The organism is Paraburkholderia sp. EG287B, from assembly GCF_040965595.1.
In the GTDB taxonomy this organism is placed as follows: Bacteria; Pseudomonadota; Gammaproteobacteria; order Burkholderiales; family Burkholderiaceae; genus Paraburkholderia.
In genome coordinates, this window is record NZ_JBFRCG010000009.1 from 168,927 (window position 1) to 283,231 (window position 114,305).

General features: G+C 62.7%; 108 protein-coding genes and 1 pseudogene (2 of these 109 cut by a window edge). 58 read left to right on the forward strand and 51 right to left on the reverse strand.

Going from position 1 to position 114,305, the window contains the following annotated elements; genetic code table 11:
• The 5 genes from AB4Y40_RS17940 to AB4Y40_RS17960 all read right to left on the reverse strand — a co-directional run.
• A protein-coding gene (locus AB4Y40_RS17940; protein ID WP_368688871.1) for an SGNH/GDSL hydrolase family protein crosses the window boundary here: on the reverse strand, positions 1–182 show its beginning. 850 nt of this gene lie to the left of the window's left edge; the window shows 182 of its 1,032 coding nt (coding positions 1–182); its start codon is at positions 180–182; its stop codon lies beyond the left edge, outside the window.
• 125 nt (positions 183–307) lie between these two features.
• Entirely contained in the window at positions 308–1,480 is a 1,173-nt protein-coding gene (locus tag AB4Y40_RS17945; protein WP_368688872.1) for a diguanylate cyclase, read from the reverse strand.
• A gap of 122 nt (positions 1,481–1,602) precedes the next feature.
• On the reverse strand, positions 1,603–2,187 hold the full coding sequence (locus AB4Y40_RS17950; protein WP_368688873.1) for a UbiX family flavin prenyltransferase: 585 nt from the start codon (positions 2,185–2,187) through the stop codon (positions 1,603–1,605).
• A gap of 345 nt (positions 2,188–2,532) precedes the next feature.
• Entirely contained in the window at positions 2,533–3,837 is a 1,305-nt protein-coding gene (locus AB4Y40_RS17955; RefSeq protein WP_368688874.1) for an NAD(P)/FAD-dependent oxidoreductase, read from the reverse strand.
• A gap of 376 nt (positions 3,838–4,213) precedes the next feature.
• Positions 4,214–5,323 (reverse strand): purine nucleoside permease, encoded by a 1,110-nt coding sequence (locus AB4Y40_RS17960; protein ID WP_368688875.1) that lies wholly within the window; start codon positions 5,321–5,323, stop codon positions 4,214–4,216.
• Between the two features lie 261 nt (positions 5,324–5,584).
• Between AB4Y40_RS17960 and AB4Y40_RS17965 the strand changes: the two genes are divergently transcribed.
• The 7 genes from AB4Y40_RS17965 (at position 5,585) to AB4Y40_RS17995 (ending at position 16,082) form a co-directional block, all read left to right on the forward strand.
• Positions 5,585–7,504 (forward strand): potassium transporter Kup, encoded by a 1,920-nt coding sequence (locus AB4Y40_RS17965; RefSeq protein ID WP_368688876.1) that lies wholly within the window; start codon positions 5,585–5,587, stop codon positions 7,502–7,504.
• 149 nt (positions 7,505–7,653) lie between these two features.
• A complete protein-coding gene (locus tag AB4Y40_RS17970; protein ID WP_368688877.1) occupies positions 7,654–8,163 on the forward strand; it encodes a DUF1269 domain-containing protein in 510 nt (169 codons plus the stop codon).
• 390 nt (positions 8,164–8,553) lie between these two features.
• A complete protein-coding gene (locus tag AB4Y40_RS17975) occupies positions 8,554–9,138 on the forward strand; it encodes a DUF2760 domain-containing protein (protein WP_368688878.1) in 585 nt (194 codons plus the stop codon).
• Complete coding sequence (locus AB4Y40_RS17980) at positions 9,135–10,979, forward strand: Hsp70 family protein (RefSeq protein ID WP_368688879.1); 1,845 nt, start codon at positions 9,135–9,137, stop codon at positions 10,977–10,979. Before AB4Y40_RS17975 ends, AB4Y40_RS17980 begins: the two co-directional genes overlap by 4 nt.
• 5 nt (positions 10,980–10,984) lie before the next feature.
• Complete coding sequence (locus tag AB4Y40_RS17985) at positions 10,985–13,780, forward strand: Hsp70 family protein (RefSeq protein WP_368688880.1); 2,796 nt, start codon at positions 10,985–10,987, stop codon at positions 13,778–13,780.
• 84 nt (positions 13,781–13,864) lie between these two features.
• On the forward strand, positions 13,865–14,575 hold the full coding sequence (locus tag AB4Y40_RS17990) for a YceH family protein (RefSeq protein WP_368688881.1): 711 nt from the start codon (positions 13,865–13,867) through the stop codon (positions 14,573–14,575).
• Between the two features lie 22 nt (positions 14,576–14,597).
• Complete coding sequence (locus tag AB4Y40_RS17995; RefSeq protein ID WP_368688882.1) at positions 14,598–16,082, forward strand: cytochrome P450; 1,485 nt, start codon at positions 14,598–14,600, stop codon at positions 16,080–16,082.
• 4 nt (positions 16,083–16,086) lie between these two features.
• On the opposite strand, the gene AB4Y40_RS18000 is transcribed toward AB4Y40_RS17995, so the two are convergent.
• The 3 genes from AB4Y40_RS18000 to AB4Y40_RS18010 form a co-directional block, all read right to left on the reverse strand.
• Positions 16,087–16,941, reverse strand: a complete 855-nt coding sequence (locus AB4Y40_RS18000; protein ID WP_368688883.1) for an alpha/beta fold hydrolase — start codon at positions 16,939–16,941, stop codon at positions 16,087–16,089.
• A gap of 246 nt (positions 16,942–17,187) precedes the next feature.
• Complete coding sequence (locus tag AB4Y40_RS18005; protein WP_368688884.1) at positions 17,188–17,574, reverse strand: SgcJ/EcaC family oxidoreductase; 387 nt, start codon at positions 17,572–17,574, stop codon at positions 17,188–17,190.
• Between the two features lie 54 nt (positions 17,575–17,628).
• Positions 17,629–18,672, reverse strand: coding sequence for a D-cysteine desulfhydrase family protein (locus AB4Y40_RS18010; RefSeq protein WP_368688885.1), 1,044 nt, complete (start codon positions 18,670–18,672; stop codon positions 17,629–17,631).
• A gap of 219 nt (positions 18,673–18,891) precedes the next feature.
• Between AB4Y40_RS18010 and AB4Y40_RS18015 the strand changes: the two genes are divergently transcribed.
• The 3 genes from AB4Y40_RS18015 (at position 18,892) to ubiM (ending at position 21,055) form a co-directional block, all read left to right on the forward strand.
• Entirely contained in the window at positions 18,892–19,101 is a 210-nt protein-coding gene (locus AB4Y40_RS18015; protein ID WP_035514678.1) for a hypothetical protein, read from the forward strand.
• Positions 19,102–19,376: 275 nt separating this feature from the next.
• Positions 19,377–19,835, forward strand: a complete 459-nt coding sequence (locus AB4Y40_RS18020; RefSeq protein ID WP_368688886.1) for a hemerythrin domain-containing protein — start codon at positions 19,377–19,379, stop codon at positions 19,833–19,835.
• Between the two features lie 23 nt (positions 19,836–19,858).
• Positions 19,859–21,055 (forward strand): 5-demethoxyubiquinol-8 5-hydroxylase UbiM, encoded by a 1,197-nt coding sequence (gene ubiM / locus AB4Y40_RS18025; protein ID WP_368688887.1) that lies wholly within the window; start codon positions 19,859–19,861, stop codon positions 21,053–21,055.
• A 2-nt stretch (positions 21,056–21,057) separates the two neighbouring features.
• On the opposite strand, the gene AB4Y40_RS18030 is transcribed toward ubiM, so the two are convergent.
• The 5 genes from AB4Y40_RS18030 to AB4Y40_RS18050 all read right to left on the reverse strand — a co-directional run bounded on the left by AB4Y40_RS18030 (position 21,058) and on the right by AB4Y40_RS18050 (position 25,091).
• Complete coding sequence (locus AB4Y40_RS18030) at positions 21,058–22,305, reverse strand: glycosyltransferase (protein WP_368688888.1); 1,248 nt, start codon at positions 22,303–22,305, stop codon at positions 21,058–21,060.
• Positions 22,302–22,985 (reverse strand): TetR/AcrR family transcriptional regulator, encoded by a 684-nt coding sequence (locus tag AB4Y40_RS18035; RefSeq protein WP_368688889.1) that lies wholly within the window; start codon positions 22,983–22,985, stop codon positions 22,302–22,304. Before AB4Y40_RS18035 ends, AB4Y40_RS18030 begins: the two co-directional genes overlap by 4 nt.
• Before the next feature lie 81 nt (positions 22,986–23,066).
• Complete coding sequence (locus AB4Y40_RS18040; RefSeq protein ID WP_368688890.1) at positions 23,067–24,047, reverse strand: hypothetical protein; 981 nt, start codon at positions 24,045–24,047, stop codon at positions 23,067–23,069.
• A 161-nt stretch (positions 24,048–24,208) separates the two neighbouring features.
• Positions 24,209–24,745: an alpha/beta fold hydrolase gene (locus tag AB4Y40_RS18045; RefSeq protein WP_368688891.1), complete on the reverse strand. Its 537-nt coding sequence runs from the start codon at positions 24,743–24,745 to the stop codon at positions 24,209–24,211.
• Positions 24,627–25,091 (reverse strand): hypothetical protein, encoded by a 465-nt coding sequence (locus AB4Y40_RS18050; protein ID WP_368688892.1) that lies wholly within the window; start codon positions 25,089–25,091, stop codon positions 24,627–24,629. Before AB4Y40_RS18050 ends, AB4Y40_RS18045 begins: the two co-directional genes overlap by 119 nt.
• 23 nt (positions 25,092–25,114) lie before the next feature.
• On the opposite strand from AB4Y40_RS18050, the gene AB4Y40_RS18055 reads away from it, so the two are divergent.
• Positions 25,115–25,666: a hypothetical protein gene (locus AB4Y40_RS18055; RefSeq protein ID WP_368688893.1), complete on the forward strand. Its 552-nt coding sequence runs from the start codon at positions 25,115–25,117 to the stop codon at positions 25,664–25,666.
• 18 nt (positions 25,667–25,684) lie between these two features.
• Here the strand turns inward: AB4Y40_RS18055 and flhC are convergent, their stop codons facing one another.
• A complete protein-coding gene (flhC, locus tag AB4Y40_RS18060) occupies positions 25,685–26,395 on the reverse strand; it encodes a flagellar transcriptional regulator FlhC (protein ID WP_368688894.1) in 711 nt (236 codons plus the stop codon).
• Positions 26,396–26,825: 430 nt separating this feature from the next.
• Here flhC and AB4Y40_RS18065 point away from each other — a divergent pair, with 430 nt between their 5' ends.
• The gene (locus tag AB4Y40_RS18065; RefSeq protein ID WP_368688895.1) at positions 26,826–27,755 is read left to right on the forward strand and encodes a tyrosine-protein phosphatase; all 930 of its coding nucleotides are present in this window, start codon (positions 26,826–26,828) and stop codon (positions 27,753–27,755) included.
• A gap of 48 nt (positions 27,756–27,803) precedes the next feature.
• Here AB4Y40_RS18065 and AB4Y40_RS18070 read toward each other — a convergent pair whose 3' ends face one another.
• From AB4Y40_RS18070 to AB4Y40_RS18080, 3 genes are all read right to left on the reverse strand, one after another.
• The gene (locus AB4Y40_RS18070; RefSeq protein ID WP_368688896.1) at positions 27,804–29,117 is read right to left on the reverse strand and encodes an ATP-binding protein; all 1,314 of its coding nucleotides are present in this window, start codon (positions 29,115–29,117) and stop codon (positions 27,804–27,806) included.
• 4 nt (positions 29,118–29,121) lie between these two features.
• Positions 29,122–29,889: a response regulator gene (locus AB4Y40_RS18075; RefSeq protein WP_368688897.1), complete on the reverse strand. Its 768-nt coding sequence runs from the start codon at positions 29,887–29,889 to the stop codon at positions 29,122–29,124.
• Positions 29,890–29,967: 78 nt separating this feature from the next.
• A complete protein-coding gene (locus AB4Y40_RS18080) occupies positions 29,968–30,900 on the reverse strand; it encodes a lysozyme inhibitor LprI family protein (RefSeq protein ID WP_368688898.1) in 933 nt (310 codons plus the stop codon).
• Between the two features lie 480 nt (positions 30,901–31,380).
• On the opposite strand from AB4Y40_RS18080, the gene AB4Y40_RS18085 reads away from it, so the two are divergent.
• Together AB4Y40_RS18085 and AB4Y40_RS18090 are read left to right on the forward strand one after the other, a co-directional pair.
• Positions 31,381–31,932 carry a hypothetical protein gene (locus AB4Y40_RS18085; protein WP_368688899.1) on the forward strand — a complete coding sequence of 184 codons (552 nt, stop codon included), beginning with the start codon at positions 31,381–31,383 and terminating at the stop codon, positions 31,930–31,932.
• 85 nt (positions 31,933–32,017) lie between these two features.
• Entirely contained in the window at positions 32,018–32,836 is an 819-nt protein-coding gene (locus AB4Y40_RS18090; RefSeq protein ID WP_368688900.1) for a response regulator, read from the forward strand.
• 126 nt (positions 32,837–32,962) lie between these two features.
• Here AB4Y40_RS18090 and AB4Y40_RS18095 read toward each other — a convergent pair whose 3' ends face one another.
• From AB4Y40_RS18095 to AB4Y40_RS18165, 15 genes are all read right to left on the reverse strand, one after another.
• Positions 32,963–34,237, reverse strand: a complete 1,275-nt coding sequence (locus tag AB4Y40_RS18095; RefSeq protein ID WP_368688901.1) for an IS256 family transposase — start codon at positions 34,235–34,237, stop codon at positions 32,963–32,965.
• A 374-nt stretch (positions 34,238–34,611) separates the two neighbouring features.
• A complete protein-coding gene (locus AB4Y40_RS18100) occupies positions 34,612–35,637 on the reverse strand; it encodes an IS110 family transposase (protein ID WP_368688902.1) in 1,026 nt (341 codons plus the stop codon).
• Positions 35,638–35,820: 183 nt separating this feature from the next.
• Complete coding sequence (locus tag AB4Y40_RS18105; RefSeq protein ID WP_342924884.1) at positions 35,821–36,471, reverse strand: flagellar basal body L-ring protein FlgH; 651 nt, start codon at positions 36,469–36,471, stop codon at positions 35,821–35,823.
• A 165-nt stretch (positions 36,472–36,636) separates the two neighbouring features.
• The gene (locus AB4Y40_RS18110; RefSeq protein ID WP_368688903.1) at positions 36,637–37,467 is read right to left on the reverse strand and encodes a hypothetical protein; all 831 of its coding nucleotides are present in this window, start codon (positions 37,465–37,467) and stop codon (positions 36,637–36,639) included.
• Between the two features lie 14 nt (positions 37,468–37,481).
• Positions 37,482–37,664 carry a DUF6726 family protein gene (locus AB4Y40_RS18115; RefSeq protein WP_342924886.1) on the reverse strand — a complete coding sequence of 61 codons (183 nt, stop codon included), beginning with the start codon at positions 37,662–37,664 and terminating at the stop codon, positions 37,482–37,484.
• Between the two features lie 59 nt (positions 37,665–37,723).
• On the reverse strand, positions 37,724–37,909 hold the full coding sequence (locus tag AB4Y40_RS18120) for a hypothetical protein (protein ID WP_342924887.1): 186 nt from the start codon (positions 37,907–37,909) through the stop codon (positions 37,724–37,726).
• A 395-nt stretch (positions 37,910–38,304) separates the two neighbouring features.
• Positions 38,305–39,204, reverse strand: a complete 900-nt coding sequence (locus AB4Y40_RS18125; protein WP_368688904.1) for a hypothetical protein — start codon at positions 39,202–39,204, stop codon at positions 38,305–38,307.
• 158 nt (positions 39,205–39,362) lie between these two features.
• Positions 39,363–40,496: a branched-chain amino acid ABC transporter substrate-binding protein gene (locus tag AB4Y40_RS18130; RefSeq protein ID WP_368688905.1), complete on the reverse strand. Its 1,134-nt coding sequence runs from the start codon at positions 40,494–40,496 to the stop codon at positions 39,363–39,365.
• A gap of 315 nt (positions 40,497–40,811) precedes the next feature.
• A complete protein-coding gene (locus AB4Y40_RS18135; RefSeq protein WP_342924890.1) occupies positions 40,812–41,576 on the reverse strand; it encodes a FadR/GntR family transcriptional regulator in 765 nt (254 codons plus the stop codon).
• Between the two features lie 17 nt (positions 41,577–41,593).
• On the reverse strand, positions 41,594–43,105 hold the full coding sequence (locus tag AB4Y40_RS18140; protein ID WP_368688906.1) for an alpha-N-arabinofuranosidase: 1,512 nt from the start codon (positions 43,103–43,105) through the stop codon (positions 41,594–41,596).
• A 74-nt stretch (positions 43,106–43,179) separates the two neighbouring features.
• On the reverse strand, positions 43,180–44,511 hold the full coding sequence (locus tag AB4Y40_RS18145) for an extracellular solute-binding protein (RefSeq protein WP_368688907.1): 1,332 nt from the start codon (positions 44,509–44,511) through the stop codon (positions 43,180–43,182).
• Positions 44,512–44,625: 114 nt separating this feature from the next.
• Positions 44,626–45,489 (reverse strand): carbohydrate ABC transporter permease, encoded by an 864-nt coding sequence (locus AB4Y40_RS18150; protein WP_342924893.1) that lies wholly within the window; start codon positions 45,487–45,489, stop codon positions 44,626–44,628.
• Entirely contained in the window at positions 45,486–46,412 is a 927-nt protein-coding gene (locus tag AB4Y40_RS18155; protein WP_368688908.1) for a carbohydrate ABC transporter permease, read from the reverse strand. The genes AB4Y40_RS18150 and AB4Y40_RS18155 overlap by 4 nt, the downstream gene beginning before the upstream one ends.
• On the reverse strand, positions 46,402–47,490 hold the full coding sequence (locus AB4Y40_RS18160; RefSeq protein ID WP_028207405.1) for an ABC transporter ATP-binding protein: 1,089 nt from the start codon (positions 47,488–47,490) through the stop codon (positions 46,402–46,404). The genes AB4Y40_RS18155 and AB4Y40_RS18160 overlap by 11 nt, the downstream gene beginning before the upstream one ends.
• A 307-nt stretch (positions 47,491–47,797) precedes the next feature.
• Positions 47,798–48,766, reverse strand: coding sequence for an AraC family transcriptional regulator N-terminal domain-containing protein (locus tag AB4Y40_RS18165; RefSeq protein ID WP_368688909.1), 969 nt, complete (start codon positions 48,764–48,766; stop codon positions 47,798–47,800).
• 94 nt (positions 48,767–48,860) lie between these two features.
• Between AB4Y40_RS18165 and AB4Y40_RS18170 the strand changes: the two genes are divergently transcribed.
• The gene (locus AB4Y40_RS18170; RefSeq protein ID WP_368688910.1) at positions 48,861–49,694 is read left to right on the forward strand and encodes an oxidoreductase; all 834 of its coding nucleotides are present in this window, start codon (positions 48,861–48,863) and stop codon (positions 49,692–49,694) included.
• A gap of 24 nt (positions 49,695–49,718) precedes the next feature.
• Here AB4Y40_RS18170 and AB4Y40_RS18175 read toward each other — a convergent pair whose 3' ends face one another.
• Positions 49,719–50,027, reverse strand: a complete 309-nt coding sequence (locus AB4Y40_RS18175; protein WP_368688911.1) for a DUF4148 domain-containing protein — start codon at positions 50,025–50,027, stop codon at positions 49,719–49,721.
• Between the two features lie 154 nt (positions 50,028–50,181).
• Positions 50,182–50,538 carry a 4-oxalocrotonate tautomerase family protein gene (locus tag AB4Y40_RS18180; RefSeq protein WP_368688912.1) on the reverse strand — a complete coding sequence of 119 codons (357 nt, stop codon included), beginning with the start codon at positions 50,536–50,538 and terminating at the stop codon, positions 50,182–50,184.
• Here AB4Y40_RS18180 and AB4Y40_RS18185 point away from each other — a divergent pair.
• Positions 50,532–50,933 carry a hypothetical protein gene (locus tag AB4Y40_RS18185; protein ID WP_368688913.1) on the forward strand — a complete coding sequence of 134 codons (402 nt, stop codon included), beginning with the start codon at positions 50,532–50,534 and terminating at the stop codon, positions 50,931–50,933. The two genes, AB4Y40_RS18180 and AB4Y40_RS18185, sit on opposite strands and share 7 nt — an antisense overlap.
• Positions 50,934–51,069: 136 nt before the next feature.
• Here the strand turns inward: AB4Y40_RS18185 and AB4Y40_RS18190 are convergent, their stop codons facing one another.
• Together AB4Y40_RS18190 and AB4Y40_RS18195 are read right to left on the reverse strand one after the other, a co-directional pair.
• Positions 51,070–51,720, reverse strand: coding sequence for an NAD(P)-dependent oxidoreductase (locus AB4Y40_RS18190; protein WP_368688914.1), 651 nt, complete (start codon positions 51,718–51,720; stop codon positions 51,070–51,072).
• Positions 51,721–51,802: 82 nt separating this feature from the next.
• Positions 51,803–52,912: an alkene reductase gene (locus AB4Y40_RS18195; protein ID WP_368688915.1), complete on the reverse strand. Its 1,110-nt coding sequence runs from the start codon at positions 52,910–52,912 to the stop codon at positions 51,803–51,805.
• Positions 52,913–53,244: 332 nt separating this feature from the next.
• On the opposite strand from AB4Y40_RS18195, the gene AB4Y40_RS18200 reads away from it, so the two are divergent.
• Genes AB4Y40_RS18200 through AB4Y40_RS18210 form a run of 3 tightly spaced genes read left to right on the forward strand, consistent with a single transcriptional unit; the run spans position 53,245 to position 54,631 of the window.
• Positions 53,245–53,862, forward strand: a complete 618-nt coding sequence (locus AB4Y40_RS18200) for a TetR family transcriptional regulator C-terminal domain-containing protein (RefSeq protein WP_368688916.1) — start codon at positions 53,245–53,247, stop codon at positions 53,860–53,862.
• A 19-nt stretch (positions 53,863–53,881) separates the two neighbouring features.
• On the forward strand, positions 53,882–54,361 hold the full coding sequence (locus tag AB4Y40_RS18205) for a PaaI family thioesterase (RefSeq protein WP_368688917.1): 480 nt from the start codon (positions 53,882–53,884) through the stop codon (positions 54,359–54,361).
• Positions 54,362–54,376: 15 nt separating this feature from the next.
• A complete protein-coding gene (locus AB4Y40_RS18210) occupies positions 54,377–54,631 on the forward strand; it encodes a hypothetical protein (protein WP_368688918.1) in 255 nt (84 codons plus the stop codon).
• A gap of 85 nt (positions 54,632–54,716) precedes the next feature.
• On the opposite strand, the gene AB4Y40_RS18215 is transcribed toward AB4Y40_RS18210, so the two are convergent.
• From AB4Y40_RS18215 to AB4Y40_RS18225, 3 genes are all read right to left on the reverse strand, one after another.
• A complete protein-coding gene (locus AB4Y40_RS18215; protein ID WP_368688919.1) occupies positions 54,717–55,877 on the reverse strand; it encodes an alpha/beta fold hydrolase in 1,161 nt (386 codons plus the stop codon).
• 550 nt (positions 55,878–56,427) lie between these two features.
• Positions 56,428–57,219 carry a hypothetical protein gene (locus AB4Y40_RS18220; RefSeq protein WP_368688920.1) on the reverse strand — a complete coding sequence of 264 codons (792 nt, stop codon included), beginning with the start codon at positions 57,217–57,219 and terminating at the stop codon, positions 56,428–56,430.
• Between the two features lie 523 nt (positions 57,220–57,742).
• On the reverse strand, positions 57,743–59,110 hold the full coding sequence (locus tag AB4Y40_RS18225; RefSeq protein WP_368688921.1) for a metallophosphoesterase: 1,368 nt from the start codon (positions 59,108–59,110) through the stop codon (positions 57,743–57,745).
• 284 nt (positions 59,111–59,394) lie between these two features.
• Between AB4Y40_RS18225 and AB4Y40_RS18230 the strand changes: the two genes are divergently transcribed.
• The 4 genes from AB4Y40_RS18230 to ccsB all read left to right on the forward strand — a co-directional run bounded on the left by AB4Y40_RS18230 (position 59,395) and on the right by ccsB (position 64,541).
• Positions 59,395–60,462, forward strand: a complete 1,068-nt coding sequence (locus tag AB4Y40_RS18230; RefSeq protein WP_368688922.1) for a purine nucleoside permease — start codon at positions 59,395–59,397, stop codon at positions 60,460–60,462.
• Between the two features lie 568 nt (positions 60,463–61,030).
• Positions 61,031–62,539: a cytochrome C gene (locus AB4Y40_RS18235; RefSeq protein WP_368688923.1), complete on the forward strand. Its 1,509-nt coding sequence runs from the start codon at positions 61,031–61,033 to the stop codon at positions 62,537–62,539.
• A gap of 51 nt (positions 62,540–62,590) precedes the next feature.
• Positions 62,591–63,262, forward strand: a complete 672-nt coding sequence (locus AB4Y40_RS18240; RefSeq protein WP_368688924.1) for a cytochrome c — start codon at positions 62,591–62,593, stop codon at positions 63,260–63,262.
• 55 nt (positions 63,263–63,317) lie between these two features.
• Positions 63,318–64,541: a c-type cytochrome biogenesis protein CcsB gene (gene ccsB, locus AB4Y40_RS18245; protein WP_368688925.1), complete on the forward strand. Its 1,224-nt coding sequence runs from the start codon at positions 63,318–63,320 to the stop codon at positions 64,539–64,541.
• Between the two features lie 56 nt (positions 64,542–64,597).
• On the opposite strand, the gene AB4Y40_RS18250 is transcribed toward ccsB, so the two are convergent.
• Entirely contained in the window at positions 64,598–65,749 is a 1,152-nt protein-coding gene (locus AB4Y40_RS18250) for an MFS transporter (protein ID WP_368689079.1), read from the reverse strand.
• A 304-nt stretch (positions 65,750–66,053) separates the two neighbouring features.
• Between AB4Y40_RS18250 and AB4Y40_RS18255 the strand changes: the two genes are divergently transcribed.
• The 4 genes from AB4Y40_RS18255 to AB4Y40_RS18270 all read left to right on the forward strand — a co-directional run bounded on the left by AB4Y40_RS18255 (position 66,054) and on the right by AB4Y40_RS18270 (position 67,813).
• Entirely contained in the window at positions 66,054–66,377 is a 324-nt protein-coding gene (locus tag AB4Y40_RS18255; protein ID WP_368688926.1) for a DUF4148 domain-containing protein, read from the forward strand.
• Positions 66,378–66,504: 127 nt separating this feature from the next.
• Positions 66,505–66,996, forward strand: coding sequence for an aminoacyl-tRNA deacylase (locus AB4Y40_RS18260; RefSeq protein WP_368688927.1), 492 nt, complete (start codon positions 66,505–66,507; stop codon positions 66,994–66,996).
• 104 nt (positions 66,997–67,100) lie between these two features.
• On the forward strand, positions 67,101–67,331 hold the full coding sequence (locus AB4Y40_RS18265; protein WP_368688928.1) for a hypothetical protein: 231 nt from the start codon (positions 67,101–67,103) through the stop codon (positions 67,329–67,331).
• A 167-nt stretch (positions 67,332–67,498) separates the two neighbouring features.
• Positions 67,499–67,813: a DUF4148 domain-containing protein gene (locus AB4Y40_RS18270; RefSeq protein WP_368688929.1), complete on the forward strand. Its 315-nt coding sequence runs from the start codon at positions 67,499–67,501 to the stop codon at positions 67,811–67,813.
• 131 nt (positions 67,814–67,944) lie between these two features.
• On the opposite strand, the gene AB4Y40_RS18275 is transcribed toward AB4Y40_RS18270, so the two are convergent.
• The 5 genes from AB4Y40_RS18275 to AB4Y40_RS18295 all read right to left on the reverse strand — a co-directional run bounded on the left by AB4Y40_RS18275 (position 67,945) and on the right by AB4Y40_RS18295 (position 75,238).
• Positions 67,945–70,263 (reverse strand): TonB-dependent receptor, encoded by a 2,319-nt coding sequence (locus AB4Y40_RS18275; RefSeq protein ID WP_368688930.1) that lies wholly within the window; start codon positions 70,261–70,263, stop codon positions 67,945–67,947.
• 27 nt (positions 70,264–70,290) lie between these two features.
• Entirely contained in the window at positions 70,291–70,707 is a 417-nt protein-coding gene (locus tag AB4Y40_RS18280; RefSeq protein ID WP_368688931.1) for an ExbD/TolR family protein, read from the reverse strand.
• A gap of 15 nt (positions 70,708–70,722) precedes the next feature.
• Positions 70,723–71,454 (reverse strand): MotA/TolQ/ExbB proton channel family protein, encoded by a 732-nt coding sequence (locus AB4Y40_RS18285; RefSeq protein WP_368688932.1) that lies wholly within the window; start codon positions 71,452–71,454, stop codon positions 70,723–70,725.
• Positions 71,455–71,479: 25 nt separating this feature from the next.
• Positions 71,480–72,256, reverse strand: coding sequence for an energy transducer TonB (locus AB4Y40_RS18290; protein WP_368688933.1), 777 nt, complete (start codon positions 72,254–72,256; stop codon positions 71,480–71,482).
• A 171-nt stretch (positions 72,257–72,427) separates the two neighbouring features.
• A complete protein-coding gene (locus tag AB4Y40_RS18295; protein WP_368688934.1) occupies positions 72,428–75,238 on the reverse strand; it encodes a bifunctional YncE family protein/alkaline phosphatase family protein in 2,811 nt (936 codons plus the stop codon).
• Between the two features lie 635 nt (positions 75,239–75,873).
• On the opposite strand from AB4Y40_RS18295, the gene AB4Y40_RS18300 reads away from it, so the two are divergent.
• On the forward strand, positions 75,874–76,173 hold the full coding sequence (locus AB4Y40_RS18300) for a hypothetical protein (RefSeq protein WP_368688935.1): 300 nt from the start codon (positions 75,874–75,876) through the stop codon (positions 76,171–76,173).
• 80 nt (positions 76,174–76,253) lie between these two features.
• Here AB4Y40_RS18300 and AB4Y40_RS18305 read toward each other — a convergent pair whose 3' ends face one another.
• Complete coding sequence (locus tag AB4Y40_RS18305) at positions 76,254–77,138, reverse strand: LysR family transcriptional regulator (RefSeq protein WP_368688936.1); 885 nt, start codon at positions 77,136–77,138, stop codon at positions 76,254–76,256.
• 128 nt (positions 77,139–77,266) lie between these two features.
• Between AB4Y40_RS18305 and argC the strand changes: the two genes are divergently transcribed.
• A complete protein-coding gene (argC, locus tag AB4Y40_RS18310; protein ID WP_368688937.1) occupies positions 77,267–78,196 on the forward strand; it encodes an N-acetyl-gamma-glutamyl-phosphate reductase in 930 nt (309 codons plus the stop codon).
• A gap of 156 nt (positions 78,197–78,352) precedes the next feature.
• Entirely contained in the window at positions 78,353–78,820 is a 468-nt protein-coding gene (locus tag AB4Y40_RS18315; protein ID WP_368688938.1) for a CBS domain-containing protein, read from the forward strand.
• A gap of 103 nt (positions 78,821–78,923) precedes the next feature.
• Here AB4Y40_RS18315 and AB4Y40_RS18320 read toward each other — a convergent pair.
• Positions 78,924–79,058 (reverse strand): annotated as a pseudogene (locus AB4Y40_RS18320) (NADP oxidoreductase coenzyme); the annotation flags it as partial.
• A gap of 229 nt (positions 79,059–79,287) precedes the next feature.
• Positions 79,288–80,022, reverse strand: a complete 735-nt coding sequence (locus tag AB4Y40_RS18325) for an SDR family NAD(P)-dependent oxidoreductase (protein ID WP_368688939.1) — start codon at positions 80,020–80,022, stop codon at positions 79,288–79,290.
• A gap of 129 nt (positions 80,023–80,151) precedes the next feature.
• Here AB4Y40_RS18325 and AB4Y40_RS18330 point away from each other — a divergent pair, with 129 nt between their 5' ends.
• From AB4Y40_RS18330 to AB4Y40_RS18440, 23 genes are all read left to right on the forward strand, one after another.
• A complete protein-coding gene (locus tag AB4Y40_RS18330) occupies positions 80,152–80,730 on the forward strand; it encodes a TetR/AcrR family transcriptional regulator (protein WP_368688940.1) in 579 nt (192 codons plus the stop codon).
• 328 nt (positions 80,731–81,058) lie between these two features.
• On the forward strand, positions 81,059–81,517 hold the full coding sequence (locus tag AB4Y40_RS18335) for a hypothetical protein (RefSeq protein ID WP_368688941.1): 459 nt from the start codon (positions 81,059–81,061) through the stop codon (positions 81,515–81,517).
• 42 nt (positions 81,518–81,559) lie between these two features.
• Entirely contained in the window at positions 81,560–82,567 is a 1,008-nt protein-coding gene (locus tag AB4Y40_RS18340) for an AraC family transcriptional regulator (protein ID WP_368688942.1), read from the forward strand.
• A 476-nt stretch (positions 82,568–83,043) separates the two neighbouring features.
• Positions 83,044–84,408, forward strand: a complete 1,365-nt coding sequence (locus tag AB4Y40_RS18345; protein ID WP_368688943.1) for a Rieske 2Fe-2S domain-containing protein — start codon at positions 83,044–83,046, stop codon at positions 84,406–84,408.
• Positions 84,409–84,576: 168 nt separating this feature from the next.
• Complete coding sequence (locus AB4Y40_RS18350) at positions 84,577–85,983, forward strand: amidase (RefSeq protein ID WP_368688944.1); 1,407 nt, start codon at positions 84,577–84,579, stop codon at positions 85,981–85,983.
• A gap of 35 nt (positions 85,984–86,018) precedes the next feature.
• On the forward strand, positions 86,019–87,044 hold the full coding sequence (locus tag AB4Y40_RS18355; RefSeq protein WP_368688945.1) for an FAD-binding oxidoreductase: 1,026 nt from the start codon (positions 86,019–86,021) through the stop codon (positions 87,042–87,044).
• A 9-nt stretch (positions 87,045–87,053) separates the two neighbouring features.
• The gene (locus AB4Y40_RS18360; RefSeq protein WP_368688946.1) at positions 87,054–88,382 is read left to right on the forward strand and encodes a M20 family metallopeptidase; all 1,329 of its coding nucleotides are present in this window, start codon (positions 87,054–87,056) and stop codon (positions 88,380–88,382) included.
• A 49-nt stretch (positions 88,383–88,431) separates the two neighbouring features.
• Complete coding sequence (locus tag AB4Y40_RS18365) at positions 88,432–89,172, forward strand: aspartate/glutamate racemase family protein (RefSeq protein WP_368688947.1); 741 nt, start codon at positions 88,432–88,434, stop codon at positions 89,170–89,172.
• 33 nt (positions 89,173–89,205) lie between these two features.
• The gene (gene iaaH / locus AB4Y40_RS18370) at positions 89,206–90,654 is read left to right on the forward strand and encodes an indoleacetamide hydrolase (protein WP_368688948.1); all 1,449 of its coding nucleotides are present in this window, start codon (positions 89,206–89,208) and stop codon (positions 90,652–90,654) included.
• A gap of 28 nt (positions 90,655–90,682) precedes the next feature.
• Complete coding sequence (locus AB4Y40_RS18375) at positions 90,683–91,636, forward strand: VOC family protein (RefSeq protein WP_368688949.1); 954 nt, start codon at positions 90,683–90,685, stop codon at positions 91,634–91,636.
• Positions 91,636–92,466, forward strand: a complete 831-nt coding sequence (locus AB4Y40_RS18380; protein ID WP_368688950.1) for an alpha/beta fold hydrolase — start codon at positions 91,636–91,638, stop codon at positions 92,464–92,466. Before AB4Y40_RS18375 ends, AB4Y40_RS18380 begins: the two co-directional genes overlap by 1 nt.
• An 11-nt stretch (positions 92,467–92,477) precedes the next feature.
• The gene (locus AB4Y40_RS18385; protein WP_368688951.1) at positions 92,478–92,906 is read left to right on the forward strand and encodes a lipocalin-like domain-containing protein; all 429 of its coding nucleotides are present in this window, start codon (positions 92,478–92,480) and stop codon (positions 92,904–92,906) included.
• Between the two features lie 9 nt (positions 92,907–92,915).
• Complete coding sequence (locus AB4Y40_RS18390) at positions 92,916–93,875, forward strand: 3-carboxyethylcatechol 2,3-dioxygenase (RefSeq protein ID WP_368688952.1); 960 nt, start codon at positions 92,916–92,918, stop codon at positions 93,873–93,875.
• Positions 93,872–94,675, forward strand: coding sequence for a 2-keto-4-pentenoate hydratase (gene mhpD / locus AB4Y40_RS18395; RefSeq protein ID WP_368688953.1), 804 nt, complete (start codon positions 93,872–93,874; stop codon positions 94,673–94,675). The genes AB4Y40_RS18390 and mhpD overlap by 4 nt, the downstream gene beginning before the upstream one ends.
• Before the next feature lie 5 nt (positions 94,676–94,680).
• Positions 94,681–95,610, forward strand: coding sequence for an acetaldehyde dehydrogenase (acetylating) (locus tag AB4Y40_RS18400; RefSeq protein ID WP_368688954.1), 930 nt, complete (start codon positions 94,681–94,683; stop codon positions 95,608–95,610).
• An 11-nt stretch (positions 95,611–95,621) separates the two neighbouring features.
• The gene (gene dmpG, locus AB4Y40_RS18405) at positions 95,622–96,641 is read left to right on the forward strand and encodes a 4-hydroxy-2-oxovalerate aldolase (RefSeq protein ID WP_368688955.1); all 1,020 of its coding nucleotides are present in this window, start codon (positions 95,622–95,624) and stop codon (positions 96,639–96,641) included.
• A gap of 141 nt (positions 96,642–96,782) precedes the next feature.
• The gene (locus tag AB4Y40_RS18410) at positions 96,783–97,856 is read left to right on the forward strand and encodes a porin (protein WP_368688956.1); all 1,074 of its coding nucleotides are present in this window, start codon (positions 96,783–96,785) and stop codon (positions 97,854–97,856) included.
• 67 nt (positions 97,857–97,923) lie between these two features.
• On the forward strand, positions 97,924–99,057 hold the full coding sequence (locus tag AB4Y40_RS18415; RefSeq protein ID WP_368688957.1) for a zinc-binding dehydrogenase: 1,134 nt from the start codon (positions 97,924–97,926) through the stop codon (positions 99,055–99,057).
• A 12-nt stretch (positions 99,058–99,069) separates the two neighbouring features.
• Complete coding sequence (locus tag AB4Y40_RS18420; RefSeq protein ID WP_368688958.1) at positions 99,070–99,603, forward strand: cupin domain-containing protein; 534 nt, start codon at positions 99,070–99,072, stop codon at positions 99,601–99,603.
• 27 nt (positions 99,604–99,630) lie between these two features.
• Positions 99,631–100,176 carry a hemerythrin domain-containing protein gene (locus AB4Y40_RS18425; RefSeq protein ID WP_368688959.1) on the forward strand — a complete coding sequence of 182 codons (546 nt, stop codon included), beginning with the start codon at positions 99,631–99,633 and terminating at the stop codon, positions 100,174–100,176.
• A gap of 26 nt (positions 100,177–100,202) precedes the next feature.
• Positions 100,203–100,946: an SDR family NAD(P)-dependent oxidoreductase gene (locus tag AB4Y40_RS18430; protein WP_368688960.1), complete on the forward strand. Its 744-nt coding sequence runs from the start codon at positions 100,203–100,205 to the stop codon at positions 100,944–100,946.
• Between the two features lie 72 nt (positions 100,947–101,018).
• The gene (locus AB4Y40_RS18435; protein WP_368688961.1) at positions 101,019–102,554 is read left to right on the forward strand and encodes a methyl-accepting chemotaxis protein; all 1,536 of its coding nucleotides are present in this window, start codon (positions 101,019–101,021) and stop codon (positions 102,552–102,554) included.
• Between the two features lie 8 nt (positions 102,555–102,562).
• Positions 102,563–103,429: an alpha/beta fold hydrolase gene (locus AB4Y40_RS18440; RefSeq protein ID WP_368688962.1), complete on the forward strand. Its 867-nt coding sequence runs from the start codon at positions 102,563–102,565 to the stop codon at positions 103,427–103,429.
• A 287-nt stretch (positions 103,430–103,716) separates the two neighbouring features.
• Here AB4Y40_RS18440 and AB4Y40_RS18445 read toward each other — a convergent pair whose 3' ends face one another.
• Positions 103,717–105,723, reverse strand: coding sequence for an ArnT family glycosyltransferase (locus AB4Y40_RS18445; RefSeq protein WP_368688963.1), 2,007 nt, complete (start codon positions 105,721–105,723; stop codon positions 103,717–103,719).
• Positions 105,724–106,121: 398 nt separating this feature from the next.
• Between AB4Y40_RS18445 and AB4Y40_RS18450 the strand changes: the two genes are divergently transcribed.
• Positions 106,122–106,748, forward strand: coding sequence for a response regulator (locus AB4Y40_RS18450; RefSeq protein ID WP_368688964.1), 627 nt, complete (start codon positions 106,122–106,124; stop codon positions 106,746–106,748).
• Positions 106,749–106,862: 114 nt separating this feature from the next.
• Here the strand turns inward: AB4Y40_RS18450 and AB4Y40_RS18455 are convergent, their stop codons facing one another.
• Positions 106,863–107,987 carry an ATP-binding protein gene (locus tag AB4Y40_RS18455; protein WP_368688965.1) on the reverse strand — a complete coding sequence of 375 codons (1,125 nt, stop codon included), beginning with the start codon at positions 107,985–107,987 and terminating at the stop codon, positions 106,863–106,865.
• A 200-nt stretch (positions 107,988–108,187) separates the two neighbouring features.
• On the opposite strand from AB4Y40_RS18455, the gene AB4Y40_RS18460 reads away from it, so the two are divergent.
• The 3 genes from AB4Y40_RS18460 (at position 108,188) to AB4Y40_RS18470 (ending at position 112,210) form a co-directional block, all read left to right on the forward strand.
• Complete coding sequence (locus AB4Y40_RS18460) at positions 108,188–109,141, forward strand: hypothetical protein (RefSeq protein ID WP_368688966.1); 954 nt, start codon at positions 108,188–108,190, stop codon at positions 109,139–109,141.
• Between the two features lie 443 nt (positions 109,142–109,584).
• Positions 109,585–110,916, forward strand: coding sequence for an MFS transporter (locus AB4Y40_RS18465; protein WP_368688967.1), 1,332 nt, complete (start codon positions 109,585–109,587; stop codon positions 110,914–110,916).
• 106 nt (positions 110,917–111,022) lie between these two features.
• A complete protein-coding gene (locus AB4Y40_RS18470) occupies positions 111,023–112,210 on the forward strand; it encodes a porin (RefSeq protein ID WP_368688968.1) in 1,188 nt (395 codons plus the stop codon).
• An 82-nt stretch (positions 112,211–112,292) separates the two neighbouring features.
• Here AB4Y40_RS18470 and AB4Y40_RS18475 read toward each other — a convergent pair whose 3' ends face one another.
• Positions 112,293–113,345 (reverse strand): LacI family DNA-binding transcriptional regulator, encoded by a 1,053-nt coding sequence (locus AB4Y40_RS18475; RefSeq protein ID WP_368688969.1) that lies wholly within the window; start codon positions 113,343–113,345, stop codon positions 112,293–112,295.
• A 206-nt stretch (positions 113,346–113,551) separates the two neighbouring features.
• Here AB4Y40_RS18475 and AB4Y40_RS18480 point away from each other — a divergent pair, with 206 nt between their 5' ends.
• Positions 113,552–114,305 carry the 5' end (the start) of a UxaA family hydrolase gene (locus AB4Y40_RS18480; RefSeq protein ID WP_368688970.1) on the forward strand. Its footprint extends 794 nt past the window's final position, so 754 of the gene's 1,548 nt are visible here — the first part of the coding sequence; the start codon lies at positions 113,552–113,554; its stop codon lies off the right edge, out of view.

Genomic DNA, 114,305 nt, shown 5'->3' on the forward strand with positions numbered 1-114,305 from the left:
CCGACGTCGGAAAGGCTGTCGCCGAACGAGACGACCTGCAGCTTGACGCCGCCCGCCGGTGTGCTCGTGCCGGTGCTCGAGCCTCCACCGCCTCCACCGCCACCGCCGCCACCGCAAGCCGCGAGCAGGAAAATCAGTCCGGCGGAAATTGCCCCCCGGATCCGGGTATCGATCGTTGCCATTGTGCCCCCTTACCGCTTGACGCGATTGCACCCGCGACCGGATAGGGCGGGCCCAAGAGGGCTAGCAAAAAGGATGCGCGTAGCCTACAAATAGCTGACTGGAAGGCTGGGCGTGGCGTGAAGCGTCAAAGAACCAGCATTTCGAGCCGGTTGCCGCCCAGCGCTTTCGCGCTGTAGAGCGCGGCGTCGGCGGCGGCCAGCAGGTCGGAGAGCGTGGACGCTTCGTGACCGTGCTGCGCGAGGCCGATGCTCACCGTGGCGCGGATGGCGACGCCATCGACCTTGTTCATGGGCGTTTGAGCGAAACGCCTCGCGATCGCTTCGCCCACCGCTTTGGCGTGCACGCGGTCATGGCCCGGCAGCAGGGCGGCGAACTCTTCGCCGCCTATGCGCGCGAGGATCGCCTCGGGTCCCATGGCGCTGCGGGCAATGTCCGCGAACGTCTTGAGGACTTCGTCGCCGGTCTTGTGGCCGTAGCGATCGTTGATGGTCTTGAAGTGGTCGAGATCGAAGGCGAGCAGCGAAACCGGCCGGCGCGCCGCGGGCGGCTGACGCGTCCCGACCTCGCTCATCACGCGCTCGCCTTCTTCGAAGAACCAGCGGCGGTTGCCAAGGCGGGTCAGGTAGTCCGTCTGGGACTCGCGCAACAGCTGCCCATGCGTTTCCTCGCGTACCAGCTTGATCAGGGCCATGGGCAGAATGATCGAATACAGCACGCCTTCATACATCGTGATCTTGCTGACGAGCGCGACGAAGCCGTCCCCATAGCGGCTGCCCAGCAACGGCAGGACAAAGGTCCTGAACACGTAGAAGAGCGCGTGGACTGCCGTGACGAACGTCGCGACGTGGCGCGATTGCCCGCCTTTCATGCCGTCGCCGCGCAGCAGCTCGCGCGAGGTCATGGCGCTCACCAGCGCAATGGGAAACGCGCTCGCGTAGTACCACATGGCCTGCGGATGCCGTGCGCCCCATGTGGCCCATGTCAGCGCGATCAACGCGAGCAGGGCGATCGAGGCCGCCCGGTAGTGCCGCCCGTTCAGCGTCGCGACGCCATGCAGGACCAGCAGATAGCCGGCCATCATGACGAGGTTGCTCAGGGCGGCGCCCCATACGCCGGGCAGATCGGCGCGCACGAGCACCGCGGCGCAGCCGGCCGCGAGGGTGGCGTAGCCCCCGGCCAGTATCCGCAATGCCTTGCTGCGCGCGGGATGCGTACGATGCTCCCAGAGCGTCATCAGGGAACTGGCTAGCAGGGTCCCGATCAGGAGGAAGTAGATGGTAAGTAGATCGACGTGCATCGCTGGCGTGAGGCTTCTACGCCGGTACTTCGCGGCGAACGCGCATTTTACGCCGAAACTTAATACCGCGATGGTCGTTCCCTGATTGTGTCCGGCGCGTGTCCCGGCGTGCCACTACGGCGTCACGCGTCGCGCCACGCCTCGATGCGTTCCGTATCGAGCCCGAACTGGTCGAGCGCGCGGCTCACCGAATGACCGACCATGTCCTGCAGGCTCACGGGCTTCGCGTAGAACGCGGGCACCGGCGGGAATACCACCGTGCCGGCTTCGGTCACCGTCGTCATGTTGCGCAGATGGATGAGGTTCAGCGGCGTTTCCCGCACCATCAGCACGAGCGGCAGGCGCTCCTTGAGCACCACATCGGCGGCGCGCGTGAGCAGCGTGCTGGTGACGCCCGAGGCGATCTCGTCGACAGTGCGCATCGAGCACGGCACGACGAGCATGCCAAGCGTGCGGAACGATCCTGACGCGATGGAGGCGCCCACGTCGGCGATCGGGTGGACATGGTCGGCGAGCGCGTGCACGGCTTCGCGCGAGAGTCTCGACTCGTATTCGCGCGTGAGTTCGGCCGCGCGTGAGATCACGAGATGCGTCTCGACCTCCATCTCCCGCAACAGGCGCAATGTGCGCTCCGCATAGATGAAACTCGTGGCGCCGGTGACGCCGACGATCAGCCGCTTGCGGCCATGCAGGGCGCGCTTACTCATGATCGCCCCCGAACAGCGTGGGGGCGAACGGGCGCGGGTCCACTTCCTTGAACTTCGCCCGCACGAATTCGTCGCGCAGAGGGTACGGCGAACGGGTATAGCGAAGTGGTGATCGCTACGCGGGCGTATTATCGGTCGGCGGGGACGCGGGCTTTGATAGAGATGGTGGCGCTGGGGCGCGGGTGATTTTTTTGCTCGGGAGTCCGATTGACTTTTTTGTGCTCGCTCAGGGCGCTTTTGCCTTTTCTTGTTTTCGTGGCGGTACCCTGCACAGGGGCAACACTGGCATACCGCCACGAAAACAAGGAAAGGCCAAAACAGAAAAAGGCCAAAAAACCAAAAAGGCTAAGGACAATCCTGCATGGCAAGCCAATGCCGAATCATCCTTGCCTGATCGGCATCGAGCGACTTGAGCACCTGCTCAGCGGGCTCGCGCCGCAACGCCTCAACCACAGGCGCAAGCGCAGCATCGCAAAGATGCCAGATCCCAAGCGGCTGGTCCGGACTAGCGACCACATCCGCTTCGGCAATCATGCCGCCATCAATCACGGGCGCGCGCCCCACATTCAACTCGTTGAAATCGGCGCTCACGTGAGCCGGCCGGTCGTCGGGCCACGCACCACGCGTTTGCCAGAACGGCTGCGTCGTCCACCGCTGTTCGAGCGCATAGACATCGCGCCCGGTGCGCGCAAAGCGCATGAACAACTGCTCGATGCGCTGCTGATGAAAGCGCAGCGCGAGCGGCGCACGCTCGGGCCGCTCGAGCAGCGTATGGATCACCGCCGGTGCCTGCAACGCGGAGGTGAGCGACTGGAACACGCCATTGCCCGCGAGCGGATCGACGGCCATGGCGGCGTCGCCCACGCGCAACCAGTTATGGCCTCCAGTACGGCCGCATAGCGTGGCAGTGCTGCTGCGCGCGTAGAGGCGCGCGTCGGTCGCGGCGTCGCCCGCGAAGAAGTCGCTGGCAAGCGGCGAATGCCGCATGCGCTCGCAAAACGTGAGCAGTTCATCGCGCTGCGGCAGTTCGGGGTTCGTGACGTCCAGCGTCAATTGCCAGTAGCAGCGCCCGTCGCCCAGACGCGCCATCCATGCCCATCCGCCAGGCAGGCTTTCCACCGCCGTGGCTGCTGCGCCGGCACGGCCCTTCCAGACGTTCAGCAGGCTCACGGTTTGCGGGCCGCGCGTGGCGTCGCGCAACAGCGGCGCGAGGCGCCCGCGCGCTTCGATCAGAAAGTCCGCGCGTAACGTGAGCGGTCCGTCGGCGGTTTCGATCATGAGATCGTGACCTGCGGACGATGAATGCAGCGAGCGCACGTTCGCCTCGATCACGTCCACGCCCGCGCTGGACAGGTCCTCGCGCAGGGCCGCATCGAACACGCGCCGGTCCACGAGAAATTCTGCGTCGAGTGTTTGCAGTGCGCCGTTCCAGAGCGTGGTGCGCACGCATGGCCCTTCGCCGCAACTGGCTGCGTGATGCAGGCCTGCGCGGCGCAACGCTTCGATCACGCGCGCCGATAAGGCTTCGGCAGCATCGAAGCGGCGCCAGTCGCTCACCACCTGCACGTGATAACCGAAGCCCACGAGCGCGCGCGCAACAGCTGCGCCCGCTGGTCCCGCGCCGAGGACGACAATGCTGGCGGTATTCATGACTTGCGCACTCGCGAATGCACATACGCGAGCACGCTTGCGAACATGATGTGCGTGACGGCATGAAGGGGAGGAAAGTAACGGTGCATGCTGTCCCCCGTGGAATCATGGCGCATCGCTTCGCGACCCCTGCGCTGCGCTCGAAGTGAGTGAGACCTAATCTGGCATAGATGCCGCGATAAAGCTATCCGGTCAAAGGAGGATTTCAGTAGCGGAAATCCCGCATTCCGATGCGCAATGCGTATGAACGACCGTGCGCTGTAATTGCTTTGCGAATTGGCGATGCATGCCGGGTAGCGGCATGCACCGATCGTCTGTATTCCTCACAAGGATGCTTCGTTGCGGTGAGGTAAAGCGGGGACAGGGCGTTATATGGCTAGCGAGGCGACGCCGCAGACGAATTCGCGGGAATGCCATTCTGCCATTCGCTCCAATGCGCGACGATGGTCTGCACGAGCGGATGGCCCGCGCGAAAGAGGTTTTCCAACGCAGGTGCGAAGCCGCCCTGGCTCGCATAATTCAGCAGATTTGCCGCGTTCGATTCGCCCGCATGCGGACGATCGAAGTCCGAGCCCGCGCGCAGCACGGCCACGCGATCGAGGTCCACGCGTTGCGCACGCGCCGCGCGGCTCAGTGCTTCGAACGTGGCGTTGTCCTCCTGCTGCGTCATGCAGTACACGCCTTGTCCGCCGGTCAGCTGGCGCGTGAACTCGCTCGCCCTCGCGCCGAGCGCCTTGCCCGACCACCAGGTATCGTCAGCGACCGAATCGCAACGGATCACCGTGGGCGGCCGGTTGGCGGGAGCGTAAGCATATTTCGCGCGCGCGGCCTGGGCCTGCGGGCTATCGGCGAGCGTCACGTCGCGCGAGATCGCCCAGGCGGCCGAGGTGAGCCTCGGGTTCAGGCGGAACACTTCGGTGCGGTAGTCGAGCGCGGGCTTGTCGCCGGGGCTTTTCGTATTGATGCCGAGATAGCCGGTGTGCCAGCCGCGCGGGCGGCCATCGCCGTCGATCTCCCACTGCAGGCCGAAATCGACGAGCCAGTCCGACCAGGCCGCCGAGCCGATCGTGCCATGCCCGGGGTTCACACCCGCGATGCCCGCGATCAGAAAGTAGGTCTTGCGCAGGTCGAACTGCGGCGCGAAGGCGAGGGCCATCGTCGAGGCGGCGGCGTTCGCGTGGCCCATGCCGGTCGTCATCACGCAGACGTCGTCGGCATTGCATTGCACAGTGGGGTAGTCGGGCGAGAGGCCCGCGATTGTCACGGACTCCCAGGGACCGAGGCGATCGAGCCATGTCTTCGCTTCGGGTGCGAACATCGTCACGATCATGACTTTCACCGGACGTCCTTGTGCGGCGGCGCCCGCTTGCGCGAAGGCTGCGGGTTGCGCAGAAAGCGTTCCGGCGTCCTGTTGCGCTGAACGGGGCTGCGCCGCGCAGGCAGCGAGCGCCAGCGCGGCGCAGAGGAGCGTGAGGCGGGTTCGCATTGTGCATGTCCTTATGGTTGTACGCGTACCGGGCGACCCGATTGATCGGGCGAATGTTCAGCAAAATACGTTCGACTATGACAGTTTTGCGAATGCACGGCGCCTCGCATGGCGCTGTTGCCGTTGTGCGCCACGCCAGGCGCATTTTCGCGCCAAGTTCCTATACTTCGACTAATGCGCCCAATGAGGCAGCCTCGCCAACACGAAGCGACAAGGCCGCGCGGCCCCCCGGCCCGCATGCGGCAGCACCAGGAGGGAGACATGGGACAATCCGCATCCGCGGCGCACGGGCACCTTGGCGACTCCGGCCCGCATCGCCCGGCGCTTCCCGCGCTCGCGCTGGCCGCGCTCGGCGTGGTCTACGGTGACATCGGCACGAGCCCGCTCTACACGCTCGCCACGGTGTTCGATCCCGGCAACGGCCTTGCGGTCAATGCTTTCAATATCGTAGGTATCGTCTCGCTGATCTTCTGGTCGCTCATGATCGTCGTCTCGCTCAAGTACGTCGCGCTCATCCTGCGCGCGAACAATCACGGCGAGGGCGGCATCATGGCGCTGCTCGCGCTCGCAGCTTCTTCGGTGGCGTCGCGGCCGCATCTGCGTGCCGCGCTGCTCGTGATCGGCGTGATGGGCGCGGCGCTCTTCTTCGGTGACAGCGTGATTACGCCGGCCATCTCGGTGCTGAGCGCCGTCGAAGGCCTCGAAGTGGCCGAGCCTGGCCTCAAGACCTATGTGATTCCGGTGACGCTTACGGCGCTGATCGTGCTGTTCGTCACGCAGAAGCACGGCACGGGCGGCATCGGCGCCGTGTTCGGTCCGGTGATGGTGCTGTGGTTCGTCGTGATCGCCGCGGCAGGCGTGGCCAACATCGCCTCCGCGCCGGCCGTGCTGTTCGCGCTCGATCCGCGCGAGGGCATCGCGTTTTGCCTGCATCACCGCTGGCTCGCATTCGTGGCGCTGGGCGCGGTCGTGCTCTCGCTCACGGGCGCCGAAGCGCTCTATGCCGACATGGGCCACTTCGGCAAGCAGCCTATTCGCCTCACGTGGTTCGGCATGGTGTTTCCCGCGCTCGCGCTCAATTACCTCGGGCAGGGCGCGCTGCTGCTGGCCAACCCGGGCGCCGTGCAAAACCCGTTCTACCGGCTCTTCCCGCAATGGTCGATCGTGCCGATGATCGTGCTTGCGACCGTCGCCACCGTCATCGCCTCGCAGGCCGTGATTTCGGGCACGTATTCCATGGCGATGCAGGCCATGCAACTCTCCTTCCTGCCGCGCATGAATATCGTGCACACCTCGGAGCGCGAAATCGGGCAGATCTACGTGCCCGGCATCAACTGGATCCTGCTCGTCGCCGTGGTCGCGGCGGTGGTGGGTTTCCGTTCGTCGACGGCGCTCGGCTCCGCTTACGGCATCGCCGTGACCGGCACGATGCTCATCACGACGTTCCTCACGTTCTTCGTCGTGCGTTACGCGTGGCACTACAACTGGCTGCTGTGCGTGTTCGCCACGGCATTCTTCTTCGTGATCGACGCCATGTTCTTCTCCGCCAACCTGCTCAAGATCGTGGATGGCGGCTGGTTCCCGCTCGTGATCGGCGCACTGATGTTCACGGTCATGGCGACCTGGGGCAAGGGCTGGGAAATGATGGCGGCCGAAGCGCGCGAGCGCGCCGGCAAGAAGCCCCTCAAGCCCTATCTCGCGGCGCTGCTGGAGAGCTCGCCGGTGCGCGTGGGCGGCACGGCGATCTTCCTCACGCCGAACGCCGACGCCGTACCGCACGCGCTCGTCAACAACTTGCGGCACAACCGGGTGTTGCACGAACGCGTAGTATTCCTGAGCGTGAAGACGAAGAGCGTGCCATGGGTGGCCGAGAGCGAGCGCGTGATGGTCGAACTGCTCTGTCCGGGCTGCTACTGCGCCATCGTCAATTACGGATTCAAGGACGAGGTGGACTTGCCGTGCACGCTCGCCGCGTACAAGTCCGCGGATTTGACGTTCGATCTCGACGAGACGTCGTGGTTCCTCAGCCGCGCCGTGGTGGTGCCGAAGCGCGGCCATGGCATGGCGCTCTGGCGTGAGCGTCTGTTCGCGGTGATGCTGCACAACGTCGGCAATATCGCGGCGTTCTTCAAGCTGCCGGCCAATCGCGTGATCGAGGTCGGGGCGCGCGTCGAGATCTAGGCGGCTCGACGCGCCTGGGTTGTCGCGCAAACGCGTGCCAGGCTGTCGCGCTGGCGGGAACTCAGGCGTAGGATGATCGGAATCGCATCGTAGTCATGCGGCAGCGGGCCGGTTGCAAGCGGCTCGCCGCATGACGGAAGGAGGGCATCATGAGACGCCTCTATTTCCTCGCTCCCGACACCACCACGGCGCAGGCGATCGTCGACGATCTGCTGCGTGCGCGCATCACGTGGCGTCATATCCATGTGCTCGCCAATCACAGCGTGGGGCTCGATCGCTTGCCCGAGGCTTCGCTGCTGCAGCGCAGCGACGTCGTGCACGCGCTGGAGCGCGGCGTGATGTTCGGCGCGGCGACCGGCGCCATCGTCGGTCTCGTCGCGCTGATATTTCCGCCTGCGAACTTCGATATCACGGGCGGGGTGGTCGTCGCGCTGACGCTCGCAGGCATGATATTCGGCGCGTGGGTGGCCGGCATGATCGGCGTGGACGAACCGAACACGCGGCTCTCGCGCTTTCACGGGCAGATCGAGGACGGCCAGCTGCTGGTCATGGCCGACGTCCCCGGCTCGCGCGAAGCGGAGATCGAGGCGAACATCGCGCAGCATGTGCCGCGCGCCGACGTGGAAGGCGCGGAAGCGACGACGCCCATCTTTCCGTGAAAGTGCCGGGGCTTGATAGCGAATCACGGCGGCGGCGCAGGCCTTGAGCGTTTGCCCACGCCGCCTGTCGTCGAGTTCGCGCCCATTTCATCCGCCTTGTCGCGCCTTTTTAGGGCCGCAGCGTTCAGCCGCTGACCGCCGAGGTTCAGCCGCGCCGCCCGCCCGCCGCCAACGTCCCGCGCCCGCCGCCGGGCCCGCCATTCCCTCGCCAAATCCGCATTTTGACCGGCTTGCGCCCGCGACAAGGCAAAATACGGGTTTTGAGCCCGTGCCGGGCTCGAGTTTCCCCTGCCGGCCGCCTCCTTCCAGGCATCGATCGGGCCTCGTTGCGAGCCCGGCAGGTCGGCTCGCCTTGTCTGCGAGCCCTCAAGCGATATTGGAGTCGTCTACATGCCCGAATCGAAACTGTCTTTCTTCGGCCGCCTTTCGGTCGCGCTGGGATCGTTCTTCGCGATCCTCGGCGACGGCGAGCTCGCCGCCAATGTGCGCCGTCTGCGTGAAGGCGGGCTTGCACCCGCCGCCGCCGCGCCCGCGCCCGCCGCGGCGCCGGTCGCGAAGCCGGCACCGGCACCCGCACCCACCGTCATCAAGGAAGCCACGCCCGACGCCGCACTCCAGCTGCTCGGCCTGCTCCAGCGCAACGCGCGCTTCGTCGATTTCGTCGAGGAAGACATTGCCGGCTATGCCGATGCGGATATCGGCGCCGCCGCCCGCATCGTCCACGAAGGCTGCCGCGCCACGCTGCGCGACCACTTCGCGATCCGCCCGGTGCGCAGCGAGTCCGAAGGCTCGCGCGTGACGCTGCCGGCCGGCTTCGACGCCGCCGCCGTACGCCTGACCGGCAACGTGGTGGGCGAGGCGCCGTTCAGCGGCAGCCTCACGCATCGCGGCTGGCGCGTCGAGGAGGTCAAGCTGCCGCAACTCGTCAAGACGCACGACGCGCGCATCCTCGCGCCGGCGGAGGTGGAGCTGTGAGCGATCCACGTTATTCGATTGGCGTCGACCTGGGCACGACGCATTGCGCGCTGTCCTACGTCGACCTCAGCGCCAGCGATGGCGAAAAGACCCAGCAGGGCGTGCTGAATGTGACCCAGCTGACTGCGCCGGGCACACTGGAATCGCCCGACCTGCTGCCTTCGTTTCTCTACTTGCCGCATGCGGGCGAGCTGACGCCGGGCGACCTCACGCTGCCGTGGACCACCACGCGCGAGTACGCCGTGGGCGAGCTTGCGCGCAGCCGTGGCGCGGGCACGCCGATCCGCCTCGTGTCGAGCGCCAAAAGCTGGTTGTGTCACCCCGGCGTGGATCGCCGCGCGGCCATTCTGCCCAACGACGCGCCGCCCGAAGTCACGCGCGTGTCGCCGCTCGAAAGCTCGGTGCGCTATCTCACGCACCTGCGCGAGGCCTGGGACCACGCGCATCCCGAGGCGCCGTTCGGCGAGCAGGAGATCACCGTCACGATCCCGGCCTCGTTCGACCCGGCCGCGCGCGAGTTGACGGCCGAGGCGGCGCAGGCGGCGGGCTACGCCAACATGACGCTGCTGGAAGAGCCGCAGGCGGCGCTCTATAGCTGGATCCAGAAAAGCGGCGGCGCGTGGCGCAAGGACGTGAAGGTCGGCGACATCATCCTCGTCGTGGACGTGGGCGGCGGCACGACCGACCTTTCGCTGATCGCCGTGGTCGAGCGCGAAGGCAATCTCGAACTGCACCGCGTGGCCGTGGGCGAGCACATCCTGCTCGGGGGCGACAACATGGACCTCGCGCTCGCGCACGTGGTCGCGCGCAAGCTCGCGACCCAGGGCACGCAGGCCGATCCGTGGCAACTGCGCGCGCTGACCTATGCGTGCCGCTCGGCCAAGGAAACGCTGCTCAGCGACGCGACTGTCGATACGGTGCCGATCGTCGTGCCGAGCCGCGGCTCGAAGCTGATCGGCGGCTCGATTCGCACGGAACTCACGCGCGCCGAACTCACGCAGATCATTCTCGAAGGCTTCTTCCCGCAGGTGGACGCGGCCGCGCGTCCCGCCGTGCGTACGCGCGTGGGTCTCACGCAGCTTGGCCTGCCGTACGCGCAGGACGCGGGCGTCACGCGCCATCTCGCGGCCTTCCTCGGCCGCCAGGTGCAGGCGCTCGCGGAACTCGAAGGCTTTGGCGCGCCGCCCGCAGGCGCGAGCTTCCTGCATCCCACGGCGGTCCTTTTCAACGGCGGCGTATTCAAGTCGGCGCTGCTCTCGCAACGCGTGCTCGATATCCTCAACGGCTGGCTCGCGGCCGAGGGCGCGGCGCCCGCGCGCCTGCTCGGCGGTGCCGATCTAGACCTCGCGGTGGCGCGCGGCGCGGCCTATTACGGCTACGTGAAGCGCGGCAAGGGCGTGCGCATTCGCGGCGGCACGGCGCGCGCGTATTACGTGGCCGTCGAATCGGCCATGCCGGCGGTGCCGGGGCTCGAGCCGCCGGTGTCGGCGCTCTGCGTCGCGCCGTTCGGCATGGAAGAGGGCACGGAGGCGGCGCTGCCGCCGCAGGAGTTCGGCCTAGTCGTAGGTGAGCCCGTGCACTTCCGTTTCTTCGGCTCGTCGGTGCGCCGTCTGGATCAGGTCGGCACGATGCTCGACTACTGGTCGCCCGAAGAATTGCAGGAGCTGGAGGAAATCCAGGCCACGCTGCCGACCGAAGGCCGTACGCCCGGCGAAGTCGTGCCCGTGAAGCTGCACGCGCGCGTGACGGAAGCGGGCACGCTCGAGCTCGAAGCCATGCCGAGCGGCACGAACGAGCGCTGGAAGGTCGAGTTCGACGTGCGTGGCGGAGCAGGCGACTGAGCCCGATGAAGCCATACGTCGTCGGCATCGACCTGGGGACGAGCAATACCGTCGTGGCGTACGTGGAGGCAGGCGGCGACGCCATCCGCGTGTTCGACGTCGAGCAGCTCACCGGCCTCGGCGAAGTGGGCGCGGAAAAGATGCTGCCTTCCGCGCGTTATCACCCGGCGGCGGGCGAGCTTGCGGCAGGCGATCTGCGCTTGCCGTGGCGCGCGCCTTCACCAGGTGACGACGCCGTCATCGGCCGCCTCGCGCGCACGCTCGGCGCGCAGGTGCCCGGCCGGCTCGTAGCGAGCGCGAAAAGCTGGCTCTCGCATGCGGCGGTGGACCGCCTCGCGCCGATCCTGCCGTGGGGCGCGCCCGACGACGTCGCCAAGGTCTCGCCGGTGACCGCGAGCGCGAGCTATCTCGCGCACGTGCGCGCCGCGTGGAACCATCGTTTCCCGCATGCGCCGCTCGAAGATCAGGACGTGGTGCTCACCGTGCCCGCCTCGTTCGACGACGGCGCGCGTGCGCTCACGCTCGAAGCGGCGCGCATGGCGAAATTGCCGGCGCTGCGCCTGCTCGAAGAACCGCAGGCCGCGTTCTACGACTGGCTGTATCACCATCGCGCGACGCTCGACGCGGAGCTGGGCGCGTCGCGCCTCGTGCTCGTGTGCGACGTGGGCGGCGGCACGACCGACCTCACGCTCATCAAGGTGCAGTTCGAGGGCGGCGAGCCGCAGCTCACACGCATTGGGGTGGGCAATCATCTGATGCTCGGCGGCGACAACATGGATCTCGCGCTCGCGCATCTGGCCGAAAGCCGGCTCGCGAACGCGCAAACGCGCCTGAGCGCGGCGAGCCTTTCGCAGCTCGTGGAGCGCTGTCGCGTCGCGAAGGAGCAGTTGCTCGACGCGAGCGCGCCCGAGTCCGTGCCGATCACGCTGCTCGGCGCGGGCGCGCGGCTCGTGGGCGGCGCGCGCACCACTCAGCTCGGCCGCGAGGAAGTCGCGCAGATCGTGGTGGACGGCTTCTTCCCGATGGGCACTGCCGGCGACCTGCCGCGCCGCTCGCGCGCGGCGATCGTCGAGTTCGGCTTGCCCTATGCCGCCGATCCGGCCATTACGCGTCATATCGCGGCATTCTTGCAGCGCTTCGCGGCGCAGTCGCGCGAGGCGCTGGGTTCTTCCGGCGCGGCCGTTGAACCGGAAGCCGCGTTGCCCATGCCCGACGCGCTGCTGCTCAACGGCGGCGTGTTCCGCGCCCGCTCGCTCGCGCAGCGTCTGGCCGATACGCTCGGCGCGTGGCGCGGCGAGCCGCTCAACGTGCTGCAGAACGATCAGCCCGACGTGGCTGTCGCGCGCGGTGCGGTCGCCTATGCGCTCGCGCGCTCGGGCAACGCGCCGCGTATCGGCGGCGGCTCGCCGCGCAGCTACTTTCTCGTCCTCGACGAAGGCGCGGCAGCCGATGCCGCTGCGCGTGGCGTGTGCGTCTTGCCACGCGGCACGGAGGAAGGCCACGAACTGCATCTGGACGACCGCACGTTCGCGTTGCAACTGGGCCAGCCGGTGCAGTTCCACCTCGCATCAACGGTGGCCGACACTGCGTGGCAACCCGGCGAGCTGGCCGATCTCGCGGCGGGCGACTTCGTGCGCCTGCCGCCACTCGCAACGGTAGTGCCCGCGGGCGGCGACGCAAAGGCGGCGCGCGAGCGTCCCGTCAAGCTCACGACCGCGCTCACCGAAGTCGGCACGCTGGAGATGCACTGCATCGCGACCGACGACGCCTCGCAGCGCTGGCTGCTCGAATTCGCGCTGCGCCGCGCGGAGCACGAGGGCGGTGTGGGCGCGGCAAGCGGCGAGTCGCGCCATGCGGGCCTCGACGAAGCGATCGAGGCGATCGAGCGCGTGTTCGGCGCGCGCTCCGCCAAGGTCGACGCGAAGGAAGTGAAGCGCTTGCGCGGGCATCTCGAAGAGCGGCTCGGGCCGCGCCAGAACTGGGACGGCCCGCTCCTGCGCGAGCTGTTCGGCGCGCTCTGGGAACGCGCGGGCAAGCGCCGGCGCTCCGCCGATCACGAACGCCTGTGGCTGAACCTCGCCGGCTTCTGCCTGCGTCCGGGGTTCGGCTATCCGCTGGACGAATGGCGCGTCGAGCAACTCTGGTCGCTCTTCGACGACGGCATCCAGTTCGTGGGCGAAGGCCAGGTGTGGTCGGAGTGGTGGACGCTCTGGCGGCGCGCGGCAGGCGGCCTGAACGAGGCGCAGCAGGACGAGGTGCTGGCGGCGATGACGTACCTCGAAGAGGCCGCCGGCTCGAAGCGCCACAAGCTGCCCTTTGACGCCGCGAAGCTGGGCGTGCCGGACATGATCCGGCTCTATGCGTCGCTCGAACAGATTGCGGCCGAGCGCAAGGTCGAGATCGGCGAGCGGCTGTTGCAGCGGCTCCAGAAGCCTTCCGAGAATCATCAGACGTGGTGGGCCGTGGGCCGCATCGGCGCGCGCCAGCCGTTCTACGGCAGCGCGCACGGCGTGGTGCCGCCGCAAACCGCCGCGCTCTGGCTCGACGCGATTCTCGCGCTCGACTGGAAGAAGATCGAACCGGCGATGTTCGCCGCCGCGCAAATCGCGCGCATGACGGGCGACCGTTCGCGCGACCTGCCCGCCGAGTTGCGCGAGACCGTGGTGCGCCGCATGGAGTCGGCGAACGCGCCGCCTGGGTGGGTCACGATGGTGCGCGAAGTCGTCGCGCTCGACACGGCGGACACGGGCCGGGTGTTCGGCGAGGCGCTGCCGGCGGGGCTGAAGCTGATCGCGGGCTGAGCGACGCGTGACTTCTGCAGGAAGCGCGGCGCGCGTATGATCGAACGCCTGATTCCAACTGAAATACAGCGGACTGATCTGCCCATGAATTCTCCTGCCGATGCTTCCTCGCCGCGCGCCTTGCGCGCGCTCTCGCCGATCGAGGCGCGTATCGTCGGCGTGCTGGTCGAAAAGCAGCACACGGTGCCCGACACCTATCCGCTCTCGCTCAACGCGCTCACGCTCGGCTGCAACCAGAAGACCGCGCGCACGCCGGTCATGAACGTGAGCGAAGCCGAAGTGCTGGCCGCGATCGAAGACCTCAAGCTGCTGAGCCTTGTGTTCGAAGGCAGCAGCAGCCGCGTGCCGCGCTTCGAGCACAACCTGAACCGCGTGCTCGGCGTGCCGAGCCAGGCCGTGGCGCTCCTGACCGTGCTGCTGCTGCGCGGCGCGCAGACGGCGGCGGAATTGCGCCTGAACTCGTCGCGCCTGCACGGATTCGCCGATGTCTCGTCGGTCGAAGGCTTCCTGGAAGAACTGACCGAGCGCGAGCCGCCGCTCGTCGTGAAGCTGCCGCGCGCGCCGGGCGAGCGCGAAAGCCGCTGGATGCATCTGCTGTGCGGCGAGGTCAACACGGCGAGTTTCGTCGCCGCGGGGACCATCGCGCCCGGGGCGCGCGAGGAGGCCGGTGAGAGCGTTTCGCTCGCGGACTTCGAAGCGGTACGCGCCGAACAGCAGCGCCTCGCCGACGAAGTCGCACGCCTGCAAACGCTCGTCGCGCGCATGGCCGCCGAACTGGGCATGTCGCTCGACTGAGCATCGCCACCTCCGTCGCGCCATGGACGCCGCCGCCGCCACCGCCCAGCGCCTGCGCCAGGTGCGCGACCTGCCGTGCCCGCGCGGCCTGCCGTTCATCGGCAATCTGCATCAGCTGAACGCGCCGAAACTGCATCGCGTGCTCGAACAGTGGGCCGAGGAACTCGGCACGCCGTATCGCTTCCAGATCTGCGGCATGCCGGTCACGGTCTGGAGCGACGCGGAGCTGAGCCAGGGCGTGATGCGCGAGCGTCCGCATCGCTACCGGCGTTACGCGTCGCTCGAACCCGTGCTCGCCGAAATCGGCTGCAACGGCGTGTTCTCGGCTGAAGGCGCGGCGTGGGAGCCGCAGCGCCGGCTCGTCATGCAGGCGCTTTCCATCCCGCACCTCCGCGCGTTCTATCCCACGCTGCAAGCGATCACAGCGCGTCTGCACGACCGCTGGCAACGCGCGGCCGAGCGTGGCGGGGTGGTCGAGATGACCGACGACCTCAAGCGTTACACGGTGGATGTGACGAGTGCGCTCGCGTTCGGCGAGGACCCGCGCACGCTTGAACAGGAGCGCGGCGTCATTCAGGAGCATCTCGCGCAGATTTTCCCGACGCTCATGCATCGCGTGAACGCGCCGTTCCCGTACTGGCGCTATGTGCGTTTGCCGCGCGACCGCCGCACGGACCGGGCGCTCGCCGAAGTGCATCGCACGATACGCGGCATGATGGCGCGCTCGCGCGAGCGCATGCGCGACGAGCCGTCCGATGCGCCGCGCCATCTGCTCGAAGCGATGCTCGCGCTGCGCGATGCGCCGGGCTCCGACGTGACCGACGACATCATCGCCGCCAACGTGCTCACGTTGCTGCTGGCGGGCGAGGACACCACGGCTAATGCGCTCGCGTGGTCGCTCTACTATCTAAGCGCCGACGAACCGCTGCAGCAGCGCCTCGCGAGCGAAGCGCACGCGGTGCTGGGCGCACACGCAGTGTGTCCGGACTATGGCCTCGTGAAGGACCTCGACCTGTTCGAAGCGGTGTGCAGCGAAACGCTGCGCTTGCGTCCGGTGGCCGCGATCATGGCGTTCGAGCCCGTGGAGAATGTGCAGGTGGGCGACGTCGCGTTGCCCGCCGGTTCGAAGATGTTCTTTCTCACGCGACCGCCCATGCTCGACGCGCGCCACTACGCGCAGCCCGGGCGCTTCGATCCTGACCGCTGGCTGCGCGGCAACGCGGCTTGCGCGACTGACGCGCGCGTGCACGATCCGCGCGCGTGGGTGCAGTTTGGCGCGGGGCCGCGCGTGTGTCCGGGGCGGCATCTGGCGGCCATGGAAATGCGCCTCGTGCTCTCCACGCTGATGAACCGCTTCAAGGTGACGCTGGCCGCCGATCCCGCGACGATCGAGGAGATCACGGCGTTCGCGATGGTGCCGAACCGCATGCCGGTGCGGCTGGAATTGCGGCCAACGGTTGTCGAGTCGCTTCGACCACAGGCGACATATCAACCGGGCCGTGACTGACGTCTCAACCTTGCGTGATGAAGGTATGGACGTGGGTGTTGAAGAGGTCGGGATGCGTGCCGTTCATACCGTGCGTGGCGCCCTTGATCGTGACGCGGCGCGCGAACTCGATCCACTCGTCCAGCGCTTCGACGTTGTTGCGGAACATGAGCGGGCTGCGCTGGCCGTCGATCAGCAGCGTGCGGCACTTGATCTCGCCGGCGGCGCGCGGCGCGTAAGGCGGCAGCGGGTCCTGCAACTGCTTGGGCAGCGTCGTGGCGTTCGCGATGGCCATCTGGCGAAACGCCGCCGAGCCTTTCTTCCAGGCGCCCGGCACGCTCACGGAGTCGACGAACAACTCGAGTCCCGCTTCGACGTCGCCGGCATGGATGAGGTCGGCGGCGCGCGTGCGCAGCGCGTTGGTGGCGGGAGGCAGCGCGGCTTCGTCGTCGTCCACGCGCGAGAGCGGGCCGCCCGGGTCGGCCAGCACCAGCGTGCGCACGAGGCGCGGATAGCGGCGCGCGAGATGCCACGCCACGCAGCCGCCACGCGAATGGCCCACGAGGTGCACCGATTCGAGACCGAGCGCGGTGATGAAATCGGCCAGCTCGGTGACGTGGCTCTCCCAGCCGAAATCGCCCTGGATGCAGGCGTCTGCCGCGGGCCAGTAATGGCTCAGGCTCGGCGCGATGCAGCGGAAATGCTCCGACAGGCCGTTGAGTTGCGGCGTCCAGTAGCGGTAATCACAGAGCGATCCGTGGACGAACAGCAGCGGCTCGCCATCGCCGCGCTCGAGGAACGGCAGGGCAATGCCCGAGTGCAACGTCGCGTACGACAGGTCGGGCGCAGCAAGTAGGGAGGGATCGATGCGTTGGTTCAAGGAGTGGCTCCGAGCGTATGAGCGTCACTTTGCCGCAACCGAACGATTAAGGGAAACTCAATAAACTGAAGGAATCGATAAGGTTTTCTGATTCGAAAAAGAGGCGTAACGCGGCGAGGCCTGTCGCGCGGGGCTGTTCTCTTTCAGTGCTGAAAGCAAGCGGGTGCGCCCACGCCGCTGGCGGCCTGGGGCGCGGCGGCCGAATCGTGGGTTGTCGCGGCGCCGGCCGCGTTCGCGGCGGAGGATTTACGTCTTCGGTGCGACGAGATTGGCGTCGCGCGCGAGCAGCCAGCGTCCGCTCGCATCCTTGCGCACCAGCGTGAGCGTGTAGCCCGCACGCCGCATGGGCTGGGCCGCGCCCGGCGGGGTAATGGAAATGTCGATGCGATTGCGTAGAAAGGCCCAATCGCCCAGTACCTGCAGTTCCACGATCTCGGCCGTGCCTTCTATGCGCATGTCCTGCTGCGCTTGCGAAGCCGCGGCAAACTCGGCCTTGCCGAACGGCTCCTGGCCGGGCACCGTGAACACCACGTCGTCGGTCATCAGGCTCAGCACTTTGGCGGTGTCGCCGGCGCGGCTGGCTTCCATCCAGGTTTGCACCAGCTCGCGAATGGCGCGTTCGTCATCGGTCATCGTGGACTCCCTCGTGTTTCATTTCTACGGTTCTGGAATGCGCCGCGCGGCGCCTCAAAACGCACTGCGATACGCGAACAGGCCCGGCAAGCCGCCGGTCATGACGAAGAGGACGTTCTCGCCGCGCGCGAAGCGTCCCGATCGTGCGGCTTGCACGAGACCGGCGAATGCCTTGCCGCCGTACACGGGGTCGATCAGCAGGCCTTCTTTCGAAGCGACGAGCCGCACGGCCTCGCGCATCGCGTCGGTTGGAATGCCGTAGCCGTCGCCGAGCTGGGCTTCGTCGATCACGATCGAGCGGCCCTCGATGCGCCGCGCCGGATCGATCAACTCGAGCGTCTTGCCGGCCTTTTCGAGCGTGGCGGCGTGGGCCTGCTCAGCCTTCGCGAGCACGGTGTACGCAAGCACGAGGCTCGGGTCGAGGCCCAGCGCCGCGAAGCCGGCGGCGAGCCCTGCGTGCATGCCGCCGCTGCCGTTGGGCACGACGATGCGCGCGAAGCGCAAGCCCTGTGTATGGGCCTGGGTCATGATTTCGGCCGCGCACGCCGCGTACCCCAGACACCCCACCGGGCTCGACCCGCCCAGCGGGCACACGTAGACCTTGCGGCCCTGGGCGCGCAGCTCGTCGGCGCGCGCCTGGGCGAACTCCAGGGCATTGGCCGTGCCGGAGAGGTCGTGCACGCGTGCGCCGAGCAGGTCGTCGAGCAGGATGTTGCCGTTCTCCAGATACTCGAAGTCGTCGCGCGGCACGGCCCGCGTGAGCACGAGTTCGCACTGCAGGCCCGCTTGCGCCGCCGCAGCTGCCGTCAAGCGCGCATGGTTCGACTGGCGCGCGCCCACGGTGACGATGGTGTCCGCGCCCGCAGCCAGCGCTTCGCCCACCAGGAACTCCAGCTTGCGCAGCTTGTTGCCGCCGCCGCCGAGGCCAGTGAGATCGTCGCGCTTGACATAGACATTCACGCCCCCAAGTTCGTGGCTTAGCCGCGGCAATGGCTGGATCGGCGTGGGTCCTTCCAGCAGTGCGCGGCGAGCATGCCGCGAAAGATCGAGCTGATACGGGGACGCGGAATGTGTCACGGCATTCGTTACGGTAGTCATCGGGCTCTCGCTGTCTCGCAGTTTGAATGGGAGTGTGGCTGGCGGCATTTGCATTTGCCAGGCGTCGAATAATAACCAGGGTAACGCTCGAATGATGCGCAACGCCTCAGGGTTCTCACGTCCACGTAATTCCGTATTGCGTCGCAGCAAGGAGGTTTTTAGACTGATTCTTATCCAGGCAATCGTCCGAGACGATATTCCCACCACGGGAGGCTTCAAATGAATATTTTTCAATCGCCGAGCCAACCATCGAGTCCGAGGCTGCACGTATTCGAACAGGAGGGCGGCTGGCACTGGGGTATCACCATAGAGCGTTCGGCAGGCGGCGGGTTCAAGGTCATCGCGTACAGCGAGAAGACGTTCCGCGCCGAAAACGAAGCACAATCCGACGGCGACCGCGCCCTCGTCAATCTCGCCGAACTGGTTTGAGCCGCGCGCCGCGCGGCTCCGTGTTTTCGCGTCTGCGGCACCTTTCCTCGCATCCTTCCACGTTTGCGGCCCGCGCTCCCCGCGCTGTGCCGGAATCGATGTTTCTTTTCGTCTGATCGCTTCGCCTGCATGTGCTCATGCCGCGTCCATCGGCCTCAGTGACCGATCGTGCGACGTTTGCTAAAAATCAGCGCGCAATCTCATGTGCCCCGGTATCTTGAAAAATTGCCCGAGAGGGCTTTTCAGACCGTTCGCGTACGCCGTCACTCTCCCTCATGACCTCACCCGCGCAGCGCCCCTCGCCGACACTTGCGCCCGATCTGCAACTGGGCGAACCCATGACCGATACGATGCATGCCGAGTTCGTCGTGCTGCTCGACGCGCTGGCGCGCGCGAGCGACGAAAGCTGGCTCGGCGCGTTCGACGCGTGGGCGGCGCATACGAAGCAGCATTTCGCACAGGAAGAAGCGTGGATGGAGGAAATGAACTTCGGTCCGCGCCATTGCCATGCGGGCCAGCATCGGCACGTCCTGAACGTGGCAGGCGAGGTGCGCAGGCAAGTCGCCGACGAGGGGCGCTTCGACACGGGGCGGCAACTGGTGGGCGAACTGCACGAATGGTTCGCCTGGCACGTGAAGTCGATGGACGCGCTCATGGTCGAAGCCCTGCGCGAACGCGGCATCGCGAAGGTCGATCAGGCCGATCAGGCCGATCAGGCCGATCAAGCCGTCTGAGTCACATTCCAATCGTTCGATTCATGCAAGCAGATATCGTAATCGTGGGCGCCGGGCCGGTGGGGCTGTGTCTCGCACGCTCGCTCAGTGGTGTTGGCCTCAAGATCGTCGTCGTCGAGCAGCAGCGCCTCGCCGACATCAACGAGCCGCAGTTCGACGGGCGCGAGATCGCGCTGACCCAAAAGTCGGTGCGCGCGATGCGCAGGTTCGGGCTTTGGGATCTCATCGACCCGCACTCGCGTGCGCCGCTGCGCAGCGCGAGGGTGTTCAATGGTCCCTCGCCGGGGGCGCTCGAGATCGGACACGATCTGAGCGGCCACACGGAGCTGGGCTGGCTGGTCTCCAATCACCTGATTCGCAAGGCCGCGTACGAGGCGCTGCGGCAAAGCACGGCGGAGCATGGCGACGTGACGCTGCTGGCGGCGCAACAGGTCAGCGCGGTGAACGCCGGTGAGGATCAGGCGAGCGTGACATTGGAGAGCGGTGAAACGCTCTCGGCGAAGTTGATCGTCGCGGCGGACAGCCGCTTCTCGTCCACGCGCAAGATGATGGGCATTGCTGCCAGCATGCACGATTTCGGCAAAGCGATGCTGGTTTGCCGCATGACGCACGAAGCGCCTCACGAGCACGCCGCGTGGGAATGGTTCGGCTACGGTCAGACGCTCGCGTTGCTGCCCATGAACGCGGAGCGCTCGACGAACGCGCATCAGTCGTCGGTCGTGCTCACGCTGCCCGTGGGCCAGGTCAATGAGATCGCCGCGCTTGCGCCCGACGCGTTCGCGCGGCATATCGAGGATCGTTTCATGCACAGGCTGGGCGCAATGAAGCTGGCGAGCACGCGGCATGTGTATCCGCTCGTGGCCGTCTATCCGGAGCGCTTCGTCGGCAAACGCTTCGCGGCCGTGGGCGACGCCGCGGTCGGCATGCATCCGGTGACCGCGCATGGGTTCAATTTCGGGCTGCTCGGTGTGGAAACCTTAGGTAACCGGATCATCGAAACGCACAAGAGCGGCTTCGACATCGGGGCTGCCTCGGTTTTGCAGCGCTATGAAACCCAGCACCGCCGCGCGACCAAACCGCTCTATCTCGCGACCCGGTTCATCACCGACGTCTACACGAACAACAGCGCGCCCGCGAAACTGGCGCGCGACTTCATGCTGCGCGCGGCTTCGAAACTGATGCCGTTCAGGAAGGCCATCGCCGCTTCGCTGACCGGCTGACTTCACGCGCCCTCGCGCACATCGACCGCAACGATGCGCTCGAGCACGGCCACCGCGTTCGCTACGCCGTTTTCAGCACGCATCGTTTCGCCTAGTGCGCGGGCGCGGCTGCGCACCGTATCGCTGGCGGCAAAGTCGAGTGCGTTCGCGAACGCTCGGGCAGCGGGCTTGCGTCCGTCGACTGCCGGCGGGGCGACGCCCGCCTCGCGCAGACGCTCCGCCCAGAAGAACTGGTCGCCCGCAAACGGCGTAACAATGGAAGGCACCCCGGCGCGTGCTGCGGAGTGCGAAGTACCGGAGCCGCCGTGATGAATGACGGCGGCGGTGCGCGGGAACAGCCAGTCGTGCGGCGTATCGCCGACGACGAAAAAGTTTTCGGGTAGCGCCTTCGGATCGATGCCGCTCCAGCCCGGGTAGAAGAGTGCGCGCCGGCCCCGCATCGCTTCGATCAGGGCATCGAGCAGCCGCGCATTGTCGAAACCCGTCATGCTGCCAAAGCCGATATAGGCGGGCGCGTCTCCCGCAGCGAGAAAGCGCGCCAGCGCGACCGGTGGCGTCCATGCCGGGCTCGGCGCAAGCCACTGTCCGCAAAGATGGGCGTTGGCGGGCCAGTCGGCGGGCGCGCCCAACAGGTTTGGCGAGACGCCATACACCATCGGGTGGTCCTTCCATACCGCCTCGCGCGGCGGCAGGCCGAACGTCGCGCGCGCGGCGTTGGTCCTGTCGCGGAACGCCTTCCAGAGCAGGCTGTTCACAAGACCGTGGCTGGCGCGGTTGAGCACGCGCGGCACCCACCTGGGCGGCAAGAACGGCGAGGGGAAGGCCGCAGTCGGCGTGAGCGGGATCATGCCCGAGCCGATGCCTTTCGCGCCCAGATACTCCGCCGCGGAAAGCCCCACGAACGCGGCCAGTCCGGCAACCAGAATCGCATCGCAACCTTCGCCCGCCTCGACGATGGTGCGCATCCACGACTGCGCGTTTTCGTTGGCGATCTTCGCGAGCGCGCGTGCGGTCTCGTTGAAGCCGCCGCCCTTGGCGACGACGCCCGCGATCGCGTGGTCCGGACGCAGCATGCCGCGAATGTCGCCGGCCAGCGCCGTGGCCGGCACGCCGAGTGCATGGGCGCTGCCAAGCGTGGCGGCGTCGGCGAGCAGGCGCGCTTCGTGCCCGGCGTCCATCAAGCCGCGGCACAGCGCGGCGAACGGGCGCGCATCGCCCTCGGTGCCGTAGGTCGCGATCAGCAGCTTCATGGGGCCTTTTTCCTCGATTTCGGCACGGCCTTCCGGGGAGCAGTCCGGGCCGCCTGCGCGGGCAGGGCCGCGCCATGGAGGAACAAATCGATCGCAGCGGCAAACTCCTTGCGCAGTTTCAGGCGCGGTTCGGCGAGCCAGCGCAGCATGGCGCCGAGGTAAAGGTGGTGGAACGCGAGGGCTAGCCGCGCCGCGTCGAGATCGTCGCGCAGTTCACCTTGCGCCTGCGCGCGCCGGACGAGCCAGCCAAAGGTATCGGCGATGTCGCTGAGCTGCTCGCTGTCCCGCGACGGCGAAGGTTCCGTGCCGATGCCGAGAAAGCGAAACCGCAGGTAAGGCGCGAGGTAGTCCGGGTGCGCCTCGCACCAGCTCGCGGAATGATCGAGCACGAGCCGCGCGCCAGCGGCGAAGCCCGGTGTGTGTTCGAGCCTCGCGTGCAGCGCCGCGAGATTCGCAGCCAGTTCGAGATGCAGCCAATGGGCGAGCACCGCCTCTTTCACCGGGAAATGGTTGTACAGCGTGCCCTTGGCCACGTCCGCTGCGGCGGCGATCTGCTCCATGGTCACCGGTTCGTAACCGTGAGTTTCGAACAGCGCGGCGGCGGTGCGCGCGAGATGCTCCAGGGTCTGGAGGCGTTTGCGGTCGCGGCGGCCTGGCGAAGCGGGCGTGGGCGTGGACATGTGAACGGTGAATAATATTGAACGACGTCCAACATTATTCACCGTTCACAAATCGTCTGCAAGTATTGCCCGAGGGGCCGATCAGTGATGCCAGAAGAGGGGATCCTGACGGGAGCGGCTGTCGCCTGCCTGCGCATACTGGCTTTCCCGTGACCATGTCCGGCCATTGCGCTTGCCGGCGGCCGGCTGGTGCTCGGTGCTGGCGAGCGTGAGCAGGTGCCTCGCTTCGCGGCTCGATGCGTCGACTTCCACCGCATGCCCCGCGTCTTGCCGCACGCAAGCCCATTCGCGCTCGTGCGCGCATTGCCGCGCTTCGCCGATCAGCGCGTCGCGCTGCTGCTCGCGCGCGACGAGGTCGGCTTGCATCTGCTGCGCTTCTGCGTTGCCGGGCTCTACGGCCAGCGCACTCGTGAGCGCCCTGCGTGCGGGCCAGAGGCTGTTCTTGTCGAGATTCAGACGCGCGCTGGCGAGATTGCTCGCGACCTCGGGATGCGCACTCGCATAGTGCGGCGCGGCGGCCGGGCGTGAGACGGCCGGCGCATTCGCCTGGGCGACGCGGCGCTGCGCCGCGTTCGCACGCGGCAGGACAGCGGCCGGCCGGTTAGTCAGCGCGGTGACGGCGCCACTAGTGCGATTGCCCTGCGTGCCCTGCGCGCCCTTCAACCCGCTCACGGACCCCACGATCACCTGTGCGCCGAGCTTCGGCGCCCATTCGCTGCGATGCACGAACGCATAGCCGGTGAGCGCGATCGCGAGCGCGCCGAGACCCGCCCAGGCATAGCGCGGCAGCCGCTTGCGCTCGGCGACGTGTTCCTCGTCGATCGAAGGGTACTCACCGTCGTAGGGCCGATTGGCGCCAAGGGCCAGGTTCGCGCGCAAGCGCTCGGCAACCCCGTGCGCGCGTTCGTCCGGCAGGCCTGCGCTTGCGGCTGCGATGCGGGCCGCGGCGGCCACTTGATTCGCGCCGCATTGGGGGCAGAGTGCGAGCGGCGCATTGAACCTGGTCCCGCAGTAGGGGCACTCCGACGGATCGGAATCGTCGTGACCAGGGGCGTTGAGCATGGGAGGAGCGCGCTTTCGCTTCGATTGACGAATTGCCGCAAAACCGGTGCCTGATTTACGCACTCATTTGAATATGGGCCAGTTCGCCGTGAAGATCAATCGGCGGATTCCGCCAGCCTGGCGGATCTGGACAGGCGACGCGCCGGCGAGCGGCACCTGCCTTATGTGCCTGATGGCTCCACGCAGCCGATGATCGTAGCGATGGCAGTGGCATCCAGCGTCAGGCCGATATGCCCCACGCCGGGCACGATCGTGACCGGCACGTGCGCGCCGGCTTCCTCGAACGCCGCCGCGTATTCGCGGGCGTGAAAAACCTCGTCGTCGGCGCCGGCCAGCACGTGCAGCGGCTGCCGCGCGCCGCGTATGTCCGCGCGGTAGTCGTCGTGCGGGCGGAAATTCTGCATCAGGTTGAACGAATACTGCGGCGTGAGTTCGTCGCGGACCTCGGGCGCGAGCGCATAGGCGATCGTCGGCAGATGATTGAAGACGCGGATGCGCAGACCGTTGAGCAGGCGATCGTGCCCTTGCGTCCCGATTCGCCGTGACCATGATGCGCGCCGGATTGCGGCGCCGTGCCGCTCAAATGAACAGCGAAATGATGCCGCCGAGCGTAATGCCTGCCGCGATCCAGCGCCCAAGCGTATAGGTGTGGTTCGGGTCGGCTGGCGCGTCGGGACGCTCGAGCCCCAGCGCGCCATAAACGAGCGATTTCATGGGCTGCGCGTTGGCCGACGTCGCTGTCGCGCCGGATGCGTCGCTCGTGTCGATGGCATCGCTGGTATCGTTCGTGTCGCTCGTGCCGGCAGCATCGCTCGCGTCGGCCGCAGCGTCGTCGCTGTCCGCGGTATCGTCGGTCGATGCGGCCGCATAGCCTTGCGGCGAAATCTGTACGGCATCGTCCTGCGATGTGGACGGCGCGATGGTCGTCGACACGTCGCTCGACTGCGCGCCGTCCTGTTCTGCCTGGTCTGAAGCCGCGCCCGCACGGAGTGTGTTCGTGTTGGCGCTGCCGTTGGCGAACTGTGTCGCCGCCCCGATTTGCATGGTCGACTCCTTTCGACTTCCTTATGCCTGCAATAATCGCAGGTCCAGCGCTGAAACGACTCACGAATAACGCTGAAAAATTCGCGATATTCCGCGGCCAATTCTTTTGCCCAGCCTGCGACAATATCGGTATCCGCAACGTCGTGCGCGTATTACCGGGCGACGTCTGCGTGATCCTCCCCACCCGCAAGAAGAAGTACGCCTCGACGTCGAATGTGGATGAAGTCTCTGCGCCTCACAAATCCGTTCACGTTCGCGAAGAGGCGAGCTTGAAGCGCCCGTCACGTCGCGAGATTTTCGAGGCGCTTTATCGCACGCACTATCTGCAAGTCCACACGCGCCTGCCCGATGCGCTCGAGCGCGATCACAACGACGACTATTCGCAAAGCGGCGCACAGATCGCCTGGGAGATCTGGCAGGCCGCGCACTCACACGCCATCGAACTTGCGGCGCAGCAATGCGAACTGCGCCAGAATCAGCATGTTCATCAGGATCACAAAGCAATCTGCCGGATTTGCGCGTGCGATATTCGCGCTCTGCAGGCGGATGCAGAGCGCGATGAAGATGTGGCGTAAGGAACGTGCCGCTTTGACCTAGACGGGGACCGAAGCGACGAGGCGCAAGCGGTTCGCGGACCGCTTTGGATCGAGGGCGCGCGTGACTTCGGCGATCGTGTCGCGCATGGTTTCGCGCATGGTGCCCGAAAGCTCGCCGAGCGCTGCTGCGGCGCGGCCTCGCGTGGCGGAGGTGGCTGCAGGGGTATCGGTTTCCGGCGTGCGGCTCGCGCGAGCGGCGCGCGTCATGCCGGCGCGCGCGGGCGGCATGCAAATGCAGCAAGCGGTGGGTTTGTGTGCGTCGCGCACGTGGCGCACGAAACGGCCGGAGCAAACGGTGCAGCTCGACAGCGTGAGCAGGCCGCCTTCGAAGAAGCGCAGCAGCGTCCACGCCCGCGTGAAGCTCAGCACGCGCTCTGTTTCGGCGCTCTCGCAGTGCTCGAGATAAAGGCGGTACGCACGCGTGAGGGCGTCGAGCCGGCTGCATCTCGCCCTATCCGTAAGAAACAGATAGATGTTGTAGAAGAGCGACGCATGAATGTTCGGCAGCCATGTGAAATACCAGTCCGCCGAAAACGGCAGCATGCCCTTGGGCGGCGAAGCGTTCTTGAGTTCCCGATAGAGCCTGATCAAACGATTGCGCGAAAGCGTCAGTTCTTTTTCGAGCACAGGCATGCGTGCGCCCAGCTGGATCAGCTCGATTGCGCGCAGCACTTCACGCGCTTCTTCGGTCACACTGCCTTTGTACATGACGTGGTACTCCGAGAGGCAGCCGACGACCGCCACGGTGGCCCAGGCGAATGCCTGAATTCACGGGCGATTATAAAAGCGCGACAAAGAGCGTCAAGAATAATATTTGGAAAGGACTTGAAATATCCATAAAGAAAATGCCCCGCGCAGCCGTTATTCAGGCATGGCTTGAAACCGGAAATAACCGCGCATTACCACGGGAATTACCTGTTTTGCGTAGATGGAAAGATCCGGTAAGAATATAAGTACAAACCGGCGGAAAATATCGGTGCGCAATGCCCCGTGAATCGGAAAGAATTATTACGGCGTTTTGCGCTTTTACCTTTTCAGGCGCATCTGCCGGTAAACTGCGGCCTTTCCGAACGCATGCGACGCGCGACGTTGCAGCGGCCCGCGCGAACTGCGGGTTCCCTACCTAAGCTGCCAACCGATGAATTTGCCTTTCTCCGCCTACACTTCTTCGTTCGCGCAGGCGCGTAAGCGTTTGCCTGTGGCCGCGACCGGCAACTTCAACCGCAGTGGCGGCGCGCTCGCCAACCCGCCGCGCCGCGCGCTGCTCAAGGGCACAGTGAGCCTGCTGGCGCTGAGCGGTTGCGCGGGCACGTTGCTGAGTGCGTGTGGCGGCGAATATACGGGAGGCGACGGCGCGCAGGATGCGCCGACGCCCGTCATCGGTTCCGTCGCGAACTTCCGCGATCTGGGCGGCGCCGCGCCGGGCTACTCGACGAGCGACGGCGCGCACGTGCGCCGCGCCTTGATTTACCGCTCCGACGCGCTCACGCCGAACGCAGCCGACGCCGCGACGCTCGAGCGCATGGCGCTGTCCAACATCTACGATCTGCGCACGCCTGCGGAAATCGACGCGGCGCCCGACGTGACACCCAGCACCGCCAGTTACCTCGCACTCAATGTGTTGGGCACGCTCGAGCCGCCGTCGTTCGTGGGCATGCTGGCGGGTGAACTCGATGCGGCGATGCAAATGCATTGGCGCGCGCTCGTAACGGGCCGCACGCAATGCTCGGTCTACGGCGCGCTGCTCGAACATATCGCGGACGCGCCGGGGCCGCTGCTGATCACGGGTGGCACAGGCGTGGACGTGGTGGGCTGGGCGTGCGCGCTGTTGCTGCTGATCGCCAACGTGCCGCTCGAAATCATCGTGAAGGATTTCATGCTGACCGACGCGTGGCGCTCGACGGGCGCGGATGCCGCCAATCTGACGCCGCCCGTGCAGGCCAGCTATCTGCAGGCCGCGTTCGACGCGGTGCAGGGCAGCTACGGCGACCTCAACCGCTATCTCACCACAGGGCTCGGCCTTGCGGCCGACACGGTCAATCGTCTGCGCGGCCGGCTTGTGGTCTGAGCGGCGCGCAGCGTCGAATCAACGGGGGTATAGAGGGCAATTAGGGACTTACACCGTTGCCCGTGCATCTGCCGGCAGCGCGATACGCACGCGCAGCCCGCCTTCGGGGTGATTGGACAACTCGCAGCGGCCACCCTGATTGCGCGTGAGGCGCGTCACGATGGCGAGCCCCAATCCGCAATGGCCTTCACCACCGCGTGCTTCGTCAAGGCGTACGAAGGGTTTGAGCGCCGCGGCCACGCGCTCGGGCGGGATGCCGGGGCCATGATCGCGCACTTCGACGATCCACTGCGCGCCTTCGCGGCGCGTGGCGATTTCCACGGGCGGCACGCCGTGTTCGAGCGCATTGTCGACGAGATTCGACACGAGCCGGTCGAGCAGCGTGCGCGGCAGCCGGAACGCCGAGCCCGCGCGCAGATCGAGCCTGAAGAGCGCATCGTCGTCGTCGCCGGCGTCGGAAAAGAACTGCTCGCGCAGCAGCGCATCGACTTCCACTTCGGGACCCGCTTCGGGCCGCTGGCGGGCGAATTCCAGAAACTGCTGGACGATATCGTTCAGCGAATCGACTTCGCGGATCAGTTGTTCGCGCTCGCGCTCCGAGCCCATCATGCTCGCACGCAGCTTCAGTCGCGTGAGCGGCGACTTGAGATCGTGAGCGACGCCCGCGAGCATGACGGCCTGATCGTCGTCGGCTTCGTTGAGCTGCTTCATCATGCCGTTGAACGAGCCGATCAGCTCGCGCAATTCGCGCGGCCCGTGCTGCTTGACGGGCGCGGGACGATGGCCGGTACCGAACGCGCGCGCGGCCTGGGCCACGAGCGAGAGCGGACGTTGCATCTGCCACATGGCGAGCAGCGCGAGAAGCAGCGAGATGGCGAGCATCGAGCCGAACAGCGGCAGCAGGTTGCGCGCTGGCGGCAGATCGACGGGCGCGACGATCCACGTGGGCTGGCCCGCGAAACGCACCCACAGGGCTTCGCGATGGCGCAGGTCGGCGAGAATCTCGGTGCCGGGCGGCAGGTCGCGCAGCAGTTGCTTGCGCAAGTCGGCGAGCGGCTCGCGCCTGGGCACTTCGAGCCGCACGTCGGCGGGCATATTCCAGGTGGGCACAAGATGCACGCGCAGCGCCGGCGCGAGGTCCATTTCGTTGGGAGGCGTGCTGGGTGCCGCGCTCGTTGCCGTACCGGGCGCCGCGCTGGTTGCGGCATGCAGCATGAGCAGCAGACCGCGCTCGAAGCCTTCCACTTCGTGGCGGCGCGGCTGCGGCGCGAACACGATGAACCAGCATGCCTGGATGGCGAACAGCAGGAGCGCGGACATCAGCGCCATGCGCCCGAACAGCGTATTCAACGGATTGTTCATGCCATTACGCGTTCAGGCTGGGGCCGCTGTCGTCTGCTGGGGGATGGTCGATGTCGCCTTCGATGCCGACCCCGCTCTGCGGCACGAACACGTAGCCCTTGCCGCGCAGGGTCTGCACGTAGCGCGGCTGCGCAGGATTGTCTTCGATCACGCGGCGCAGGCGCCAGACCGGTACGTCGAGACTGCGCTCGTTGAATTCGAGGCCGTCTGCGTGGAGCAGGTCGTGAATCAGCACGCGTGAAAGCACGCGGTACGGATGCTCCGTGAAAATCTTCAGGAGCACGAACTCACTGCTGCGCAGCGGCACGCGCTCGCCGTCACGTTCGAGCGTGCGCGCCATGAAGTCGAGCTCGAAGGCGCCGAAGCGATAGCGTTCGCGCGCGACGGGTGCGCCCGCGGGGCCGTTGCCGCGCCGGCGCAGCACGGTCTGGATACGCAGCAGCAATTCCTGGGGATCGAAGGGCTTGGCGACGTAGTCGTCCGCGCCCAGCGTGAGACCCGCAATGCGGTCGCCCACTGCGCCGCGCGCGGAGGCGAAGATCACCGGAATGTCGTCACCCTGCGCGCGCAAGGCGGCGAGGGCGCGCAAGCCGTCGGTGCGCGGCATCATGACGTCGAGCACGACGACCGAAGGCCGCTCGCGTTCCAGCCGGGCACCGAGATGCGTGCCGTCGTGGAGGACGGAGGCCTCGAAACCGTTGGCCCGAAGAAAGCTGGAGAGGAGATCGCGCACGACCGGATCGTCGTCGACGATGAGAACGTGTGGACTCATCGCCATATTTTATTTGATATCGACAACCGGCAGAACAGCGCGCGACCGCAGATTTCTTGCCGTAGCTTACATGGCCTCTTACTTCATGGCGACGGCGCCTTGCTCGATGGATGCCTGCGTCGCGTGCGCGGATTCCGTCGACGCGACGGATGCGCAGTTGAGTGCGCTCACGCCCTGCTGTGCACTCGCCTGGTCCGCCGCCGGCTTCGCAGCGGCTTCGGTGGCCGCGGAGCTCGCGGGCTGCGCGGCCGGCGCGTCGATCGACGCCATGCCTGCCGCTTTGGCGAATGCCGAGTTCGCGCCAGCCATCTTCGCGGTCATTGCCGAGACGTCGCCGGACGGTGCGGCTTCCTTCTGGGGCAGGCTGTGCGCGTGTGCCTGCGCTTGTGCGAGCCGCGTCTGGCGCGCGTCGGCGGCGACGCCGCTCGGCATCTTTTGCAGATGCAGCGGCGCATCGGCTTCGGCAGCCGCGACTTTCGCGCCCGCTTTCTTCTCACTTTTCGCGCTGTCCGCAGAGGGGGCGGCCGCTGCGCCAACTTCCTTCGGCGCGGGCGGGATGCCGTGCATTTCGAGCACGGCGTCCTGCGCGGACGGGGCCAGGTGCTGGTCGACGACGCCTTCCTTCACGCGGCGCACGGCGGCCTGTTTACCGTGCTTGAGATCGCCTTCGAGCTCGGCGATGCGGCGGTCGTACCAGTCCGTCACGCACGCCTTGTCCTTGCAGTTGTGCTGGCGCCATTGCCACTGGCTCACGCGGTCGGCTTCGAGCGCGGTCGTGTCGGTGCTCGCGTCGAATGCGCTGCGATAGAGCGCGGCCAGTTTGTCGTCGAGCGCGGAGAGCGTCGGATCGTTGCACACGAGCCGCTCGGAAACGGACGCGTTATGCGGGCAGTGAAAGCTTGCAGCGTGCGCGAACGGCGAGCCAGCGAGCGACGCGAACAGCGCGATCGCAGCAGCGTTCAGGCCGCGCTTGAAGAAGGGGGCGCGACGGATTTTCGGTTCTCGGTTCATGGCAGCCATGATGATGTTGAAATAGCGGGAGAAAGACAGGAACAGGGTGTGGCTCGTCCGGCGTCGCAAAGGCGCGAGGCGCCGCAGTGAGAACCGCAGCGAGAACGATAGCGCGGGGAAGAATCCGCAATGTCTCACTCAGCGGGGAGAATGCAGGAGCGCTTACGAAACATTACACACGCAGCCACGCGCGGTAACGGGCAAAGGTCGACAAGCGCTTGTGGCGCGCGCCTCTGCGTTGAAAGGGCGCGCACGAGCGCCGTTCAACCCCTTACCGAGCGGGAGGTTTTTGAAGAAGTGGAAAGTGACATTCAACATTGACCGATGTCCCGGCCATCGCGCGCATTGCTTTGCACCGATCATGCGTGGCGAGTCCTGCCGGGAACGTGTCAAGTTCCGCGCAGCCCATCAACGCATCGGGTATCCGCTCCCATGCCACATGAAATCGTGTCATCCGTCAGCCGTGCGAGGGCGCGCGCGGTGAAACTCGGCGCCGCGAGCGCCGCGGCGCTCGCGCTCAACGGCTGCGCATGGACGCTCATCACCGCGGCCGACGCGACCGGCTCCGTGATTCAGGCGGGTTACGCGGTCGCGTCGAATTACTCCTCGCCTAAATTCGTGTCGGGGCGGCCGGTCAATCTCAGTTCGATCTGCATCGAGAACAATCCCATGGTCACGTCGGGAGACTTCGTGCCATCGCTGCAGCTCGTGCTCGCGCAGCGCGGCGTGACTTCGGATGTCTACGGCGCCGGCACCGAGCCGGTGAGTTGTGAAGGACGCCTCGTGTACAACGCATCGATCGAATTCGGCAAGCCGACGTTCAGCGACGAAAGCCGGGCCTATCTTTCGACGATCAACCTGACGATCTTCATGCATAACCATATTGCCGTTACGGGGCGTTACGAAGTGCGCGGTCTCGGCACCGACCGCTATTCGAGCGCGGCGGTGAAGCTCAAGGGGCTGTTGGACAGCATGGTGGTCGACCAGACGCAATTGAGCAATTCATTCCAGTCCGCCTCGAGCGACCAGTAAAACGGGTGTCCCGCGCTATGCGCGGGAAAGGATTGGTAAGGCTGCGGGCCTGTACCGGCTCGTTCTCGTCCCTTACGATTTACGCATGGCAAATAATATCTTTCTCGTCGACGACGATCCGGTCGTGCGCGACGTCACGGCCGAATATCTGCAGATGCGTGGCTTTACTGTCACGACGCTGCCTTCCGTGCGTGCGATGCAGGAGCGGCTGCGCTCCGAGCGGCCGCAGGTTGTCGTGCTCGATATCATGATGCCGGAAGTGGATGGCATCAGCGCGCTGCGCGCCTTGCGCGAAAGCGGCGACGACTTGCCGGTCATCATGCTCACCGCGCGCAACGAAGTGATCGACCGCGTGCTGGGCCTCGAATTCGGCGCCGACGACTACGTGGGCAAGCCGTTCGATCCGGGCGAGCTGGTGGCGCGCATTCGTTCAGTCATGCGCCGGCGCAGTATTGCGAACCTCACGGGCGCGCCGGAGAGCCGGGAATCGTTTCGCTTTGGCCCTTTCGAACTCGATTTCCGTTCGCGGGAGCTGTATCGCGACGAAGTCCGCATGCCGCTGCGTTCCAGCGAATTCGCGTTTCTCAAGCTGTTCGTCAATCACTCGATGACGATTCTTTCGCGCGAGCGCATTATCGAAATCGTGTATGGGGAGGCGGGGCGGTATCGGAACCGCAGTCTCGATGTCGCGATCTGGCGTTTGCGGCGGCTCATTGAAACCGATCCTTCTGAGCCGCGGTATCTCCAGACCGTTTGGGGCCATGGGTATGTGTTCGTGCCGGACGGCGAGGTGGGGTTTGCCGAGCGGTTTGGTGAACATGCTGTTCGGGAGCCGGGCGGTGAAGGCGGCAGTGAGTATGCCGATGAGTTTGACGGTGAAATGGCTGATGATGAGGAAGACTGAGTTTTTTTGCGCTCTGTTTTAGGACGTTGGCCTTTCCTTGTTTTCGCGTCGGTATGCATGCGTTGCCCCTGTGCGGGGCGGCACGAACCTGTCCGCATTTTTGTGGGCGAGGCGGTTAAAAAAACGTTACCCGCGCGCCCGCGTAAACCGCTCGCCAAACAGGATGGCAAACTGGTTCATCGCAGATTTCCAGTCATAGGCATGGCGCACGGACTTTGCAAGCACGTTTCGTAATGCCAGCCACAGCAGCTTGATGGCCGCTTCGTCATTGGGGAAGTGCCCGCGCGTCTTGATGATCTTGCGCAACTGCATGTTCAGGCTCTCGATGGCATTCGTCGTGTAGATGACCCGGCGTATTTCTGGTGGAAACACGAAGAACGGCGTGACGTTCTCCCACGCACGCTGCCAGGATTGCACAATGGTCGGATATCTGGTGCCCCATGGGCCTGCAGCGAATGCCTCAAGCGCCTGCTGCGCGGCCTGCCCGCTTGCGGCCGTGTAGATCGGACGCAGCGCCGCGGCGATAGCCTTTCGGTCCTTGTAACTCGCGTATTCCAGGCTGTTGCGTATCAGATGCACGATGCAGGTCTGCACGGCGGTGCGCGGGTAGGCTGTGCCAATCGCATCGGCCAGCCCCTTGAGGCCATCGACCACGGCGATCAGGATGTCCTGGCAGCCGCGCGTCTTGAGTTCATTGAAGACCTTAAGCCAGAACTTCGCGCCTTCGGTGTGCTCGATCCACAAGCCCAGTACGTCACGCTGGCCGTCGGCCTGAATGCCCAGCGCGAGATACACGGCCTGGTTGCTTACCACGCCGTCGCTGCGGATCTTTACGCGAAGCGCATCAAAGAATACGACCGGATACATCGGTTCGAGCGGTCGGTTTTGCCAGGCGAGTGTCTCGGCCATCACCTCGTCGGTGACCGAGCTGATGAAGTCGGGCGACACCTGCGTGCCGTAGCTTTCGGCCAGAAACGCCTGGATTTCGCGCACGCTCATGCCGCGCGCGTACATGGCAATGATGCGCTCATCAAAGCCGGTAAAGCGGCGTTCGTGTTTGGGGATCAGTATCGGCTCGAAACTGCCGTCACGGTCACGTGGCAGATCGACCCTGAGTGGACCGTGGTCCGTGATGATGGTTTTGCCACTGGCGCCGTTACGCTCGTTGGTCTGGCCATCCGGCCTGGGATCGCCCGATGGATACCCCAGATGCAGCTTCATTTCGGCGCCCATGGCGCGTTCAATGACGGCCTTGTTGAAGGCGAGCATCAGGTCCTTGACCTGCGCGGGTGTCATCGGCCCCTTGACCAGTTCGTCCAGCAGCCCTTCAGGCAAGGCAGGCAGCGGCCCTCGGGCCGCTGCCTGCGAAGCGACAGTGCGTCGTTTCTGCTTCTTGTCCATCGGCATATCCATGATTTTTACCTCTCATGATATGCCTCGCCCACAAAATGGCTACAAGGGCTCCCCGTCGGTTGCAAACCCAACGTTGCTTTGATGTCTTTACGTACTGCGCTGCTTCGCTGGTGTAAGTGAGAAGGTGAAGGACTGCAATGCTACAGACGGTCATATTGGACCAATGGTCCGGACCCTGATGAAAGACGCGCGCGAGGACCTCGTTCGGATATCGGGATTGAGCTCCCTGTATTTTGTCCAGGTACGCCCCGCGCGGGTCCAACCCGCTTCACATCACCGCTGGCAGTGCAAAGTGATCTTTTATCCAGTCATGTGTACTATCGTGGTGTTCGTGTTAGTTGTTGGCAGATTAGCTCCGCACGTCACGCTGCCACTGGCTCGCGCCTGAAGTCGCCGCCGTACTTCAGAACTGCCCAGGCCATCCGCGCATTCTTGGCCGCGATGGCGACTGCTGCCCGCCAGTAACCGCGGCGCTCCACCAGGTTCCTGGCCCACCTGCTGAACCGGTCTTGCTTGTCGCCCAGGTTGGCCATCACGGCACGAGCTCCCAGGACCAGCAGACTGCGCAGATACGCGTCGCCTGTTTTCGTGATGCTGCCCAGCCGGGCTTTGCCGCCACTGCTGTGCTGTCCTGGTGTCAACCCAAGCCACGCCGCGACCTGTCGGCCATTCCGGAAGTCATGCCCGGCACCAATGCTGGCCAGCAAAGCGCTGGCCGTGGTTGGACCGATGCCACGTAATTGCATCAGCCGCTTGCTGCGCTCATCTTCCCGGGCAATCTCGCCAATCGCGCGGTCATATTCGCCCAGCCGGTCCTCGATGTCGCCAGCATGCTCGAGCAAATCGCTGATGCACCGCCGCGCCCAGCCGGGCAACGAGTCAAGGTGAGTCGCGATGTCTAGCCGTAGCTTTTCCGGGCTCTGCGGTAGAACCACTCCGAACTCCGAGAGCAGGCCACGCAACCGGTTGTAGGTCGCTGTTCTTTCCTCGACAAATCCCTGTCGCGTCCGATGCAGGCAAAGCGTAGCCTGCTGATGCTCGTCCTTGAGCGGCACAAAACGCATGCTGGGTCGCGTCACCGCCTCGCAAATAGCGGCCGCATCAGCCGCGTCGTTTTTGCCGCGCTTGCCGGACATCCGGTAGGGAGCGACCAGCTTTGGCGCCATCAACCTCGCTGTATGGCCGCACTTCTGGAACACGCGTGCCCAGTAGTGTGCTCCCGAGCACGCTTCCATACCGATTACGCACGGCGGCAATTGGGCGATCAATGCACTCAGCTGGTCGCGAGATACACGAGGTTTGATGAGCACCGCTTTGCCGGCGTCATCCACGCCGTGGACGGCAAACACGTTCTTGGCAAGATCGATCCCGACGGTGACAATTGGCATGGACTTCCCCTCCTGTTGGCGTTGATGTAGTTCGACACTCCATCATGGCACTTCGATGCCGACTCGCGGCTTCCGCCGCAGCCTCGGGACGGGGAAGTCCCTTTCATTCGGATAGGCCCGGCGGCACTCGCATACCACCACGAAAACAAGAAAACAACCAAACGCGAAAGCAAACAAAAAAACTCAAAACGTCAGCACACTAAGAAACATCCGCTGCAACCACCCGACGGTAGTCGCATCATTAAGCAACCCGCGCCCCACCTGCTCGATCCGTGCATTAGCAATCTTCCCCGACTCAACGTAATTATCGGCTTCCACATCGTTAGGATTAACGATCCCGGAAAGCCGCAGCCGTTGATGTTCACCGCTCATCGCGATGATCTTCTCCCCGGAGACGACCAGATTGCCCGTAGGCGTTTTACTGATGACCGTGACCGCCAGCGTGCCGGTCATGTCGCTCGAAAGCGAGTGATTGCCGCTGCCGTTGAACGAGGTCGAAGCCGAGCCGATATTGAACAGGCGCGCGAGCCGCGCCGCCGCGCCGGTCGACTGGTCAGCAGCGGTGGCCGTGATGTTGCTGTCGCGCTTCGCGGCGGCACTGGCGACATCGTTGCCGCTATAGGTTTCGGAGAGCCGGATCGTGAGCACATCGCCGATTCGCTGCGCACGCGGTGTTTCGTACAGCGAGATGGCGGTGCCCGACTGATAGATCGCGCCGCTGGTATTGACGTTCAACAGCGGTTCCGCGAGCGGTGGCGTCATGGGCGTGTTGACGATCGACTCAGGCGTCGCGCAGCCAGCGAGCGCCGTGGCGAGCGACGCGCACAGCAACACGTACGGCAGGCCTTTCGAACGAGTCGTGCGGCATGCGCCTGAAAGTGAGGATTCCGATTGATCGAATGGCATGGCGATGGGGCGAGTGCAAGTGTGATTCATCGGATTTAGCGATTTCAGCGGATTCGTCGAGTTCGTCCCGGCGACGGGTTGGCGTGCATCGTTTCAGCCTTCATCGAACTGGCTCAGCTTGAGCGTCTTCTCGCGGCCTTTGCCACGCAGCGTGGCGGGCTTGAGGAGGTAGGTGAGCGTCGCGCGCTGGCTGTCGGGCAGCAGGCAGATGGTGATCGTGCTCGACGCGTTCTCCCACACGAGCAGCGGCAGCGAAGCCGCACCAAGCACGCGCGGCGCGCCGTAGCGCGAGGCGAGCAGGTTGCGCAGGTCGAATGCCGTTGTCGAGTCCACGACGAACGACATTTCATAAAGCCGCAGCGGATCACCGGCCGATGCGTGCGCAAAGCGCAGGATATGGTCCACCGCGGGCACGCCGTCCACGACCGCGCGCGAGGGCGTCCAGCCTTGCGCCGTGTGGTGCGCCCACCGGCACGCGACCGTCTGGCTCGTATAACTCTTGACCATCATGCCGATGTCGCTGCCCGCGATGTCGGTCTCGCAAAGCAACTCGCTTTCATGCGGCGTCGCACGCACCATCTCCGACTGCCGCAGCGCGCTCAGCGGCGTGCCGAGCACAATGCCGCGAAACGCAAAGGGCGTGTCATCCGGCGCCGGAACGCGCGGACGGGCGGGCGGCGCAATGGGCGCCGTCCTTCGTTTTTTCGCTGGCGGTGTGGACGGTTTTGCTGCGCTTGCCGCATGCGCCGCGTTCGCGGCCATCACAGCGCTCGCTTCGCCAGGCGGGGTCGCCGGCGCGGGCGGCTTCGGCGCGACGTACGTTTGCACGCGCCCTTCGTAATGCGTGTCCGCATGCGCGAGCGAGAGCGGCGCCGCGAGGCTCGCCGCGCTCAAAACGAAAGCGATCAATGGCGCCCGTTTCATCGGCTGGTCCTCGATCAGTCGACCGCCGCCGCGCACGCGTCGAACGGCACGGCTGCGGGGTGGCCGACCAGCGGCACGATCTTCAGCGTGGCCGATGCGACCCGGCATGGAAAGGCCACCACGGCACAGCCGTCGAGCGGCAGCGCGAGGCAGGCGAGGGCGACGGCCGACGCGGCGCGCACCAGATGCGTCGACATGCGGGATGTCAGGCACAGGGGCGAGCGCCGCGTCGACGGCTCCCGTGACGGCGAAGTGGTCATGCCGAAGTGTTGATGTTGTGGCCGAGCGGACCGACGGGCATCGCCGGATTCACGGTTTCCTGCTGCGGAAAGGGGTTACCGGCGGTGCCTCCCGTGCTGGAGTTTTTGGTGTTGCGGTTTTCGCCCAGCGTCGTCAACGAGGACGTGTGCGCGATACTGCTCGAACCGATAGGGCTGGTCATGAAGGGCCTCCTTGGCGCAATGGAACAAAAAAGGGGCGCGCCGAGAAGGGGGAAGCGCGCCCCGCCTTACGCCGATCGGGGGGCAATCGACGTGCGGCGAGGCAAATCTTCGCTTCCAGTGCGTTCGCATGAAGCAGGAATCAGCGTGGCCTTTGGCCGATCGCTTACGAGTCCTTCCAGGGGTATACGAATGTGCAAGTTTGAAAGGCGGGATTTCGGCGGGGGAACCGCTGACGAGGCGCCGAGCCGGGCTGGAACGGAGGAAATCCGCAAACGCGATTGGCGCGCGCCGTGTAAGGGTTGGGGAGGGCGAGGAAGGTGAATCGAGCGCGCGTTCCCAGGCTGCCTGGGTCAGCAGCCTGGGATCAAATAAAAGAAGAGGGAAGGAGGTCGCTTCAAACCCGCTTCATGCGCTCCCAGCCGTGGCGCACGGCGGTCTTGAACTTTTCCCAGCCGTTTTCCGGGTAGCGCGACTCCCAATCCTTGCGAGCACTGGGCTCGATGCCTTGCCAGTCGTGTTCGCGATACCGTTCGTTTTGGCTCAGCGTTGCGCCGTGCTCGTAAGCTGCGCAATATTCTTCATAGGACATGCCGGAGTTCGCGTAGTTTGCCTCATAGTCTTTGCGGGCTTCCGTCTCGTAGGATGTGTCGTCGAGCGGGGTGCCCATGACAGGATCGCCCACCAGGCCTCTAGCCGATGTCTGCGGCGCTTTGGCCGCGCTCGAGGCACGTTCGGGTCCCGTCGCCGCGTGCGTCGTGACCTGCTGCATGCCGCTGACAACGGTTGGTACTGCAGAGGAAAATTCCGCATGCCGTTTTTCGGCTGCCGCTTCGGGCGATGTCTCGTGCAAATTGTCGCGCGCTCGAGCCGTGCTCCCAGAGGGTGCGATGCCCGACGAAGCGTTGTGCCAGGCACGGCTGCGCTCCTCGATGTCCGCTGCACCCGCGCTGCGCATCACTTCGCGTGCCAGATTCACCTGCATTTCAGACACGTCCGCACTGACCACGGCTCCGCCGCGCCGGATGAACTCGCGGTAATCCTCGGTCACCGGCGGATACGCGCCGTGCGTGAAGAGACGCGCAAACAGGCGTTCGAGTTGATCAAATACTGGCGTGGGTTGTTCCGCATTGCTCCCGCCGGATGCATAAACTCGCGGCCCTTTTTCCACTGGTGCCTCGACCGACATCGAGTAAATGGCGATGTCGGCTTGCGCGACGCCTGCGTCGCCAAGCGCCTTTTGCGCGGAACGCGCGCTCCCATAGCTGTCGTAGACGCCCAATACGGTTTGCCTCATGACTGTCTCCCTTCGCTCTCGACGGGCGGCGGTGCCGCCGCGTACGAGGCGTGGGCGCAACGGTCATGCCCGATTGCGGGAGCAGACGAGACGGGCGATCTGGCACCCGGGAGCAAGTGCTCGGCTTCAGCGGGTCCATGATGGACCCGCGAACGACATCAACTACCCGCGATCGTGTCGACCGGCTTGAAATCGCCGTGCTGGACCTTGTAGATGGTCACGGGCGCGTCCTTGAGGTCGCCGGTCGAATCATACGAAATGGTTGCAGCCGACACGCCCTTGATCGACAGCTTGTCGAGGTACGGCCCATAGACCTTCGGATCGGTCGAGTTCGCGTCCTTCATCGCGGTGAGAAGCGCCATCGTACCGTCGTACGAGTACGGCGAGTACGTGATCGGGTCTTCACCGAAACGCGCCTTGTAGCGCGTGGCGTAGCTGGCGAAGCCGGGCATCTTCTCCTTAGGCAGGCCGCCCATGTACACGATCGCGCCTTCGGCCGCGCTACCGCCAATCTTGAGGAAGGTGGGCGAGCGCGACATTTCGCCGGTCACGAACGCCGCCTTGATGCCAAGCTGGCGCATCTTGCGGATCATCGGCGACGATTGCGCATCGCCGCCGCCATAGAACACGGCATCCGGATTGAGGCCCTTCAGGTTGGTCAGGATTGCAGAGAAGTCAAGCGCCTTGTCGTTCGTGTAGTCGCGCTTGACCACCGTGCCGCCGGCGGCCTCGACGGCCCTCGCGAACTCGTCGGCAATGCCCTGGCCGTATGCGGTGCGGTCGTCGATGATCGCAACGCGCTTGTAGTGCAGCGTCTTCACGACATAGGAGCCGACGATGCGGCCGGCCTGCGCGTCGCTCGTCAGCAGGCGAAACGTCGTCTTGTAGCCGCGTGCCGTATACACCGGCGAGGTCGCCATTGAGATTTGCGGCAGGCCGGCGCGGTTGTACAGATCCGAGGCGGGAATGCTGGTGCCCGAGTTGAAGTGGCCGATGATGCCGCTGACGCCGTCGTCGATCAGACGTTGCGCCACCACGGTTCCCGTGTGCGGGTCAGCCTGGTCGTCCTGCGAGTCGAGTTCGAACGAGACGGGCTTGCCGCCGATGGTGGGATGGGTGGCGTTGAAATCGTTGATGGCCAGCTGCACGCCCTTCTGCATGTCAGTGCCATAGTTCGACTGAGCGCCCGTGAGCGGCGCCGCGAAACCAATCTTGACGACATCGGCGTGCGCGGCGACACATGAAAATGCCCAGGCGACTACAAGTGCGGAGTGCGTTACCTTCAATTTCACTTTTCACTTCCCCTCAGGTGCAATTTGGGCAATGCCGGACGCTCCGTGCTGCCGTGCCGGCGAGTGCGATATGGAGTTGTTGCGGAGCACGCCTGTGGGTTTCGCGTTGCCGCGTAACGTGGCGGGATCGGCGATTGCAGTCTAGGTAGCGAAAATCAGCGCGTCTTGCTCGATTGGCGTGCGACTCGTGACGATTTCTGCATAGTGGCCGGCGGGGATGCACACCAGGGTGCGCACGGGTAGCGGCCGCGCGCAAGCCGTGCGTAGTAGCGGGTGGTGCAATCGGCACAGCGCGGCAGCGCGCGCCCGCGCTCGTCAAGGCGCGATCGTATAACGCAGGATCCGGTCGCGCGACTGCTCGAGCAGGCGCGTCATCGCAGCCGCCGCAGCGTCGGCTTCGCGCGCGACGATGTGCCGGCGCACGGCATCGTGGAGTTCGAGGTCTTCGCTGGGCTTCGCGGCCTGGCGCTGCATCATTTCCGACGACACGCGCAGCGCGGCCTTGATGGCGTTGCCGATCGTGATGAACATGCCGTTCTGCGAGGCCGTGATGATGGCGAGATGGAACTCGAGATTCGCGTCGGCGGCCGCGCGTATGTCCGAGGCGCCATGCTGGGCAGACTGGCTGTAGGCGCTTGCCAGTTCCAGGTAGCGGCGCTCGATGATCTGGAAGGTCTCTTCCTTGCCGTGGCGCGCGGCGAGAAAGCTCGCGCGCGGCTCGAAGCAGATGCGCATTTCGAAGATGTCTTCGACGATCTTCGAGTCGAACTGCGCATTGAGGCGCCACGCGAGCACATCGCGGTCGAGCAGGTTCCAGTCGGAGAAGGGCAGGACACGTGTGCCGATCTTGGGGGATACGGCAATCAGCCGTTTGCCCGCCAACTGCTTGATCGCTTCGCGCAGCGTGGTGCGGCTCACGCCGTATGCGCTGCACAGTTCGCTTTCGACCGGTAGCGCGTCGCCGGGCGCAAACTCGCCCGAGACCACGCGCATGCCGATAATCTTGGCGATCTGCGTTGTTATATTGCCAACGATCGGTTCGCGCTCGAACATCACTTCCCCTTCATGGACGTCGTGCACAGCGTGTCCGTGCTGTGTTATCGGGCGGTCGTCACAATCACGTTCCACGAGCCCGGTTTGAGCTTCGCGCGCACGCGTTCCCCCTCGACCGACACGGCGCTGTTGACTGCAGGCGCCACCGTCGTCGGCGCCTCCACCGTGTTCACCGCTTTCATGTTGGCATGATACAACTCGAGCGCGTGATCGAGCGTACGTTCCTTGCCGAGTCCGCGCAGTTCGATATCGAGTTCCATTTCGTCGCTCAGGTGGCGGTTGAGCGCGAAGAGGGTCGTCGTGCCCGTGGCGCGATCGTCCACCACCGCTGCGCAGAGATAGGGAATCTCCGGAAAAGTTTCGGCTTCGTAAGTGGGGGAATCGATCACCGGTTTGAGCACGCGGCCATGGCCGAATTTCGAGGCCTGCGCGAACGGATGGAAGATGGTCTGGCGCCACGCGCGGCCGCCGGGCTCCGTCATGATCGGCCCGATCACGTTGACGAGTTGCGCGAGACAGGCGGTTTTCACGCGGTCCGAATTGTTCATCATGGTGATGAGCGCGCCGCCCACCACGAGCGCGTCTTCGTGGTTGTAGACCTCCTCGATGAGCCGCGGCGCCTCGGGCCAGCCCGGCTTGCGCAGGTCGTTGATGGTGCGCGCCTTGTACCAGACATTCCATTCGTCGAATGAAAGCATGATGCGTTTGGACGAATGCTTGCGCGCGGCCACGCTGTCCGCCACCGAGACGATTTCCTTGATGAACAGATCCATCACCTCGATGTTGCCGAAGAATTCCGCGGTCGAGTCGCGCCGGTTCTCGAAGTAAGTATGTAGCGAAATGAAATCGACCTGCTCGAAGCAATGATCGAGCACGCGGTCCTCCCACGTGCCGTAGGTAGGCATTTCGTGCGTGGAGGAACCGCACGCGGCGAGTTGAATGGTGGGGTCGACCGAGCGCATGAGCTTGGCCGTTTCGAGCGCGGCGCGTCCGTATTCTTCGGCCGTCTTGCGGCAGATCTGCCACGGGCCGTCCATTTCATTGCCGAGACACCAGAACTTGATGTCGTGAGGCTGTTCATAGCCGTGCTCGCGGCGCAGGTCGGAGAGCGCCGTGCCGCCCGGATGATTGCAGTATTCGACGAAGCGGCGCGCCTCGTCGGGGCCGCGCGTGCCGAGGTTCACGCCGTACATGGGTTCGATGTCGAGCGAACGGCACCATTCGATGAATTCGTTCGTGCCGAACTGATTGGTTTCGGTGGAGTACCACGCAAGATCGAGGCGGCGCGGGCGTTTTTCGCGCGGACCCACGCCGTCTTCCCAGTTGTAGCCCGAGAGGAAATTGCCGCCTGGGTAACGTACGATCGTCGGGCCGAGTTCGCGCGTGAGTGCCATCACGTCCTTGCGGTAGCCGCGCTCGTCGGCGTCCGGATGGCCCGGCTCGAAAATGCCGGTGTAGACGCAGCGGCCCATGTGCTCGACGAATACGCCGAAGAGGCGCCGGTCGAGTTCGGAAATGACGAAGTCGCGGTCGACGATGAGGCGGGAAGCGATCATGGTGTTCCTCTATCCATCCTGTAGCTATATGAAGTGAGGCGGCCGCGCCGGGCGGGCGCGGACCTCCGGTGGCGTTATCGCGCGAGCAGGGCGTTGGTGCGTTGTTCGGCCTCCTTCTGGACGTCGGCGACCGACTTGCCCGTCGAGAGCATGTTGCTGATCTCTTCGCCCACGATCTGCTGGATCGCGAACTGGCGCGGCACCGTGTTCGGCAGCGCGTAACCGGTGGTCGAGATCTCCTTGATTTCCGCGCGATGCGGCAGCGCGTTGAACGTGGCGCTCGTGATGATCGACTGGCGCGCGGGCAGATGGCCGGTGCGCGCCCAGTCGCCGTCGTGGTCGTAAAGGAACTTGAGGAACACGAGCGCGGCATGGCGCGTCTTTTCGTCCTTCGCGCCGCCCTTGAGCATGACCCACGAGTGGCCGTCGGCCCACACCGCCTTCTTCTGATACAGATTCGGGAACGGCACCACGTCGTAGCCGTTGGCGAGCGGGGAATCGGGCTTCTTCGCGAGATTCGTGAAGTCCTCGATCATCCACGTGCCGACCATGAGCACGCCGGCCTTGCCGTTCTCGAACGCCTGGTTGGCCGCGCCATAGTCGAGCCCCGGCGTGACGTCGCCTGCCTTCATGAGCTTGTCGTAGAGCGTGAGCGCGTTGGCGGCGGCCGGCGTGTGCATGTCGATCTTCGTCGGGCCGGCAGGGAACAGCGTGCCGTTTTGCTGATAGACCCAGGTGTCGAACGTGCGCGTTTGCGCGGCCGATTCATTGGCGATCGGCACGGCGAAGTAGGGCAGACCCGTCTTGTCCTTGAACTGCTTCGCCTGCGCAAGCAGTTCGTCGGGCGTCTTCGGCAGGATGGGCTTGCCGCTCGCGTCGACGAGTCCCGCCTTCTTGAACAGGTTGACGTTGATGTGCCAGAGCCACGAATGGGTGTCGAACGGCAGCGCATAGGTCTTGGCGCCGAACGTCACGGCGCGGTGGGCCTGGGGCGTGAAATCGTTGGTGTCCACGCCGACCGACTTGAAGCCGTCGTCGAGCGGCTCGACCAGATTGCGCTTCACGTAGTCGCCCAGGACCGCCTCGTGCATGACCGAGATGGTCGGCACGTCGCGGCTCAGAATGCGCGCGTCGATCTGCGTGTAGTAGGGCGCCCACTCGATGATCTGCGGCTTGACGACGATGTCTTCCTTGTTCGTCGCGTTGAACTGGTTCACGAGCGTCGTAATGATGCCGCACTCGCCAGAGGCCTGGCTCACGTCGTTGACCTTGCCGTATTCGGCGTCACAGGCGCCGAAAAAGCGCGATAGCGTGATTTCCGTTTTGGCCTGGGCCGGCGCCGTCAAGGTCGCCGCGAGGCCGAGCGCAGCCAGCGTGAGGACGCCGCGCATCAACGATCTTCTCATGTCTCTCTCCTGTGCGAGACCCCGCTGGCACGCTGTTCACGCGCACCCAGTGGATCACTTTGTTTGTACTGCGAATCAAGGGCGACCGGTCGACGTGTGGTTCGGGGTCACCGCCTACCGAACTGCGGTGCCGGCTACGGCCGCCACGATGTACTTCTGGAAGAACAGATACAGCACGAAGATGGGCAAGCCGGCAAAGACGGCCTGCGCCATGAGGTAGCCGATGCCCTCGGACTGCGCGAAATTGCCCTGCGTGGAGGCGAGACCGATCGTCAGCGTGTACATCTCGGGCTTGGATGCGGAGACGAGCGGCCAGAGGTAGTCGTTCCACGCACTGAGAAACGTGAAGATGGCGAGCGTTGCCTGTGCCGGCAGCGAAAGTGGCAGCACGACGCGCCAGAACACCTTGAAGCGCGAGGCATTGTCGAGCAAGGCGGCCTCCTCGATCTCGATGGGCACGGCCTTGAAGTACTGCGTCATGAGATACACGCCGAACGGCGAGGCAAGGCGCGGCAGGATCAGCGCGCCGTAGGTGTTGTGCCAGTCGAGCGTGGCGAAGATATGGTGCAGCGGAATGACGAGCGCCTGCTCGGGCACCGCGAGTCCGCACAGGCAAAGCACATAGATATAGCGCTTGCCGGGAAACTCGGTGCGCGCGAAGCCATAGCCCGCGAGCGAGGCGATCACGAGCGTAAGCAGCGTCTGCCCGATCGAAACGATGAGGCTGTTGACGAGCCACCCGCCTACCGCCGACGTGTTGAGGATGTTCGTGTAGTTCTGCAGCGTGAAGGGCGGCGAAAAGAGCACGTCGGTGTGCCGTTCGAGAAACGCATTGGGCTTGAACGAGAGGCACAGCACCCAGACGAGCGGCGTGATCCAGAAAAGCGCGAGCACGACCACGGCGCCCAGCATCAGGCGGTCACCCATGCGGCCCGTCAGCGAGCCGCGCGAGCGCGTGTCGAAAGCGAGCGTGCTCATACCTTCTCCTTCTTGCGCAGAAGCCAGGCTTGCGCAACCACGCCGATCAGCATCAGCGCGAACAGCACTTGCGCCGCCGCTGCGGAATAGCCGAACGACCATTGGCGGAAGCCGGTTTCGTAGATGAATTGCACGAGCGGGCGCGTGGAATTGTTGGGGCCGCCGTCCGTGAGCAACTGGGCCTGGCCGAACAACTGAAACTGCAGCACCGCCTCGATCACCGCCACGAGCGCGACGGTGCGCCAGACAGAAGGCAGCGTGATCTTCGTGAACGTGCGCCAGCGAGAAGCGCTGTCGAGCGCCGCGGCTTCGTAGAGCTCCTGCGGAATCTGCTGGAGCGCGGCGAGGAACAGCATCATCGGCAGGCCCATGATCCACCAGACCGTGACGACGGCGATGGCGGGCAGCGCGGTGGCCTCGTGCATCAGCGGAACGAATTCCGGCAAATGGAGCGCGTGGCTCAGGTCGGCGAGCAGGCCGTTGCCGGGCATCATCACGAGCTTCCAGACCAGCGTGACGATTGTGACCGATAACACGGAAGAGCCGAAAAAGAGTGCGCGCAGCGCGGCGCCGAAGCGCCCCGGCCGGTTCAGCACCAGCGCGAGCGCGAGGCCGAGCAGCACGAACACAGGAACCGTGAGGATGACGAAGTAGAACGTGTTGCGCAGAGCCCCGCGGAAGATCGGGTCGAGGGTGAGATCGAGATAGTTGCGAATGCCGATGAACTCGCTCGTGCCGGCGAGCAGGTCCACGCGCTGCAGGCTCAGCCACCAGCCAAGGCACAACGGGACGATCAGCAGCAGCACGTAGACGATCACGAACGGCAGCACGAACAGCACGTTGGACCACGGCGCGCGCAGGTTGCGCCGCCGGTCCTCGTGCGTTTCCGGAAGCGGCATGGCGAGCGAGCGGTTAGAGGCCATGCCAGGCCTTGCCGGTTTCATCGAATACATGCAGGTGGGCCGCGTCGAGACTCATGCGGATGGTGTCGCCCGTCTCGATTTCGAGCTCGCGTGCGCGCGGCAACTCGGCCACGAGCAATTGTCCGTTGGGCATGCTCACATGCGCGAGCGAGCGGTCACCCAGCCGTTCGATGACTTCGGCACGGCCGACCAGCGGCCCTTGCGGATCCAGCAGCACGTGTTCGGCGCGCACACCCAGCGTGAGCTTGCCCGCCGGCAAGCTCGCCGCGGCGATCGCGGTGGGCGCCTCTACGCCGTCGAACGGCAGGGCGACGATCAGCCGGCCGCCGTTGTCGCCAACACGCTCGACATCGATAAAGTTCATCGCGGGCGTGCCGATGAAGCCCGCGACGAAGCGCGTGGCGGGCCGCTTGTAGATGTCGAGCGGTGCGCCGATCTGCTCGATGCGCCCGCGGTTCATGACGACGATGCGCGTGGCGAGCGTCATGGCTTCCACCTGATCGTGCGTGACGAACACCATGGTGGAGTGCAGGCGCTGATGGATGCGCGCGAGCTCGAGGCGCGTGCGGGTGCGCAACGCGGCGTCGAGGTTGGAGAGTGGCTCGTCGAAGAGAAATGCTTCGGGTTCCTTGACGACGGCGCGGCCGATGGCGACGCGCTGGCGCTGGCCGCCCGAAAGCTGGGCAGGACGGCGCTGCAGCAGCGGGCCGAGTTCGAGCATGCGCGCGGCCTCGTTGATGCGCTGGTCGACTTCGCCCGCGCTCACGCCCGTATTGCGCAGGCCGAACGCCATGTTGTCGTACACGGTCATGTGCGGGTAGAGCGCGTAGTGCTGAAACACCATCGCCACGCCGCGCTTGCCGGGCGGCTGGTCGTTCACGCGCCGCTCGCCAATGCTGATCTGGCCGTCGCTCACGGTTTCGAGCCCGGCGATCATGCGCAGCAAGGTGGATTTTCCGCAGCCCGAAGGGCCGAGGAAGACGAGGAACTCACCGGATTGAATGTCGAGGTCGAGGCCGGTGATCACCTCGGTTTCGCCATACCGCTTCGTTACGCCGCTCAGTCGGATGCCCGTCACGGTGCCTCCTGTGGAGTAGTCTCGTACCGCCGCTTTTAGTGCGTTGATATTATGAAAAGAGTGACGTCCTAACCCATTCGTGTAAACACTTAATCATTCGATATCCCAAATAATGGGTTTATGCGTATTGCATCGATGGGGGGCGATTGCGCGGGGCGTAATGAAAAGGAATGCATGGCATTCGTGTATCGCGTGCCTATCAGAACGGGGGAGGGCTAGCGAAATGTTGGCGTGCGTGGCAAGGCAACGCAGAAATGCAAATCGCGCGACCATTATTTTCACCCATTAAGCCAAAAGTGCGCCGTACTCAGTGCGACGAAACATATATCGCATCTGCAAACGGCTCCGGAATGGCAAAGCTTGCGCGCATACGCTTCGTTTCCGCCGCAGGCGTCAGGCCAAAGAGTCTTTTGAACTCCCTGCTGAACTGGGACGCGCTTGTGTAACCCACCGCGAGGCTCGCCGCCTCGGCGGTCAGGTCCTGGCGGACCATCAACAGGCGAGCCTGATGCAAACGCGTCGACTTGACGTACTGCATCGGCGAAACCTGGGTGATCGCCTTGAAGTGGCTATGGAAGCTCGGAACGCTCATGCCCGCTTCCTGCGCCAACTGCATCACGTCCAGCGACTGTGCATAGCCGGCATGGATAAGACGTAGCGATTTGCCTATGCGGCCGAACTGACCGCGCATCGCCAAAGCCTCGCGCATCGAGCTGCCTTGTGCGCCTGTGAGCACGCGGAAATAGAGTTCGCGCAGCAGGCACGGGCCCAATACCGCGGCTTCGAGAGGTCGATGCATCGCTTCGAGCAAGCGCAGCACAGAGGCCTGCATTGCGTCATCCATCGGCGTCGACATCATGCTTTGAGGCGCTTGCACGCGCTCCGCTCCGCCTTCGCGATCGATCTGTACCGCCAGTTCCGCGGCCAGCGTGAAATCGAGGTGCAAGTAGAGCGCAAGCAATGGCCGCTGCTCGGTCGCATCGGTTTCCATGCTGAATGGAACTGGCACGGACACGGCGAGATAGTGCTGTTCATCGTACAGGTAGAGATGGTCGCCGAAATAGCCTCGCTTGCGCCCCTGACAAACGATCACGATGCCGGGGTCGTAGAGCACCGGCGTGCGTGACAATGGCCGGTTCGAGCGCAGGATACGCACGCCTGGCAGCGCGGTGAGGTTGTAGCCCTCCTCGGGCGCCAACGCGCGAAGCAACGCAACGATGCGCTTGCGGCTTCGCGAGGGGTCAGGATTGGGGGTAGAGGCCCGGTTCGTGCTCATAGTTTTAGGCAAGAAAAATAGCGGAATCTCGCTTGGTTCGCTCCGCGCTTCAGACTAGTATGCACTCACCAGACAACGTTCGGGAGAAGCTTCAATGGAGTCCAGCAAAATTCTGCTCATCACTGGCGTGAGCAGCGGCTTTGGTCGCGCGCTTGCGCAAGAGGCGCTAGCGGCAGGCCACAAAGTCGTCGGTACCGTGAGAAGTGTCGAGGCGAAGCGCGAGTTCGAGTCTCTCTCTGCAAATGCCGCATACGCACGCGTGCTCGATGTGACCGACTTCGATGCGATCGACGGCATCGTCGAGGAAATCGAGGCGAGCGTCGGACCGGTCGACGTGTTGGTCAACAACGCTGGCTACGGGCACGAAGGCGTCATGGAAGAATCGCCCCTCGCCGAAATGCGCAGACAGTTCGACGTCAATGTGTTTGGCGCGGTCGCCATGATGAAGGCGGTTCTGCCTTTCATGCGTGCGCGCAGGCGTGGCCACATTCTGAACATTACGTCGATGGGCGGCTATATCACCATGCCGGGCATCAGTTATTACTGCGGGAGCAAGTTCGCCCTGGAGGGTATCTCCGAGGCGCTTGGCAAAGAGGTCAAGGCTTTGGGTATCGCCGTGACAGCCGTTGCACCTGGCTCCTTCCGCACCGACTGGGCCGGTCGCTCGATGCAACGAACGCCGCGTTCGATCCCGGATTACGACGCGATTTTCGACCCCATCCGCAAAGCGCGTGAGGAGAAGAGCGGCAAACAATTGGGCGATCCCCAAAAGGCAGCGCGCGCGATGCTCGCCGCTATTGCCGCGGACCACCCGCCCGCGCATCTCCTGCTCGGTAGCGATGCACTGGGGCTCGTGCGGGACAAGCTGTCGGCGTTGCAAGACGAAATCCGTGCCTGGGAGAGCGTGACGGTCTCGACTGACGGCTGAGGATCGCGGGAGTACCCGATCTTCTCACCCGGCATGAGAATGCTGGCATTCCGTTGCAAACCAATGGTCGACGCGGTGCTGCGCAGCCTGAAGATCCTCGGGGTAATACGGGTCGTTCCACGGTGATGGGTCGTAGCCCGCCTTCCTCAACGCCGCAACCTCGCTTTGGTGTTGCGCTATCGTGGGAGGCGCGTTGCTCCTGAGCGTGGCCAGATCACGGCACTCCGTTGCGCTCAGATGTGGCCCGCTTTGTGGCACGCCGCCGGCGGCGCATCCCGCCAGCAGCAGCGCCAGCGCAGTCAGCGTCAGGCGGCTTTTCGGGCGGCTTTCCATAGCGCATCTCCACGCGTGTGATTGGCGCGACGAGCGGTGCGATGCCGTCCGTCGCGCGTGATTTCCGCGTTTATTTTGCCTTAGACCAGTCGCCGTGAGAGGCGCAGTAGAAATCGAAGAAGGCCGGCAGCCAGTGGAACGGGAGGCGCCTAGTTCACGCGATCGCCGCTCCCTGGATCGCATCGACGAGCTGCGCGTTGCTGCGGGCGCGGCCCGCGATGCCCCAGGAGCCGTCCGCCGCATAGACGATGTTGGTCCAGATGTGATCCCGCCTCAGGCGCCCACCGGCCGCCTGTTCGAGGATCGCGGTCGCCTTTTCGGTGAAAGCCTGTTTGGCCTCGGGCGTCGCCAGCGCGATCTGCGGCAGCGTGAGTTCGACGAACGCGGCGGCGGCAGGCTTGCCGGCCGAAAACACGCGTGCGGCCGGTATGACGTTCAGCGTTCCGATCACATTGGGCGTCATGAACGCGTTGCCTTCGAGTTGCGCGACGCTCAACAGTGCCTGTGTCAAGGCGGCGAAGGTGTGGGCTTCGGCCTCTGAAAGCGAGCCACGGCAAACGCTGGCTCAAGACCTTCATCGGCTTCTATCTGGGCCCGAAGCGCACTTGCGACATCGGCGAAAGCTGCGCGCTGCCGAGCTTTTCGCCCGAGATGGTGCGCGCCGACGGCGAGACTCGCGAAGCCTATGAGGCGGAGCTGCGCCGCTTGATCGAGGAGGTCTCGGCGGGGCTGCCCGACGAAGCCGGCGTGGCGCGCGACGACAAGGCGATCGCGCTGCTTGCGATGTTGTCGGGCGGAGTCACGCTGGCGCGGGCGGTGCCGGATCCGGCTCTGTCGAAACGGATCGCCGACGCTGTCGAGCGCTCGGCGGTTGCGCTGACTTCGGCGCCGCGCAGGCAAGGGTGAGGGGGCGCAGAAACGAAGACACGTGCCCCATAGGCCGTTTGCCTGCCAGCGCCAGACGAAGCCGCCGCGCCAGTTGCGTCGTCGACGGCAAAGCAATGCGTTCGGGCACCGCGCGCGGCGCCCGAATACGGATTCTCTAGTAGCCGACCGTAAAGCGCGCGCGCTCGTGTGCTGGCTGTTCCAGTTCGTTGACCAGAGCAACTGCGTAGTCCTCAAACGAGACCCAGCTCGTGCCCCGTTCATCGACGAGGAGGTCATCACCGCCCAGGCGGAACTTGCCCGTGCGCACACCCGGATCGATCCGCATCGGCGGGCTGAAATACGTCCAGTTGATATCCGACGCTCTCAACGCCGCGAAAGCCTTGATATGGGAGGTGGCGATCGGAACCAGTCTCTCCGGCCAATGCCCGGATTCGAGCACCGTTACGCCCGGTGAGAACCAGAGCGAGCCGCAACCGCCTGCCATGATGAGGCGCGGAACACTGGCCTTGCGAACCGCGGCAATCGCCCGCTCGGTCACGTCGGCCAGTTGATCCGTGTAACTCACATCGCTGAAAAAGCGTGCGTCGTCCTTCGGAGGTCCGAAGGCGCTGACTACGGCATCGGCCCCGGCGATGATCTCTGCAATTCGATCTGCACTACTGAGATCATCGCGCACACTATTGATGCTGTTGGGAAGCTTGTCCGGATTGCGTGCGACGGCCGTGACTTGATGTCCGCGGCTGATCAGTTCGCTGAGAACCGTGCGGCCGACCTGACCCGTGGCGGCGAGAACGACGACTTTCATGTTCAATGTTCCTTGAAGATTGGCATTTGGTTGGTTGAATGGCTACGTGGCCCGCGATGGCGGGGCACGGTGGGGCTGCGCGCTACTCGGTATGGCCCGCTGTCTCCAGCGCCGGATAATCGACATAGCCCGCTGCACCGCCGCCATAGAAAGTCGCGCGGTCAAAGTGGTTGAGCGGCGCTCCAAGCCGGAGCCGCGCGGGCAGGTCGGGATTCGCGATGAACTGCCTGCCGAATGCCACCGCGTCGGCTAGCCCTGCCTGGATAGCGTCATTCGCTGACCCCGCTGTGAATCCGCCGGCGAGGATCAGCGTTCCTGGCCAGTAGGGGCGGAGCTGGCTGATCTCCTGCGGGGTATCGATCTCCATTCCGACGCTCGTGCGTGCCTCGATCAAGCTGACGTAGGCGATACCGAGTTTGTTCAGGCGTGTCAGCAGATATCCGTAAAGCCCGACCGGATCAGAATCGCCCACATCGTTGTAGGTGCCGAACGGTGACAGGCGAACGCCGACGCGATCGGCGCCCCAGATCTCGATCAGCGCTTGCGTTACCTCGATGAGCAGCCGGGCTCGGTTCTCAACCGATCCGCCGTAAATGTCGGTGCGCTTGTTCGAGCTATCGTCCAGAAACTGCTGCAAGAGATAGCCGTTTGCGCCGTGAATCTCCACACCATCGAACCCGGCCGCCATGGCATCGCGCGCGCCTTCGCGCCAGGCCTCGATGATCCCGGGAATCTCATCCAGCTCGAGTGCACGCGGCGTTTCGTAAGGCACTGGCTTCCATTCCGGCGTCAGCGCAGTTTGACCGGTGATCGCGATCGCCGACGGTCCAACCGGTAGTTCGCCATTCGGCTGAAAGCTCGAATGCGACGAGCGCCCTGTATGCCACAGCTGCAGAAAGATGATTCCTCCCTTGGCATGTACCGCATCGGTCACTTTCCGCCAGCCAGCCACTTGCTCTTCGGAATGAATGCCAGGGGTCGCCGGATAACCCTGCCCAGAGGGAGTCACTTGCGTGGCTTCGGCGATGATGAGTCCGCCTTCGGTCGCGCGTTGGCCGTAGTACTCGGGGGCGAGCGCGTTGGGAACATTCCCGGCGCCAGCGCGCATGCGCGTGAGTGGCGGCATCACGACACGATGGGCCAGCTTGTAACGTCCGACTTCAAGCGGTGTGAAGAGTGATAACAGGGGCATAAGAGGATCCTTTGCACAGTTGTTCGGCAACAAATGACGCAAACCCGAACAGGAATTTCAGTGCCGGTGCCGTCGAGATGCACCGAGCGGAAGTGGCCTAATTAAGTATGACCAGTCGTCTTAAATTAGTCAACGGCGCTCGTTGCATTATCGAAGTTGGCCGGATACTGTCGGCCTGTGCTGAATCTCCCACTCAGCGCATAGTCTGCTGATAGGCAGGCGTGTCAGGAGGGGTGACGATCGGCGGACCCGCGCCACTGTGCTTGACAGTCGTCTCGGAGGCGTTACAATTAAAGACGACCGGTCATTTATATTTGATGGAATCTACGTCGATGGAATCGAAGACGACTCCGGCCCGCCGAGGCCCCAAGCCCAACGTACATACCCGTGACGATCTGCTTCGAGCAGGGGTCCGATTGCTGCACGATTCCGGCTACGCCGCGACGGGTATCAAGGAAATCGTCGATGCAGCCCAGGTGCCCAAGGGGTCCTTTTATAACCACTTCGACAGTAAGGAAGACTTTGGGGGCGAAGTGGTCGACGCCTATTTCGAGCGAGGCCACGGCGAACTGCGTGCGCTCTTGACCAACGAGAGCATGCCGCCGCTCTTGCGCTTGCATACCTATTTCGACGAGCGGATTCGCGGTTATCGGGCGGGCGGCTATTTGCGGGGTTGCCTGATGGGAAACCTCAGTCTCGAGGTCGCGGATCACAGCGCATTAATCCGCGAGCGGCTCGCAACGCACTTCAAAACATGGGCCGGTCTCCTTGAGAGTTGCATTGCCGAAGCGCAGGTGACGGGTGCCATCGGCACCCGGCTGCCCGCGCCGTTACTCGCCCAGTTCGTTTTGAACAGCTGGGAAGGCGCGCTGCTACGCATGCGCGCGGAGCAAAGCGACGCCCCGCTGTATGAGTTCATGGAGGTCGTATTCCGATCGGTTCTCGCTTGACGCAGCGTAAGAGGTGAAAATGAACCCACTTGAAATGAGCGGACTCGATTTGCTGCGAGCAGTCGTGGCCGGCGACCTCCCACGTTCGGCGATGGCAGAGACCGTACCGATGACGTTTCTGGACGTCGATCCAGGCTATGTAAAACTTTCAGCCCGCGCAGGGAAGCAACATCTCAATCCTCCAGGCGGCGTTCACGGCGGCTTCGCGGCAACTGTACTCGACTCCGCGACGGGCTGCGCTGTTCATTCGACGCTGGAAGCGGGCGTCGGATACGGCACCATCGATCTGCAGGTCAAGATGTTGCGCCCCGTACCGATTGATCAGGATCTGGTGGCTGAGGCTCGCTCGGTCCACATCTCGCGAAATATCGCGACCTCGGAGGGTACGTTGAAGTCTTCCGATGGAAAGCTGTTAGCGACTGCTACTGCAACCTGCTTTTTGAAGAGAGGGCACATCCCGACTCTACCCATCGAGCCGGGCGCGAGCATCACTCGCTGATGCGGAAATACTCGCTTGGAACCACTCCAAGCCGGTGCGGCTACGTTGGGCTGGATGGCCGACAACTTCGGCATCCCGGCGGTCTACAAGCTTTGCGCCTGGCTCCCTTTCCGGGCATCGTCGGGTCTTCCTGCCGAAACAGGCGGCTGCAGTCGATTCCGCGCAGAACCGGTGATGAAAATCGTGGATCTGGTGTACTTCGTCGGAGTGATTGGCACTTTCGCACTAAGCCCTGGCCGGTATCGCTCGCAAGTGCGGGGCAAGGTTTGATGCATCCGGGAGGCTCCTTGCGTCGATAGCGGCCTGCGTCATGGCCGAAGCCGCGGCGCGGTCCGACCGAGCGAGTGAGTCTTGGTCATTTCGCCTGGACATGGCCCGCGAGCCACCTTGCAATCGGTTTCCAGTTTTCGCGCAGGGCCCGCTGGCCCATGAAGAGCCCGATATGCCCACCGTTCGCAACGGCTTCGAATATCTCCTGCGGGTTCGTGCCCACTAGCGATTTCGCGGCGAACACCTGAGCCTTCGGCGTAATCTGGTCATGCTCGCCCGCCAGCAGGTAAGTGGGGCATGTGATGTCGTGCAGGTCGAGTGTCTTGCCAAGCGCCACAAATTCTCCCCTCGCGAGCCGGTTCTGTTTGAACAGCTGGTCGATCACCTGCAGGTACCATGTGCCCGGAAGGTCAAGCGTGTATTCGTACCAGCGTTCGAACTGCTCGAACCGCCGCACGTAGTCCGGGTCGTCGATGCGCTCGTAGAGTTCGACGAACTTGTCGAAGTATTGCGCGAGCGGGTGGAGGTTCTTGAAGCCTTCGAGCATGTAGCGACCCTGGAGGAGCCCGTCACCGGACTGGACGAGATCCTCGTAAAAGCGCATGGGCAGCGTATGCGCCGCCAGTTTGATCGCGCCGTCGCCCGCATCGGTGTCGATCGGCGCGCCGGCGATCACGAGACGCACAACTTTCCCCGGGAAGCGTGCGGCATACATGGCCGCGCACCACCCGCCCTGACAAAGACCCACTAGCTGGACACGGTTGCCCAGCTCGTGCACGCACAGATCGATCTCAGCGAGATAGTTGCCGATGTTGTAGAACCGCATCTCAGGCGTCGCACTGCGCCAGTCGGCGGCGTACACGCTCGAGCAGCCGTTGGCGAGCAACGTTGCGATCAGGCTCTGATGCGCCTGAAAATCCGCGATCGTCGATGAGTGTCCTGCGTATGGGGGAAGCACCAGCACCGGTGTCCCGGTGCCTTGCGAGAACTCGCGCAAGGCCAGGGTCGGCAGGTCGAGAGCGACCCGATTCCTGGTGGTCCATTGCGGCGGCTCGTTGCCTGTCTGGGTCTTTTCGACTTCGCGCAGGAATCGAACCGCTTTATCCACGGTTTGCAGTGCCGTTTCTTCAAGCTCGAGCGCGAGGCCAAAAGGCCAGAAGAGCGGAACGCCGACCTCGGGATACGGGTGTGCTTGCTGGATCTTTTCTCGCATATCCAAACCTGTCCGGTCCCGGCGTCGTTCCACACATGCACGCAAATCGTGTGCCGCTGGACTCGGGAGGATCCGCACCCGCCAGCGCAGAGTGTCTTGCGGTCATGAAAGCGTTCACGTGTGACGTCGGTCGTGCACGCGGCAGTCGATCATGATGAGGAACCAGGGCAAATGGTTCGCTAACTCATCGCCTGGACGGATGCCAACGCGTCGCTATGATGGTTCGGTGTGGCAACCGCCCTTGGTCATTTGACCGGCCCGTTGGGGGTCAGGATCGGTGGTTCGATACCGCCCGTATCCACGGCGAACCCGCCCCAGGGACCCGAACCGGGACTCGCGCCGATGTCACCCGGCGGGCTGTACTCGCTGCTGACCGGTATGGCGGCTGCCGTAGCGCGAGAGCCGGTCCCCGTGCCATTGACGCCTGGCGGGCCGTAGCCGGTATCCGAGGTAGCCGTCGCCGAGGCGTTGGTGCTGCCGCCAGCACCCGTTACCCTCGGTTGGCTGTAAGTGGCCGGCGCGGCGCGCGCTATGGAATTTGCACCTGGCGCGGTACGGGGCAGCGCCGCGACCACGTTCTGCCTCATGCGCAACTGGGCGAACCTGCTTCCCAGGACGCTGGCCGATGCCACGCCGGGGCCGCCTGCACTCGCGTTACCGCCGCCGGCGCCTCCACCTGAGCTACCTGCGCCGGAGCTTCCTGCGCCGTGACCGCCACTCCCCGAACCCGCACCACTGCCGGCACCGCTGCCCCCGGAACCAGAGCCGCTGCCACCGGAACCGGCGCCGCCACCGGAACCAGCGCCGCCACCGGAACCGCCACCGCCACCGCCACCGCCACCGGAACCCGCACCGGCGCCGCCACCGCCACCGGCACCAGCACCGGCACCGGCACCAGCACCAGCACCGCCACCGCCACCGGAACCAGCGCCGCCACCGGAACCGGCACCGGCACCGCCACCGCCGCCGGAACCAGCGCCGCCACCCGAACCGGCACCGGCACCCGCACCGGCACCGGCACCGGCACCACCGGAGCCGGAACCGCTGCCCCCCGAGCCCGCACCGTTGCCTCCTGACCCGGCACCATTGCCCCCGGAGCCCGCACCTGCACCTGCACCGTTGCCACCCACACCCGCGCCGACGCCCGCACCGACGCCTGCGCCGCCACCCACACCTGCGCCGACGCCCGCACCGACGCCTGCGCCGTTGCCACCCACACCTGCGCCGACGCCGGCACCGACACCCGCACCGTGGCCGCCGTTGCCATTGCCATTGCCGTTGCCGTTGCCACCCGCACCCGCACCCTGGCCACCGCCGTTGCCGCCCCCACCCCCACCGTGGCCGCCACCGCCACCGTTGCCGCCCGCCGCTCCATAAGCCGCACCGGACAGCGCTAAAACCACCACCCATGTCGCCGTGTGTTTCGTCGCTCGGTTCATCGTCCGCCCCTTTCCTCGTACAAACCGCTTCGAAAGTGCGCCGGTGCAGCGCTCAAATTCTGCGCGTACGCCAACAGCCGCCTCGCGCATACGATGTGCCACGATGAGCAGGGGAATCGATTCTAGTAAGGAGAACTACGAACGATGCGTTGCATCGCCCGATGCAGCCGGGATCACCCTGGCGTTCCCTGTACGGTTGCGCGATTTCGCCGACGGCATTTTGAAGAATCGGCACCGGCAAAGTCTCCAGGCGTCATGTACGCATCCGGCCAACACGTCATGCGTGGAATCCATGTCGAGCGCCGGACTTGAATAAGAGTCTTTATCAACCGCCGGGAAAGCATGATCCGTGCGCACGATCCAGAGAACAGAGAAGAGGAACTCGTGGATGCGAGCCACCGAATTCCTCGGGCTTCATCGTGTCAGCTGATGCATACCGTGCCGGTACTGCCGTCCCGATCAGCGCCTGGCTTTCCCGCTTTGCGCATATTCGCGGATGCGCGTGGCCAGCGCCGGTATGCCAGCATTGCGGGCCACGTAGTGGGAAAGCTGGCGTGTGGCCAGATCGACGGTCACCTGATCGTCGGGCGCCTTGGTATACGGTCCGTCGACGGCAGCGTGATATTCGATGCGCAACTGGGTGTCGTCCGCGACGATGCGCAAATACCCGTAGTTCTGGTCGTCGTAGTTCTCGATGACCACGGCATCGGTGCTGTTCGTTGCGGCCTGGATCAGCTGCGGCGCACGAAGCGGCGGCTGTCCGTTGGTGGTCAGTCGCTGCACGTTGTGTCCGCCGTTGCCGCACACGATGTACGGAATGTGGGTGCCGTCCGGACGTGTGCGCGTAAAGCGCTGATAGTTGTGCGCGTGCCCCGCGAGATCGGCATGGGGCCATACGCCCACCTCTGCGCAGATCGCATCGATCTGCTGCTGCATCTCGACACTCCAGCCGTGACGTCCGCGCGCGACATAGGGCGGATGATGATGCGCGAACAGCAATGCGCCCGTATAGCCTTCCTTTTTCACCCGCGTCAACGCTGCCTTGAGAAATTTCAGCTGGCTCTTGCCGATTTCGCTGTTCGAGATCACGCCAGGATCTTCGAGCGTATTGCTATACAACGCGATGATGCGCACGAACGGCGCTTCGAATGTAAAGAAGACGCCAGGTTGAATTTGCGCAGTACGTGAAAGGTTGCCGGCATCGGGCGAGACCTGAAAGCAGTCGGAGCAGAAGTTTCGCAGAAACGCCTGCAGACTCTTTTCATGCTGCAAAGGCGAGATCATTCCGTCATGATTGCCGGCGACGGCGAGGATCGGCGCGTGATAGTCGCGATAGGGCTCGTAGAACTGGTCGTAGTAGTACTGCGCTTCGCCGAAGCTGTAGACGATGTCGCCCAGCAGAAAGTTGAATTGCGGCACTTCGGCAGGATCGGTTTCGTCGAAGTCGCTGACCATCTTGTCGGAGACTTCGTTCTGCGTTTTCGGTCCGCGGGTGCTGCCGCAGTCGCCCGTCGAGTGAAAAACGATCTGTCCGTTCGTGTTGATCTGGTTGAGGATGGCCGGATCGTTGTCGATCACGTCCGCGAGTGTCAGGCGAGGCTCGACGCCGCCGCGCGGCGCAGGAAACGGCAGAGCCTTGAGTTTGTGCTCGCGGTTGAGTTCGTCGATCATCCGGTAGGCCGCCACATCGGAGGCGTGCCTGACGATGAAGGTTTGCGGATCTGGCGTCGGCTGCGGCTGCGAGAAGACGGGGGCGGCGAGAACGCGGCCGTCGCCGCTGTCACTGCCATTGCTGGCTGACGTTCGAACTGAGCGCTTCTTTGGCATGTTCTATTTCCTCCAATCGCGGTTGAAAGGCGGGACCGCGTTTGACCGACGCGATCCCCTGCCGAATGCACCGGGTGAGACGGTGGCTTGCGGGAGAGGTTCAGTCGTAGTCGTTGCAGGTCGTAACAGGCGATTTTTTTCTCCGCTTATACTCACTCTCGCCTGAATGACTCACGCTCAGGTCCCACGCTGCACGCCGAGAAAAAAACACGACATCAGTCGATAACACGGCACGCGATTCAAGTTTCGTAACCGCGGTTCTTACATAACAGGTGGGACCTTTTATGCTAAATCGTGCTTTTGGCGCAGTGATTTCATCGTTGCTCGTGGCCGGCGCGGCCGCTGCACCCGTCATCGCGCATGCCGACGACAGCTTCGCGCAGGACGACGGCGCGTCGCATGGCCGTGCGGTCAAGGTGATGATCATTTCGATGTTCGGTCCGGAAGGCCAGGTATGGCTGGATCATCTCGGCCCGTGGCAGGACATCACCGTCGCGGGTCTGTCCCCCGATTACCCGGCCGTGCACTGCAACCGCCAGGATGTCTGCGTGATGACGACAGGCATGGGGCACGCGAACGCCGCCGCGTCGATCATGGCGCTCACGTTCTCGCCGCGTTTCGATCTGCGTCATACGTACTTCATGGTGGCGGGCATCGCCGGGATCGATCCGCTTCAGGGGACCGTCGGTTCCGCTGCGTGGGCGAACTGGCTCGTCGATTTCGGCATTCAGTGGGAGATCGACGGACGCGAAATTCCGGCGGCCTGGAACACCGGCTATCTCGGCATCAACACGACGGGCCCGACGCAGAAGCCGCCGCTCGACTATCGCACCGAAGTGTTCCAGCTGAACCCGGCGCTCACGAACGCGGCATTCGCACTGTCACACAATGTGACGCTGACCGACGACGCCCAGGCGCAGGCTGCTCGCGCGAAATACAGCTATGCGCCCGCAAACCGTCCGCCGACCGTGATCCAGTGCGACACGCTGGCGGGCGATACCTGGTGGTCGGGCACCGACCTCGGCGAGCGAGCGCGCCAATGGACGAAGATCCTGACCGACGGCAAGGGCACCTATTGCACGACGCAGCAGGAAGACAACGCCACCTTCGAGGCGCTGACACGCGCGGCGAACGTGCATCGCGTCGACCTGAACCGTGTCGCGGTGCTGCGCGCCGGCTCGGACTTCGACCGGCCGTATGCGGGCCAGTCGAGCGCGGATAATCTGCTTAACTACGCGTCGCAAGGCGGCTTCACGATCGCGATCGACAATCTGTTCCTCGCGGGCAATCCGCTGGTGCAGGACATCGTCACGCATTGGGGCGAGTGGCGCAACGGCGTACCGCAGCGGTAACGCATTTGCGGTGCGGTGAGGCGGGCCGGGTGCCGGCCCGCACGCGCGTCGAGTGTGTGCACGATTGAGTTCATGTGCGGCCTCGTGGGCGGTGGTCGCGTGTAAGCCAGCACAGACGGGGGGGTCTTGCGGTGCCGGCATGCCGTGTCACGGGATCTGTCCGATCCTTCCCAGTTCCCAACTTTGTTCAACTTTTCCTGGCGTTCTTTCGGATGCCTTTCTATTGTCGCGTCACAGCCCGCCGGGAATATTCGAAGTGCCTTCTCGTTTACGCAGGACGCGAGTCGCGCGAAGCAACGCTGCGCGACCCGTCATGATCGATCCGGTCGATCGTGCGCGCAGGAGGTGTCAAATGGAAACTTGCGTTCGTTCTCCGCATTCAGTTCATCCACTGGCTTCGACGGGCTGGCGAAAGCGCCACGTGCATCCCGCTTTGGGCGTCGAAATGCGTGTGGAACCGCTCACGTCGCTAGCGAGCCCCCTACCGAAAATAGAGGAGGTTGACCCATCGCGATTCTGATTGCGCGTTTGCACAATGAAGACGTCGCGTGCGTGAAAAGGGTTCATCGTGAACGGTTTCACCAGCTGGAGCCTGTCGCTCCTTGATCGCCGCGGCACACGGAATACGGACTTCAGCGCTCACCGCCGATACGACGCATTTTCTCGACGCGGCGCAGGAGTGGCAGCCATGACAAAGTTACTCGTCAGCCATGCAGCATGTCATCACTGGCTGTTCTGTGGCTGGGCACTCGCATTCGTATTGCTGGCGTTGTTGCCGGCGACCATCGCACACGCGCTGCCGATCTTCGCGCGCCAAACCGGCCAGAGTTGTGTGGCTTGCCACGCCGGGGGACAATTTCCCGAGCTCACGCCTTATGGGCGGATGTTCAAGCTCACCGGCTATACGCTGGGTGAACGCACGATTCCGATTGCCGCAATGGCAATCGGCGATCTGAGTCAGACGCGAGTCAATACGGATGCGAGCGGCAACACCATCAACACCAAGAATGGTCTCCCGATTTTCGACTTTGCGAGCATCTTCCTTGCCGGAAAGATCACCGACAAGATTGGTGCCTTTACGCAGTTCACCTACACGAACTACGACCATCAGAATGGCACAACGAACAAATGGGAAGGCCACTGGGCATCCGACAATACAGACTTCCGGTTCGTGGACCGGATCATGGGCGAAGCGAACGACCTGATCCTCGGAGTCACGCTGCACAACAATCCAACCGTGCAGGATGTCTGGAACTCCGCGCCGGCATGGGGTTATCCGTACATTTCATCGACGATCAGTCCGGTTGCCAGGATCCCCAATCTTCCGGTTATCGAAGGCAGTCTGGCGTCGCAGGTGGCAGGCATCGGCGGCTACCTGTACTGGAACAAGATGGTCTACGCCGAACTGACCGCGTACAGCACGGCCGATGGCATCTGGTCGTTCATGAGTCACGGTAACCGGGAAGGCAACGCGGCTCACCCGCAAATATATCTGCGCGGTTACAACCCGTATGCGCGCATCGCCCTGACGCGGGACTGGGGACCCCATAGCGCAATGGTCGGCGCGTTCCTGTTGAACGTGAACATCTATCCGAACGACTCCAACCAGTTCCCGATCTTTACGCAGGGCGTGACGCGCTTCCGCGACTACGGCGTGGATGCGCAGTACGAGTACCTGCTCGAGCCGCACACGATCACCGCGCAAGCCCGCTATGTGCGTGAGAACGTCCACGATCCGAACAATCTGGTCCTGAGCGACAGCGCGTCGGGGAATCTCGACTCGTTGAGGATCAAGGCGTCGTATGTGTATCAGGCCAGGTACGGATTCAGTCTGTCGTTCTTCAATACGACGGGCAGTCCAGACAGCACAGCCTACGCGGCCAGCGCGAACTTCCACCCGAATACCCAGGGATGGATGCCGGAGATATTCTGGATACCGAATCAACGCATCCGGATAGGAATTCAGTACACGCACTACACCAAGTTTCTCGGAGCCACGTCGAACTACGACGGCGCCGGACGCAACGCGAGAGACAACGACACGCTTTTCATCTATGTGTGGGCTGCTTCATGGTGATGTCCTGTGGTTACAGAGCACCGCAAAGGCTGCAGCAAGGAGGTTGTTGCCATGAACAAAGTGACGCATATCGTCTCCATTGGGATGCTGCTGTGCGGGTCGGCGTGTCAGGACCTCGAGCATTCGCGACAGGTCGACAACCCGCAGGTGCGCGGAAAGACCATCGCCTTGCAGGTGTGCTCGAACTGCCATGGTGTGAACGGCGTTTCGGTGTCGCCTACGTTTCCGAAGCTCGCCGGGCAGCGCAAGGAATACCTGGTCGATCAACTGACGGACTTCAAGAGTCATTCGCGCGCCGACCCGAACGCGCAGCGCTTTATGTGGGGATTCACCCATTTGACCGACGCGCAGATCGACGAGCTCGCCACGTACTTCTCGAGTCAACCCGCGGTCCTCGGTGAAGCGAGCGATCTCGCGCTCATCAACGAAGGCAGCGCAATCTATCATTCGGGCCTGCCGGACAAGGGCGTCTCGGCGTGCATGGCGTGCCATGGACAGCATGGCGAAGGGATCAATCAGTTTCCCCGGCTTGCGGGCCAGCATGCGGACTACGTCATGAAGCAGCTCAAGGTCTTCCAGCAAACGGATACCCGGCCTCGTGGCGCGGTGATGAAGGCGGTGTGCGCCAACATGTCGGATCGGGACATGCGTGCCGTCGCGGCGTACGTCGAGGTGTTTCCGCCGGAAGGGCAAGCGTCCGCTGGTGCGCCAGACGATCGATGAGCCAGCAGGCGCGCAGCCCCCGACCCTTCGACGTCGTCTTTGAACAGCGAATGCCATGAAATCATCCTCACCGTCTTCCGATGCTGCGGTGGCGACTCCAGCGGCACGACATCGGCCTCGACCCACGTGGCGCGCGGATCAAGCGAGCCTGCTGTCCGACGAGCGCTCCTTTGCGAGGCGCCTCGGCGCTTTCGACTGGCTGTTTGCCCTCGCGATGCTTGCAGGCGCAGGCTTTGCCTTGTCACGCTACCAGGCGTACATGAGCGCCTATGACCGGCTGGTGCTGGTGTGCTCCGTGCCGGCTTTCGTCATGCTCGGCTGGCGCTGGAAGCCCGTGCGGCTGCTGATCGCCGCAATCGCAGCGCTGTCGCTGTTCGCGATCCAGCTTTACCAGGGCGACCTGGGGCGCGCCGACAGCACGTTCTTCCTCAAGTATTGGCTGTCCAGCCAGTCGGCCATTCTCTGGATGAGCGTGCTTTTCGTGCTGGCCACGCTGTTCTACTGGCTGGGCATGCTGTCGCGCTCGCCGTCGGGCGGCGCGATTGGCTCGAAGCTGACGTGGGCCGCGGTACTGATGGGCTTCGTCGGGATGATGGTGCGCTGGTATGAGTCGTACCTGATCGGCGCGGATGTCGGCCATATTCCGATTTCGAATCTATATGAAGTGTTCGTGCTGTTCAGCCTGATCACGGCACTTTTCTACCTGTACTACGAGGAGCACTACGAGACGCGCTCGCTCGGCGCCTTCGCGTCGCTCGTGATCAGCGCGGCGGTCGGGTTCCTGATGTGGTACTCGATCGCGCGCGATGCGCAGCAGATCCAGCCGCTGGTGCCGGCGCTGCAGAGCTGGTGGATGAAGATTCACGTCCCGGCCAACTTCATCGGCTACGGCAGTTTTGCGCTGTCGGCGATGGTTGGCGTGGCATACCTGCTGAAGGAGCGGGGCGTGCTGGCGGACCGGCTGCCGACGCTCGATGTGCTCGACGACGTGATGTACAAGTCGACCGCTGTCGGCTTTGGGTTCTTCACCATTGCGACGATTCTCGGCGCGCTGTGGGCTGCCGAGGCGTGGGGCGGCTACTGGAGCTGGGATCCGAAGGAAACGTGGGCGCTGATCGTCTGGCTGAACTATGCGGCCTGGCTGCATATGCGGCTGATGAAGGGGTTGCGGGGCCATGCTGCCGCGTGGTGGGCGCTCACGGGCCTGCTGGTCACCACCTTCGCATTCCTGGGGGTGAACATGTTCCTGTCCGGGTTGCACAGCTACGGCCGCCTGTGAGGATAACGAAGGAATGCGACGACGCATGAAGCCTCCGTGCTCGCCACAAGGCCCCATCAGGGTTTGAGCTTCGCGAGGCGCGGTGCGAAGCGGCACATGGCGAGGGGGAAGAGTGCCAGGACGGCGCCGGCAAAGAATGTGGTGGGCGCGCCGTGCCGATCCCACAACCAGCCGGCAATGACGCTCGCAATCAGCATGCAGATGCCGCTGGCGAGATTGAAGACGCCGAACGCCGTGCCCCTGAGCGACTGCGGCGCGGTTTCGGCGACCATCGCGGCGAGAATGCCTTGCGTGAGCCCCATATGCAGGCCCCACAGTGCGACGCCGATGAGCACGGTGATGATCGATGCACGCGCGCCGAGCACCAGATCCGCCGCGATCAGTGTGACGATGCCGAGCGCAAGCAGAACACGGCGGTCGGTTCGATCGGACAGCGCGCCCGCGGGGTACGCACTGAGCGCATAGGCGAGACTCATCACCACCATGACGCCGGGAATCCACGCGATATCGATTCCCGTCTGCTGCGCGCGCAGCACGAGGAATGCTTCGCTGAAGCGCGTGAGGGTGAAGGTCGCGCCAATCGCGACTACGAACCAGTAGCGCCCTGGAAATTCCCGCAACGCCTCCCAGCGCAGCGGTGACCGGAAGCTGCGGGGCGCCTGTTCATGGGCCGGCTCCTCGATGCCGAACACGATCAGGGCGAGCGCAATGACGGCTGGCACGACGGCGAACCAGAGCACGGCGCGGATGTGATCCGAGAACTGGAGCATCAGCACGATGGCCACGAGCGGCCCGGCGAACGCGCCGATCGTATCCATCGACTGTCTGAGCCCATAGCACGCGCCGCGAATCTCCGGTGGCGCGACATCTGCGAGGAGCGCGTCACGCGGCGCACCGCGAATTCCCTTGCCGGTACGATCGATGAGACGCGCCGCCGCGACAAGCGCGGGCGTATGCGCCAGCGGAAACAGCGGCTTGGACAGCGCACCGAGCCCGTAGCCGAGCAGCAACAGCGCCTTGCGCTTGCCAAGCCAGTCGCTCACGGGACCCGAGAAGATCCTGACGATCATCGCCGTCGCTTCTGCGGCGCCTTCGAGCAAGCCCAGCGCGCTCACGCTCATGCCCATCGTGGTAACGAGGAAGATGGGGAGCAGGGCGTGAATGAGTTCGGAAGAAAGGTCCATGAACAGGCTCACGTACCCCAGCATGCGTACCGCGCGGGGAATGGGGATGCGTGAGGTTGCGGGCGTCTCAGGCAGCACTGTGCTGGCTCCGGAGATACGTATACTCGTGCCACGTCAGGGCGATGACGACAATGTCCAATGCGGTCACCAGCAGCTCGTGCAGCAAGCTGATGCTACCGCAGTTCTTCCATGCGTTGCGGCTGTGCAGGTCGCGATTGATTCGTGTTTCTGCTTCGTCTGCCCGGTGGCCCGCATGGACGTACCATGGAGTTGCGGCGCGATGGAAACCCGGGTTGCGCTGCGCCCATCAGACGCGTGGAGATGCGCCATGAAGAGCCTCCCGAATATCCGTCCGACATTGACTCCGTTGGCGCTCCTGCTGGCGGGGTGTGTCGTCGGCGGCGTGCCGCAAAGCGCGCAACAAAGCGGGCCACATCTGAGCCCAACGGAGTGCCGTGACCTGGCCTCGCTCAGAAGCAACGCGCCTCCCACGATGGCGCAACACCAAAGCGAACTGGCGGCCCTGAGGAAAGCGGGCTACAACCCGTCACCCTGGTACGACGACCCATACTACCCGGACGATCTGCAGGCGGCGCAGCGCCTGGTCGACTATTGGTTCAACACGGAGTGCCACCCGTCTCCACCCCGGTGAGCAAGGTGGGTTCGCTCCACTCCCCGGCGACAACAGCGAGTTCTGCTACCGGGTCTCTCGCGAGTGACCTATTCTGAAAGGATTACTGGAGGCTGGTTTTTTCTACGCATTCGACAGGAGGTGTGCCATGTCGATGTCGATCACTTTGCAGGAGCGCCTGCGCAGCAAGGGCTCACGCTACGAAATCGTGCGCCACCCATACAGCCATTCGAGCATGGAAAGTGCTGCTGCGGCGCACATTCCCGGCGACCGTCTTGCAAAAACGGTGCTGCTCGAGGACGAGCACGGCTATGTGGCCGTCGTGCTGCCCTCAACCTATGCCGTGCAATTGTCCGAGCTATGGAACAAGACGGGGCGCAGGCTCGGCCTTGCTACGGAAGACGAACTGCGCGAGCTGTTCAAGGACTGCAATGCGGGGGCGTTGCCGCCGATCTGTGCGGCGTATGGCATGAAAACCTACCTCGAGACGAACCTGGCCGGCCAGCCGGACGTCTACTTCGAGGCGGGCGATCACGAAGAACTGGTTCATATGGATGGGGACCAGTTTCTGGCGCTGATGGACGACGCGGAGCGAGCCCATTTTGCAAGGCGCATGCGAGGCATGGGTGGACGCGCGTGAGTGAGTAGTCGAACAGCGTGCGTTCAGGCAGGCGCGGTGCCGATTAACCCCATCGCGCCGGGTAAACGCATGCCCGTTTCGCGCGCATCGGGCGCAAGCGCTTCGTGAAAGAGGCGGTGGCGGCGGAGACGGCCTCCGCCGGCTGGTTGCGCAAGCAACGGTTCACGGCGCCATCCTCGCAATACTCAAGGTGCCAGTTCGATCCCGTGGCGGTTCATCACGGGCTTCATCATGTCCAGCAGATCGGCGCAAAGCGATTTCAGACGTTTTATGCGGTGCTCAAGGAGTTGACGGATGGTGGTTCACTCGTCGGCAACCAGGCGGCGCCTTCCTGATGTCCGTATGTGGCTACAAGGCGCCGCAAGTAGCAGGGCCAAAGTCCGAGCATTCCCGGAGCGCGTCCCGGCGTCGCGCGATATTCACTGTCCTATACTTGGTACTTCCCATTGAGCCACTTCCATGGGCCTGACCGCATCAATTAACCGGGAACAGGAGAGAGAAAATGCCTATCGCCAGACAAATATCGGCCCTGCTCGTCGCGGCATCGCTCGGGATTGGCACAGTCACACCCACCTTCGCGCAGAACGACGCTTCGGGTGCAGCCACTGCCGTAGTGCCGGGGGGCGCGTCGTCCGCGAAGCCAACCAAGGCGGAGCGCAAGCAGGCCCGAAAGGAAGCCCGGGCGAAAAAGAACGCCGAATTGAAGAAGCTTGAAGCTGCGGGCTATCAACCCGGTCGCGCAAATGATCAGAACTATCCGCAGGATCTTCAGAACGCGCAGAAAAAGGCGGGGATTGGGCAGGGCGCCAGTCAATAGCGGCCGAACGCCGTGTCCCTGCTAATTGCGCTGTGAACTGCGCCGGCGGCGCGCTGGTTTTCGGCTGAAAGGCCAACCCATCGTACGAGCAGTCGATCGAGATGGGTCCCCGCCGCTGGCGTAGATCTCCCTCAAAAATCGGCATGCAGGGTAACGTACGCGCTAAGGGGCTCGCCGAGATAGGCGCCGGCCTCATTGGCGGCGATGAAGTAGCGGCGGTTAGTCAGATTGTGGACATTGAGATCCACGCCCCAGTGGTTCGCCTGATAGCCGAACGCCGCGTTGGCGATGACATAGGACGGCACCGAATTGATGTTCGAGATATCGCTGTATACCTTGCTCATGTAATTGATGCCCGCTCCGACGTGAAACCCGGGATGGCCTGCGATCGCGAATGTGTAGGTAGACCACAGATTCGCCATGAACGCGGGCACGTCCTGCGGACGGTGGCCGACCGCCGTTATCCCTTGGGGATTGCTCGTGACATAGGCGTGCTGAGCCGTGAAATTGGCGATCACATGCCAGTGATCCGTGATGCCCGCGTCGAGAGACGCCTCGCCGCCTTGTGTGCGCTGGCTGTCGTACACGACGGTTTCGATGTTGTTGACGGTCGTCGGCGTCGCCACGTTGTCGCGCGATACGTCGAAGAGTGCCGTGTTCAGCACGTATTGGCCGTCGAGGAATGAAAACTTGACGCCTACCTCGTACTGCAGCGCCGATTCAGGCGCGCCGATGCCCGTCTGCGTATTCTCCGAGTTGAAGTTCGTCAGATAGCTTTTCGATATGCCGAAATACGGCGACATCCACGGCGTGAGCTTGTAAAGCGCGCCGATATTCCAGCTCACGGGCGCATCGTTGCGCGAGTAAGTATTGCCGGCCAGTATCGGTACGCCTTCGTTGTCCACCCGGCCGGGCACGGTGATATCCGGTGTCAGCGACGTTTGCCACCAGTCCTTTCGCACACCGACGCGTATCTTCAGCTTGCTGGTCGCATCCACCTGATCGGTGGCGTACAGGCTGTAGAAGTTCGCAACCAGATGATCGTTGTCGCACGAATGCTTCGCATCACAAAGGAAATGCAGGCTCGCAAGCGACGTTTCGGGCGGAACCGGTGCGAACACATCTTCGATATTCGGAAGGTCCGCCGTGGAGCGATCGGTATTGATGGTCTGATGCTGGTACTCGAAGCCAGTCAGCAGCGTGTGCTTGACGCTGCCCGTTGCGAACTTCCACACCGGTTCGAGCTGATAGTCGAGCGTATTGTCCGAATCGTTTTGCTGGCGCAACTGCCGGTTGACGACCTCGTTGCCGACCACCTTCGTCTTCGAACTATCCCCATTGCCAAAGAATTCCAAGGAACGGTGCAGGAACGACAGCCGGTTGTTGATCGTCAGCACGTCGTTGACCTTCCACTCGTCGGTGAGGGTCGGGCGAACGTAACTTGCACGCGCATAGGCGAACGGCGTCGAATACTTCGCGTCGAACGGGACGTTCCGGATGGGAGTGCCGTTGTAATAGATGATGCCGTACGAATCTGGCGTCGAGCGGGAGTCCTGCGCCTCGAGCGAAAAGTCGATCTTGTGGTTGCCGACTTTCCATTCGACTGCAGGACGGATCTCCTTGTCCCAGTACGACAAGCTGCGGTAGCCGTCCGATCTTGCACCTGTCGCGTCGACGCGATAGTTCAAACCGGAGAGGCCGGTCGGCCCCGTGACATACGCGCTGCCCCAGACCGTGCCGAATGAACCGGCCTGGACGCTGCCGCCATACTGAAGCGTGGGAGACGGCGTGTAATGGACGATATTGATCGTGCCGCCCGGCGGGCCACTGCCGAAGAGTGACGAACCCGGTCCTTCGAGAACCTCGATACGTTCGACGCCGTTCAGCGAATGCGAAACGCCGTTGACCTGATCGCCGTCGGAAAACCCGTCGGTGTAGATCTGGGCCTGGAGGCCGCGGATCATGAAGTGATCGAAGAAGCCCTTGGCATCCGGTCCGCCGGAGTTCACCCCGGTGGCGTTGCTGAGGCTCTGCTGTAGCTTCGTGGCGCCTTGCTCCTTGAGCAGCCCGCTGGGGATTTCCTGCACCGTCATGGGCAGGTCGCCGATCGGGGTTCCGGTCTTGCTGACGTCTGCGGTCTGGTCAGGATCGTTGACGTTGTCGGGCGCGGTCGTCGGTCTGGTTGCGCGAACAACGACCGTATCCAGTGTCGATGGCGTTTGCGTTTGCTGGGCCTGTTGAGCTTTCGCTGCACTGGAAAAAGACAGCGTTGTAAACGCAACCGATACGGCGATTGCGATGCGAGACGGGGACGATTTCATTAACGTCATCCTGTTTTTGGGGATTTCTGATAGTTCGTCGCCCCCTATATTCTTGAATGCAAATGACTTGCATATGTAAGCTGCAAATAGACAACGGGAGAGCCGTTTTACGAACGGCCCGCCCGCCACCTCGAAGCAGGTTGGCGAAGCAATGGTCTATGGTTTGGGCTCGGTGACGAATCCGATCTTCGTCAGGCCGCCTGCATAGGCGGCGGACATCACCTGTGCCACCGCTTCGTAGGCCACCTTGCGATCTGCGCCAAGCCGCAGTTCCGGCAGAGGTTTCTCGTGTGCCGCCGCGGCGATCTTCGTGCGCAACGCGTTGGGTGCTACTGGCTGCCCGTCCCATAGCACGGTGCCATTGGCCTCGATCGACACATTGACCTGCGCCGCCTTTGCGTCCTCCTTCTGGCTGCTTGCGTGTGGCAGTTCCACTTTCACCGCATGGCGCAGCGCAGGGATCGTCACCATGAAGACGATCAGCAAAACCAGCATGACGTCGACGAGCGGCGTCATGTTGATTTCGCCCATCAGCCCATCGTCTTCGTCGTCACTAAACGGGGTTATGGCCATTGCCGTATCTCGAGGTCAGTCGCTGCCGGTCGCGAGCCGCAGGCCGCTGTCGTGGACCGACGGCGAGAGGCTCGAACCGGTCACGAAGTACGCGTGCAGCCGATGCGCAAACCGCCTCAGCTTGCCGGCGAGCGACTTGTTGGCGCGCGTCAGCGCGTTGTAGCCCAGCACAGCGGGAATGGCGACGAAGAGGCCGAACGCCGTCATGATCAGCGCTTCGCCGACCGGGCCCGCGACCTGATCGATCGACGACTCGCCTGTCGCCCCGACTGCAAGCATGGCGTGATAGATGCCCCACACCGTACCCAGCAACCCGATGAACGGCGCGGTGCTGCCGATCGATGCCAGGATCGAGAGACCGCCCTGCATTTGGGCGACACTCTCGTCCATCGTGTCTTTTAGACAGCGCGTTATCCAGTCCGACACGTCCATGCGTTCGCGCAAAAGCGGTTGCGTGCTGCGATGATGAGCGGCGGCCTCCTTGCCGGCCAGCGCGAGCGCGAGAAACGGGTTTTCCCGCGCCGTGCTTGCTCGGCCTTCCGATTGCAATGCCCTGTCCGTGAATTCATCGAGTTGTGCGATTGTCTGATCGATGTCACGGGCCAGTTTTTTGAGTCGGATGACATTCCAGCCCTTGACGATGATCACGCTCCATGAGAGCACCGACATGACCAGCAGTGCGAGCGCGATGCCGCGCGACACGAAGTCTCCGGCAGCCAGGAAGTGCGAAATACCATAGTTTTGCATGGTGGGTTCCCTATAAACGTCCGCGCTAGTTGTTCAGGGCGAATACGAAAGGAACAGACGTCGGCACGCGGCGCGGCGTACCGTTCTCGAGATACGGCTGGCATGTGCTGTCGCGCACGGCGGCAAGCGCCGCTTCGTCGAGGCGGCTGTGTCCGCTGCCGCTTTTCAGTTCCACGGATTCGGGCTGCCCCGTCAGTCCGACGATGAATTTCACCATCACCGAACCGGTTTCGCCGCGTCGTTGCGAGAGCGCCGGGTAGGGCGGCTGTGCGATGCTGCAATGCAGATGCGAGATGTCCTGCGGAGCGGCCAGTGCGATTGTCGGGCGGGCGGAGACGGCATCGGGCGACGATGCGGCGGCTTCCGGTGCGGCGGCCGCGGGTGCTGCTGGTGTCGAGGAGGCGGTGGCGCTCGACTGTGCCGCCACGGGTTCGGTTGCAGCAAGCCTGCGCGGTGATGGGGCCATGGTTTCATGCAGCGTCGTCACATGATTCGTTTTCCTGATATTTTGCGGCTGCGCCTTTGGCTTCGCAATGTCGGAGGATGTCGCACGGTGCTCGATCCGGGAAGGATGCGACTGGACGACGGCGGATGTCGTAACCGGCGCGGGGCTCAGCAGTTCGGCCGTGATCGTGCGCGGCTCGGCGGGCGGCGGCACAGGGTCGTTGCGACCGCTCAGCACCACCGCGAGTAGCGCCGCGTGAATGGCAGCGACGACAACGATGGCGCTCGTTGCGCGCACATTCAGTCTGTCGGGCGATGCGGGCTCGCGATCGGCAATAAAAGGCAGCGAAATCTGCATGCGGTAGATCCGGTTCAAGCGGTTCGCTTTATCGAACGTCTGCGCAGAGCGTCGATGTCAGCGGGCGGCGGCTGCCCCCACGGGCAGCCGCCTACCGATGCCAGCTACTGTGCGCCTGGCGCAGCGGGCGTCACGACCCCGTCAACGCAACGTCCGGACGACGTGATTCGCTCAATCGTCATCGTCGTCAGCGGCAGCGACCGTCTTCGCGCCATCGGTCGTGGGCTTCGTATAGACCGAGTGCGGCTCCGGATACGGCTTGTTGCCCATCACGCCCGCCCACAGTACGCGGTTGAACACTTCCGGCGGAACGCGATCTTCCCTGGAGAAGTCGAAGCCCTTCGTCGCGTTCGCCCAGTAGGTCGCGTCATGCAGCGGATGAATGTCCGGACCCTGTGCATACTGGTTGCCGTCGTTGCCGCCCGAGGTTGGGCCGGTCGCCACGTTGCCCACGTTCGTGCCCTTCAGGATCGTCGACGCAACGGCGGTGTAGGTCCACGAACCGTCCGAGCCGGTGTCGAAGACGTCGGCCATCGGTTGCGCATACGCCGTGTTCAGGTCGATGTGCTGGGTGCCGAGCACGTCTTCCATGGTACGGACCGCGTTGACCTGGCTGTAGGCGGTGCTGACCACGGCGTTCTTCTTCACATACGCGCCAACGACATAGGCCGGAGCACGGTGCGAGTCGACGTGATCGGAGCCGGCCTGCGAGTCGTCCTCGACCACCACGATCAGCGTGCTTTTCGCGTACGGGCTGTGCGCGACCGTCTCGATCAGCTTGCCCACCGCGAAGTCGTTGTCCGCCTGCTCCTGCTCAGCGGTACCCATCTGGCCGACGTTCTGCGCATAGCTGCCGGTGTGATCGGAACCCATGCGGACGAATTCAAACGACGGGAGATGGCCGTTCGCGACGTACTGCTGGAACTCGCGGTTCCATTCGAGTTCGCGGAACGTGTCCGGATAGGCCTGATCGAAGCCGCGATAGTACGGGTCCGTCAGGGTGACGAGCGACGGCTTGAGCGGGTAGACCTGAATATTGCCGGAGGCAAACGGGGTGAGGAGGGGGCTGGCGATCGTGCCGATCGAGCCGGTGTTGTTGACCATGCCGCCGTAGTTGCGAACCGTACCGCCGGCTTGCAGCACCGCGTCGTAGATGCTCGCTTTCTGATAGCCGAACGGGGCATCCGGCACCGAGATATCGGCGATCCCCGGCAGCGCGTTGGCCGTGCCGCCCGGCAGCGACGACGTAACCGTGGAATAGGCGCCGCCCGAGGCGGTGTCGCGCATGGCAGTCGTGGCGAGGCCGACCGGCAGACCGCGGTTGGCGCCTTCGGACTCATACGACATGCCGCGGCTCACGCCAGCGTAGTTCTCCTGCTGCGAAACCTCCTCGGTCGGCGTGACGTGCGCATGCTGCACCCACGACCAGCCGTCCATGGAGCCATCGCCCGGATCGGTGAAGTTGTCGATCGTGACGAAGTTGCCGGCGATATTGTGGAAGTTCGGCGTGGTGGACTTGCCGTACATCGTCAGCGAGGGATCGCCGTTCGAGCCGTTGCCGAGGTCGCCGAGAATCTGGTCGAAGGTGCGATTTTCCTTGACGACATAGATCACGTGCTTGATGTGATTGCGCAGGAAATGCATCGTCTGGCGATCGCTTTCCGACTCTCTCGCCGAGTAGTGATTGTTCTCGGCGACCTGGCTGGTCAGCCGGGCAAGCACATCGCCCCGCGGGACCGGTGCGCTCACGAGGCTGCTCTGCTCGAGACCGAACTGGTACTGGGCCGAGGTGCCCGAGGTGTACAGCGGGTTCGGGCCGGTGTTCGACTTGCCGTTGATGATGTACATCTGCGACCCGTCGGCGCTCAGCGTGATGTCCTTGGGCGCATAGGCGGTCGGGATCAGGCCGGTGACGTGGTAGCCTTCGTCGCCATCGAGCGAGATCACGGCGATCGAGTTGTCGCCGTTGTTGACCGCATACAGGGTTCTGCCGTCGCGTGACACGGTCACGTTCACCGTGTCGCGACCGCTGTACTTCTTGTTGTTGCCGTGGCCCTGATCGTCGCCATCGCCGTCGCCGGACTGGCTGGCGATGTCGATCGTCCTCTCGACCCGGTGGCTGGCGGTATTGACGACTGCAACCTGGTCGGTGTTCGCTACGGCGACGTAGAGCTTCGACTGATCCGGCGAGAGGGTCATGCCGTAGGCATTGCCTTTCACCGGGATGCGAGTGATGAATTGCGGGGCGGCCGGGTTCGACAGGTTCAGCACCACGACTTCACGGTCCCGCACCGACGAGATGAACGCGGTGTCGTCGGATTTCAGCGAAACGGCCCACGGGTATTCGCCACCTGCGGCGCCTTGCGTGCCCGACGTGTTGAACGGGCGCAGATCATATTCCGACGTGACCGTGTTCGTCGTCGTATCGATGATGGTAATCGAGTCGTTGTAGTTGTTGGCGACGACGAGGATCCGGCCATTGCCGGAGAGTGCGAGACCACCGGCATTCGGCTTCACACCGTTGCCGATCCCCTTGCTGTGATTCAGGGCGATGGCTGCGGTCTGTGACCATTGGGCCGACGGAAGTGCCGACGGGCGGCTGTAGACGTAGACCGCGTCGTCGGCGCCGCCGGTGCCGTACAGGGTCTGGTTTCCATTCCAGACGAGGCCATCGAACGCGTTGTTCTGGTGGATGGCCTGGACGAACTTCGGATTGGCCTTGTTGGCGCCCGACACGTCGTAGATGAAGATGTACTGGGTCGAGTCGGTCTTGTCGAGCGTGCTGTTGCTGGCGCCCGTGTAGACGGTGTTGTAGCCCGCCGTAATCACGGCCAGCGTGTTACCGTCCGGGCTGAGTTGCGACCGGATGGCGCCGCTGACGACCTGGGTCGGCTTTGCCGCGAGTTGCGGGTTGAGCAGCTGCTGCACAGCGCCCGGAATGGCTCTCGGGGAGATGAACTGGCCCGTCGGCAGAAGCTCCATGTTGCCCTGCGGCGGTGCTGCAAATGCAATACAGCTAGTCAGTAATCCTAATGCTAAGGCAGATTGAACGACGTTACGATTCATTTTGGTTCTCTCCAGATAATCAAAACAGAAACGCCAAATTCGATTCAAACGGAATCATTTGTCAGGTCTGTTGCCCCTGATTGCGGAGACGTGCCAGCGATTGGACCAGGTGGGATGTATTGCAGTGGCGCCATCCCGGCGCTTTCAGCCCGGTAACATTTAGTCAGTTTCGAATGTCAATCGAATGACATGATTCGAGCGTGGATATTCAGAATGCGAATCGTTCTTTATTGCTTCGTCAGTTATTTGCCAGGTTCGATGACAGATAAGTGAAGGTTGTAGAGGCCGCCACCGTCTCGTTGCGTTCGCAAGCAAGGTGCGCGGAAGCTTTTTATGCATGGGATAGCTGTCTGCTTGCATGCGGGTCCCGTGCGTGCGCAGATCGAGGACATGTAGGGTCAATTCTTAAAGTCTTTTCTGTGATGTGCCGTAGATCACGACGTACCGACGCGTTGCCGTAAAGGCAGCCCGCAGCGAATTCCCTAAACAAAAAAGAATAGATGCCGCTACGCCTATAGCTTTCGCTTTCCTTTCTTCATGGTGCTTTCGTTTTGCTTGCCGCGCTGCCGCAGGCCGCTTGGTCGGCGGACAGCATCAACGACTTCAGCGCAGTTCCCTATCTCAACGCACGGCAGAAGACAGCATTCTTTGCGAGCTATCTGGCGGCGCCGCCGCCTAAGGCTATCGCTATCGGCAGCACGAGCGGCATGTGGGCTTCCGGTGGCTTCGATCCTGCGCGCAGCGCGATGCGGCAGCGCTGGAAGGTCTCGCAGTATTGCCAGCTCTTAAGCGGCTTTGGTGCGGTGTGCAAACGGCCACGAGGAATGCCGCACTTATTCGGTGGACGGTGATGTCGTATGGGCCACCAGGTAGTCCGCACATTCAGCGGCATTTTCAGCGAAAAAGGAATCTGAGCGACAAATGGCGACGCCTACGCCAATCGCAAATCCCACAACACATTCAGTACGTGTTGCGTGGAACGCTCGACGTACCCCGCACGATGTGCAATACCGAGCCGTCGCCACAACGCCGGGCGCAGCGGACGCATGACAATGCGACTGTCCGGTAATGGCGTAGTGGCCTCATGGGGCAACAGCGCTGCGCCGTAACCTGCCGCTACCAGACTCTTGATCGCGTCGTTGTAGTTGAGCTGAATGCGCGGCTCAGGATGCTGCCCGCCGTTCGCGAACCACTCCGCAGTCAGACGCGAGAGACGCGTGGTCGCGTCATTGAGAATGAGAGGCTGGGCGGCGAGCCATTCAGGGGTAACGCGGGCCGGCGACCGCCAATGCGCCGGCACGAAGGCCATTACAGGGTCGCGGCGCCAGGGTTTTATCACGAGTCCGGCCACCGGGGGCTGGGGCAGCGCGACCAGCCCGATATCCAGCGTTCCATCCACCAGCCGGGACAAGGTTTCTTGCGACGTCAACACTGCAATCTGAATGTCGATCGCGGGATGGTGCTCGCGCAGGACATCGAGCGCCTGCGGCAGCAGGTGCGCGATCACGCCTGTGGACGCGCCGAGACGCGCACGCCCTTCGAGCCCCTCTACCTGGCGTTGAATATCGTCCAACGCCTGCTCCGCGTCGGCCAGCAGTCGGCGCGCGCGCTCCACCAGCACCTCGCCGATAGACGTCGGCCCCACATGTCCGCGCTTGCGTAACAGGAGTGGGGCCCCAATGCGGTCTTCGAGTTCGGCGATGTGGAGGCTGACCGTTGGCGGCGCCAGGTGCAAGGCACGCGCCGCATCGGCGAATGAACCTTGGTCGGCAACGGCGACCAGAGTGCGCAAGCGGTCCAGACTGATCTCTCGCATGACGGCGTCCAGATTCAGAAAAACTGAATGTTTGCGTTATGAAATTCAACTTTCCCTATTCTATCGGTCCGCGCAACATACGGGTTCGTTTTCCTGTTCCAACCCACAGTCAGCGGAGTCATCCACGTATGAGCTCTCCCGTAGTTTTCATCGACGGCGACCAAGGCACCACCGGTCTGCAAATCCACGAGCGGCTGCGCAACCGGACCGACATCAGACTGTTCACACTTGCCGCCGCGGAGCGCAAAGATTCACGGCGTCGCGCAGAAGCCATCAACGCCTGCGGCATCGCCATCCTCTGTTTGCCGGATGCCGCCGCGCGTGAGGCAGTGGGCGCCATTGTCAATCCTGACGTCCGCGTGATCGACGCTAGCTCCGCGCACCGCACCCAGCCGGACTGGACTTACGGTTTTCCGGAAATGACGCCGGGGCAGGCTGAGCAGATTGCGAACGCAAGTCGGGTCACCAATCCTGGTTGCTATCCGACCGGTGCAGTCGGCCTGCTGCGACCATTGGTGCAGGCGGGGCTCATACCGGGCGATTACCCCATCAGCATTCATGCGGTATCCGGCTACTCCGGACGCGGGCGTGCCGGCGTGGAGGAATATGAGGGGACGGGCGCCAGCATCGCGCCTTCATACCAGGTCTATGGCCTGGAACTCGCGCACAAGCACACGCCGGAGATCCAGCAGCACGCCGCGCTTGCGCAGCGTCCCATTTTCGTCCCTGCGTACGGAGCGTTCCGCCAGGGCATCGTGCTGACGGTGCCGCTGGCGTTGCGGCTGCTGGCACCCGGCGCGGATGGCGCCACGCTACACGCATGCCTCGCACGCCACTATGCCGAGGCAACTCACGTACGAGTCCTGCCGCTGCACGAATCGAGCGCCTTAAAACAGCTGGATCCGCAAGTGCTGAACGGTACGAACGACATGCACTTAAGCGTATTTCATGACGAGGAACACGGGCACGTCCTGCTGTCGGCGGTTTTCGATAATCTTGGCAAAGGCGCATCCGGAGCGGCGGTTCAGAACCTGAACCTCATGCTCACGCGGCAATAGTGGCTGGCCGCTTGAGTTTCCGTTTTCGACGCTGAGATCTCCCGTGGTTTTCCCGGCAGCAGACCTTCCTGTAGCGACGCGAAGGAGCGTACCCTTTCGTTGTGAGCCGACTGATGGCGTCGGCGCGCCACTGCCAGTCTTCTACAGGAGACGACCATGAAAAAGGAGCGAAAAACCGCCCGGCAAATTCTGTCCGGGAACCCCCGGGAGGTGATCTCGGTTCGCCCCGCGGACTCAGTGCTGACGGCGCTGCGTCTGATGGCCGATAAGGATGTCACCACCGTGCTGGTGCTGCAGAGCAGCAATCTTGTCGGCATCCTGTCTCAGCGCGATTACGCGCGCAAGGTCGAACTGGCCGGGCGCAACGCGACAGAGACGAAGGTCGGCGAGATCATGACCACCGAGGTGCTTTACGTCACGCCCGAGCATACCTGTGACCGGTGCCTGGCGTTGATGCATACGAGGCGGATCCGGCATCTGCCGGTCATCGATTCGGGAAAGGTAATCGGCGTGCTATCCAATAGCGATGTCCTCGAAGAATTGATCCAGGAAGACGAACATTTCATCAGCATTCTCGAGCATGACATGCTCTACCTGACCGTCGACACGGGTGGCGCCTACTAAACCACTCGCGGGCGGCCAGGGAGGCGTCAGCTGAATCTCGGTCAGATCACCAGCACGCATTTAGCGATGCGCGTGGTCGATCTGACTTTGTCGCAACGCGCAGCTATTTGAACTTGACGAGATCCTTGAAGATCAGTTGAGCCCAGCTATTCCCCTTGGCCTGGACAAGCGAGCCGCCGTCCTTGAGCGGTCCTGGCGAAATCGGCGCGAAACCGAGCTGTTCGGCCAAAGCGGCGACCGGCGTCACCGGGACCGTTACCCGCGTTTGGTGGCCCGCCGCGCGCGATGCGCGACGCGGGCCATACCAGATGCGCGGAGGCGCGCTCCCGCCGTTTGCAGCGAAGGCAGCGCGAGCGGGCGTGACAATAGCCGCTGGACAATCATCAAAGCCAATTCCGCTTATTGATCAGGAATCCATATTTATATACACAATCTGGATCACTCACTTGCAGCTTTACGGCGCGATTTCAGATGGCCGACAAGCCGCCGTCGACGGACAACTCCACCCCATTCACGAAGCTCGAATCGTCTGAAGCAAGAAACAGCGCGACTGTCGCAATTTCCTCGGGACGCCCCATTTTTCCCCGCGGAATCACGGATTCGAACATCCGTTTCGCCGCCTCGTCGAGAATCTGGTCCTGCATCGGTGTCGCGATCGGCCCCGGGCTCAGCACGTTCACGCGGATATTCCTGCCCTTCAGCTCGTTGAGCCAGGTGCGTGCGAATGAGTGCAACGCCGCCTTGCTCGCCGCATACACGCCGTAACCAGGAAATCCTTTTACCGAAGCAACTGACCCGGTCATGAAGATCGATCCGCCATCGTTGAACAGCGGCAACGCCTTCTGAACCGTAAACAGCGTGCCGCGCGTATTCAGGTCGAAGATCGCATCGAAGTGCTGCTCGGTAATCTCGCCCAGTGGGACGGCTTCGCCCCAGCCGGCGCTCGCATACAGGACGTCGATCTTGCCCTTTTCCCGCTTGACGGTATCGAACAAGCGCTCGAGATCGTCGAGATTGGCGGCGTCGCCGCGCACGCCGGTGACGTTCCGGCCAATCAACTTGACGGCTTCGTCCAGCGTTTCCTGCCGCCGGCCCGTGATGAAAGCATAGGCGCCTTCTTCAACGAACCGCCTGGCGCTTGCCAGCGCCATGCCGCTCGAACCACCGGTGATGACTGCAACCTTACCCTCGAGCTTTCCCATATTGGCTCCTTTCGTGGTGTCGGACAGCGTCTCTGTTCCCATTTGCACAAATCCGCTGTATCTTGTGGATCACTGATCCACATCCCGATTCCGAAGATACGGATCACTGATCCACTTGTCAAGAAAACTATGCGGGCCGACGCCAGAAAAAATTACGACCATCTATTAGCAGTCGCGCGGGACGTCGTCACCGAGCATGGCGCCGATGCGTCCATGCGAGATATCGCCCGCCGGGCCGACGTCGGGTTAGCCACGCTGTTTCGTCATTTCCCGACTCGAGAAGCCTTGTTCGAAGCGTTGCTGCGAGAGAATCTGGACGCGCTGACGCAGAAGGCAGTTGAACTCGAAACGTCGAATCCACCTGACGAAGCGCTCGTGTCCTGGTTTCGCGAAGGAGTGGCATTCGTCCATAGCTATAGCGGCGTTGTCGCGATGATGGCGAGCGCCCACGCGACCCCGGACTCCGCGCTTTACGCTTCATGCGCAGCGGTGCACTCAGCGGGCGAGCGCCTGCTGCTCCGTGCTCAGGCCGAGGGATCCGCGCGTGCCGATGTGAATGGCGACGACCTGTTCGCGCTGATGTCGGCGCTCGGCTGGCTCGGTGACCAACCCTCATTCGCGCCGCGGGCCGATCATCTCTTTCAGGTCATTGCGAGCGCCATTCTGTCCGAGCGGACAAGCGGCGATGTCAGGAAGGCAAGGTGTTGAGTCGGATCGGCGATCGGATGCGCGGGCCCGAGACGTCGCAGATTTGCGGTTAATGGCGTCAGTGCTGGCCCACCATCTCGGGCGTCGGCAGCCGACCGCTATCGCGCCGGCGAGTCGAAATAGCTCGAGTTGTGAATTCAAGTCTTCACCCTTGACCCTTCTTGCTCAGCGTTGACTCAGTCGGGGGCTACGGTTCTTGCAGTATCGGGATAGTGTGTGCACGAATTGGATAGTTCACCAGGTGGGGTTGGAATAGTCTGCGTGCAACAATCTTGACTGCGATCAAGGCATTCAAGAGAGCAGTCAAAAATAGACGGAGACGGTGCGAATGCACAAGTATGAAGATGGATTGCAACGTTGCAATGCCAACTACACCCCGCTGACCCCGGTCGACCTCCAGGTTCGCACGTCCAATGTCTATGCCCACAAGAATAAAAAGGCGCCAGAAGAGACGGTCGCTGGCGGATGGTTCCGCACGGGTGTTCTGACTGCCGATGTCCGAAGTGTAGTGGGTTTCCTTGTGCCCTTATTGAACTCCGACCCCACGTGGAACGCACGCCCGGCGAAATCGTCGCTCACGGCCGCTCACTGCTGGCTTCGATCAAGATTCCCAGGGCGGTTCGCCTTTGTAAAGTACCCAATTCCTCGACAGAAAATTCAGAAATCAGCATTGCGCAAGCAGCCGAATTCGACCTCCGCAATTGATCAGGGCCAGTTCGCGTTGCCGGTAGGGGAGACACGTATGGGTGGGTTGTTTAAAGGAATGTATACTTCTCCAGTAATCTAGTCCTGATCCCCGGTAGCTGAATACTTCTGAGTTATAAAGCCAATGAAACTAAAAGAGGAGTTGCATTCTGAGGCTAATGACGACTCTAGTCCCTCAGCCGATGCCGGGTTATTTCGGACCCGGGATATAGAACAGGCCAGAGATTGGGGCACGCGTACATTCTGCGAAAATGAACTTCGAAATATTGACGTGCGCGGTGAACTCGATGCGCGTCTAATGTATCGAAAGTACGGATCAATCGGCATTGGCCGAATGAGTTATGGCGGCGAACTCAGGATTCGACCGACTACATTTGATGATTTTTATTTAGTACAGGTGCCACTCAGTGGTGGTGAGCATATCACCAATGGCAATCAGTCCGTCAGTTCATCGCCTAAGGTAGGTTCGATTCTTAATGCCGGGCAACAACATGAAATCGTTCACACGACGGGCACCGAAAAGCTGATTCTCCGTATTGATCGCGGTTTGGTGGAGCGCCTGTGTGGGCAGCATCTCGGCAATGATGCGCAAACCCGGGTGGAATTCGATACTGCAATGCCGCTCGATTCCGCTGCCGGCAGACGGTGGGCTTCCACCATGCAGTGGCTCTTCGATTACCTGGACGGTACGCCTTCGTCATCGCCGCTGTTGGCGGCGCAAATCGAGCACATGATCGGCTCGCTGCTGCTCATCAGTCAAGCAAGCAATCATAGTCTGGCACTTAACGAAGATCGGTCGCGCTCCGTGACTCCGGCGTTTATCAGGAAGGCAGAGATTTTTATCGAGGAGCGGGCGCACGAGCCTATTACGGTGGGAACCATTGCGGAGCACGTAGGGGTCAGCACCAGTTCGTTATACACAGGCTTTAGAAAGTACCGGAATACATCACCCATGCATCTGCTGAAGAGCATCCGGCTCAGTCGGGTGCGTGAGCAGTTGTTGAAGTCAGATCCAAGAAATACAACGGTGACGGCAGTAGCGTATCAGTGGGGTTTTGCCCATCTAGGTCACTTCACCACCTATTACAAACGTTGGTTTGGCGAGACCCCTAGCGAAACACTAGCTCGTTAAGCCGGTAAGCAGGGGAGCGTCGCGAACTCGCACCTGGCCCCCCCGACTGAGCGGCAACTGAAGATCTTCACCGAGTGCGGCCAGAATCCGGAAATCGTGCGCCGGCTCGCCAATGCTTTCGACGATCCGAACGCTTGCCCCCTTGTTACTTCGACAACGCTGAACCGAGAATGGAGCGACCCCGCTGGTCCTTCACCGTGGGAATTTCGCCATGCCGTAGACGAAAAGGACTACGAATTTAATAGCTGATCAAATCAAACGCTAACCCAGATGGGGCTCTCAGGAGCCCCGTTTGTGTTTGTAGGGATAAACCCTCGAAACGCATATTGAATGCACAGATGGGATAGGGCTCGTAGTCATTGGAGTGTCGAGTACGCGGTCGGGTAATACGATTCGTCCTGCGGTCACTGCCTTACCTGGTGCGCAAAAAAATTACCCCCTTTACAAGGGCTAGCCCCCTCTGAGGAGACAGACAGATGTCGAACCAAACTGTTGTTCGTCGTCGCGTAGCGCAGCATTCGATCAGCGATTCGCGCTACAACGATGCAAAGTCGCAATCGCAATACCAGCCCTACAAGGACGCAGCTTGGGGCTTCATCAACCACTGGTATCCGGCGATGTTCAGCAAGGAACTGGTGGAAACCACGACCGAGAACGAAGAAGAACTCCAGACGGGCATCAAGGGCATCATGATCGCCGGCGTGCCCATCGTGCTGCGACGCGTCGACGGCAAGGTCTACGCAGTCAAGGACCAGTGCGTTCACCGTGGCATTCGTCTTTCCGAGAAGCCGATGTGCTTCAACAAGGAAACGATCACGTGCTGGTACCACGGCTTCACGTTCAATCTGGACGACGGCAAGCTCTCGACCATCGTTGCCAATCCGGAGGACAAGCTGATCGGCACGACCGGTATCACGACGTACCCGGTTCAGGAAGTCGCGGGCATGATCTTCGTGTTCGTTCGTGAAGACGACTTCCCGCTCGAAGACGTTCCCCCGCTGTCGGATGACCTGCCGTTCCGCTTCCCGGAAAACAACGAGCGCTTCCCGCACCCGCTGTGGCCGGACACGCCATCGATCCTGGACGACAACGCAGTCGCGCACGGGATGCACCGCACGGGCTTCGGCAACTGGCGTATCGCGTGCGAAAACGGCTTCGACAACGCACACATCCTGGTTCACAAGGACAACTCCATCGTTCACGTGAACGACTGGGTGCTCCCGCTGGGCATTCTGCCGGTCTCGGACGACTGCATTCAGGTCATTGAAGACGAAAATGGTCCGAAGGGCATGATGCAATGGCTGTTCACAGACAAGTGGCAACCGGTGCTGGAAAACAAGGAACTGGGCCTCAAGATCGACAACCTGAACGGTCGCTTCTATCGCACGTCGGTGGTCCTCCCGGGTGTGCTCATGGTCGAAAACTGGCCGGAAGAGCACGTCGTTCAGTACGAATGGTACGTTCCGATCACGGACGATCTGCACGAGTACTGGGAAGTGCTCGTCCGCATCTGCCCGACCGAAGAAGATCGCAAGAAGTTCAAGTACCGCTTTGACCGCGTATACAAGGAACTGTGCCTGCACGGCTTCAACGACTGCGACCTCTACGCCCGCGAAGGTATGCAGCACTTCTACGCGGACGGCACGGGCTGGGACGACGAGCAACTGGTGTCGACCGACATTTCTCCGGTCACGTGGCGCAAGCTCGCTTCGCGCCACAACCGGGGTATCGCGAAGCCTGGCAAGGGCGTCTACGGTGCAGTGAAGACTCATAGCACGCGCCTCAAGGATCTCGCGGATGGCAAGCGCCCGGCGTACTTTGTGGATCAAGTCTGGTTCTAAAGCTTGATCGGCACTCGCCGGGGTGCCTGTCAGTTCCCCTTGGCACCTTGCAGCATCCTGATGTCCGGTTACGAGGAGGGAGATCGATGCGTCATGCTATCGGTCTTCATTCTCGTCTCTGTGTGCCATCAGGCCTGGACCTAACTAAATTTATTACCCGTATCCGTCATGAGCAGCCTTCCACGCGACCTGCCTGATTTCGAAATCTACGACCTGTCGTTGCAGATTCGCAGCGGCAAGATCAGTCCGGTAGAAGTCACCAGGGCGATTCTGGCCCGCGTGGAAGCACTGGACGCGAAATTGCATAGCTATGCCCGTGTCACCCCTGAGCTGGCATTGAAGCAGGCTGAGCAAGCAGAGAAGGAGATTCAGGCCGGGGACGTAAGGAGTCCCCTGCACGGTATTCCGCTTGCAGTCAAAGATTTGTTCGATACCAAGGGCATCGTGACTGCCGGTGGTATGCCGATCCATGCACTGCGCGTACCCACGGAAAACGCGACGGTCGTGCAGCGCCTGCAAGATGCAGGGTCGGTGATGCTGGGCAAGCTGCAAATGACGGAAGGTGCCTTTGCCATCCACCATCCGACGTTTCCTGATCCCGTTAATCCGTGGGGCGCCGCACACTGGTGTGGTGCGAGCTCCTCGGGTTGCGGTGTCGCTACTGCGGCCCGTCTGTGCTACGGCACGCTCGGTTCCGATACGGGTGGCTCGGTGCGGTTCCCCAGTGCAGCGAACAATCTGACTGGATTGAAAACCACTTACGGCACGATCAGCCGTAAGGGCACGATGGAACTGGCTGCATCGCTGGATCACGTGGGCCCCATGGCTCGCTCGGCCCGTGATGTGCTGCTCCTTCTCGCAATCATTGGTGGTCACGATACGCAACGACTGCTTGCCACCATCGACGAGCAACGATTCGAAAATTTCCTGAAGGGCTTCAAGGGATTGCGAATCGGCCTGGACGAAGCGTGGATTTCGGATGGCGTCGATCCCGTGATTCAGCGCGCGATTCAGCAGGTCAAGGTCATCCTTGCTGAGGCCGGTGGCGAAATCAAGAGCATCAAGGTTCCGGATACACGGGCGACCAGTTCCAACTGGGAGCATCACTGCGGGGTTCAAACGGCTGTTGCTCATGAAGCGACGTATCCCGACAAGGCCGCTGAATACGGTCCCGCACTGGCCCGTTTGATCGATCAAGGGCGGGAACTGAAGGCTGTGGACTACGAGCGCATCATTCGTGATGCCCAGCAGTTTACCCGCGAGATGGATGCGGTATTCACAGAAGTGGATGCCGTATTGGCTCCGGTGCAGCCCTACGCGGCACCGACGTATGAACAGTTGGCAGGTTTGGCTTCGGATCCTGAGGCTAACCGGCGCCTGATTCAGTTCACGTCGCCGTTCAACGCCTCGGGACACCCCGCATTGTCGGTACCCATCGGATTTACCGGGCAAGGATTGCCCATCGGTGGGCAACTCATTGGCCGCAAGTATCAAGACGATCTGCTGTGTATGGTCGGCATGGTATTGCAGAGTCATAGTGATTGGCATCGTCAGGTCCCGCCTGGGTTGGCTTGATGGATATTGAAAGTGTTTATTTTGCGGATTAAGTCATGACCCAAGCTCATCAGGTAACCATTCACTTCTCAGATGGCGTGAGCCGTACATTTGCCGCCGGGTCGGGTGAAAACATTCTCGAAGCCGCAATCAAGGCCGAAGTGCCCGTGCTGTATCAGTGCAAGGCCGGGGCCTGCGCGTCGTGCACGTGCAAGCTCGCGGAAGGAGAGGCCGTGACGATCCCCGGTGCCAGTTCGACGCTCCTGGCTTCGGAATACGCAGAAGGAAACCGGCTGCTCTGCGTGACGAAGGCCGAATCGGATTGTTCATTCAACGTCGCATACGGTTCGGAAGTCGGCTCGTCGGTCGCCCAGGAGGTGAAGGTCTTCATCGACTCCGTGGAGCGTATCGCACCCAACGTCATGCGTTTGACTGTCGAGCTGGCCGAAGGCAACTGGCTCGAATTCAGGTCCGGGCAGTTCATGCAGATCACGGTACCGGGTCTGGGTGTTCTCCGCAGCTACAGCCCGTCGTCTACGTCGCTGACTCTGCCGAAGATGGAATTTCTGGTCCGGCTGCTGCCCAATGGCGCGATGTCCACGTTCCTCGAAAACGAGGCGCAAGTGGACCAGGTTCTGACGATGAAGGGCCCCTATGGCGCGTTCTTCCTGCGTGAAGAGCATCGTCGTGCGCCGCACATCTTCGTTGCCGGTGGAACGGGTCTGGCTCCGATCCTGTCGATGATCGACGGCCTGAGGCAGGCGTCTGGCAAGAAGCCGCCGATGCTGCTCTCGTTTGGTTGCGCGGTGCCTGAAGCGCTGTTTGCGCTGGATGACATGGAACTGCGTCAGCACTGGCTGCCGACGTTGAAGACCCGCATCTGCGTGGATCGCCACGCCACGGAAGGCCTGCATGAAGGATCGCCGGTCTCGGCCCTCAAGGAAGGCGATGTGACGGATCCGAACACGGTGGCTTATCTGTGCGGTCCGCAGCCGATGATCGACGCGGCGACCACGCGTCTGATCGAGTTGGGCATGAAGCCGGAATTGATTTTCGCAGAGCAGTTTGTTGCATCGAATTGAGGAATGGGCATGCAATTCAATCCTACGAAGCAAATGCCGTTTTCGGCTCAGCAGACCGAATGGTACGAAAAGGCCAAGGCCAACCTGAGTTCGAGGCGTCTTCAAAAACTGCTGTTCGAGCTGACGGACATACACAGTCCTACGGGTTCGACGCGTGAAGCTGCTGACTATATGCAGCGTCACATGGAGTTGATCGGGCTGCGTACGAAAACGCATGACAACTCGGCCATCAGTCGTTCGGTTATGGGTGAACACCGGGGCACCGGTGGCGGCGCGTCGTTGCTGCTTTATGCGCCTATCGACACTCACCTGGATCGCACCAGGGAAGAAGAGATACTTTCGGGCCCCGGTCAAGAAGCGGATTTGCAGCCGCACGCCAGGCAAATCGAAGACTGGGTGTTCGGCCTCGGCGCTTCGAATCCGAAGGGCATGATCGCCACGCACGTTGAAGTGGCAACGGTGGTGCTGGAAACGGGTATTCCGCTGAAGGGCAATCTGCTTGTCGGTATGGCCGACGGCGGAATGCCCGTTGACATCAAGGAGCGTCATTCGGGCATGTCGAATGGCGTGATCAATCTGCTGAATCGTGGCATGTACCCCGATTTCGCAATCATCATGAAGCCGTGGAACTGGGTCTATCACGAAGAACCGGGTATGGCGTGGTTCAAGATCACGGTCAAGGGCACGATGGGCTATGCGGGTATCCCGCACGACGTGCCGGGTTTCCGTTCGTCGGTGGTTCCCGCTGCCACGGTGATCCAGGCGCTGCAAGCCTGGCTTCCCGAATATACGAAACGCAATACGTCGGGCGTTATCGAGCCCCATGGCTGGATTGCGGGCGTTCGTGGCGGTCAGATCGAAAGGCCTGCGTTCCCGTCCGCAGTCACGGAGATTTTCTTCGACGTTCGCGTGAATCCCCGGACGAGCCCCGCTGATGTCAAGGCACAGTTCGCGAATTTTATCCAGGACGTAAAGACTCGCCATCCGGAAATCACGATGGACTGGGAGATGTACGGCTCGGTCCCGGGCGGCACCACGGATCCGGAGAACTGGATTATCCAGTCGGCGAAGCGCGGCTGGGAGCACATCGAGGGACGTCCACATGGCGTACCCGACATGCTGGCCGGTCAAACCGACGGTGCGGCGCTGCGTCGTTATGGTGTGCCGACTGCTCGCATCGGTTGGCCGTGGCCGGCTCAGGGCGCTCCGGTACCGGTTGCCGAGGGTCTGGGCGGCATGGGCGCCACCTATGTTCCGGACCTGATGCCCTGCGCCGAAAAAATCCTGTATGCGGCGATCGACACGCTTACCCGCGACCGGAGCGAGCTTGGCCTTTGAGTTTCTGTGGTCGTAGTTCCATAACCAGAAAGCAAGGAAGGAGACTGACATGAGCAAGAAGCGCATCAAGATGATTTTCCCGGTGCCGATGAGCGAGGCGACTCGTCCGCTAGTGGAATCGCAACTGCCGCCTTCGATGCAGCGCGCGGACATCGAAGTCGAATTCGTAGGCGCCGGTCAGGTCATGACGCTCGCGGATTCGTACCTCGACATGGCAGTCATGGAGATGGCTGTGATTCAGGCGGGCATCAAGGCTGAGGAGCAGGGCTTCGATGCCGTGTGTATCAACACGGTTTCCGATTCGGGCCTCTACGCGCTCCGCTCGCGTCTGTCGATTCCGGTGATGGCCCCCGCTATCACGTCGTTCCATCTCGCGTGCTCGCTGGGTCACAAGTTCAGCGTCCTGACGATGTGGCCGCAGTGGCACGCGCTGTACAAAAAGACGACGAAGGAATACGGCCTGGAACATCGTCTCGCCTCGATTCGTGACATCGGCGTTCGCCCCGATACACAGGAACTGCTGCAGGGCAAGGAAGACATCGTATTCGCGGCCCTGGTCGAGGCGGGCAGGAAGGCAGTCGAAGAAGACGGTGCGGACGTGCTGGTCCTGGGTTCCACCACGATGCATCAGTCGCACGAATACCTGGCGAGGCACCTGAACGTACCGGTTCTGAACCCGGGCGTGGTCGCATACAAGTATTGCGAAATGCTGCTCGATCTCGGTCTGTGCCACAGCAAGACCGCATTCCCGGGCCCGGAGACGAACAAGGATGCCGCGTTCGGCTTCTAAAGCCGTCAAGGATGCCTGCGTTAAGGATTAGATATGACCCACGATAAACATCAGCCGTTCATCGATTTCACGATGGCCGACGCCGCTCAGGCGTTTCGCGACGGAACGGTGACGAGTACCCAGTTGGTACTGGCCTGTCTGGAACGTATCAACGCAGGAAAAGCCCTGAATGCATTCGTTACCGTGGATGCAGAGGGCGCTTTGAAGGCTGCGGCGGCTATTGATCAGGCACGGCAGACAGGGATTCCGTTGGGGCCTTTGGCAGGCATCCCTATCGTGGTCAAGGACAACATTCATAGCGCGGGCATCCGCTGCACCGCAGGCAGTCCCGCTTTCGCGGACTTCGTGCCGGTCACGGATGCACCGACCTTGCGCAAGCTCCGGGACGCAGGGGCCATCGTGCTGGGCAAGACCAACATGCATGAGCTGGCCTACGGGGCGACGGGCTACAACGGCGCCTTCAATACGGGCGCAGGCCGTGGGGTTCGTAACGCATACGACCAGACCAGGATTGCCGGCGGTTCGTCCTCAGGCTCGGCCGCTGCGCTGGGTGCGCGGATGGCACTCGGGGCATTGGGAACCGATACAGGCGGCTCGATGCGCATTCCCCCCGCACTCAATGGCGTGGCTTCGCTGCGTCCGACGTGGGGTCGCTACTCGGGGCTGGGCGTGATCCCCATTGCGAGGACGCGGGATACCGTGGGCCCCATGGCATTGAACATGCACGACGTGGCGCTCCTCGACAGCGTGATCTCCGACGAGTACGCGTTGCCCCACGTGGAACTCAGGAAGCTACGGCTGGGCCTTCCCGCCGAGTTTTGGGCGAATCTCGATCCGGACACGCGCGAGGTCGCGGGCGCTGTGGTGACGCGTCTCACACAGTTGGGCGTGACCATCATCGATCTGGGCAAAACCGGATTGATGGAACTGAACGATGCAGTTGGCTTCCAGGCGGTCGTTGGCGAGTCCAGATCCAGTATGGAGCAGTACCTGAAGGACAACGGTCATCCGATGACGGTCGAGAAACTGGCCGGGAAGATCGACAGTCCAGACGTGAAGTGGATCTATGAAAACTGGGTGCTGCCCAATAAGTTCCCGAATGCCGCAGGTGAACTCATGGATGTGACACCCCTGTACGAACAGGCACAAAAGTCCGGCGGCGGACGTGATCAGTTGCGGGCCAGGTATGCAGAACTGTTTGCCCGGCATCAGCTGGATGCGTTGATCTTCCCGACTACCGCGTGCGTGGCGCCCAATGCTGACGACAGCATTTATGAGGAAGAGAACTTCCGGCGCCTGATCCAGAACACCGAGCCGATGGCGAGCGCCGGGCTTCCGGGCCTCAATCTTCCGGCAGGACTGGGTTCCCGAACGGGGCTCCCGGTTGGCATGGAGTTCGACGGTCCGCAAGGTTCGGATCGACGACTGCTCGCCATTGGCATTTTGCTGGAAGGCGTTTTGGGCGGCATTGCGCGCCCCTGACCGTTGGTTCTGCAAGGATTGAACAGAGATGATTAATGCGCTGAGCTACATCGTGGTCGAGACCCCCTGTATCCAGGAATGGATCGACCAGGTGACGAACCACATCGGTATGCAGGTCGAAGTGACCGAAGCTGGAAAGACCATACGCATTCGCGCGGACGAAAAGATTCAGCGGTTTGTCGTCACCGCTACCGATGGCGAGTCCACGATGGGTATGGGCTTCGAAGTTCCCGACGCCCCGACCCTGATGGCATGCACGAAGGCATTGGAGGCCGCTGGTTATAAAACGACGCCCGGTACGGCTCAGGAAATCGAATTCCGGGGCGTCAAGAACATGGTGCATTTCCGCGACGATGACGGTGTACGTCTGGAGATCGCCTATGGTCTGGCCGAGGCAAATACGGAATTCGTGCCCGGCCGACCGATCGGCGGTTTCCGTACCGGCAACATGGGCCTCGGTCACGTGGCGCTCATTACCGGGCACTTCGAAAAACTCTCGAACCTGTATCGCAACGTGCTGGGCATGCACCTCACGGACTACACCTATAAGCCGTTCAAGGTCGAATTCCTGCACTGCAACCCACGTCACCATACGATTGGCATCGCGCATACGGGTGGCAAGGCCGGTATCTATCACCTGATGCTCGAATACAACGATTTCGATGACGTCGGTCGTGCATACGATACCGCGCTCCTGAATCCCGCTTCGATTGGCGTGACGCTGGGTCGTCACATCAACGACCACGCGACCTCGTTCTATCTCAAGAACCCCGATGGCTGGATGTTCGAACTGGGTTGGGCGACGCGCACGGTTGGACCTGACTGGGAAGTCGAGGAACTGAAAGGCATGAGCCTCTGGGGGCATGACCGGACATGGCTTCCGGACCACAAGCGCGAAGAAGCGCGACAAATTCTCAAGCAACTGGCGGCCGAAGGCATGCGTGCACCGGTTGTCATCCCTGATACACGGAAGGCAAAGTGATGAGCAACGCAAGTCCCGAAATCGCAAATTCACTCACGCTGGGTGACGTGACGCTGAACTATCACGACGTGGGTGAGGGCGCGGGCGAACCGATCCTGCTGATTCACGGCTCAGGCCCCGGCGTCACCGCCTGGGCTAACTGGCGCGGCATTATCCCGGTACTGAGCCAGAAGGCTCGAGTCATCGCACCGGACATGCTGGGATTTGGATATACCCAGTGCCCCGAGCAACTCAAGCTGACTCCCGCTGTCTGGGTGGAATCGTTGATCGCGTTGCTCAACGCGCTGGAGATCGAGAAGGTGTCGGTGATCGGCAACTCGTTTGGTGGTGCCATCGCACTGGCACTCGCCACGGCACATCCCGAGCGTGTGAATCGTCTGGTACTGATGGGTGCGGCGGGCATCAATGCGCCGATCAGCGAGGGCCTTGAAAAGGTATGGGGTTACACGCCCAGCCTGGAAGCCATGAAGGGGCTCATGGAAGTGTTCGCCCACGATCACTCGATCATCACCGACGACCTGGTGCGTATGCGTTACGAGGCATCGATCCGCGCGGACGTGCAGGAACGATTTGCCCGCCTGTTCCCGGCGCCGCGTCAGCAGGGCGTGGAAATGCTGGCCCTTGCTGAACCGGATCTGGCGGCGATCGCGCACGAGACGTTGCTCATCCATGGCCTGAACGATCAGGTGATCCCGGTCGAGTGGTCGCGACGCATGAAGACGTTGCTCCCGAACTCGGCACTGCAAGAGTTTGATCAGTGCGGACACTGGGTGCAGATCGAAAAGGCTGCGCAGTTCACGCACGCTGTTTCGGACTTCCTGCTCAATTAATTAACGGGACAATGATGGAAAATCTCGATATCAAAGGCCGCTGGGCAATTCAGGCCTGGGAACAAATATTTGAGGATGGTCGAGTCACCTACCCGATGGGCACCGAGCTCGAAGGGTTCATGGAATACGGGCCGAACGGCATGTTCTGCGCCATTACCAAAAAGGATCGCGCACCGTTCACGACCGGCGGTCAGTGGAATGCATCGGACGCAGAGAAGGCCCTGGCATACAACACGTACCTGACCTACGCCGGCGCTTGGCGCATCGAAGGTAACGTGGTCACGCACGCGGTCAAGCACTGCCTGTTCCCGAACTGGGTAGGTGGCGAACAGAAGCGCTATGCGGAGCTGAAGGGCGATCTGTTGTCGCTGACCACGCATACGCTGGAAGCGGGTACGTCGGAAGCCCGGGTCGCTCGTCTCACATTCGAACGCGTTTAAGGCCTGTGCATGTCAGTGATTCTGGAATGCCTTTCCCATACGCCGCTGCACGGGTATTTCGATCCGAGGCCCGAAGTCGTTGCCGAAGTGGCCAGAATGAGCGCCGCCGCACGGGAACGCGTTCGCCAGTTCGATCCTGAACTCGTGGTCGTGTTCGCGCCCGATCATTACAACGGCTTCTTCTATGAATTGATGCCCAGCTTCTGTGTCGGCGCCAAAGCCCGCGCTATTGGCGACTATAAGAGCCTGGCGGGGGATCTAGCGGTTCCGGCTGAAGAGGCGAGGGCGATGGTCGAGTACGTGCTGAACCGCGATATCGATATGGCGATTTCGTATCGCATGTCCGTGGACCATGGTGCGGCACAAGCTCTCGAAGAAGTGACGGGCGGCCTCGACAACTACCCGGTCATTCCTGTTTTCATCAACTCGGTTGCGCCGCCGATGTCGCCGCTGCGTCGCTCGCGCATGATGGGCCAGGTGATTGGCGAGTACCTGAAATCGACGGGCAAGCGTGTGTTGATTCTCGGGTCAGGTGGAATCTCCCACGAGCCGCCGATTCCCGAACTGAAGCATGCCACGCACGAGATCTCGGAGCGTCTGATCCACACGGGTCGCCATCTCAGCCCGGAAGATCGGAATGCGCGTCAGGAACGCGTTATCCATGCGGCCAAGGCGTTCACAGCAGGTGAGGCGCCGGGCATGCGTGCGCTGAACCCAGAATGGGACATGGCATTCCTGAAGATGATGCAAAGCGATTTGCTTGCCGTGGATCGTCTGAGCAATGAGGACGTTTCGCGTGACGCGGGCAAGAGCGCGCACGAGATCCGGGCATGGGTCGCAGCGTTTGCAGCACTTTCCGCGTTTGGCGAGTATGCGGCTGAAATCGACTTCTATCGGGCCATACCTGAGTGGATCGCCGGGTTCGCCTACATGCATGCGGCACCCAAGGCGCAAGGAGAAAACAGATGAGCAAGCAAGCTATCGCGGAACGATTGCGGATTGCAGAAGCGACCCGCCAAACTATCGCTCCGGTACGGGCGGGAGTGACGGTCCCTGCGGTTCATCCGGAAATCGCGCTTGACGATATGGCAACGGCCTATGCGGTGCAGCAGATCAATGTCGAGGCGCGTGTCGCTCGCGGCGAGCGCATCGTGGGTCGCAAGATCGGTCTGACTTCGTTGGCGGTACAGAAGCAATTGGGCGTCGATCAACCGGACTTCGGTGCACTGTTCGCGTCCATGGCGTACGGCGATAGTCAGCCGATCCCGCTTTCGAAACTGATCCAGCCGAAGGTCGAGGCCGAAATCGCATTGGTGCTGAAGCGCGATCTGAAGCACGAGCGTCATACCTTTGCCGATCTGATCGGAGCGACGGACTACGCGGTGGCGGCCATCGAAGTCGTGGACAGTCGAATCCGCAACTGGGACATCAAGTTCGTGGACACGGTTGCGGACAACGCATCGAGTGCCGCGTTCGTTTTGGGCTCGCGTCCGGTCCCACTCTCGCAGCTCGATCTCACCGCGTGCGCGATGAGGCTCGAATCCGAGGGGGAAGCGCTCTCCACAGGCAACGGCGCTGCGTGTCTGGGTAATCCGCTCAATGCCGCGGTATGGCTCGCAAATCGTATGGCTGCACTGGGTGCGCCGCTGCGTGCGGGCGATGTGGTTCTTACCGGCGCGCTGGGACCCATGGTTGCCGTGACCGCGCCCGGCACTTACACGGCGGTAATCGAAGGGCTGGGCTCGGTCCGCGCAACTTTCATCGAGTAACGAATATGGCGAAGAAACTCAGAGTAGCAATCATCGGGTCGGGTAACATCGGCACCGACCTGATGATCAAGATCATGCGCAATAGCCAGGTGCTGGAAATGGGCGCAATGGTCGGTATTGATCCGAAATCGGATGGTCTGGCTCGTGCGCAGCGTCTGGGTGTTGCGGTCACCCATGAGGGCGTTGAAGGCCTCACCCGCTTGCCCGTGTTCAAGGACATCGATTTCGTGTTCGATGCCACGTCGGCTGGCGCTCACGTGAAGAACGACGCCTTCCTTCGCACGCTGAAGCCCGGCATCCGCATGATCGATCTGACTCCCGCTGCAATCGGGCCGTACTGCATTCCTGTCGTGAACGGTGAAGCGAACGTCGATGCACTCAACGTCAACATGGTGACGTGCGGTGGTCAGGCCACGATTCCGATGGTTGCGGCGGTCTCGCGCGTGGCAAAGGTCCACTACGGCGAAATCATCGCCTCGATCTCCAGCAAGTCGGCAGGTCCAGGCACCCGGGCCAACATCGACGAGTTCACGGAAACCACCTCGAAGGCAATCGAAGCCGTGGGTGGGGCATCGAAGGGCAAGGCCATCATTGTTCTGAACCCGGCTGAGCCTCCGGTCATCATGCGTGACACGGTTTACACCCTGTCGGAACTCGCAGATCGTGATGCCGTTGAGGCATCCATTGAAGAGATGGCCAAGGCCGTGAACGCTTATGTTCCGGGCTATCGTCTGAAGCAGAAGGTGCAGTTCGATGAAGTTCAGAACCTGAACATCCCCGGACTCGGCAAGTTGAGCGGTCTGAAGACCTCGATCTTCCTCGAAGTGGAAGGGGCTGCACACTACCTGCCCGCTTATGCAGGCAACCTCGACATCATGACCAGCGCCGGTATGCGTACCGCAGAGCGCATGGCTCAATCCATGATCGGCGCATAAGGGGACTGCAAATGACTCAGGGCAAGAAACTCTACATCTCGGACGTGACGCTGCGCGACGGTTCGCACGCGATTCGCCATCAGTACTCGATCCAGAACGTGCAGGAGATCGCACGCGCACTGGATAAGGCGAAAGTCGACTCTATCGAAGTCGCACACGGTGATGGTCTGCAAGGCTCGAGCTTCAACTACGGCTTTGGCGCACACTCGGACCTGGAGTGGATCGAGGCGGTTGCCGACGTGGTGACGCATTCGACGATCGCGACCCTGCTGCTGCCCGGCATCGGCACCATTCACGATCTGAAGGCTGCCTACCAGGCGGGTGCGCGCGTAGTTCGTGTTGCTACCCACTGCACGGAAGCCGACGTTTCGAAGCAGCACATCGAATACGCACGCGAACTCGGCATGGATACCGTGGGTTTTTTGATGATGAGCCACATGACTACGCCGGAAGCACTGGCCGGGCAGGCGAAGCTCATGGAAAGCTACGGCGCCACCACGATCTACGTCGTGGACTCGGGCGGTGCGCTGTCGATGCAAGACGTCCGTGATCGCTTCCGTGCGCTGAAGGCGGTCCTCGATCCCGCAACGCAGACTGGCATGCATGCCCACCACAACCTGTCACTGGGTGTCGCAAACTCCATCGTTGCCGTGGAAGAAGGTTGTGACCGTATCGATGCATCGCTCGCCGGCATGGGCGCTGGCGCCGGCAATGCACCGTTGGAGGTATTCATCGCCGCAGCAGAGCGCATGGGCTGGAATCACGGCACGGATCTGATGACATTGATGGATGCAGCCGATGACATCGTGCGCCCGCTCCAGGATCGTCCGGTTCGTGTAGACCGCGAAACGCTGGCCTTGGGCTACGCAGGCGTGTATTCGTCGTTTCTGCGTCACTCGGAAGTCGCGGCCAGCAAGTACGGTCTGAACACCGTGGACATTCTGGTCGAACTGGGCAAGCGCCGTATGGTCGGCGGCCAGGAAGACATGATCGTTGACGTGGCTTTGGATCTGCTTAAAGCGAAAAAATAACATCGGCGACGGTTAGCCGTCACGCACGGAGGCGACTCCCTCCATTGCAGAGGGAGTCATATATCGCGGTCCCCAAGGACACAGCGCTAAACACAGCGCCCGTAAATCTGGCGGGTGCTGACAGGCGAGGAGAAACCAGAAGTGAAGATCAAACCATTTGCACTACTGATCGGTTCGGTGGTGGCGATCAACGCCAACGCTCAATCCGTTCAGATCTACGGTCTTATAGACTCGGGTGTCATGTACACGTCGAACGTCGGTGGCAAGAAATTGGTGTCCATCGACCCGGATACTCAAGCACCGGACCTGTTCGGTTTGGTGGGCGGTGAAGATCTTGGCGGCGGCACCAAGGCGATCTTCAAGCTGGAAGGCCAGTTCAACATGAACAACGGCGCCATGATCAACGGTCTGTTTGGCCATACGGCATACGTTGGCCTCAAGGACGAAAAGTGGGGGACGCTGACCGCCGGTAACCAAATCGACTTTATGTTCGATTCGCTGGTTGCACAGCGCTGGGGTCCCGCATTCCCCGTTGTCAACGCAATGAACCTGCGCCAAAGCTCGTTCCAGGGCCTCAATAGCCCGCGCGGCGGTCCCGGCAACGGCTCGTTCGACTTCGACCGTCTCCTGGGCTCGGCAATCCCGAACGCCATCAAGTACACGAGCCCGACGTATAACGGCTTCTCTTTCGGTGGTCTGTACAGCTTCGGCGGCGTCGCAGGCAACTTCGGTTCGAACTCGGCACAGAGCTTCGGTGTGAACTACCGCAATGGTGGCTTCTCGCTGAATGGCGCATACACGTATATCAAGTATCCCTCGCTGAACGACGGTAATGACGGTATTCGCAACTTCGGCGTTGGCGCTTCGTACATCCTGGGCGCTGCTGAATTCGCTGCGCTGTATACGAATACGGCGAATACGCAAAATAGCGCACGCATCGACGTCTACGAAGGGGATTTGACGTATGAACTGTCCACTCCGCTGCACGCTCACTTCTCGTACCAGTACCAAAAGGGCAACGACGTGCTGAACGAGCAGCACGTGAATCAGGAAACGCTTTCGCTGGTCTATCTGCTGTCGAAGCGCACGAGCCTGTATTCGACGCTGGCGTTCCAGCAATCGTCCGGTGGGCCGGCATGGATCCTGATGGCTGCAGGTCCGGCTTCGGGCGGCCGTCAAACTACATTCAGCCTCGGTCTGATTCATTCTTTCTGATCGAGAGCGGACACATAGAGACGGTTCCTGACGCACTGTGCGTCAGGAACATTTTAAGGAGACACGAATGGGCAACGAAGGCCGATACATGCGCGCTGCGCGCCTCCACGACAACACGTCGGGCAAGTTCAGCATCGATACGATTCCGTATCCGACGCTCAAGCGCCCGACCGACGTCGTCGTCAAGCTAAAAGCTTCCGGCATCGTTCCGAATCTGGGCAATGTGATCACCAACTACCGTTCGGAAAAGCCGTATCTGGCGCATGCGGCACTGCCCGCCATATACGGCCTGGACGCAGCCGGTGTCGTGGCTGAAGTCGGTCCGGCGGTGACGGGCCTCAAGGTCGGCGACCGCGTGTACATCAATCCGGGCCGTTCGTGCGGTTCGTGCCACGCCTGCCGCGTAGGCGAGCCCATCAACTGCGAAGCCTACGCATTCCAGGGCTACTTCGGCTTCGGACCGAAATCGCAGTTCCTGTATGAAGAGTACCCGTACGGTGGCCTCAGCGAATACGCTACGGCGCCCGCAGACGGACTGGTGAAACTCGGCGACAAGGTTTCGTTCGAAATCGGCGCGCGCATGGGCTATCTCGGCACGGCCTATTCGGGTCTGCGCAAGGCACAAGTCGCCGCCGGCAAGTCGGTGATGATCATCGGCGGAACGGGAACGCTGGGCCTGTGCGCCACGCTGATCGCACGTGCCATGGGCGCGACGAAGATCCTGGTCGTGGCTCGCAACGAGCAAACGCTGGCCCAGGTCAAGGCAATCGACCCGGCCCGTATCCTGACGTACTCGGTCGCCAACGGTTCGTCGGGCCTGGCTGCATGGGCCAAAGAGCAGACGGACGGCGTGGGCGTCGATTCGGTGGTGGACGCTATCGCTCCGGGTCCGAACATGCAAGTCACCAAAGATGCATTCGGTGCTCTGCGTCGCGGCGGCAAGCTCGTGGAGATCGGTGCCCAGATCAACGAAGTGCCGGTAAACATGCACGAAATGATGTGTTCGGCGTTGTCGGTGATCGGCTCACTCTGGTTCACGGTCGGCGAAGGCCAGGATCTGGTCGCGATGATCGAAGCAGGGACGCTCGATGTGTCGTCTTTCAAGAACCACACCTACACGCTCGATCAAGCAAATGAAGCGCTGGAAGACGCAGCAAAGCGCGTCACGGGCTTCGTCAACGTCGTAGTGATTCAAGACTAGGAGATAGACGAAATGGTACGTCGCGTTGTGACCGGCCAAATCAATGGCAAGTCCGTTATCTTGAGCGATTCCGAAGAACCGGGCCATGCGTTCGCAGCCGTGTCCGGTTTCAAGACCACGCAGATTTGGGCAACGAGTCCCGAAACCGTGCTTCCGCATTCGGCAGGGGACCCCGTTGCCGCCGCCGCCACAGTGATGCCGGCGCTGAACGGAACGCGTCTGATGATCGTGCAGTTCCCGCCTGACGCTGTGATGGCTGATCCCGCGTTCGATGGCGCTGCCGCCGGCACCGAGTATGCGGCGATTCTGCCGGGTCTGGCTGAATGCTTCGAACCCGATGGCTCGGGCTTTCATATCACCGACTCGGTTGACTACGACATCGTCCTCAGCGGCGAACTTTGTCTGGAACTCGATGACGGGGAAACGCGTGTTCTGAAAACCGGCGATATCGTGGTTCAGAACGGTACGCGTCATGCATGGCGTAACAAGAGCAATGCACCTGCCGTGATGGCTTCGATTCTGATTGGAGCCGAGCGGCAGGCCTGACCAGGTGCCGAAGTGGGGGAATGAAAAATGAACGCTCAACAGACTAGTCACAATGACCATCACGCACACCATGCACAGCGAAAGACCAAACGCGTCGAAAGGCTGGAATGGAGCGATGCTTTGCTACTCGGGCATGGCCCTATGGATGATGAACATCGTGAGTTTGTTCAGGTTGTCACTGCATTGCGCAATAGTACGGCGCACACCGCTTTGGCTGCTCTCGATGCAGTGGAGAAACATTTGATTGCCCACTTCGATCTTGAAACTGCGTGGATGGACAAAACGGGCTTTCCCGACGTCTATTCCAGGTGCCATCGAGATCAACACGACGAAGTGCTTGCTTCAGTGTTTCAGGTGCACCAACTGGCAGCTATCGGTCAGATTGGGCTGGGCGCCGTGCATAGGCTCGCACAATCGCTGATGGATTGGTTTCCGGGCCACGCGGACTATATGGACTCGTCCTTGTCCGCGTGGATCAACGGTAAAACGCACGGCGGCCAGGCTGTCGTATTGCGGCGCAATCTGGTGCACGAGGAGCGGGTGCCTGACGAATCACAGGCAGAGGCCGCGTAATTCGCTGTGACAAAACGGAGACAAAGATGTTGATGAAAGGGAAGACTGGTCTGGTGACCGGTGGCGGTTCCGGAATGGGCAGGGCGGCAGCACTGGAACTCGCCAGGGAAGGGGCCGCGGTTGTTCTCGCCGGTCGTGACGAAGACAAGCTGGTTTCCGTCCAGAAAGAAATCGAAGCCCTGGATGGTCAGGCGGCAGTCTTCCGGGCGGACGTTTCGAAGCGAGAAGACAATCGAGCGCTGGTTGAATTCGTGGAAAAGACGTTCGGTCGTCTCGATTTCGCATTCAACAACGCCGGCGGGCACGGGGACTTCAAACCCATTCACGAAACGCCAATCGATGAGGCGGAATGGGTGATCGATCTGAACTTCAAGGGCGTCTATTACGGTGTCAAGTACCAGGTCGAAGCGATGCTGCGTTCTGGTGGGGGCGCCATCGTCAACAACGCCTCGATCTTTGGATTGCGCGGTATGGATGGCATTGCGCACTATGTGGCGGCCAAACACGCTGTGGTGGGGCTGACACGTGCAGTCGCCAAGGAATACGCGGTTCGGAACATTCGCGTAAATGCAGTGTGTCCGGGAGCCACCGAGACGCCGAACTACATGCGCAGCACCGGCGGCGATGTCCATCTGCTGGATGCGATGATTCCGATGCATCGAATCGGTCAGCCGGACGAGGTTGCGAGTGCTGTGATATGGCTACTGTCGGATCAATCTCGATACGTGACGGGAACGACCCTGAGCGTCGACGGCGGCATGACGATCTGACGTTGCAGGACCGGGTTTTGTAGGCGGCGAAAATACGCTTGTGTCTATTTGTATTAATCGGGGAATTGACCTTTGAAGAGCCTCACGATCAAGGCGCGACTGATCGCCGTCATGACTGCGTTGAGTGTGCTGCTGCTAGCCGGGGGCCTGATGGGGCTCTGGAGCATAAGTAGAGTCAACGATTCGCTACACGAAGTCTACGAGGCGAGACTGGTTTCCATTCAACGTATCGATTTAATGAACACAGCGCTGAATCGTCTGCGATTCACCATTGCGTCCTCGGCGCTGGATACGAAGCAAGCGTATATCGATGCGAAGCTTCAGAGCTTCAAGAGCGATATGAAGAGCGGGGATCAAGCTTGGGCGGATTACACGAAGAACCTGACTCCTGAAGAAAAAGAGGAGACTGACGCTTTCGTGCCGGTATTCGGCAAGTTCGTTGTCGGAGTGGTGCAGCCGGCTATGGCAGCTATGGCAGCCCACGACATATCAGCGATTGACGATATCTCACGAGGGCCGTTGGAAGCCCTTTATGAGCCAGTGCAGGATGGACTGGACCGGTTGGTGCATCTGGAGGGCGAACTGGCTAAACGCGAGTACGAGCGCTCGCAGCAAAACTACCAGATCGTGCGAGTCCTCTGTATTGTCGGCGTGCTTGCCGGTGGGCTGATGGCATTCGGATTTTCCGCCTGGTTGATTCGTGCGATTTCCACTCCGCTCAATACGGCGGTGCAGGTTGCGCAGAACGTGAAGAACGGGAATCTGACCCAACGAATCGACACGCATTCTACGGATGAGACGGGACGAGTTCTGGGCGCCCTGGCCGACATGAGCCAGAGCCTGAGTCGCATCGTGAGCGACGTGCGAAATTCTTCGAACTCGATCAGGAACGCATCGGTTCAAATTGCGCAGGGCAATCAGGAGTTGAGTTCCCGTACCGAGTCGCAAGCAGCATCGCTGGAAGAAACGGCCGCATCGGTTGAACAATTGAGTTCGACGGTGCGCCTCAATGCCGAAAACGCGATCCAGGCGGATGCGCTGGCCCGCAGCGCCTCTGAAGTGGCGGCCCGTGGCGGCCAGGCTGTGACGCGTGTTGTCGAGACCATGCAGGACATCAATCGCAGCGCTAATTCGATTTCAGACATCATCGGTACGATCGAAGGCATCGCCTTCCAGACCAATATCCTGGCACTGAATGCTGCGGTCGAGGCTGCACGAGCTGGCGAAGAAGGTCGTGGATTTGCCGTGGTTGCGGGTGAGGTTCGTTCGCTGGCTCAACGTTCGGCGGGTGCTGCAAAGGAGATCAAAGACCTGATCGATGATTCGGTTGGCAAAGTCGGTGCCGGTACGCGTCTGGTTGACGAAGCAGGGACAACCATGAAGGAGGTGGTGCAAAGCATCACCCGGGTAGCGGACATCATGGGGGAAATCAGTTCTGCGAGTCAGGAGCAGGCTCAAGGCATCGAGCAGATCAGCCAGGCCGTGACCCAGATGGATCAGCAGGTGCAGAGTAACGCGGCAATGGTTGAACAGGCTTCGGCCGCGGCGCAACAACTGCGAGACGAATCGGCTCAACTTTCACGGACAGTAGCCATTTTCAACGTTTGAGAACAAATATGAGTTTGCTTTTCAATGAAGTGCAGACCAGCCATGAGGTAGCGGTCGAGGTCGACGGCACCAGGTACAGGGTGCATTACAACGACATCGGGGACAGCGAGGATCCCGTGGTGGTCATGCTCCACGGTTCGGGCCCCGGCGCCACTGGCTGGGCCAACTACTATCGCAACATTGACGCATTTGCTGATGCGGGATACCGCCTGCTACTGATCAATATGCCGGGCTTCGGCAAGAGCGATCCGGTCGTCATCGACCGAGGCTCCCGCTCCGAATTCAACGGTCAGGTCGTTCGCGCGGTTCTGGATCACATTCAGGTCGATAAGGTCAGCGTGGTCGGCAATTCGATGGGTGCCCATTCGGCGACGGCGTTTGCCTTGAAGAACCCGGAGCGGGTCAACCGTCTGGTCTATATGGGCGGCGGTACCGCCGGGCCCTCGATGTTCGTTCCGCAGCCGGCTGAAGGGATCAAGCTCCTGAACTTCGTGTACAGGGAACCCACGCTCGAAAACGTCAAGCGCATGATGAATGTGTTTGTCTACGATGCCTCGGCCCTGACCGACGATCTGCTGCAACAGAGGGTGGACAACATGCAGGCCAGCAAGCACCACCTGGATAACTGGGTGAAGAGCATGGCCGCGAATCCGAAGCAATTCTCGGATTATCAAACGCAACTCCATGAGATCAAGGCGCCTGCACTGATCGTCTGGGGGCGGGAAGATCGCTTCCTTCCCTACGACATGGGTCTTCGTCTGATGGCGGGTCTCCCCAATGCCGAATTCCATATGTTCAACCGCTGTGGTCACTGGGTGCAGTGGGAACACGTGGACAAGTTCAATCGCATGGTGCTGGACTTCCTGTCCAACTAAGCGTCGCTTGTGTGGAAGCCTCCTGGATTGCAAGCGGGGTTCGCCGTCGGCGTCCAGGTTAAAGCTGTGGAGTTGCGCTTGATGCGATAGAGGCGCATCCACCAGTTTCGCCACCGAAGCCCCAGGCCGGGCGTCGGTGGCGCCAGGTACGAACGGTCATGATCCTGCGCGCCCTCCGGATTGCGGTTACAAGCCCCCGGCTACCCCGTACCGGCGCCGGCGATCTGAAACTGAGCGTTTCGAAGCGGCCGCGATTGAGCCATTTTCAACGGACTTAGCGGCACCGATTACGAAGACGTCGTCGCCGCCATGCGCTGATAGACGCGCAGCACCTCGTCGTTGTCACCCGGACGGCTGCCCTCCCAGTACAGTCGCCAGCCTCCGGCGGGCGGCTGTCCCGGCGCAGGTCGACCCTGTTCGATAAGCCAGTTGCAGGATGTGGCCTGAGGGTCCGCGGTGGGCACGTGCATGACCCCGGCGAAGTAATAGAGCATGGGCGCTTCAGACTCGCCGAGCCCGCTGCTCGCCATGCAATCGCCGGCTTTCCAGGCGCCGTTCAGTATGGCACGCAGATCCTCGAACGGTGCGCGATAGCTCTTCGCGACGTCGAGCCAGGGGAGCAGCAGCGTGCTGACGAGCCCCCATGTGACGATGGCGCCCAGGCACCAGCTGAATACGCCACGCCAGTTGCCCGCTGACTTGAGCCTTGGCAGCAGCAATCCCCACCCGAGCGTGAGGGCGAGCGCCGCGATGATCAGCTTCGGCCGAATTGGCATCACCCAGTCGAGCGGCAGCCAACGGCCAAGCAGATGCAGGGCGCCGTGGGTGTCGGGGGAGGCCGTCATCGTCCACCATACGAACCATGCAAGCACCACGAACGCGCCGAACACGATACGGCTCGTCATGTCCCAAACGAGGTGCACCCGTTGCGGCAGATAGCGGACTCCCTGCATGGCCAGCAGGGAGAGCGGGGCGATGAACGGCAGGATGTAGAGTTCGCGCACCGTCGCCGACGCCTGCAGTACCGCGAAGCCGATCCCCGAAAACAGCACCGGCAGCGCAACTTCGGGTTCGCGTAGACGTCGCCATGCGCCGCCCGCAAGCGCCACCACGAGCGCCACGAGCGCGAGCGGCACGACTGGAAAGCCGACGGTCAACGCCGTGCGCAGCACAAACAGGTGCCCGACGTTTTCCGAGCCGAGCTGCGCCACTGAAAAGCCAAAGAAGCGGCCGATGTTGTTGTCCCACAGCCAGATCCTGAACAGCGCTTCGGAGCGCAGATAGAGGCAAAGCGGCCAGATCAGCGCGAACGGCGCGAAGTACAGCACGGAACGTGCCAGTGAGCGCGCAAAGCGGCTGCTGCGGCACGCTGGGTAAAGCAGCATCGCCGCGCAGGTGGTCGCGCCGAACACGAGCGGCACGAACAGGCCTTTCGCCAGAAAGGCGATGCCGACGCCAACGCCGAACATCGCAGCGGCATGCCGGGCAGCGCGCCCTTGAATGCGGCTGTCCTCGCAGTCGCTGGACGCATGCTGTGAAAGGGTGGATTCTGGCCATGCGGGTCCACAGTTGCGGTCTCCATCAGGAGAACGACGCAATCCGCCGCCCATCCGCAAGTGAGCGCAGACAAGCTCGTAAAGTGCGCCGAATGCCAGCGCAGCGCCGGCCATCAGCGCGACATCCGTCATCATGTCGTGGACATGCTTGACGACCACCAGCGTGCTGGCGAAGAGCGCGAGTGTTCCGGCCACGCGCGGGTCGGACCAGCGCACGGCGCCGGTAGCGCGCCGGGCGAGACGCGCCGTACAGGCAAGCGTAAGTGCAGCGAAGGCGACGCTCGCGAGACGGGCCGCGTCGTGCAACGGCAGAAAGCGGCCGAACATCCATGCGAGTGAGGCCGCTACCCAATCGTAGATGGGTGGTTTTTCCACGAAGGGCTGCCCGGCGTTGGTCGGGACGACCAGATCGCCGGTGTCGAGCATGTGCTCGATGATGCCGAACGTGTAGGTTTCGTCCTGCTTCCACGGATCGTGGCCGAGCGTGCCAGGCAGGAGCCAGGCGCAAACGAGCGCGAATGCAAGCAACCCGACGAACCATCGTGAGGCCGCCAATGCCCGCGCGCCTTTGCGCGCACGCGGTAATTCCGGGGTCAATGGCGTGACCGGCGCAGCCGGCCGGTTGCCCGTGGTCAACTCGCGCGCGGGCGGCACGTCGAACCGCGCCGCGCCATGGGAGACGGAAACCTGTTCGATGCTGACCTTGGCGACGCCGGCGTCATCCTTACTCTCCTGCATGTAACTTCTGCTCCCGGCGCGCGACTATCTGGTCAGCACCTTTTCGTTATGGCCGTCGACGGGACAGCTGCCACGAACAGGATTGTAGGCCCGGATTATTACCAAACATTACGGCCCGGTGTAGTGCATTTGAAAGGTTTGCTTCCCACTGTGCAACGAGATGTCTGCGCAAGCCGTCCTGCTTTTCTGATTTATTGGCATCCTAACAAAACGAGCGGCGGCGAGGGTGCGGAACGTCGCGAAGACTCCTGTCATCGGTTAGTCACTCAGGCGATGCATTACCGGTGCAATGAGGCGATTCGGGGCACGACCGCTCGGTGGTTTCTGAAATGCGTTTCTGGTATTTGTCGGTGGGAACAGCCGATGCTGCAAAATAGCCAACTGTTCGGGAAATAGCGATGAGCCGCGTGCTGCTGGCTGACGACGATACAGTCTTTCGTGATGCGCTTCAGACATTGCTGGATGATGCCGGCCATGAAGTCACGACCGCTGGCAATGGCCTGGAAACGGTTTCGGCGGCCCTGGCGGCCACGCCGGAGGTGATCGTCTCAGACGTCCACATGCCCGTTCTCGAAGGGCCGGACGCCGTATCCATGTTGCGAGCCATCCCACGGTTTTGCCATGTTTCAGTCATTCTCATGTCCGGCGACGACACAGACGCCAGTATTGTTGCCGAAGGTTTTCTCCATAAACCTTTCGACCCAGGCATGCTTCTCGATGCTCTTGCGAGCCTTTCAGCGCGCAAGAAGTGTGGAAGCGCAAGCGCGCTCCCGATGTCGCATGGCGTCGCGTACGAGGTGGGCGAAACGGGCATCACATCGGCAATGGCGAATCGGCAGCATCAGCGCGTTGCGCGCGCCTGCGAACTCGTGGCCGAGCAGGAGCGCCGGATATCCGGGCTTGAAGGGCGCGGTGTCGAGACCGAACTGGCAATCGACTTGTACGAGACCATGGTGTGTAGCGCCGCGATGCTGACGCGCTTTGAGCAGATCATGGTGGCCCCGACATTTGCCGCTCCATGCTGAACCTGCACTTGCGATGCAGATTGTCGGCGCGTGCACGGCCCGCGAAGGTGAGCGCGTTTCTCCGACTACTTCACGCAGCAACTCTTGTCGCTGTAACGACCTGACGGCGTCACGTTACGGTTTCACACGCGGGAGCGACACCGAAAAAATGGTCTCCGTCTCACTCGACCGCGTTTCGATGGCGCCGTGGTGAGCCCTGGCGATCTCACTTGCGATAAACAAACCCAGTCCGAGGCTGCCCGATCCGTCGTCTTGATTCTGATCGCCTCGTCCTCGCTCCAGCGGATGAAAGATGCGGGCGAGCGTTGCGGGTTCGATCGCAGCGCCGCTGTTGCTGACGTCAATACGGACATGCGTGACATCGCCCGTCATCATCACGCGCACAGGTGTGTCCTGCGCCCCGTACTTGATGGCATTGAGAACAAGATTTCCCAGCAACTGCTGCAGGCGCTGGCTGTCCCAGACGCCCCGCAAGTCCCCCGCCACGTGCAATTCAATCTTTCTTTCGGGATGAATGGCACGCAACTCGTCGAGTTCCTCGGCAAGCACGTCCGCCAGATCGATATGCGTAGGCGAGACGTTGATGCCCAGGCCCAGTTTTGTCCGGTTGAATTCCGTCAAGTCATCCAGCAAGGCCTGCATCCGGGCCCCGCTGCGTATCAGGCGGCCGGCGGCCTTCGACACGTCTTCCCCGGCACTCAGTGCTGCCAGATACGTTGAGGTCACCCGAATCGCCTGGAGGGGGCTGCGCAAGTCGTGCCCCAGCATGCCAAGCAGGAGGTTCCGGTTCTGCTCGATCTGCATGTTGAACGAGGTGACCGATTCGGCGAGCGCCTGATCGATCGCCTCATTGAAACGAATGATGTCGTCGACGTCGGGCGCTTCCGGCGCGCAGGCGTCCATCCACAGACGAAGCACGCTTGCGCGTAACGCGCGATATTCGGCGACGAGCTGGTTGACCGTGAAGCCGGCCCGAGCCCTCAGAAAACCATGCGTTCGCGCGGAGGATTCGGACGTCCCTATCCGTGTGGGGCCCTGGTCTATCGATTTCTTGCGTTGGGCTTCTCGGGTCTGCGGCGTGCGCAAGTCTGCGGCTACGACGTGCAGCATTTGCTCCGCCTCTTCGCGTAACTCTACCGATCCCATAGCGGTCGACGCCGGCTGCAGGGTGGCTGCGAACGCCTCCCATGCCGCAAGTATCGCTTCCATGTCTCGCACGATAAAGTCTGCAAGCCGCATATCCGCCCCTCCATACGGTAAATGGGCTACTGACGGAGCAATCAGCGTACTTATGTTACGCGCATATTGGTCACGGCCTACAATCGAAGGCGTGCCCGGCTTGTTCGTGACCGGTCTATACGACGAACGCGGGCACGAGTTATGCGGCTCGCGCCGACAGGCGGCGAGGACGCCGCCCGCCAATTGCGGAGGGGAAAGTCATGAGGCCAACCGTGTTAGGCGTGTACGACAGCTACGCGAATGCGTGTTCGGGGCAGCGCGCACTGTGCGAGGCTGGGATAGCGCAAGCGGATATTGCCATCTACTCGATTTCGGTTGATGCTCCTCGCGAAAAGGGGCCACGTGTCTATGTACAGGGTGCTGTCGATACGCACCACCACAAGAAGGTCTTCGATCGACTGGAGCAGTTGTTCACGCGCATCTTCACGAAAGGAGCGTATCCACCGGATGCGGAGGATTACAGGGAGTTCATCCGTCGCGGTGGCACGGTAGTCAGCGCCGATGTTTCCGAATCGCAGGTCGATCAGGCGATTGACACGATGATCCGCATGGGCGCTGCCGACATCGAGGAGCGCGCCAGCGCATGGCACGCCGGTTCTGCGAAGGCGCAAGGTCCGGAACACACCGCGCAGCCAGGCAGCGCCATGACCGGCGAACGCGCCAAGCCGCACGAAGTCACACATGGCTGGCACGGTGACACGCGGGCCGCATCGGCGGCGCGGCCGACGCCTTCCCCGGGCGCCCCTGCCGCAGCAGGGCGCGGTTCGACCCCGGCCGGGGAGAAACAGCCGCACACCGCGCAACCGCACGACGGCAACGCCGCCGTGTCAAACGCCCAGCGTCCGTCGGGGACGGGCTTCATGGGCGACCCGGGACTCGGCGGCCAGCATGACGACCAGCAGCCGTACGACAACGAATTTAGAAAGGACTACGACGCACATTACGCGAACACGGGTGCGTCATTCGACGAGTATCGACGTGCGTATTCACACGGCGCCACGCTCGGACGCGACGAGCGGTTTCGCGGGGCGGACTGGCAGGGCGTGGAAGCAAGTGCACGCGCGAACTGGGAGTCGCGATATCCGGAAAGCGGATGGGAGCGCTTCAAGACGGCCGTGAGACACGGTTGGGAACGTGTCAGGGGCGGCGGCTAGTCTGGAACTCGAATATTTGTCACCTGGCTAGCGGCGCGCCTGGATCTGGATGCATCGACAGATTTGATGCACGCCGCGAGAGCCGGGTCGATTTAGTTAAGACTCCTACTATTTCTGCGAACGAAGCGGCGCCGGGTTCTGGGTGCATGGCGCGCGAGTCCTGTAACTCGTCTGCATGAATGCCCGCGCGAATACCAATCAGCCTGTTCCGGTTGCCAGTCCTGCGCTGCTCCAAACCCGCCCACGCAGGCCATGCTTGCGAATTGAAAGGTGGGTATCCGCAATTACCCCAAGGAAAAGACGCTGGCATTTCTCCGCTGGGCGTACTACGATTGCGCCCAATGTTACCGGTTACAGTAAACGGTAACATTGCGAGGAGCAAAGCCGCGCTTCACCCTGGCGCGGCCGGAAGCGACCACTATTAATAGAACAGGAGACACGAGATGAATCTGGCCACCAACGTGCGAAGCCGCTCCAGGGTTCGCTGGTGGGTTGCTGGCCTCATGTGGGCGGCGATTGCGATCAACTACATCGACCGCACGGTGTTGTCGGCGGCGGCGCCGCGCATCCAGTCGCAGTTCCATCTGAGCGCGGTCGAAATGGGCGTCGTCATGTCGGCGTTCTTCTGGTCGTACGCGCTGCTGCAATTGCCCGCGGGGTTTCTCGCCGACCGGCTGGGCCAGAAGAAAGTACTGGGTTTCGCGGTGCTCTGGTGGTCGCTGGCGACAGCGGCCACGGGCGTCGCGAACGGCTTCAAGTCGCTCGTCGCGTTGCGCGTGGCGCTTGGCGTGGGCGAGGCGGGCGCGTATCCGAGCAACGCGGGCATTGCGTCGAAGTGGTTTCCGCGCAGCGAGCGCGCGACGGTCGCGGGCATTTTCGACAGCGGTTCGAAGCTCGGCGGCGCGATCGCGCTGCCGCTCATTGCCGCTATGCTCACGGCGTTCGACTGGAAGATCACGTTCGCGCTCACGGGTTTGCTCGGCCTGATCTGGTACGTGGTGTGGCAATTTACGTTCAGCGATTCGCCGCGCGACCACAATCGGGTCAACCCCGAGGAACTCGCGCACATCGAGAGCGACTTGCTGGCGGAGCAAAGCGACCGGGCGGCGAGGCCCCCGCTGCGCAAGCTGCTCGCGCATCGCAACATCTGGGCGATGTGTATCGGCTTCTTCATGATCAACTACAACTCGTACTTCTTCATCACCTGGCTGCCCACGTATCTCGTGAAGGCGCGTGGCATGACGTTGATGGAAATGGGCTGGATGGCGTCGCTGCCGCTGCTCGTCTCGATCGTGGTCGAGATTTTCGCGGGCTGGGCCTCGGATCGCGTGTTCGCCTCGGGCAAGCTTTCGCTTACCGCCACGCGCAAGCTCTTTCTCGTGATCGGCTTGCTGATGGCATCGAGCATCGGTTTCGCCGCGTTCGCCGATTCGGCCGCCGTCGCGGTGCTGCTCCTGTGCATCGCGAAGTCGGGCACGACCGTGGCGGCTTCGCAGGTCTGGGCGCTGCCGGCCGACGTCGCACCGCGCAACGCCGTGTCGATGGTTGCGGGCGTACAGAACACGGTATCGAATATCGGCGGCGTGGTTGGCCCGATCGTCACGGGCGCGATCGTCGGCGCGACGGGTTCGTTCGTGCCTGCGCTCGTGGTGTCGTCGGCGCTGATCGGCGTGGCGATCGTCAACTATCTGTTCCTGCTGGGCAAGGTCGAGCCGATTCGTCTCGACGGTGCTTCGCCGCAGCCGCAGGCGCGCGAGTACAGCAACGCCCCCTAACTCCACCGGATCGGCCTTCGTTGTGTCGATGAAAAATTCCCGCTGATCCCCTCGATCCGGAATCTGTAGTACTCCTGTAAATATTAAAACCAGACAGGTTACCTGTATGAAAAAAGCACTTTTCGCAGCGGCCGGGCTTCTGTCCGTCGCACCCGTCGTGGCGCAGGCCCAGAGCTCCGTCACGTTGTATGGTCTAGTCGATGCCGGTATTGGCTACGTCAACAACATCAAGGGCGGCTCGGCGTTCCAGCTGACGAGCGGCCGCCTGAGCGGCAGCCGTTGGGGCCTGAAAGGCAATGAGGATCTCGGCGGCGGGTTGAGCGCCGTGTTCACGCTCGAAGGCGGTTTCAAGCCCAGCGACGGCACGGCCGCGCAGGGTGGGCGTCTGTTCGGCCGCAGCGCGTTCGTGGGCATTGCGAAGAGCGGCATCGGCACGTTCACGCTCGGCCGCCAGTATGAACCGCTGGCGGACCTGGTCGCGCAATACGCGGGTCCGGGCACGTGGTCGCCGTCCACGCACGTGGGCGACAACGACAACCTGAATCAGACGTTCCGCATCAACAACGCGGTGAAGTTCCGCAGCGACACCATCGCGGGCTTCACGGTCGACGGCATGTACGCGTTCAGCAACCAGGCGAGCGGCTCGGCCGGGCAAGGCTTCGGCAACAACCGCGCCTGGGGCGTCGCCGCGAACTACGTGAACGGGCCGCTCTCGTTCGGCGGCGGCTACGTGCTGCTCGATCATCCGAACACGACGACCAACACGAGCGGCGCGATCGGCGGCGCATCGAGCACGGCCGGCGACGACTACAGCGGCGGGTTCTTCTACGGCCTCGATGGCGGCGTGGCCCGTCAGCAGATCGCGGTGGCCGGCGCGAACTACAAGATCGGCAGCGCGATTGCGGGCTTTGCGTTCAGCCACACGGAACTCAACTACAACGACGGTTCCACGCGCAAGTTCAACAACTACGACGCGAACCTGCGCTACCTGCTCACGCCGGCCACGACGCTGATCGGCGTGTACACGTTCACGGACGGCCGCGCGAACGGCCTGCCGGGCACGGGCGGCGCGACGCTCAAGCCGAAGTGGCATCAGTTCACGCTGGGCGTGGACTACGCGCTCTCGAAGCGCACGGACGTCTACCTCTCGGGCACGTATCAGCTCGCGGCCGGCGACGCGTCGACGCGCGCGGGTTCGTCTTACAGCCGGATCGCGGCGATCGCGTATGCGGGCGGCGCGTCGTCCACGAATCGCCAGGTCGACGTGTTCACGGGCATCCGCACGAAGTTCTGAGCGCGCTTTCACGCGCTACAAGCAAAAGGCCTCGCGATGTTGGCGAGGCCTTTTTTGCGTTGTCATCGCGATGCCACGAAACTCAGGCCGAGCCGCGCTCGATCAGCGTGAAACCGACGTCGACTTTCGCGCGCTTGCTCGTGCCGGTCTCGATCTTCTCGATCAGCATGGACGCTGCCAGCTTGCCGATCTTCGTGCCGTCGATGCGGATGGTCGTGAGCGCCGGGTCGGTGTCGGCGGCGAAATTCTGGTCGCCGTAGCCAATCACCTTGAGGCGCCCCGGCACGTCGAGCCTGCGCGCATGGGCTTCCATGAGCACGCCGAGCGCCATGATGTCGGCGCCGCAGAAGATCGCGTCGATCTGCGGATGGTCGTCGAGCAGCTGCGCGAGCGCGCGCCGGCCGTCGCCGAGATGCGCGGGCGACGGCACGGCGGCCACGGGAATCTCGCGCTCGCTGCCGAAGGCTTCGATGAAGGCATTCGCGCGCAGTGTCGCCCGGCGGTCGCCCGGCGTGACGATGGCCGGGTGCCGCGCGCCGCGCTCGCGCAGGTAGCGCGCCGCCGCCTCGCCCACGCGCGTGTGCGAGAAGCCGATCAGCATGTCGAGCGGCGAGCGCGTGATGTCCCACGTTTCGACCACGGGAATGCCGGCCGCGCGCAGTTTCTGCCGCGACGCCTCCGAGTGGATCACGCCGGTGAGCACGATGCCGGCCGGACGCCGGCCGATGATGGCGTCGAGCAGCGCCTCTTCGCGCGACTCGTCGTAGCCGCTCTGGCCGAGCAGCAACTGATAGCCGGCCGTCTCCAGCTCCGCGGTCAGGGCGGCGACGGTTTCCTGGAACACGCTGCCCGCCATCGCCGGGATCAGCGCGACGACGAGATGGCTGCGATTCGAGGCGAGCGAACCCGCGATCAGGTCGGGCGTGTAGCCCGTTTGCCGCACGGCTTCGCGCACGCGTTCCAGCGTTTCGACCGAAACGAGTTCGGGATTGTTGAGGGCGCGGGAAACCGTGACCTTCGTGACCCCGGTCAGACGGGCCAGATCGCTGAGCGTGACCCGGCCGGTGTTCTTGCGGGCACGCCGCGACGCGGTGCCGGCGGCGGGCGGGGCGAATTCTGTCGAGGTCTTGGTCACGGGCGCGGGCGCTCCTGCTGCAAAAAGGTGTTGGCAATTATCCCAAAACTGTACTACGATGACATCTATGTTACCGGTTACATTAACCGGTAACTTTGTTCCAGAACGAAAGGCGGCGCGTTCCCCGGCGCGGCCAGCAACCATCTCGCATGGGACCGGAGCAGGCGCCACTGTGCGCCTTCCGGATCGTCAGCGGAGACAGGCGCATGCTCCAGTCCAACAAGTCCTATAACGGGCCGCTGATCCGGCTCAACCCGAATGACAACGTTCTGATCGCGCGCGAGCCGCTGACGATCGGGCATCAAGTCTCGATCGAAGGCGCCGCGATTCGCCTGCGCGCGCAGGTCGCCGCGGGCCACAAGGTGGCCGCGCGGCGCATTGCGTCGGGCGAGCCCATCCGCAAGTACGACACTGTGATCGGCGTGGCCGCGCGCGACATCGAGCCCGGCGACCACGTCCACACGCACAACATCGCGCTCGTCGATTTCGCTCGCGATCCGGGCTTCGGTCTCGGCGTGAGGCCCGTCGACTACGTGGCGCCGGAACAGCGCGCGACGTTCAACGGCATCGTACGGGCCGACGGCCGCGTCGCCACGCGCAACTTCGTCGGCATTATCGCGTCGGTCAACTGTTCGGCCACGGTCATTCGCCATATCGCCGATTACTTCACGCCCGAGCGCCTGCGCGATTATCCCAATGTCGACGGCGTGGTCGCGTTCGCGCAAACCAGCGGCTGCGGCATGTCTTCGCCGAGCGAGCACTTCGACGTGCTCCGTCGCACCATTGCGGGCTACGCGCGTCATCCTAACCTGGGCGGCGTGCTCATCGTCGGGCTGGGTTGCGAGCGCAACCAGGTCGGCGATCTGCTCGACTCGCAAGGCTTGAAGACCGGCAAGGCCGTGCACGCGCTGGTGATGCAGGATATGGGCGGCACGCGCGCGACGATCGAAGCCGGCATCC

Coding starts and splice junctions, on each gene's coding strand:
- AB4Y40_RS18035 (WP_368688889.1), bottom strand. CDS start 22,985: ATGTCCACGCCCACGCCCGCTTCGCCAGGCCGCCGCGACCGCAAACGC.
- AB4Y40_RS18400 (WP_368688954.1), top strand. CDS start 94,681: ATGGCGAAGAAACTCAGAGTAGCAATCATCGGGTCGGGTAACATCGGC.
- AB4Y40_RS18240 (WP_368688924.1), top strand. CDS start 62,591: ATGAACAAAGTGACGCATATCGTCTCCATTGGGATGCTGCTGTGCGGG.
- AB4Y40_RS17965 (WP_368688876.1), top strand. CDS start 5,585: ATGGGACAATCCGCATCCGCGGCGCACGGGCACCTTGGCGACTCCGGC.
- AB4Y40_RS18460 (WP_368688966.1), top strand. CDS start 108,188: ATGAGGCCAACCGTGTTAGGCGTGTACGACAGCTACGCGAATGCGTGT.
- AB4Y40_RS18090 (WP_368688900.1), top strand. CDS start 32,018: ATGGCAAATAATATCTTTCTCGTCGACGACGATCCGGTCGTGCGCGAC.
- AB4Y40_RS17985 (WP_368688880.1), top strand. CDS start 10,985: ATGAAGCCATACGTCGTCGGCATCGACCTGGGGACGAGCAATACCGTC.
- AB4Y40_RS18110 (WP_368688903.1), bottom strand. CDS start 37,467: ATGAAACGGGCGCCATTGATCGCTTTCGTTTTGAGCGCGGCGAGCCTC.
- AB4Y40_RS18415 (WP_368688957.1), top strand. CDS start 97,924: ATGGGCAACGAAGGCCGATACATGCGCGCTGCGCGCCTCCACGACAAC.
- AB4Y40_RS17975 (WP_368688878.1), top strand. CDS start 8,554: ATGCCCGAATCGAAACTGTCTTTCTTCGGCCGCCTTTCGGTCGCGCTG.
- AB4Y40_RS18195 (WP_368688915.1), bottom strand. CDS start 52,912: ATGCCCCTGTTATCACTCTTCACACCGCTTGAAGTCGGACGTTACAAG.
- AB4Y40_RS18255 (WP_368688926.1), top strand. CDS start 66,054: ATGAAGAGCCTCCCGAATATCCGTCCGACATTGACTCCGTTGGCGCTC.
- AB4Y40_RS18065 (WP_368688895.1), top strand. CDS start 26,826: ATGAATTTGCCTTTCTCCGCCTACACTTCTTCGTTCGCGCAGGCGCGT.
- AB4Y40_RS18115 (WP_342924886.1), bottom strand. CDS start 37,664: ATGTCGACGCATCTGGTGCGCGCCGCGTCGGCCGTCGCCCTCGCCTGC.
- AB4Y40_RS18355 (WP_368688945.1), top strand. CDS start 86,019: ATGACCCAAGCTCATCAGGTAACCATTCACTTCTCAGATGGCGTGAGC.
- AB4Y40_RS18385 (WP_368688951.1), top strand. CDS start 92,478: ATGATGGAAAATCTCGATATCAAAGGCCGCTGGGCAATTCAGGCCTGG.
- AB4Y40_RS18175 (WP_368688911.1), bottom strand. CDS start 50,027: ATGGAAAGCCGCCCGAAAAGCCGCCTGACGCTGACTGCGCTGGCGCTG.
- ccsB (WP_368688925.1), top strand. CDS start 63,318: ATGAAATCATCCTCACCGTCTTCCGATGCTGCGGTGGCGACTCCAGCG.
- AB4Y40_RS18470 (WP_368688968.1), top strand. CDS start 111,023: ATGAAAAAAGCACTTTTCGCAGCGGCCGGGCTTCTGTCCGTCGCACCC.
- AB4Y40_RS18190 (WP_368688914.1), bottom strand. CDS start 51,720: ATGAAAGTCGTCGTTCTCGCCGCCACGGGTCAGGTCGGCCGCACGGTT.
- AB4Y40_RS18125 (WP_368688904.1), bottom strand. CDS start 39,204: ATGAGGCAAACCGTATTGGGCGTCTACGACAGCTATGGGAGCGCGCGT.
- AB4Y40_RS18335 (WP_368688941.1), top strand. CDS start 81,059: ATGCACAAGTATGAAGATGGATTGCAACGTTGCAATGCCAACTACACC.
- iaaH (WP_368688948.1), top strand. CDS start 89,206: ATGACCCACGATAAACATCAGCCGTTCATCGATTTCACGATGGCCGAC.
- AB4Y40_RS18260 (WP_368688927.1), top strand. CDS start 66,505: ATGTCGATGTCGATCACTTTGCAGGAGCGCCTGCGCAGCAAGGGCTCA.
- mhpD (WP_368688953.1), top strand. CDS start 93,872: ATGAGCAAGCAAGCTATCGCGGAACGATTGCGGATTGCAGAAGCGACC.
- argC (WP_368688937.1), top strand. CDS start 77,267: ATGAGCTCTCCCGTAGTTTTCATCGACGGCGACCAAGGCACCACCGGT.
- AB4Y40_RS18205 (WP_368688917.1), top strand. CDS start 53,882: ATGAACCCACTTGAAATGAGCGGACTCGATTTGCTGCGAGCAGTCGTG.
- AB4Y40_RS18430 (WP_368688960.1), top strand. CDS start 100,203: ATGTTGATGAAAGGGAAGACTGGTCTGGTGACCGGTGGCGGTTCCGGA.
- AB4Y40_RS18445 (WP_368688963.1), bottom strand. CDS start 105,723: ATGCAGGAGAGTAAGGATGACGCCGGCGTCGCCAAGGTCAGCATCGAA.
- AB4Y40_RS18045 (WP_368688891.1), bottom strand. CDS start 24,745: ATGGCGCGCTGGGGCTCGAGCGTCCCGACGCGCCAGCCGACCCGAACC.
- AB4Y40_RS18315 (WP_368688938.1), top strand. CDS start 78,353: ATGAAAAAGGAGCGAAAAACCGCCCGGCAAATTCTGTCCGGGAACCCC.
- AB4Y40_RS18440 (WP_368688962.1), top strand. CDS start 102,563: ATGAGTTTGCTTTTCAATGAAGTGCAGACCAGCCATGAGGTAGCGGTC.
- AB4Y40_RS18100 (WP_368688902.1), bottom strand. CDS start 35,637: ATGCCAATTGTCACCGTCGGGATCGATCTTGCCAAGAACGTGTTTGCC.
- AB4Y40_RS18345 (WP_368688943.1), top strand. CDS start 83,044: ATGTCGAACCAAACTGTTGTTCGTCGTCGCGTAGCGCAGCATTCGATC.
- AB4Y40_RS18170 (WP_368688910.1), top strand. CDS start 48,861: ATGGAGTCCAGCAAAATTCTGCTCATCACTGGCGTGAGCAGCGGCTTT.
- AB4Y40_RS18080 (WP_368688898.1), bottom strand. CDS start 30,900: ATGAACCGAGAACCGAAAATCCGTCGCGCCCCCTTCTTCAAGCGCGGC.
- AB4Y40_RS18230 (WP_368688922.1), top strand. CDS start 59,395: ATGCTAAATCGTGCTTTTGGCGCAGTGATTTCATCGTTGCTCGTGGCC.
- AB4Y40_RS18120 (WP_342924887.1), bottom strand. CDS start 37,909: ATGACCAGCCCTATCGGTTCGAGCAGTATCGCGCACACGTCCTCGTTG.
- AB4Y40_RS18015 (WP_035514678.1), top strand. CDS start 18,892: ATGAATATTTTTCAATCGCCGAGCCAACCATCGAGTCCGAGGCTGCAC.
- AB4Y40_RS18375 (WP_368688949.1), top strand. CDS start 90,683: ATGATTAATGCGCTGAGCTACATCGTGGTCGAGACCCCCTGTATCCAG.
- AB4Y40_RS17955 (WP_368688874.1), bottom strand. CDS start 3,837: ATGAATACCGCCAGCATTGTCGTCCTCGGCGCGGGACCAGCGGGCGCA.
- AB4Y40_RS18220 (WP_368688920.1), bottom strand. CDS start 57,219: ATGGAGCGGCGGGCGGCAACGGTGGCGGTGGCGGCCACGGTGGGGGTG.
- AB4Y40_RS18350 (WP_368688944.1), top strand. CDS start 84,577: ATGAGCAGCCTTCCACGCGACCTGCCTGATTTCGAAATCTACGACCTG.
- AB4Y40_RS18070 (WP_368688896.1), bottom strand. CDS start 29,117: ATGAACAATCCGTTGAATACGCTGTTCGGGCGCATGGCGCTGATGTCC.
- AB4Y40_RS18390 (WP_368688952.1), top strand. CDS start 92,916: ATGTCAGTGATTCTGGAATGCCTTTCCCATACGCCGCTGCACGGGTAT.
- AB4Y40_RS18005 (WP_368688884.1), bottom strand. CDS start 17,574: ATGACCGATGACGAACGCGCCATTCGCGAGCTGGTGCAAACCTGGATG.
- AB4Y40_RS18145 (WP_368688907.1), bottom strand. CDS start 44,511: ATGAGAAGATCGTTGATGCGCGGCGTCCTCACGCTGGCTGCGCTCGGC.
- AB4Y40_RS18290 (WP_368688933.1), bottom strand. CDS start 72,256: ATGCAGATTTCGCTGCCTTTTATTGCCGATCGCGAGCCCGCATCGCCC.
- dmpG (WP_368688955.1), top strand. CDS start 95,622: ATGACTCAGGGCAAGAAACTCTACATCTCGGACGTGACGCTGCGCGAC.
- AB4Y40_RS18200 (WP_368688916.1), top strand. CDS start 53,245: ATGGAATCGAAGACGACTCCGGCCCGCCGAGGCCCCAAGCCCAACGTA.
- flhC (WP_368688894.1), bottom strand. CDS start 26,395: ATGTACAAAGGCAGTGTGACCGAAGAAGCGCGTGAAGTGCTGCGCGCA.
- AB4Y40_RS18250 (WP_368689079.1), bottom strand. CDS start 65,749: ATGCTGGGGTACGTGAGCCTGTTCATGGACCTTTCTTCCGAACTCATT.
- AB4Y40_RS18305 (WP_368688936.1), bottom strand. CDS start 77,138: ATGCGAGAGATCAGTCTGGACCGCTTGCGCACTCTGGTCGCCGTTGCC.
- AB4Y40_RS18425 (WP_368688959.1), top strand. CDS start 99,631: ATGAACGCTCAACAGACTAGTCACAATGACCATCACGCACACCATGCA.
- AB4Y40_RS18270 (WP_368688929.1), top strand. CDS start 67,499: ATGCCTATCGCCAGACAAATATCGGCCCTGCTCGTCGCGGCATCGCTC.
- AB4Y40_RS18365 (WP_368688947.1), top strand. CDS start 88,432: ATGAGCAAGAAGCGCATCAAGATGATTTTCCCGGTGCCGATGAGCGAG.
- AB4Y40_RS18150 (WP_342924893.1), bottom strand. CDS start 45,489: ATGAGCACGCTCGCTTTCGACACGCGCTCGCGCGGCTCGCTGACGGGC.
- AB4Y40_RS18295 (WP_368688934.1), bottom strand. CDS start 75,238: ATGGAGCTTCTGCCGACGGGCCAGTTCATCTCCCCGAGAGCCATTCCG.
- AB4Y40_RS18380 (WP_368688950.1), top strand. CDS start 91,636: ATGAGCAACGCAAGTCCCGAAATCGCAAATTCACTCACGCTGGGTGAC.
- AB4Y40_RS18165 (WP_368688909.1), bottom strand. CDS start 48,766: ATGAGCACGAACCGGGCCTCTACCCCCAATCCTGACCCCTCGCGAAGC.
- AB4Y40_RS17960 (WP_368688875.1), bottom strand. CDS start 5,323: ATGCGAACCCGCCTCACGCTCCTCTGCGCCGCGCTGGCGCTCGCTGCC.
- AB4Y40_RS18010 (WP_368688885.1), bottom strand. CDS start 18,672: ATGACTACCGTAACGAATGCCGTGACACATTCCGCGTCCCCGTATCAG.
- AB4Y40_RS18155 (WP_368688908.1), bottom strand. CDS start 46,412: ATGGCCTCTAACCGCTCGCTCGCCATGCCGCTTCCGGAAACGCACGAG.
- AB4Y40_RS18095 (WP_368688901.1), bottom strand. CDS start 34,237: ATGGACAAGAAGCAGAAACGACGCACTGTCGCTTCGCAGGCAGCGGCC.
- AB4Y40_RS18340 (WP_368688942.1), top strand. CDS start 81,560: ATGAAACTAAAAGAGGAGTTGCATTCTGAGGCTAATGACGACTCTAGT.
- AB4Y40_RS18465 (WP_368688967.1), top strand. CDS start 109,585: ATGAATCTGGCCACCAACGTGCGAAGCCGCTCCAGGGTTCGCTGGTGG.
- AB4Y40_RS18330 (WP_368688940.1), top strand. CDS start 80,152: ATGCGGGCCGACGCCAGAAAAAATTACGACCATCTATTAGCAGTCGCG.
- AB4Y40_RS18280 (WP_368688931.1), bottom strand. CDS start 70,707: ATGGCCATAACCCCGTTTAGTGACGACGAAGACGATGGGCTGATGGGC.
- AB4Y40_RS18285 (WP_368688932.1), bottom strand. CDS start 71,454: ATGCAAAACTATGGTATTTCGCACTTCCTGGCTGCCGGAGACTTCGTG.
- ubiM (WP_368688887.1), top strand. CDS start 19,859: ATGCAAGCAGATATCGTAATCGTGGGCGCCGGGCCGGTGGGGCTGTGT.
- AB4Y40_RS17945 (WP_368688872.1), bottom strand. CDS start 1,480: ATGCACGTCGATCTACTTACCATCTACTTCCTCCTGATCGGGACCCTG.
- AB4Y40_RS17990 (WP_368688881.1), top strand. CDS start 13,865: ATGAATTCTCCTGCCGATGCTTCCTCGCCGCGCGCCTTGCGCGCGCTC.
- AB4Y40_RS17995 (WP_368688882.1), top strand. CDS start 14,598: ATGGACGCCGCCGCCGCCACCGCCCAGCGCCTGCGCCAGGTGCGCGAC.
- AB4Y40_RS18055 (WP_368688893.1), top strand. CDS start 25,115: ATGCCTGCAATAATCGCAGGTCCAGCGCTGAAACGACTCACGAATAAC.
- AB4Y40_RS18325 (WP_368688939.1), bottom strand. CDS start 80,022: ATGGGAAAGCTCGAGGGTAAGGTTGCAGTCATCACCGGTGGTTCGAGC.
- AB4Y40_RS18140 (WP_368688906.1), bottom strand. CDS start 43,105: ATGATCGCTTCCCGCCTCATCGTCGACCGCGACTTCGTCATTTCCGAA.
- AB4Y40_RS18450 (WP_368688964.1), top strand. CDS start 106,122: ATGAGCCGCGTGCTGCTGGCTGACGACGATACAGTCTTTCGTGATGCG.
- AB4Y40_RS17950 (WP_368688873.1), bottom strand. CDS start 2,187: ATGAGTAAGCGCGCCCTGCATGGCCGCAAGCGGCTGATCGTCGGCGTC.
- AB4Y40_RS18455 (WP_368688965.1), bottom strand. CDS start 107,987: ATGCGGCTTGCAGACTTTATCGTGCGAGACATGGAAGCGATACTTGCG.
- AB4Y40_RS18050 (WP_368688892.1), bottom strand. CDS start 25,091: ATGCAAATCGGGGCGGCGACACAGTTCGCCAACGGCAGCGCCAACACG.
- AB4Y40_RS18420 (WP_368688958.1), top strand. CDS start 99,070: ATGGTACGTCGCGTTGTGACCGGCCAAATCAATGGCAAGTCCGTTATC.
- AB4Y40_RS17970 (WP_368688877.1), top strand. CDS start 7,654: ATGAGACGCCTCTATTTCCTCGCTCCCGACACCACCACGGCGCAGGCG.
- AB4Y40_RS18225 (WP_368688921.1), bottom strand. CDS start 59,110: ATGCCAAAGAAGCGCTCAGTTCGAACGTCAGCCAGCAATGGCAGTGAC.
- AB4Y40_RS18030 (WP_368688888.1), bottom strand. CDS start 22,305: ATGAAGCTGCTGATCGCGACCTACGGCACCGAGGGCGATGCGCGCCCG.
- AB4Y40_RS18020 (WP_368688886.1), top strand. CDS start 19,377: ATGACCTCACCCGCGCAGCGCCCCTCGCCGACACTTGCGCCCGATCTG.
- AB4Y40_RS18040 (WP_368688890.1), bottom strand. CDS start 24,047: ATGCTCAACGCCCCTGGTCACGACGATTCCGATCCGTCGGAGTGCCCC.
- AB4Y40_RS18360 (WP_368688946.1), top strand. CDS start 87,054: ATGCAATTCAATCCTACGAAGCAAATGCCGTTTTCGGCTCAGCAGACC.
- AB4Y40_RS18075 (WP_368688897.1), bottom strand. CDS start 29,889: ATGAGTCCACACGTTCTCATCGTCGACGACGATCCGGTCGTGCGCGAT.